This is a genomic window from Gluconacetobacter sacchari (genome assembly GCF_014174255.1).
Lineage (GTDB): Bacteria > Pseudomonadota > Alphaproteobacteria > Acetobacterales > Acetobacteraceae > Gluconacetobacter > Gluconacetobacter sacchari.
On the sequence record NZ_JABEQJ010000006.1, the window covers coordinates 57672 to 172255 of the forward strand.

The 114584-nt window shown below is 68.1% G+C and carries 94 protein-coding genes, 1 tRNA gene and 3 pseudogenes (1 of these 98 only partly in view); 44 read left to right on the forward strand and 54 right to left on the reverse strand.

All coding sequences use genetic code 11. From position 1 onward, the window contains the following. The 4 genes from HLH48_RS06350 to ygfZ form a co-directional block, all read right to left on the reverse strand. Positions 1 to 29 carry the start of a helix-turn-helix transcriptional regulator gene (locus HLH48_RS06350; RefSeq protein WP_182996660.1) on the reverse strand. 292 nt of this gene lie to the left of the window's left edge, so the window shows 29 of its 321 coding nt (coding positions 1–29); the start codon lies at positions 27 to 29; its stop codon lies beyond the left edge, outside the window. Positions 30 to 204: 175 nt separating this feature from the next. After that, positions 205 to 369 (reverse strand): hypothetical protein, encoded by a 165-nt coding sequence (locus HLH48_RS06355; RefSeq protein ID WP_182996661.1) that lies wholly within the window; start codon positions 367 to 369, stop codon positions 205 to 207. Between the two features lie 36 nt (positions 370 to 405). Then, positions 406 to 837, reverse strand: a complete 432-nt coding sequence (gene hisI / locus HLH48_RS06360; protein WP_182996662.1) for a phosphoribosyl-AMP cyclohydrolase — start codon at positions 835 to 837, stop codon at positions 406 to 408. A 55-nt stretch (positions 838 to 892) separates the two neighbouring features. Continuing rightward, positions 893 to 1735, reverse strand: coding sequence for a CAF17-like 4Fe-4S cluster assembly/insertion protein YgfZ (ygfZ, locus tag HLH48_RS06365; RefSeq protein WP_182996663.1), 843 nt, complete (start codon positions 1733 to 1735; stop codon positions 893 to 895). 131 nt (positions 1736 to 1866) lie between these two features. On the opposite strand from ygfZ, the gene HLH48_RS06370 reads away from it, so the two are divergent. Then, positions 1867 to 2769: a glycosyltransferase family 9 protein gene (locus HLH48_RS06370; RefSeq protein ID WP_182996664.1), complete on the forward strand. Its 903-nt coding sequence runs from the start codon at positions 1867 to 1869 to the stop codon at positions 2767 to 2769. After that, on the forward strand, positions 2766 to 3860 hold the full coding sequence (locus HLH48_RS06375) for a glycosyltransferase (protein ID WP_182996665.1): 1095 nt from the start codon (positions 2766 to 2768) through the stop codon (positions 3858 to 3860). The genes HLH48_RS06370 and HLH48_RS06375 overlap by 4 nt, the downstream gene beginning before the upstream one ends. Before the next feature lie 3 nt (positions 3861 to 3863). Here HLH48_RS06375 and HLH48_RS06380 read toward each other — a convergent pair. Together HLH48_RS06380 and HLH48_RS06385 are read right to left on the reverse strand one after the other, a co-directional pair. Beyond that, positions 3864 to 3971: pseudogene (locus HLH48_RS06380) on the reverse strand (IS481 family transposase); the annotation flags it as partial. 246 nt (positions 3972 to 4217) lie between these two features. Next, positions 4218 to 5348, reverse strand: coding sequence for a LacI family DNA-binding transcriptional regulator (locus HLH48_RS06385; RefSeq protein ID WP_182996666.1), 1131 nt, complete (start codon positions 5346 to 5348; stop codon positions 4218 to 4220). Between the two features lie 186 nt (positions 5349 to 5534). Here HLH48_RS06385 and HLH48_RS06390 point away from each other — a divergent pair, with 186 nt between their 5' ends. Next, complete coding sequence (locus HLH48_RS06390) at positions 5535 to 6923, forward strand: carbohydrate porin (protein ID WP_182996667.1); 1389 nt, start codon at positions 5535 to 5537, stop codon at positions 6921 to 6923. Between the two features lie 39 nt (positions 6924 to 6962). Then, positions 6963 to 9536 (forward strand): glycoside hydrolase family 31 protein, encoded by a 2574-nt coding sequence (locus HLH48_RS06395; RefSeq protein ID WP_182996668.1) that lies wholly within the window; start codon positions 6963 to 6965, stop codon positions 9534 to 9536. A 577-nt stretch (positions 9537 to 10113) separates the two neighbouring features. On the opposite strand, the gene HLH48_RS06400 is transcribed toward HLH48_RS06395, so the two are convergent. Beyond that, positions 10114 to 12456 carry a TonB-dependent receptor gene (locus HLH48_RS06400; protein ID WP_182996669.1) on the reverse strand — a complete coding sequence of 781 codons (2343 nt, stop codon included), beginning with the start codon at positions 12454 to 12456 and terminating at the stop codon, positions 10114 to 10116. A gap of 507 nt (positions 12457 to 12963) precedes the next feature. On the opposite strand from HLH48_RS06400, the gene HLH48_RS06405 reads away from it, so the two are divergent. Next, positions 12964 to 14331, forward strand: coding sequence for an FAD-binding oxidoreductase (locus HLH48_RS06405; RefSeq protein ID WP_182996670.1), 1368 nt, complete (start codon positions 12964 to 12966; stop codon positions 14329 to 14331). Positions 14332 to 14342: 11 nt separating this feature from the next. Here the strand turns inward: HLH48_RS06405 and HLH48_RS06410 are convergent, their stop codons facing one another. Continuing rightward, complete coding sequence (locus HLH48_RS06410) at positions 14343 to 15047, reverse strand: MgtC/SapB family protein (protein ID WP_182996671.1); 705 nt, start codon at positions 15045 to 15047, stop codon at positions 14343 to 14345. A gap of 140 nt (positions 15048 to 15187) precedes the next feature. Between HLH48_RS06410 and HLH48_RS06415 the strand changes: the two genes are divergently transcribed. The 5 genes from HLH48_RS06415 (at position 15188) to der (ending at position 20658) form a co-directional block, all read left to right on the forward strand. Further along, a complete protein-coding gene (locus tag HLH48_RS06415; RefSeq protein WP_182996672.1) occupies positions 15188 to 16507 on the forward strand; it encodes a dihydroorotase in 1320 nt (439 codons plus the stop codon). A 94-nt stretch (positions 16508 to 16601) separates the two neighbouring features. Further along, positions 16602 to 16982 (forward strand): hypothetical protein, encoded by a 381-nt coding sequence (locus tag HLH48_RS06420; protein WP_246387046.1) that lies wholly within the window; start codon positions 16602 to 16604, stop codon positions 16980 to 16982. Between the two features lie 116 nt (positions 16983 to 17098). Then, the gene (locus HLH48_RS06425) at positions 17099 to 17788 is read left to right on the forward strand and encodes a hypothetical protein (RefSeq protein WP_182996674.1); all 690 of its coding nucleotides are present in this window, start codon (positions 17099 to 17101) and stop codon (positions 17786 to 17788) included. 68 nt (positions 17789 to 17856) lie between these two features. Beyond that, entirely contained in the window at positions 17857 to 19227 is a 1371-nt protein-coding gene (locus HLH48_RS06430; protein WP_182996675.1) for a PQQ-like beta-propeller repeat protein, read from the forward strand. A gap of 15 nt (positions 19228 to 19242) precedes the next feature. After that, positions 19243 to 20658 carry a ribosome biogenesis GTPase Der gene (gene der / locus HLH48_RS06435; protein ID WP_182996676.1) on the forward strand — a complete coding sequence of 472 codons (1416 nt, stop codon included), beginning with the start codon at positions 19243 to 19245 and terminating at the stop codon, positions 20656 to 20658. Between the two features lie 29 nt (positions 20659 to 20687). On the opposite strand, the gene HLH48_RS06440 is transcribed toward der, so the two are convergent. Then, positions 20688 to 22031, reverse strand: coding sequence for a GntT/GntP/DsdX family permease (locus tag HLH48_RS06440; protein ID WP_182996677.1), 1344 nt, complete (start codon positions 22029 to 22031; stop codon positions 20688 to 20690). Positions 22032 to 22338: 307 nt separating this feature from the next. Between HLH48_RS06440 and HLH48_RS06445 the strand changes: the two genes are divergently transcribed. From HLH48_RS06445 to HLH48_RS06460, 4 genes are all read left to right on the forward strand, one after another. Then, on the forward strand, positions 22339 to 23727 hold the full coding sequence (locus HLH48_RS06445; RefSeq protein WP_182996678.1) for a sugar porter family MFS transporter: 1389 nt from the start codon (positions 22339 to 22341) through the stop codon (positions 23725 to 23727). A 12-nt stretch (positions 23728 to 23739) separates the two neighbouring features. Next, entirely contained in the window at positions 23740 to 24486 is a 747-nt protein-coding gene (locus HLH48_RS06450) for a dienelactone hydrolase family protein (RefSeq protein WP_182996679.1), read from the forward strand. Positions 24487 to 24492: 6 nt separating this feature from the next. Beyond that, positions 24493 to 25887 (forward strand): MFS transporter, encoded by a 1395-nt coding sequence (locus HLH48_RS06455; RefSeq protein ID WP_264812364.1) that lies wholly within the window; start codon positions 24493 to 24495, stop codon positions 25885 to 25887. A 100-nt stretch (positions 25888 to 25987) separates the two neighbouring features. Then, positions 25988 to 30037, forward strand: a complete 4050-nt coding sequence (locus HLH48_RS06460; RefSeq protein ID WP_182996680.1) for an EAL domain-containing protein — start codon at positions 25988 to 25990, stop codon at positions 30035 to 30037. 26 nt (positions 30038 to 30063) lie between these two features. On the opposite strand, the gene HLH48_RS06465 is transcribed toward HLH48_RS06460, so the two are convergent. Both HLH48_RS06465 and ubiA read right to left on the reverse strand, forming a co-directional pair. Next, complete coding sequence (locus HLH48_RS06465) at positions 30064 to 30717, reverse strand: class I SAM-dependent methyltransferase (RefSeq protein ID WP_182996681.1); 654 nt, start codon at positions 30715 to 30717, stop codon at positions 30064 to 30066. After that, positions 30714 to 31628: a 4-hydroxybenzoate octaprenyltransferase gene (ubiA, locus tag HLH48_RS06470; RefSeq protein WP_264812366.1), complete on the reverse strand. Its 915-nt coding sequence runs from the start codon at positions 31626 to 31628 to the stop codon at positions 30714 to 30716. Before ubiA ends, HLH48_RS06465 begins: the two co-directional genes overlap by 4 nt. 114 nt (positions 31629 to 31742) lie before the next feature. On the opposite strand from ubiA, the gene HLH48_RS06475 reads away from it, so the two are divergent. The 3 genes from HLH48_RS06475 to mbfA all read left to right on the forward strand — a co-directional run bounded on the left by HLH48_RS06475 (position 31743) and on the right by mbfA (position 34985). Then, positions 31743 to 32495 carry a 16S rRNA (uracil(1498)-N(3))-methyltransferase gene (locus HLH48_RS06475; protein WP_182996683.1) on the forward strand — a complete coding sequence of 251 codons (753 nt, stop codon included), beginning with the start codon at positions 31743 to 31745 and terminating at the stop codon, positions 32493 to 32495. A gap of 23 nt (positions 32496 to 32518) precedes the next feature. Continuing rightward, on the forward strand, positions 32519 to 33931 hold the full coding sequence (locus HLH48_RS06480; protein WP_182996684.1) for a glutamate--cysteine ligase: 1413 nt from the start codon (positions 32519 to 32521) through the stop codon (positions 33929 to 33931). 94 nt (positions 33932 to 34025) lie between these two features. After that, a complete protein-coding gene (gene mbfA / locus HLH48_RS06485) occupies positions 34026 to 34985 on the forward strand; it encodes an iron exporter MbfA (protein ID WP_182996685.1) in 960 nt (319 codons plus the stop codon). Here the strand turns inward: mbfA and pdxR are convergent. Then, entirely contained in the window at positions 34982 to 36409 is a 1428-nt protein-coding gene (gene pdxR / locus HLH48_RS06490; RefSeq protein WP_220795019.1) for a MocR-like pyridoxine biosynthesis transcription factor PdxR, read from the reverse strand. The two genes, mbfA and pdxR, sit on opposite strands and share 4 nt — an antisense overlap. A 96-nt stretch (positions 36410 to 36505) precedes the next feature. On the opposite strand from pdxR, the gene HLH48_RS06495 reads away from it, so the two are divergent. Then, positions 36506 to 37192: a pyridoxamine 5'-phosphate oxidase family protein gene (locus HLH48_RS06495; protein ID WP_182996686.1), complete on the forward strand. Its 687-nt coding sequence runs from the start codon at positions 36506 to 36508 to the stop codon at positions 37190 to 37192. A 91-nt stretch (positions 37193 to 37283) separates the two neighbouring features. Continuing rightward, positions 37284 to 37937 carry a LolA family protein gene (locus HLH48_RS06500; protein WP_182996687.1) on the forward strand — a complete coding sequence of 218 codons (654 nt, stop codon included), beginning with the start codon at positions 37284 to 37286 and terminating at the stop codon, positions 37935 to 37937. On the opposite strand, the gene rsmI is transcribed toward HLH48_RS06500, so the two are convergent. Next, positions 37934 to 38785, reverse strand: a complete 852-nt coding sequence (gene rsmI, locus HLH48_RS06505) for a 16S rRNA (cytidine(1402)-2'-O)-methyltransferase (protein WP_246387061.1) — start codon at positions 38783 to 38785, stop codon at positions 37934 to 37936. The two genes, HLH48_RS06500 and rsmI, sit on opposite strands and share 4 nt — an antisense overlap. A 161-nt stretch (positions 38786 to 38946) precedes the next feature. Between rsmI and HLH48_RS06510 the strand changes: the two genes are divergently transcribed. Continuing rightward, positions 38947 to 40359, forward strand: a complete 1413-nt coding sequence (locus tag HLH48_RS06510) for a penicillin-binding protein activator (RefSeq protein WP_182996689.1) — start codon at positions 38947 to 38949, stop codon at positions 40357 to 40359. A gap of 41 nt (positions 40360 to 40400) precedes the next feature. Here the strand turns inward: HLH48_RS06510 and HLH48_RS06515 are convergent, their stop codons facing one another. From HLH48_RS06515 to pdxH, 12 genes are all read right to left on the reverse strand, one after another. Then, positions 40401 to 40757, reverse strand: coding sequence for a hypothetical protein (locus tag HLH48_RS06515; protein WP_182996690.1), 357 nt, complete (start codon positions 40755 to 40757; stop codon positions 40401 to 40403). Between the two features lie 308 nt (positions 40758 to 41065). Further along, entirely contained in the window at positions 41066 to 42007 is a 942-nt protein-coding gene (locus tag HLH48_RS06520) for a lysophospholipid acyltransferase family protein (protein ID WP_182996691.1), read from the reverse strand. Then, positions 42004 to 42987, reverse strand: coding sequence for a tetraacyldisaccharide 4'-kinase (gene lpxK / locus HLH48_RS06525; RefSeq protein ID WP_182996692.1), 984 nt, complete (start codon positions 42985 to 42987; stop codon positions 42004 to 42006). Before lpxK ends, HLH48_RS06520 begins: the two co-directional genes overlap by 4 nt. Next, the gene (locus HLH48_RS06530; protein ID WP_182996693.1) at positions 42987 to 44939 is read right to left on the reverse strand and encodes a glycosyltransferase N-terminal domain-containing protein; all 1953 of its coding nucleotides are present in this window, start codon (positions 44937 to 44939) and stop codon (positions 42987 to 42989) included. Before HLH48_RS06530 ends, lpxK begins: the two co-directional genes overlap by 1 nt. A gap of 98 nt (positions 44940 to 45037) precedes the next feature. Beyond that, positions 45038 to 45526 carry a DUF934 domain-containing protein gene (locus HLH48_RS06535; RefSeq protein WP_182996694.1) on the reverse strand — a complete coding sequence of 163 codons (489 nt, stop codon included), beginning with the start codon at positions 45524 to 45526 and terminating at the stop codon, positions 45038 to 45040. Beyond that, entirely contained in the window at positions 45513 to 47207 is a 1695-nt protein-coding gene (locus HLH48_RS06540; RefSeq protein ID WP_182996695.1) for a nitrite/sulfite reductase, read from the reverse strand. Before HLH48_RS06540 ends, HLH48_RS06535 begins: the two co-directional genes overlap by 14 nt. Then, on the reverse strand, positions 47200 to 47538 hold the full coding sequence (locus HLH48_RS06545; protein WP_182996696.1) for a DUF2849 domain-containing protein: 339 nt from the start codon (positions 47536 to 47538) through the stop codon (positions 47200 to 47202). Before HLH48_RS06545 ends, HLH48_RS06540 begins: the two co-directional genes overlap by 8 nt. A gap of 119 nt (positions 47539 to 47657) precedes the next feature. Beyond that, positions 47658 to 49541, reverse strand: a complete 1884-nt coding sequence (gene cysC / locus HLH48_RS06550) for an adenylyl-sulfate kinase (protein ID WP_182996697.1) — start codon at positions 49539 to 49541, stop codon at positions 47658 to 47660. A 26-nt stretch (positions 49542 to 49567) separates the two neighbouring features. Further along, complete coding sequence (cysD, locus tag HLH48_RS06555) at positions 49568 to 50362, reverse strand: sulfate adenylyltransferase subunit CysD (RefSeq protein WP_182996698.1); 795 nt, start codon at positions 50360 to 50362, stop codon at positions 49568 to 49570. Positions 50363 to 50373: 11 nt separating this feature from the next. Beyond that, complete coding sequence (locus tag HLH48_RS06560) at positions 50374 to 51099, reverse strand: phosphoadenylyl-sulfate reductase (protein WP_182996699.1); 726 nt, start codon at positions 51097 to 51099, stop codon at positions 50374 to 50376. Positions 51100 to 51234: 135 nt separating this feature from the next. Then, a complete protein-coding gene (locus HLH48_RS06565) occupies positions 51235 to 52119 on the reverse strand; it encodes a universal stress protein (protein WP_182996700.1) in 885 nt (294 codons plus the stop codon). Positions 52120 to 52165: 46 nt separating this feature from the next. After that, entirely contained in the window at positions 52166 to 52768 is a 603-nt protein-coding gene (pdxH, locus tag HLH48_RS06570; protein ID WP_182996701.1) for a pyridoxamine 5'-phosphate oxidase, read from the reverse strand. A 173-nt stretch (positions 52769 to 52941) separates the two neighbouring features. Between pdxH and fabI the strand changes: the two genes are divergently transcribed. Both fabI and aroC read left to right on the forward strand, forming a co-directional pair. Further along, a complete protein-coding gene (fabI, locus tag HLH48_RS06575) occupies positions 52942 to 53781 on the forward strand; it encodes an enoyl-ACP reductase FabI (RefSeq protein ID WP_182996702.1) in 840 nt (279 codons plus the stop codon). 38 nt (positions 53782 to 53819) lie between these two features. Beyond that, complete coding sequence (gene aroC / locus HLH48_RS06580; RefSeq protein ID WP_182996703.1) at positions 53820 to 54908, forward strand: chorismate synthase; 1089 nt, start codon at positions 53820 to 53822, stop codon at positions 54906 to 54908. A gap of 10 nt (positions 54909 to 54918) precedes the next feature. On the opposite strand, the gene HLH48_RS06585 is transcribed toward aroC, so the two are convergent. Next, positions 54919 to 55350, reverse strand: coding sequence for an OsmC family protein (locus HLH48_RS06585; protein WP_182996704.1), 432 nt, complete (start codon positions 55348 to 55350; stop codon positions 54919 to 54921). A 260-nt stretch (positions 55351 to 55610) separates the two neighbouring features. Between HLH48_RS06585 and metX the strand changes: the two genes are divergently transcribed. From metX to HLH48_RS06605, 4 genes are all read left to right on the forward strand, one after another. Further along, positions 55611 to 56765 carry a homoserine O-acetyltransferase MetX gene (metX, locus tag HLH48_RS06590; protein WP_182996753.1) on the forward strand — a complete coding sequence of 385 codons (1155 nt, stop codon included), beginning with the start codon at positions 55611 to 55613 and terminating at the stop codon, positions 56763 to 56765. A 3-nt stretch (positions 56766 to 56768) separates the two neighbouring features. Continuing rightward, on the forward strand, positions 56769 to 57374 hold the full coding sequence (gene metW / locus HLH48_RS06595) for a methionine biosynthesis protein MetW (protein WP_182996705.1): 606 nt from the start codon (positions 56769 to 56771) through the stop codon (positions 57372 to 57374). 30 nt (positions 57375 to 57404) lie between these two features. Further along, on the forward strand, positions 57405 to 58295 hold the full coding sequence (locus HLH48_RS06600; protein WP_182996706.1) for a BadF/BadG/BcrA/BcrD ATPase family protein: 891 nt from the start codon (positions 57405 to 57407) through the stop codon (positions 58293 to 58295). A gap of 306 nt (positions 58296 to 58601) precedes the next feature. Continuing rightward, complete coding sequence (locus tag HLH48_RS06605) at positions 58602 to 59876, forward strand: DEAD/DEAH box helicase (RefSeq protein WP_182996707.1); 1275 nt, start codon at positions 58602 to 58604, stop codon at positions 59874 to 59876. 45 nt (positions 59877 to 59921) lie between these two features. Here the strand turns inward: HLH48_RS06605 and HLH48_RS06610 are convergent, their stop codons facing one another. Then, on the reverse strand, positions 59922 to 61385 hold the full coding sequence (locus tag HLH48_RS06610; RefSeq protein ID WP_182996708.1) for an MFS transporter: 1464 nt from the start codon (positions 61383 to 61385) through the stop codon (positions 59922 to 59924). A gap of 138 nt (positions 61386 to 61523) precedes the next feature. Between HLH48_RS06610 and soxR the strand changes: the two genes are divergently transcribed. Continuing rightward, complete coding sequence (gene soxR / locus HLH48_RS06615) at positions 61524 to 61958, forward strand: redox-sensitive transcriptional activator SoxR (RefSeq protein WP_182996709.1); 435 nt, start codon at positions 61524 to 61526, stop codon at positions 61956 to 61958. A 35-nt stretch (positions 61959 to 61993) separates the two neighbouring features. Here soxR and HLH48_RS06620 read toward each other — a convergent pair whose 3' ends face one another. The 3 genes from HLH48_RS06620 to HLH48_RS06630 form a co-directional block, all read right to left on the reverse strand. Next, entirely contained in the window at positions 61994 to 64447 is a 2454-nt protein-coding gene (locus HLH48_RS06620; RefSeq protein WP_182996710.1) for a putative bifunctional diguanylate cyclase/phosphodiesterase, read from the reverse strand. Between the two features lie 299 nt (positions 64448 to 64746). After that, entirely contained in the window at positions 64747 to 67263 is a 2517-nt protein-coding gene (gene glgP / locus HLH48_RS06625) for an alpha-glucan family phosphorylase (RefSeq protein WP_182996711.1), read from the reverse strand. An 11-nt stretch (positions 67264 to 67274) separates the two neighbouring features. Further along, positions 67275 to 69362: a glycogen debranching protein gene (locus HLH48_RS06630; RefSeq protein WP_182996712.1), complete on the reverse strand. Its 2088-nt coding sequence runs from the start codon at positions 69360 to 69362 to the stop codon at positions 67275 to 67277. Between the two features lie 275 nt (positions 69363 to 69637). Here HLH48_RS06630 and HLH48_RS06635 point away from each other — a divergent pair, with 275 nt between their 5' ends. After that, entirely contained in the window at positions 69638 to 71104 is a 1467-nt protein-coding gene (locus tag HLH48_RS06635) for a mannitol dehydrogenase family protein (protein ID WP_246387011.1), read from the forward strand. A 39-nt stretch (positions 71105 to 71143) separates the two neighbouring features. On the opposite strand, the gene HLH48_RS06640 is transcribed toward HLH48_RS06635, so the two are convergent. Then, positions 71144 to 71722: a hypothetical protein gene (locus HLH48_RS06640; protein WP_182996713.1), complete on the reverse strand. Its 579-nt coding sequence runs from the start codon at positions 71720 to 71722 to the stop codon at positions 71144 to 71146. A 3-nt stretch (positions 71723 to 71725) separates the two neighbouring features. Next, entirely contained in the window at positions 71726 to 72340 is a 615-nt protein-coding gene (locus tag HLH48_RS06645; RefSeq protein WP_182996714.1) for a DUF1826 domain-containing protein, read from the reverse strand. Positions 72341 to 72500: 160 nt separating this feature from the next. On the opposite strand from HLH48_RS06645, the gene HLH48_RS06650 reads away from it, so the two are divergent. Continuing rightward, a complete protein-coding gene (locus HLH48_RS06650; RefSeq protein WP_182996715.1) occupies positions 72501 to 72833 on the forward strand; it encodes a DUF6525 family protein in 333 nt (110 codons plus the stop codon). Between the two features lie 34 nt (positions 72834 to 72867). Here the strand turns inward: HLH48_RS06650 and HLH48_RS06655 are convergent, their stop codons facing one another. Further along, positions 72868 to 73572, reverse strand: a complete 705-nt coding sequence (locus HLH48_RS06655; protein WP_246387014.1) for an HAD family hydrolase — start codon at positions 73570 to 73572, stop codon at positions 72868 to 72870. A gap of 193 nt (positions 73573 to 73765) precedes the next feature. Between HLH48_RS06655 and HLH48_RS06660 the strand changes: the two genes are divergently transcribed. Beyond that, positions 73766 to 74398 carry a TetR family transcriptional regulator gene (locus tag HLH48_RS06660; RefSeq protein ID WP_306309947.1) on the forward strand — a complete coding sequence of 211 codons (633 nt, stop codon included), beginning with the start codon at positions 73766 to 73768 and terminating at the stop codon, positions 74396 to 74398. A 3-nt stretch (positions 74399 to 74401) separates the two neighbouring features. Here the strand turns inward: HLH48_RS06660 and HLH48_RS06665 are convergent, their stop codons facing one another. From HLH48_RS06665 to HLH48_RS06695, 7 genes are all read right to left on the reverse strand, one after another. Beyond that, positions 74402 to 75685 (reverse strand): NAD(P)/FAD-dependent oxidoreductase, encoded by a 1284-nt coding sequence (locus HLH48_RS06665; protein ID WP_182996717.1) that lies wholly within the window; start codon positions 75683 to 75685, stop codon positions 74402 to 74404. 74 nt (positions 75686 to 75759) lie between these two features. Beyond that, positions 75760 to 77262 carry an aldehyde dehydrogenase family protein gene (locus HLH48_RS06670; protein ID WP_182996718.1) on the reverse strand — a complete coding sequence of 501 codons (1503 nt, stop codon included), beginning with the start codon at positions 77260 to 77262 and terminating at the stop codon, positions 75760 to 75762. A gap of 215 nt (positions 77263 to 77477) precedes the next feature. Next, complete coding sequence (locus tag HLH48_RS06675; RefSeq protein WP_182996719.1) at positions 77478 to 79043, reverse strand: TolC family protein; 1566 nt, start codon at positions 79041 to 79043, stop codon at positions 77478 to 77480. Further along, positions 79040 to 80827 carry an FUSC family protein gene (locus HLH48_RS06680; protein WP_182996720.1) on the reverse strand — a complete coding sequence of 596 codons (1788 nt, stop codon included), beginning with the start codon at positions 80825 to 80827 and terminating at the stop codon, positions 79040 to 79042. The genes HLH48_RS06675 and HLH48_RS06680 overlap by 4 nt, the downstream gene beginning before the upstream one ends. Then, the gene (mdtN, locus tag HLH48_RS06685) at positions 80808 to 81857 is read right to left on the reverse strand and encodes a multidrug transporter subunit MdtN (RefSeq protein WP_182996721.1); all 1050 of its coding nucleotides are present in this window, start codon (positions 81855 to 81857) and stop codon (positions 80808 to 80810) included. Before mdtN ends, HLH48_RS06680 begins: the two co-directional genes overlap by 20 nt. Further along, complete coding sequence (locus tag HLH48_RS06690) at positions 81854 to 82144, reverse strand: YtcA family lipoprotein (RefSeq protein WP_182996722.1); 291 nt, start codon at positions 82142 to 82144, stop codon at positions 81854 to 81856. Before HLH48_RS06690 ends, mdtN begins: the two co-directional genes overlap by 4 nt. A gap of 87 nt (positions 82145 to 82231) precedes the next feature. Then, positions 82232 to 83134, reverse strand: coding sequence for a LysR family transcriptional regulator (locus HLH48_RS06695; protein WP_182996723.1), 903 nt, complete (start codon positions 83132 to 83134; stop codon positions 82232 to 82234). 156 nt (positions 83135 to 83290) lie between these two features. Between HLH48_RS06695 and HLH48_RS06700 the strand changes: the two genes are divergently transcribed. The 3 genes from HLH48_RS06700 to HLH48_RS06710 all read left to right on the forward strand — a co-directional run bounded on the left by HLH48_RS06700 (position 83291) and on the right by HLH48_RS06710 (position 86513). Then, a complete protein-coding gene (locus HLH48_RS06700; protein WP_182996724.1) occupies positions 83291 to 84064 on the forward strand; it encodes an SDR family oxidoreductase in 774 nt (257 codons plus the stop codon). Between the two features lie 125 nt (positions 84065 to 84189). Beyond that, positions 84190 to 85530: an amino acid permease gene (locus HLH48_RS06705; protein ID WP_182996725.1), complete on the forward strand. Its 1341-nt coding sequence runs from the start codon at positions 84190 to 84192 to the stop codon at positions 85528 to 85530. A gap of 89 nt (positions 85531 to 85619) precedes the next feature. Then, a complete protein-coding gene (locus HLH48_RS06710; protein WP_182996726.1) occupies positions 85620 to 86513 on the forward strand; it encodes a prohibitin family protein in 894 nt (297 codons plus the stop codon). A 408-nt stretch (positions 86514 to 86921) separates the two neighbouring features. Here the strand turns inward: HLH48_RS06710 and HLH48_RS06715 are convergent. From HLH48_RS06715 to HLH48_RS06725, 3 genes are all read right to left on the reverse strand, one after another. Further along, a tRNA-Thr gene (locus HLH48_RS06715) sits at positions 86922 to 86996 on the reverse strand. Positions 86997 to 87074: 78 nt separating this feature from the next. Then, positions 87075 to 87488, reverse strand: coding sequence for an RNA polymerase-binding protein DksA (gene dksA, locus HLH48_RS06720; protein ID WP_182996727.1), 414 nt, complete (start codon positions 87486 to 87488; stop codon positions 87075 to 87077). A gap of 141 nt (positions 87489 to 87629) precedes the next feature. Further along, positions 87630 to 89237, reverse strand: a complete 1608-nt coding sequence (locus HLH48_RS06725; protein WP_182996728.1) for an efflux transporter outer membrane subunit — start codon at positions 89235 to 89237, stop codon at positions 87630 to 87632. A gap of 179 nt (positions 89238 to 89416) precedes the next feature. Here HLH48_RS06725 and HLH48_RS06730 point away from each other — a divergent pair, with 179 nt between their 5' ends. Together HLH48_RS06730 and HLH48_RS06735 are read left to right on the forward strand one after the other, a co-directional pair. Beyond that, entirely contained in the window at positions 89417 to 90094 is a 678-nt protein-coding gene (locus tag HLH48_RS06730) for a TetR/AcrR family transcriptional regulator (RefSeq protein ID WP_182996729.1), read from the forward strand. 179 nt (positions 90095 to 90273) lie between these two features. Next, the gene (locus HLH48_RS06735) at positions 90274 to 92718 is read left to right on the forward strand and encodes a mechanosensitive ion channel domain-containing protein (RefSeq protein WP_246387020.1); all 2445 of its coding nucleotides are present in this window, start codon (positions 90274 to 90276) and stop codon (positions 92716 to 92718) included. A 59-nt stretch (positions 92719 to 92777) separates the two neighbouring features. Here HLH48_RS06735 and HLH48_RS06740 read toward each other — a convergent pair whose 3' ends face one another. The 3 genes from HLH48_RS06740 to HLH48_RS06750 all read right to left on the reverse strand — a co-directional run bounded on the left by HLH48_RS06740 (position 92778) and on the right by HLH48_RS06750 (position 95367). Then, positions 92778 to 94304, reverse strand: a complete 1527-nt coding sequence (locus HLH48_RS06740) for a glycosyltransferase family 39 protein (protein ID WP_182996731.1) — start codon at positions 94302 to 94304, stop codon at positions 92778 to 92780. Between the two features lie 62 nt (positions 94305 to 94366). Beyond that, positions 94367 to 94774 carry a tautomerase family protein gene (locus HLH48_RS06745; protein ID WP_182996732.1) on the reverse strand — a complete coding sequence of 136 codons (408 nt, stop codon included), beginning with the start codon at positions 94772 to 94774 and terminating at the stop codon, positions 94367 to 94369. 53 nt (positions 94775 to 94827) lie between these two features. Then, on the reverse strand, positions 94828 to 95367 hold the full coding sequence (locus tag HLH48_RS06750; RefSeq protein ID WP_182996733.1) for a DUF4142 domain-containing protein: 540 nt from the start codon (positions 95365 to 95367) through the stop codon (positions 94828 to 94830). Between the two features lie 402 nt (positions 95368 to 95769). On the opposite strand from HLH48_RS06750, the gene HLH48_RS06755 reads away from it, so the two are divergent. Then, a complete protein-coding gene (locus HLH48_RS06755) occupies positions 95770 to 96261 on the forward strand; it encodes a hypothetical protein (protein ID WP_182996756.1) in 492 nt (163 codons plus the stop codon). A 46-nt stretch (positions 96262 to 96307) separates the two neighbouring features. On the opposite strand, the pseudogene aac(6') reads toward HLH48_RS06755, so the two are convergent. Together aac(6') and HLH48_RS06765 are read right to left on the reverse strand one after the other, a co-directional pair. Further along, a pseudogene (gene aac(6'), locus HLH48_RS06760) lies at positions 96308 to 96751 on the reverse strand (aminoglycoside 6'-N-acetyltransferase); the annotation flags it as partial. A gap of 101 nt (positions 96752 to 96852) precedes the next feature. Then, entirely contained in the window at positions 96853 to 97185 is a 333-nt protein-coding gene (locus HLH48_RS06765) for a LysR substrate-binding domain-containing protein (protein WP_264812725.1), read from the reverse strand. A 14-nt stretch (positions 97186 to 97199) separates the two neighbouring features. Here HLH48_RS06765 and arfB point away from each other — a divergent pair, with 14 nt between their 5' ends. Together arfB and HLH48_RS06775 are read left to right on the forward strand one after the other, a co-directional pair. Next, positions 97200 to 97622 (forward strand): alternative ribosome rescue aminoacyl-tRNA hydrolase ArfB, encoded by a 423-nt coding sequence (gene arfB / locus HLH48_RS06770; protein WP_182996758.1) that lies wholly within the window; start codon positions 97200 to 97202, stop codon positions 97620 to 97622. Positions 97623 to 97670: 48 nt separating this feature from the next. Next, a complete protein-coding gene (locus tag HLH48_RS06775) occupies positions 97671 to 98975 on the forward strand; it encodes a replication-associated recombination protein A (RefSeq protein WP_182996735.1) in 1305 nt (434 codons plus the stop codon). A gap of 21 nt (positions 98976 to 98996) precedes the next feature. Here the strand turns inward: HLH48_RS06775 and HLH48_RS06780 are convergent, their stop codons facing one another. The 4 genes from HLH48_RS06780 to HLH48_RS06795 all read right to left on the reverse strand — a co-directional run bounded on the left by HLH48_RS06780 (position 98997) and on the right by HLH48_RS06795 (position 105670). Further along, positions 98997 to 101867, reverse strand: coding sequence for a UvrD-helicase domain-containing protein (locus tag HLH48_RS06780; protein WP_182996736.1), 2871 nt, complete (start codon positions 101865 to 101867; stop codon positions 98997 to 98999). Between the two features lie 134 nt (positions 101868 to 102001). Beyond that, the gene (gene prpB / locus HLH48_RS06785) at positions 102002 to 102922 is read right to left on the reverse strand and encodes a methylisocitrate lyase (RefSeq protein WP_182996737.1); all 921 of its coding nucleotides are present in this window, start codon (positions 102920 to 102922) and stop codon (positions 102002 to 102004) included. Beyond that, complete coding sequence (gene prpC / locus HLH48_RS06790; RefSeq protein WP_182996738.1) at positions 102919 to 104079, reverse strand: bifunctional 2-methylcitrate synthase/citrate synthase; 1161 nt, start codon at positions 104077 to 104079, stop codon at positions 102919 to 102921. The genes prpB and prpC overlap by 4 nt, the downstream gene beginning before the upstream one ends. A gap of 64 nt (positions 104080 to 104143) precedes the next feature. Beyond that, entirely contained in the window at positions 104144 to 105670 is a 1527-nt protein-coding gene (locus HLH48_RS06795) for an MmgE/PrpD family protein (RefSeq protein WP_182996739.1), read from the reverse strand. Between the two features lie 124 nt (positions 105671 to 105794). Between HLH48_RS06795 and HLH48_RS06800 the strand changes: the two genes are divergently transcribed. From HLH48_RS06800 to panB, 3 genes are read left to right on the forward strand one after another with little or no spacing between them, the layout of a single operon-like run. Continuing rightward, positions 105795 to 107210: a helix-turn-helix domain-containing protein gene (locus HLH48_RS06800; RefSeq protein ID WP_182996740.1), complete on the forward strand. Its 1416-nt coding sequence runs from the start codon at positions 105795 to 105797 to the stop codon at positions 107208 to 107210. Positions 107211 to 107245: 35 nt separating this feature from the next. Then, positions 107246 to 107806, forward strand: coding sequence for a GNAT family N-acetyltransferase (locus HLH48_RS06805; protein WP_182996741.1), 561 nt, complete (start codon positions 107246 to 107248; stop codon positions 107804 to 107806). Positions 107807 to 107845: 39 nt separating this feature from the next. Further along, positions 107846 to 108673: a 3-methyl-2-oxobutanoate hydroxymethyltransferase gene (gene panB, locus HLH48_RS06810; protein WP_182996742.1), complete on the forward strand. Its 828-nt coding sequence runs from the start codon at positions 107846 to 107848 to the stop codon at positions 108671 to 108673. Here panB and HLH48_RS23165 read toward each other — a convergent pair. Together HLH48_RS23165 and HLH48_RS23760 are read right to left on the reverse strand one after the other, a co-directional pair. Beyond that, a complete protein-coding gene (locus HLH48_RS23165; protein WP_246387025.1) occupies positions 108650 to 109165 on the reverse strand; it encodes a LysR family transcriptional regulator substrate-binding protein in 516 nt (171 codons plus the stop codon). The two genes, panB and HLH48_RS23165, sit on opposite strands and share 24 nt — an antisense overlap. Before the next feature lie 199 nt (positions 109166 to 109364). Beyond that, positions 109365 to 109658: pseudogene (locus tag HLH48_RS23760) on the reverse strand (helix-turn-helix domain-containing protein); the annotation flags it as partial. On the opposite strand from HLH48_RS23760, the gene phnX reads away from it, so the two are divergent. From phnX to HLH48_RS06830, 3 genes are all read left to right on the forward strand, one after another. After that, the gene (phnX, locus tag HLH48_RS06820) at positions 109647 to 110483 is read left to right on the forward strand and encodes a phosphonoacetaldehyde hydrolase (RefSeq protein ID WP_182996743.1); all 837 of its coding nucleotides are present in this window, start codon (positions 109647 to 109649) and stop codon (positions 110481 to 110483) included. The pseudogene HLH48_RS23760 and the gene phnX sit on opposite strands and share 12 nt — an antisense overlap. Further along, positions 110480 to 111595: a TIGR03364 family FAD-dependent oxidoreductase gene (locus HLH48_RS06825; RefSeq protein ID WP_182996744.1), complete on the forward strand. Its 1116-nt coding sequence runs from the start codon at positions 110480 to 110482 to the stop codon at positions 111593 to 111595. Before phnX ends, HLH48_RS06825 begins: the two co-directional genes overlap by 4 nt. A gap of 241 nt (positions 111596 to 111836) precedes the next feature. Then, the gene (locus HLH48_RS06830; protein WP_182996759.1) at positions 111837 to 114071 is read left to right on the forward strand and encodes a TonB-dependent receptor; all 2235 of its coding nucleotides are present in this window, start codon (positions 111837 to 111839) and stop codon (positions 114069 to 114071) included. The last annotated feature ends 513 nt before the right edge of the window (positions 114072 to 114584 follow it).

The window sequence follows — 114584 nt, forward strand, 5'->3', positions numbered from 1 at the left end:
GGGGCGGGCGACGAAATCGGTCGGTCCATGATCTGCTGTCCCTGTTCCGCTGTTCTGAGCGGACAAGTCTAGACCATGCGGGTCTTCTATTATCTTGCTGTATTATAACGGTTTTTATGGGGATATCGGTCGCGCCTGTCCGGTTGTGGACGAACTGTCCGGAACCGGACGGCCGGGCGGAAGCGTCAAGCCGGGGCGTGCGCGTTACCGTCCTGCCGAGTCGGCTGGTGCCGGGGGCGCGCCCTGGACCGTGCTGTGCAGGGCCGTGAAGGCCGAGTGGAGCGTGTAGACGCCCAGCCCGAGGGTCATCACGAGCAGGATGGCGAGAAAGACGCGCTTGCCGGCGGGCGAGGGGTCGGGCGTGGTCATGGGGTGAACCTGCGTGGATGGGGCGGGAAAAGACGGTCAGCCGCGCCCGTACAGCGTGTCGGCGGCGACCAGCGGCGCGCTGGTCTCGACCAGTCCTTCGGGGCGCATGGCGTTGAAGAAGCAGCTTCGGCGGCCGGTATGGCAGGCGACGCCGGTCTGGTCGACCAGCAGCAGCACCGCGTCGCGGTCGCAGTCCAGGCGGGCCTCGACCAGCGTCTGCACCTGGCCGGAGGTCTCGCCCTTGCGCCACAGGGCGTTGCGGCTGCGCGAGTAGTAGCAGACGCGGCCGGTGCGCAGCGTTTCGTCGAGCGCCGCGCGGTTCATCCAGGCCAGCATCAGGACCTCGCCCGTGTCGTGCTGCTGGGCGATGGCGGCGACCAGGCCGGTGGCGTCGAAACGCACGGTGTCGAGCATGCCGGCGCGGGTGGCGGCGTCCGGCGCGATGCAGGGGGCGGTGGTGTCGGTCATGGCGGCACAACACTCCATGGCGCCGCGCCTGTCCAGCGGGCGCGGTGTAATCCGGTCAGTCCCCTGGCGCGTCGGCTTCCGACAGGGGGAGCCAGGCTGGGATGTGGACCTGCACCGAATGGCCGTCTTCCGTGGTCAGTTCGCCGCTGCGGTGGGCGAGACGCACCATCGCCAGGCCCTGGCCGTCGCGGGACGAGGCCATGTGTCCGGCCTCCTTCCCGGCCTGGAGCAGGGGGGTGCCGGGCGGCGGCAGGGCGGTGCCGGAGACCGGCAGCAGCTTGCGCTTGACCAGGCCGCGATAGCGGGTGCGGGCGGTGAGTTCCTGGCCCATATAGCAGCCCTTGGTCCAGGAAATGCCGTTCAGCGCCTCGAAATTGGCTTCCAGCAGCAGGGTCTTGCCTTCCTCGCAGTCACGCGAGCCGTCGGGCAGGCCCAGCGCCAGGCGGTGGGCGTCGTAGGCGGCGTGGTCGGCCGCGCCTTCCGCCGGGCGCGGCAGCAGCAGCCGCCAGCCGGCTTCGGCCAGGCGCGGATCGGGGGCGCCGATGGTGGAATCGAGCATCGGGGGCACCGCGCCCCAGGCGGCGTGGACGGCGAATCCGGTCTCGTCGATCGAGACGTCGGAGCGCAGGCGGTAGCGCAGCAGGCGCTGGCGCAGCATGGCGGCCTGGGCGGCCTCGCACTCCAGCAGCAGGCGCGTGCCGTCCGGGTCGGCGAACAGGAAGAAATCGGCCACCCACCGGCCCTGCGCCGTCAGCAGCGCGGCCCAGACCGCGTGGCCGGGGGCGACGGCCGTGACATCGTTGGAGACCAGTCCCTGGAGGAAACTGTGCCGGTCGAGCCCGGAGAGGGCCAGCACGGCCCGGTCCGGAAGGTGGGCGAGATGTGTCGGGTCAACCATGGTGTCTGATCCTATAGCCCGGGAATGGCGTGGGGCCTATCGCGTTCGAACGGAATGGATGTGGGGGCAGGCACGGCGTTGGTGGAGAGGGCGATTTCGCCGGGCCGGGCGATGGGCTAGTCTGGCGCCGCATGCGGATCCTGTTCATTACCTCCACACGGCTGGGCGACGCGGTGCTGTCCACCGGATTGCTGGCTGTCCTGCTGGCCCGCTATCCGCGGGCACGCTTTACCATCGCCTGCGGGCCGGTGGCGGCCGGGTTGTTCGAGGCGATGCCCGGGCGCGAGCGCACCATCGTCGTGACCAAGCGCAGATATGACCTGCACTGGCTCTCGCTGTGGCGCGCCTGTGTGGGGGTGCGGTGGGACCTGTGCGTGGATTTGCGGGGCTCGGCGGTGACGCTGTTTCTGGCGGCGCGGCGGCGGGCGATCATGCGCGGCGGGCGGCGGCAGGGGGCGCGGGTGGCGCATCTGGGCGCGGTGCTGGGCCTGTCGCCGCCGCCGTTGCCGGTGATGTGGATGGCGGCGGCCGACCGGGCGCTGGCCCAGGCGATGCTGCCCGACGGGCCGGTCTGGCTGGCGCTGGCGCCGACGGCGAACTGGGCGGGCAAGGTGTGGCCCGCCGCGCATTTCGTCGCGCTGGCGCGGGCGTTGCGGGCGTTGCGGCCGGAGATGCGCGTCGTGATCCTGTACGGCCCCGGCGAGGCCGAGCGGCGGATGGCCGCGCCCGTGCTCGCGGCCATGCCCGATGCGGTCGATGCGGGCGGGGGGCTTGCCCTGCCGCAGGTGGCCGCGCTGCTGGCACGATGCGGGGGGTTCATCGGCAATGATTCGGGGCTGATGCATCTGTCGGCGGCGGTCGGCACGCCGACGCTGGGGGTGTTCGGGCCCAGCCGGATGTCGGAATACGGGCCGGTCGGGCGGTGCGCGCGGGGGATCGCGGCACCGGGGCCGGAAGGCAGCGCCCCGATCGCCGGGCTGGAGGTCGCGCCGGTGGTCGCGGCGGCCGTCGATCTGCTGGGGTGGAGGGCGTGAGGACCGTTCTGGTCTATCGCGACCGGTTGCTGCCGCCCTCGGAGCAGGCCTTCATGCGGCGGCAATATATCGGGTTCCGCAGCCTGCGGCCCTGCTGGGTCGGCTGCCGGCGGGACGCGGCGGCGCCCGATCTGCCCGGCGACGTGCGGTTTCTCGGTGGCAGCGGGCCGTTGCGGCCGCTGCGTCGGGCGGCGTTCAGGCAGTTCGGCTGGGGGGCGGCGGGCGCGGTCGCCGATCTGTCGCCGGTGCTGGTGCATGCCCAGTTCGGGCGGGGCGGCGCGCTGGCGCTGCCGATGGCCCGGGCGCTGGGCGTGCCGCTGGTCGTGACCTTTCATGGTGGTGATGCCTTCAAGGACCGGCATTATCGCCGGGGGGCGGTGCCGTCCATCTTCCGCCGCAGGTGGCGGGCATTGCAGGAATATGCATCGCTGTTCGTCTGTGTGTCCGAGGGGGTGCGCGACAAGCTGCTGGAGCGGGGGGTGCGGCCCGGCCTGCTGGAAGTGATCCCGATCGGGGTGGAGCCGGCCGCGCCCGCCGTCGGGCCGGCCGAGCAGTTCGTGTTCGCCGGGCGGTTCGTCGACAAGAAGGGGGTATCGACGCTGATCGATGCGCTGCGGGTGCTGGCGGGGCGCGGACTGGTGCCGCCGGTGGTGCTGGCGGGTGACGGGCCGCTGCTGGGCGCGATGCGGGATTATGCCGCCGGGCTGGAGAACGTGCGTTTTACCGGCTGGCTGGCGGCCGCGGACCTGGCGGCGCGGATGGACCGGGCGATCGCGTTGCTGGTGCCCAGCGTGGTCTCGGCCGGCGGTGATCGCGAGGGATTGCCCAGCGTGGCGGTGGAGGCGATGGCGCGCGGGGTGCCGGTGATCGGCTCCGACCAGTCGGGGCTTGAGGGCGTGCTGGAAGGCTCGGGGGCGGGGATCGTGGTGCCGGCCGCCGACCCGGTGGCGCTGGCCGATGCGATGGCGGCGATGCTGGCCCCCGGAGCCCGCGACGGGATGGCGGGGGCCGCGTTGAAGGTGGTACGGGAGGCGCTGAGCGCCCCCGTGCAGTCCGCGCGGCTGGAGGCGCGGTTGCTGTCGTTTCTGTAGAGATCATTTCACTGCCGCGAGAGCCTGATCGAGCCGATAATTGCTATGTCGGATTCGTTCGATTGCTGGATCAAAGGCGGCCTCGATTTCCTCGCGTATCTGTGTTCTGTCCATCAATTTCCCTCCCGGCAGATCCACAGCTCCACCAGCATGCCCGATTACCTGAAGATTGGGCCGGGAAGATTGAAACGATGTCGTCGGATCTCACAAAACGATCTATGTCGGGCAAGAACCTGCAAGTCATGTCGGGCGCGGATGGTATCACAAGCAGGCCCTTGGCGTGTTTTCGAAAGTCGTTGCAGTGCGTCGGCCCTGGAAGGGTGGCGAGATGGTCAGGCGTGCTGGAGAATTGCCCAATTATCGAGGTCGACACGGACCTATCGATGATCTCGCCATAAATTCGGTCGGCAGGATGACGGACCGCGTGCCGGGCCCGAGTAACAGTTCGACGGCCGTCCGCCCCTTTTCTTCCCCGGATTGTTTCAGCGAGGCGAGTCCGGCTTGGGCGGCCATCGGTATGTCGTCGAAGCCGAGGACCGACAGATCGTCGGGAACGGTCCGGCCCAGCGCGCCTGCTTCACCCACCATCCCGATGCCGATACGGTCGCTCATGGCCAGGACGGCCGTCATCTTCGGGTCGGCGCCGAGAAGGGCGCGGAGGGCTTCCGCGCCGGCCCGCTCGGAGTTCTGGGCGACTTCCCAGATGTGTATTTCCTCCGGCCGCACACCGGCCTCGTAGAGTTCCGCAAGGTAGCCCGCCAAGCGAGCGGCAACGATCGCATAGGTGGCACTCGCCCGGCGGTCGCTGTTCACCCAACCCGTATAGCTATCGCTGTGCGACTTGAGCGACGCTATGCCGAAACGCCGGTGCCCGAGGCGCAAAAGTTCCCGGGCGCCGACCCGACCGGCATTATGATCGTCGATGCCGACAAAAGAACGTCCTTCGAGCAAGGGCTGATCGATCACCACGGTCGGAATATCGGCATTACGAGCCGAATGGATATATCGACTGTCGGAGTCGAGCGAATACATGATGTATCCATCGACTGGCCGGCTTCCAAGCGACAGCCCGGTACTTCTCTCGAGATGAAATGCATCGTTCTGCTCCGGCATCAGCGTCAGATCGAGCTTATGCGCGCGACACCCTAAAGCGACACCATGCATCACAGCCAGTGCCATAGGGTCGCTGAAGCCGTAAGGCAGATCCTCGCTGAACACCAGACCGATGGCCCCATAACGGCCCGTACGAAGCTGATTGCTGGCGGCGTTCGGGCCAGCATACCCCATAAGACGCGCTGCATGGAGAATGCGCTCACGAAGAGCCGGAGACAGTTCATCGGGTCGACTGAACGCGTTCGAGACCGACGTGTGAGAAATGCCGAGCGCTGCGGCGATGTCCTTGATCGTCACACGTGCGGGTTTCGTTCTCTGTCGCGGCGTCTGGGTCACGAAATGAGGATCGCGCTTGCGTATATCATCATCGATCATAAACCCGATCACGATTTCGACACAATCACTCTTTGATACTTGCACGTGAAAGTTACGTGGAGTTTAATAACTGCTCCGACACCGCGCCGTGTCGACAGAACGCCCTGGGCTTTTCAATTAAGGTCGCCTGTGCGCCAGATCGCTTCTCCGTGCATCTCGAGAGTCAGGCGCATCACAGAAAATACTGTGACTTTTCTTGTATTTCTCTTCGTCTTCTCCATTCCCGTCTTTGGCGAACGCGCATGCGCCCAGGCGGTCCCGACATCGGCTTTCGATGACAATCCAAGGGAACTGGCAAATCTGGAATTCAACTATCAGCCCACCGCATTGTTCATGGATCCGTCGCGCTTCAGGACCTGGCTGAAAAACTGGGGTCTCGCCCCGTCAATCGACACCGAAAACGAGTTCGGCGGCAACGTGGGTGGCGGCATCACCCGCAGCGTCGACAACACGGGCCAGATGGGCTGGGGCCTCGACGTCGACTGGGCCAAACTGGCCGGTATCCGGGGGCTTTCGACCCATTTCGTGTCCGTCACGCGATACGGGACCTCGGCCGCCTGGGGATTCGGCGACACGCTCAATCCCAGCCAGCAGGTCTATGGCGGCGGCGGCAACGTCGCCTTCCACATGGCACTGTTCTACTTCGAGCAAAAGGCGTTTCATGATCGTCTCGACGTCTTCCTCGGGCGCATCGGGCTGCTCAACAATTTCGATGCCTCACCACTGAACTGCCAGTTCATCAACAACACGCTTTGCGGCATCCCGAAGACGCCGACCGACATCAGTATCAACAGTTCCTATCCGAAGGCCGTCTGGGGACTGCGCGCGAGCTACGCGCTGATGTCCTCTCTTCTGATCAACACGGGCGTGTATGCCGACGTGCGTGCTAACAACCTGAGCGGCTGGAACTGGACGCTGGCGGAAACGCCGGGTGTCGGCGTCCCGGCGGAACTCGAATATCACACCAGCTTCGGAGCCCAACATCTGAACGGCCGGGTAAAGCTCGGCATGTCCTACCAGACCGCCACGGTGCCGGACGTGCTGCGCGATGCGCAAAACGATGTGTTCGTCACATCGGGTCGGCCGCCCCGTCAGGATCACCCTTACCCGGATAGCTGGTTCGTCTATGACCAGATGCTGTTGCGTAACGCCCCGGGGGACGATCAGGGGCTGATGCTGATGCTCCGGTTCAATCATAACGATCCGAACATTGCCCGCCGCGCCGAACAATACGTCATTGGTTTCGTCGACAATCATTTCTGGAAGTCCCGCCCGAAGGACAGTTTTGGCGTCATTTTCAGTGCGACGTCGATCAGCGGCAAGTGGGGGCGCGCGCAAGGCGCGGCGCTCGCCGCCGGACTGAGGCCCCCGCTCGGCTACAAGGACCAGATCCACCCGGGCATTCCCTACCAAGTGCAGCGCTTCGCCCAGGTCGTAGAGGCGACGTACCACTTCGACGTCGGTCACGGCATCCTCGTCGCCCCCGACGTCCAGTACTTCGTCCATCCGAACGCCCAGCGGAACATCCCGAACGCGACGTTCTTGGGGCTGCGGGTCCATGTGCAGATTTTCTGATGACGGTCGCCAACCGAATAGCAACGAGAGGCTATAATCATGACATTCCGATCATTCCGCGCCATCGCCATGACGGGAACGATGCTCGCCATGCCGGCTTTCGGCGTTGCCCAGGGTGCGGCGCCGCGAGGTAACGACGTCACCATCGGCGCTCACGGAAGCCAGGACAATTATCGGATCTCCACCCGCTCTTCGGAACTGCTCCAGGTCGCGCGCGGGACGACCATCATCGACGTGTCAGCGCTCCCGAACGGCATATTCCGGATCCGGATCGGCCGGAACAGCGCATTGCCGGAAGACGCATCCTGGGCCGTGACACCGGAAACTCGTGCTCAGCACGCGGAATTGCGCCCGTCGGACGACGACACAAGCCTTGGCGTCTCGACCGACGCGGGCCGGGTCTCGATTGATCGTGCGACGGGCGCGATCACAGTCCGGGACCGCAACGGCGCCACGATCCTGACCGATGTCGATGCGCCCTATGTTGCCGGTAAGACCGGCTTTCGACTTGTAAAAAAAATGACGCCGGGCCTGCATGTCTTCGGACTGGGCGATAAGATGGCGCCCCTCGATCGCCGTGGATACGTCTGGCAAAACTGGAATACGGACTCCTACCCTTTCCAGGAACGTCAGGATCCACTCTACAAGGATATTCCGTTCTTCATCGGCTTCGACAAAGGGCGGGCCTACGGCGTGTTCATGGACAATACCTGGAGGTCGGTTTTCGACTTTGGCGTCGCCAATCCGGAGGAGATGTCCTTTGGCGCCGATGGGGGCGCCATTGATTATTACGTCATGACGGGGCCCACACCCAAGGATGTGGTCAAGCAGTATGCCCGACTGACGGGCGTGCCGCCGCTCGTGCCGCGCTGGACGTTCGGATTCCAGCAGTCTCGTTATTCCTATCCGGACGATGCGGCGATCCGGTCGATCGCGAAGCGGCTTCGGCACGATCGTATTCCGGCGGACGTCTTGTGGTTCGATATCGATTTTCAGGACCGGCATCGCCCGTTCACGGTCGATACAAAGGCTTTCCCGAACTTCTCCGGTCTAATGGCCGATTTGCACAAGCAGAACTTCAAGACCGTGGTGATCACGGACCTGCATATCGCTGCCGCCCCCAATCAAGGATACGCGCCCTACGACAAGGGAATCGCGAGCGATGTCTTCCTCCACAACCCTGATGGTTCGCGTTTCGTGGGGCCCGTCTGGCCAGGTCCGGCACTATTTCCGGACTTTACCGACCAGAAGGCACGCGAATACTGGGGAACTCTTTACAACGAGTTCTACGTCAAGGACGCGATTGACGGGTTCTGGAACGACATGAATGAGCCTTCCGTGTTCATTCCGATCAAGACGATGCCGAACGACGTGGTACACCGCATTGACGAGCCCGGTTTTCAGACCCGCACGGCGACGCATGCCGAGATGCACAACGTTTACGGCATGGAAAACGGCCGTGCGACCTACGAGGCGCAGATCCGGCTCAAACCCGATCAGCGACCTTTCGTCATGATGCGCGCGTCCTATGCCGGTGGACAACGCTATTCCACGACATGGACCGGCGACACCACGTCGAGCTGGAATCATATGCGTCTCGCGACGCCGATGCTCCTTAGCTTGGGCCTGAGCGGCTTCGCCTATGCAGGGGACAATCTTGGTGGCTTCGCCCTGTCGCCGCCGCCCGACCTGCTGACGAAATGGCTCGAGATCGGGATGTTCAACCCGATCGCCGAAGACCATTCGGACAAGGGGACCCGCATGCAGGAGCCTTGGGTGGATGGGAAGGCGCAGGAGGATATCCGCCGCCGATACATCGAGGATCGCTACAAGCTGCTGCCCTATATCTATACGATCGCCGAGGAAGCCAGCCGCACCGGCATCCCGATGATGCGTCCGCTGTTTCTCGAATTTCCCACCGCGGCCGGCGGTCAGGTTCTGGATCTTCAGAATCCGAGCGAGTTCATGTGGGGCCCTGACATCTTGGTCGCACCGCAGGTCATGCCGGACACGGTGGATAAGTATAAGGTCATTCTTCCGCCCGGGTCCTGGTACGACTACTGGACAGGCGGTTTGATCGAAAATATGGACACCGCCCAGGCGACCGGCAATAGCGGCATTCAAACCGCCATCGTCGACGATCCCGCCGTCGCGCCGCATATGCTGATGGTCGCCCCGCAGCTCGACACCGTGCCGGTCTATGTTCGCGGGGGCAGCATCATCCCCCGACAGCCCCTGACGCAAAGCACGAGCGAGACCCCGAAGGGCGCGCTTCAGCTTGCCGTCTATACCGCGCCCGAGATGGGCGGAGATCTTTATACCGACGATGGCACGACGTTCGACTATCGCAAGGGTGGTTTCTTCCGGCAGCACTTCTCCGGACGCTCGTCGGGAGACCGGGTCACGCTCACATTGGAAGCGCCTGAAGGCCGGTACAAGCCTTGGTGGCAGACGATCGACGTCACCATGTTCGGGGTGAGGACGTCCAGCACGCCGACGATCAACGGGGCCCAGGTCTCGAAACTGCGTTACGACAGGGCCCAGAGGCGTCTGCGCTTCACGATCCCCTATTCGTCTCGCGCGACGACGATGACCGTTTCGCTCGACCGATAGACCACGGTTCGTAAGTGCGTTGCCCCGGCGACTCGATTGCAGGAGCAGCTCCACCGAACATCGATTCAGCGCCGTGACAGGGTGGGCGCCCTGTGATTCACCCTTTCCATGGATCGAGTTCCATGGAAAGGCCGGGTGATGTCTCGAGCGTCTGCTGACGGACTTCGGAAACGGGTTCTGGTGGAGGAGGCATCCGGCATGGCGGCGCGGGCCGCGGTTCAGCGCAGGGCTCAGGACGCTCATCGCGAACGCGGAGGTCTCGGCGCGCCCGGGTTCCAACCGGTTCAAGGTGCTCTTGTCCGCCTGGGTCGCCAGAACCGGTCATGCCGAAGATGATCATGGTCGACCAGATCGTCATGGCCAGCACAATCCCCGCCACGCGCTGGAGCACAGGAGAATGGATGTCGGTTCTGGCGAACGCGCTATGTCAGCCCGGACGGACGGTGTCGTGCGGGCCCGTGGATGGATCTGAAGCATCATTCGGTCTTTCTGCAACCGGAATAAAACCATGGAGCGTAACGCGGTATCGCCCACGCTACGCCATCCCAAGGACGTCTCGCAACCTGACAGCTAGCCTCTAAAGATGCCAGTTGAGCGTCATGCCGATCAGGCGTGGCGGCATGAGATAGATCTGATCCAGTGTCGGCGCCCCGTTGAGATAGCCCATGGTCACGCCCCGCGACTGATTGAGGTTGTTGACGTAGAGGCTGATGGACGAGTTGCCGATGGCACTGTGGAAACGGCCGGTGACGCGGATATCGACCGTGTTGTAGTTGCCGATCCTGAAGCTGTTGCCCATCAGACCCGGCGCGCTGCCCTGGTAATGATGCACCACCGAAAATTGCGGATGCAGCGGCAGGCTTTCGCTCTGGTAGGTCAGGACCTCGCTGAACTGCCATTTCGGGCTGGAGGCCAGTTGCGTTCCCTTGGCGATGATATTGCCCAGGCCGCCATCGATGCTCTGCGTCGTATGGGCGTCGGTATAGGTCGCGTTGGCGTTCAGGCTGAGGCCGGGAAGCGGGGTCAGCCATGTTCCGGAAAATTCGAAGCCCCGGCTGACGGCGTTGCCGACATTCGCCCCGTAGGTAATGCCGTCGGGCCGCGCCAGGCGGGCCTGCATGTTGCTCCAGTCGATCCAGTATAAGGTCGGTTCCAGGACCAGGTGGCTGTGGAGCAGGGTCAGGCGGGTGCCGACCTCGTAATTGATCAGGCTGTCGGACTTCGTTCCCTGGGGGGTCGGGTATTTCGGATTGACCGGATTGGTATTGGGCGCGCCGAACCGGTAGCCTTCGGAGAGCTGGAAATAGGCCATGATCTGGCGGTTCGGTTCGTATTTGAAGGAGAATTTCGGCAGGGCGCTGGTCTGCGAGACGAAGCCTGCCCCGCGATGATACAGCGTGCCATAATCCAGATACGCGCCATAGCCGCCGAGCTGGCTGGAGGAGTTCTGTGCCATGTTGAACACGCGCGCGCCACCGGTGACGGTGAAGTCCTTCAGGAAACGCCAGGACATTTCACCGGAGATGGATTTTTCCGTTCCGTCGTACTTGGCCATGTCCGGATTTTCCCAGTCATCGCCGTTCCTGACCATCTGCTGGGCCAGCGCCGGGCCGTAGATGCCGGCCAGGGCGGGTTCGATGCCCGGTGTCAGGACGGGCGCGCTGATGCGTTTCCAACTGTCGTAATAGGCCGCGCCGATCAGCCAGGTGAAGGGCCGGTGCTGATGCGATGTGAGCCGGACCTCGTAATACATCGACTTGCTGTCGCCCTCCTGCGGGGCGTAGGTCGGGCTGTGCAGGCCGGGGACGAACGACCCGAAGAAGGGGGTGTCATCCCAGTAGCTGCTTTGCCCCTTGCGCAGGAAGGCCGCCATGGCCGACAGCGTTGCGAACGGCAGGTCCTGATCCAGCCGGAGTTCGTGCATCTGGGTCTGGGTATAGACGCGCTCGGTCGTCAGGCGCTGCTTGACGTAATTGCCCAGTGCCTGCGGCTCGGAATAGGGGTCGTCCGACACCTGGACGCTCTGGCCCAGATAGGTGTAGGCGAGCTTCGTGCCCTCGAACGGCGTGAAGACGATGCTGGCCCGCGCGTTGCGCGTATAGGTGGTGTTGGTGTTGCGGCCGATGCCCAGATTGGTGATGTAGCCCGGGTCCTGCCTGTAGTCGAGCACGCCGCGGATGGCGAGTTTTCCCTTGATGACGGGTATGTTGATCATCCCCTTCTCGCCATACCCGACTTCATGGCCCGGCATGCCGTCGATCGTGGATTGCGCGGCGGCATCCAGTTTGGAACCGTCCGCCTGGTTGGGGATGTAGTCGATGGCGCCGCCGAGCGTTGCCGAGCCGAACAGGGTGCTCTGTGGGCCGCGCAGTGCCTCGACGCGGGCGACGTCGAACGTGTCGATATTGGGAATGTCGATGGCGAATCCGGGCTCGGTCAGGGGAATGTCATTCAGGAAATAGCCTGTCGTGCCCTGGCCCTGATCGAGCCCCGCCGTGGTGGAGATGCCGCGGAAGGTGATGGTGGAGATACCCGGCACCGTGGGGGTGAAGGTCGCGCCGGGAACCAGCTTGATATAATCCTCGTAGGACTGGGCGCCGAGCTGTTCGAGTTTCCTGCCGCTCAGGACCGTTACCGAATCCGCGACGTCGTGCGTCGTGGTGCGCCGGCGCGTGGCGGAGACGGTGATGGCCTCGCCCGGTGCTTCCTTTTCGTCGACCGCCGGCTGCGGCGCCTGGCTTGGTGCTGCCCTGGCGGGCGCGGACGCGGGATGGTGCGCGGTCTTCGACGCCCCGGGGGGCGGCTGCCGGGGGCGGCTGCCGGGGGCCGATTGGGCGGCGGCGGCCTGGGTGAGAGCCAGCATGGCGGCGCCCGAGGTGAGGAGGCCGCGCCTCAGAGAGAGGATGGTGCGTGTTTTCATGGAGTTCTTTTCCGTCAGGGACGCGATTGCGGATGGGGGCTCATGGCGCGGCGCGGATGCCCGGAGAGGCATCTGGCGCTGCGCTTGAAAGGCCCGATCCGGGCCTCTTTCGTCATCGCGGTCCGCTCCCGTTACATTCCATGTAAGAAACGTAATGAAAACGGGCCGTCGCTGTCTTCTTCGTGAGGGCCAACAGCCGTCTTGAAAGGGCCAGGCGCGACGGGCGCGGGCGATGGCGGCGAGCAGGACGGTGGCGGGGGGTCAGTTCAGGGAGGCGCATTCCCTGTTCGGCGATGAAGAAAAGGATGGCCCCGGCCTCATCGGTGAGGCTTTCGACGGGCGACGCGTGCGGCCCGGTCGCGAGGCGCGGGCCATATGACGCGATGGGACGCCTGAACCTGAAGCGGGGCCGATATACGGCATTTTGAATTGCCTGTCCGAGGTCGACTGCATCAGGGATAGCGGCGGATACGGATCACATGCCGGTGCGAAAGGGAAGTGGAGCCCATGGATATCGACCTGATTGCGGCCCTGCGCGCGCGGCTGGGCGAGGAGCAGGTTTCGACCGCCGAGGCCGTGCGCGAGCAGCACAGCCATGGCGAGGGCCATCACGCGCCCAGCATGCCCGGTGCGGTGGTGTTCGCGCGGAGCACGGACGACGTGGCGCTGACCCTGGCGCTGTGCAACGACCATGGGGTGCCGCTGGCCGCCTTCGGCGCCGGGACGTCGCTGGAAGGGCATGTCAATCCGCCCGAGGGGGGGATCAGCCTCGACCTGTCGCGGATGACGGATGTGCTGTCGGTCAATCCGCAGGACATGGATTGCCGGGTGCAGGCGGGGATCACCCGCCAGTCGCTGAACCATATGCTGCGCGATACCGGGCTGTTCTTTCCCGTCGATCCGGGTGGTGAGGCGACCATCGGCGGCATGTGCGCCACCCGGGCCTCGGGCACCGCGGCGGTGCGCTATGGCACGATCCGCGAGAATGTGCTGGGGCTGACGGTCGTGCTGGCCGATGGACGGGTGATGCGCACCGGCGGGCGGGTGCGCAAATCCTCGACCGGATATGACCTGACCCATCTGCTGATCGGCTCGGAGGGCACGCTGGGGGTGATTACGGAGGTCCAGTTGCGGCTGCATCCGATTCCCGAAACCATCGCCGCCGCCGTCGTGCAGTTCGAGACCCTGTCGGATGCCGTGTCGACCGCCATCGACATCCTGCAATTCGGCGTGCCGATCGGGCGGGTCGAGTTGCTGGACGATGTGCAGATGGATGCCAGCATTCGCTATTCCGGCCTGACGGGGCTGCGTACGCTGCCGACGCTGTTCCTGGAGTTCGTCGGCGGTTCGGAGGCGGTGCGCGAGCAGATCGGCGTGGTGGAGGCCATCGCGGCCGATCGCGGGGGACTGGGCTTCGACTGGCATACCGACCCGGACCAGCGGGCGGCGTTGTGGCGGGCCCGCCACCATGCCTACTGGGCCTGCCTGGCCTATCGCCCCGGATATCGGGCCATGACCACCGATGCGATCGTGCCGATTTCGGCGCTGACGGAGCTGGTGACGGGAGTGAAGGCGGATATCGTGGCGTCCGGCCTGACCGCGCCCATCGTCGGGCATGTGGGCGACGGCAATTTCCATACGGTCATCCTGGTGCCGCCGACGCCCGATGCGCTGGAGCAGGCCTGGGCGCTGGACCGGAAGATCGTGCGCCGGGCGCTGGCGCTCGGCGGGTCGTGCAGCGGCGAGCACGGGATCGGGCTGGGCAAGCGCGCCTTCATGGCTGAGGAGCACGATCCGGTGGCGCTGGAGATGATGCGCGCGCTCAAGCGGACGATGGACCCGGGGAATATCCTCAATCCGGGGAAGATGCTGTAGGTTTCCGCATTTTACTCCAGGCCGTCATCCTCCGTGGTCTCGACCTCCCACACCCCGTCGATTTCGCTGAGTTTCTCGACCAGGCGGGAGATGGGGCGCTTGCCCTTGACCTGCATGAACAGGGTCACGGCCGACGGGCGCTGGTCGGAGGGGTGGGTGCTCAGCCTCACCTGTTCGATGGCGAAGCGGCACCGGGTGCAGCAGAGCAGGATCGCGCGCAGCAGGCCGCGCCCGTCCTCGTAGACCAGGCGCAGGACCGTGCCGTTCTTTCTGCTGGCGGGCAGGCGGCTGATGATCTTGGGGAAGCCGAACATGATCACGAAATGGCCGATGGTGGTGGCGATGGCGAGGGCCGGCAGGCCGGCTCCGCAGGCCATGCCGAGCGCGGCGGTCAGCCACACCGAGGCCGCCGTGGTCAGGCCGCGCACGATGTCGCGCCGCATGAAGATGACGCCGCCACCGATGAAGCCGATGCCCGAGACAACCTGGGCCGCGATGCGCGACGGGTCCACCACCACCTGCGGGCGCAGCACGTCGTTGAAGCCGTATTTCGAGACCAGCATGAACAGGGCGGCGGCCACGCCCACCAGCGTGTAGGTTCGCACGCCGGCGCTCTTCTGCCTGATCTCGCGTTCGACGCCGATCAGGGCCGACAGGACGAAGGCGAGGGCCAGTTCTCCAAGCTGGAGCCAGCCCTGGCCGTTGAATGCGCCCATGCGCGCCTCCCGATACGGACCATGAAGATCCTGGCATCGGCAGCCTAGTGCGCCGGAGGCACGGGGTCGAGCGTCGTCCGGTCTTGCCGCGCCTGCCCCGAAAGGAGTACGTCGCAGGGAACGAGAGGCTGCGAGGACCGATGCATTACGACCTGATCATCCGCAACGGCGTGTGCGTCCTGCCGTGGGGCGAGGCGAAGACCGATATCGGCGTGCGGGCGGGGCGGATCGCCAGCCTGTCGGCCGGGGTGGCGGATGAGGCGGACGAGGTGATCGAGGCCGCCGGCCTGCATGTGCTGCCGGGGCTGATCGACCCGCATGTGCATCTGCGCGACCCCGGCGACGCGGCGGTGGAGAGCATTCCGACCGGGACCCGGGCGGCTGCGCTGGGGGGCGTGACCACCGTATTCGACATGCCCAACACCGCGCCGTCGATCACCGATGGCGACATGCTGCGCTGGAAGCAGGGCTATGCGTCGCGGGAGAGCTGGGTCGATTTCGCGATGTATGTCGGCGGGACGCGCGCGAACACCCCGCGGCTGGGCGAGTACGAGCAGTATGACGGCGTCTGCGCGATCAAGGTCTTTGCCGGGTCTTCGACCGGCGACCTGATGATCGAGGATGACGAGGGCATTCGCCAGGTGCTGGAGCACGGGCACCGGCGCGTGGCCTTTCATTCCGAGGACGAATATCGGCTTCAGGCCCGGAAGGCGCTGCTGACCGAGGGCATGTCCTATGACATGCATCCGTTCTGGCGGGACGAGGAATGCGCCTTTCTGGGGACGCGGCGGATCGTGGGGCTTGCGCGGCGGGCGCGGCGGCCGGTCCATATCCTGCATACCTCGACCGCCGAGGAGCTGGACTGGCTGGCGGGGCATCGGGATGTCGCGACCGTGGAAGTACTGGTGAACCATCTGACCCAGGTGGCGCCGGACTGCTACGAGGCGCTGGGGGCGCTGGCGGTGATGAACCCGCCGATCCGCGACCGGCGGCATTACGAGGCGTCGTGGGCGGCGGTGCGTGACGGGATGGTGGATACGATCGGCTCGGACCACGCCCCGCACGCGCTGGCGGCGAAGGCGAAGCCGTGGCCGTCCACTCCCGCCGGGCTGACGGGCGTGCAGACGCTGGTGCCGGTGATGCTGGACCATGTGCATGCCGGGCGCCTGTCGCTGGGCCGGATGGTGGACCTGATGGCGGCCGGTCCGGCGCGGGTCTATGGCTTGCAGGCCAAGGGGCGGATCGCCATGGGGTATGACGCGGACTTCACCCTGGTCGACCTGGCGGCGAAGCGGCGCATCACCAATGACTGGATCGTCACCCCGGCCGGCTGGACGCCGTTCGACGGCATGGCGGTGACGGGCTGGCCGATAGCGACCGTGGTGCGCGGGCGGACGGTGATGCGCGAGGATACGATCCTGGGCGAGCCCGGCGGCCGGCTGGCCTGCTTCACGCCCTGATTTCGACATCTTGTTGGCATATTCTTGAATTTGCGCCGTGCGTGCGGGGTGCCCGCCGCAGGCGGCTTCCGAGGGAGGATATGTCTTGCGTGCTATGATTTCGGCCCTGGTCGTGGGCTGTGCCGCTGCCTTGTGCCTGACGGGCGGCCTGTCCGTTGCCCGGGCGGCGGACGCCGCGTGGTCGGCGCCCGCCTGCGGGAAGGAGCCGGCGGCGCCGGTCGTGGAGGCCGGCAGCGTCGCCAAATACAATGCCAGCGTCGATGCGGTAACGGCCTATGAAAAGGCCGCCCGGACCTATAATGCCTGCGTCGCCGCCGCCGCCGCGCGGGACGAGGCGGCGATCAGCGCGCAGGCCAGGGCTCGGATCGACCAGGTCCATCAGGCCAGCGTTGCCGTGCAGCAGCGGATTGCCGGCCATTTCACGAAGCTGACCACCGACCTGAAGGCCGGGGCGGCGCGCTTCGCGCATCCCTGATCGCGGCCGGGGGCCGCGCGCGGGTTTGTTGCCCGCGTGCGCCGGGACGGCTATGGTCCGCGCTTGGAATGACGGGTGCGGGCCCGTCGCGGCTGGATGCGGAGAGCGGTTGAGACGTGGCTGACGACATCTTCAGAGAAGTCGACGACGATATGCGCATGGAGCGCCTGCGGCTGATGGCCCGGCGCTATGTCGGCGCGGCGGTGGCGGTGGTGGTGGTGGCCGCTTCCGGCGTGGGGGCATGGCAATATCATGCCTGGCGCGGGCGGCAGGCCGAACAGGCATGGGGCGCGACCTATTTCGCGGCGCTGCGCGCGGCCGACACCAGCCATATCGCCCCCGGCGAGACCAGCGCGCTGACCCCGCAGCAGAAGGATGCGCTGGCGCGCCTGGCGACGCTGGACAGCGTGCCGTCGGGGTTGCGGACGCTGTCGCGGATGGAACGCGCGGTCCTGCTCGCCTCCAGCGGGGATCGCGCGGGTGCGCTGGCGCTGTGGAGCCAGGTGTCGGACGATTCGGGCGCCGATCCGCTGCTGCGGTCGCTGGCCGGCCTGTTGTGGGTCCAGCACCAGATCGACGATGGCGATCCGGCGGTGCTGCGCTCGCGCCTGGCCACGCTGGACGGCGCGGGCAAGCCGTGGCGCGGGCTGGCGGAGGAATGCGAGGCGCTGCTGGATATCCGCCAGGGGCGCCTGGCCGATGCGCGCCGGCGGCTGGGGCAACTGACGACCCAGATCGACGTGCCGGAGGGGCTGCGCAGCCGGGCCGGCGGCATGCTTCAGACCCTGGGGGCCTCGCCCTCGTAGGCTGTGGCGGCGGTGACCGGAATGGTTTCGTTTTGGCTTCGTTTTTCCTTTCGCAGCGCAGGATCTCCATGAACAGAATTCTGACCCGCCGGCATGCGCTCCTGGGTGGCGCGATGATGCCGGTCCTGGCCGGATGCAGCATATTCGATGACGACGAAAAGCCGTTGCTGGCGGGCAAGCGCGTCGATGTCCTGACGACGGGCGCGGGGCTGATGGTCGATCCTGACGATCATGACCCGATCGCCATCCCCGCCCAGACGCCGATCGGCGAATGGCCGCAGCCGGGGCGCGTGCCGTCTCACGCCGGGGTCAACATGGCGTGGAGCGGCCAGATGCGGCGCGAATGGACGCACGGCATCGGCGCCGGCGTGTCCGAGCCCTCGCTGCTGTCCTATGCCGCGCTGGGCGACAACGGGCGGGGAGTGTTGCAGGCGACGCCGATCGTCGCGGGCGGGCGGCTGTTCGTCAGCGATGCGCAGGGCGTCATCCGCGCCTTCGAATGGCCGCGCATGCGCGAGGCGTGGCGCTTTACGCCCAAGCCCAGGAAGATGCGCTCCAGCAACCTGGGCGGCGGGTTCAGCATTGCCGGCGACACGCTGTATATCGTCGACGGGATCGGGCAGGCGGTGGCGGTGGAGGCCGCGACCGGGAAGGTGAAATGGCGGCTGGATACCGAGGCGCCGGGCCGCTCCGCGCCGACCGTGGTGGATGGCAGGCTGTTCTTCGGCACCATCGACGAGCGGCTTCTGGCGGTGGATGCGGCGACGGGGCGCCTGTTGTGGACCTATACCGCCACCGAGGCCGTGACCGTGATCTTCGGCCAGCCGGCGCCCGCCGTGGTGGGGGACGTGGTCGTGGCCGGGTTCGGCTCGGGCGATCTGGTCGCGTTGCGGGCGGCGAGCGGCGAGGTGGTGTGGAGCGATACGCTGGGCAGCACCAACGGCCAGGAATCGACGGTCGATTTCTCCTGCGTGCGCGGCATGCCGGTGATCGTGGACAATACGGTCTATGCCATCAGCGCCGGGTCGGTGCTGGTGGCGATTGACCTGCGGTCGGGCCGCCGGTTGTGGGAGCGCACCGTCGCCGGGCAGGATACGCTGCTGCTGGTCGATAACTGGCTGTATGTGGTATCGCTGGACCAGCAACTGGCCTGCGTCGACCGCGTGAACGGCCATGTGCGCTGGATCACCCAGTTGCGGCGTTACGCCCGGGTCGACGCGCAGAAGAATGCGGTGACCTGGACGGGGCCGATCCTGGCCGGCGGCAAGCTGGTCTGTATCGGCACGATGCCCGAGACCGGCTTTGCCCTGGTCGACCCCGTGACGGGCGCGCTGCTGACGATCGGCAAGCTGCCCGGGGTTGCCACGGTGGCGCCGATCGTGGTGGATGGCCGGCTGCTGATCGTGACCGACGACGGCAACCTGATCGCCTATAGCTGAGGATCGTTTCATACATTGGCCAATCTTCCTTCCGTCCCGGCCGGGGATGACCTGCCGATCGTCGTGATCGCCGGGCGTCCGAATGTCGGTAAATCGACCCTGTTCAACCGCCTTGTGGGGCGGCGGCAGGCGCTGGTTGCCGACACGCCGGGCGTGACGCGCGACCGCAAGGAAGCCGAGGCCGTGGTGCGCGGTCGCCGGGTGCGCCTGATCGACACCGCCGGGCTGGAGGAGGCCGCGCCCGATACGCTGTACGGGCGGATGCGGGCCTCGTCGGAATCGGCGGTGGCGCAGGCGGACCTGGTGGTGTTCTGCATCGATGCGCGGGCCGGCATTACCCCGGCCGACACGCATTTCGCCGCCTGGATCCGCCGCCAGGGACGGCCGGTGCTGCTGGTGGCGAACAAGGCAGAGGGCCGCCAGGGCGCGGCCGCCGCGATGGAGGCGTTCGCGCTCGGGCTGGGCACGCCGCTGGCGATTTCGGCGGAGCATGGCGAGGGCCTGTCGGAACTGATGGGCGAGATCGCGGACCGCATGCCTCCCGAGGCGCCGCCGGAGCCGGTGGAGCCCGTCGAATATGGCGAGGACGGGGAAGAACTGGACGAACGGCCGCCCGGGCCGTTGCGGCTGGCGATCGTCGGGCGGCCCAATGCCGGCAAATCGACGCTGCTGAACCGCCTGCTGGGTGAGGAGCGGATGATTACCGGGCCGGAGCCGGGCCTGACCCGTGATTCCGTCACCGTGCTGCTGCATGACGAGCATGGGCCGATCCAACTGGTCGATACCGCCGGGCTGCGGCGCCGGGCGCGGGTGGAGGACGGGCTGGAGAAGATGTCGACCTCGGCCACCATCGAGGCGCTGAAGATGGCGGAAGTGGTGGTGCTGGTGCTGGATGCCACGCTGGGCGTGCATGAGCAGGACTTGCAGATCGCCCGCCTGATCGAGCGCGAGGGGCGGTGCTGTGTGCTGGCGCTGAACAAATGGGACGCCGTGGAGGACCGGATTGCCACGAGGCAGGCGATTTCGGACCGGATCGAGACGTCCCTGGCGCAGATGCGCGGGATCCCTGTGGTATCGTTCTCGGCGCTGACGGGGGCGAATGTCCAGAAGCTGCTGCCGGTGGTGCGGCGGGCGCATGAGGTGTGGAACAAGCGCGTTCCCACCGGTGCGCTGAACCGCTGGTTCGAGATGATGCTGGAGCGGCACAGCCCGCCGCTGGTGAGCGGGCGGCGGCTGAAGCTGCGCTACATGACCCAGGCCAAGGCCCGGCCGCCGACCTTTATCCTGTTCGGTACCCGCGCCGAATTGCTGCCCGAGGATTACCAGCGCTATCTGGTCAACGGCCTGCGGGAGGAATTCGACCTGCCGGGCACGCCGATCCGGCTGCTGCTGCGCGGTACCCGCAACCCCTATGCCGAAGGGGGCGCGTAGCCGCAGCCGGGACCGGCGCGCCCGCGCGGTCAATGGATGGCCAGCGAGGCCAGCAGGCAGAAGGCCAGGCCCAGCACCGCGATCAGGGTTTCGATGACCGACCAGGTCTTGATCGCCTGGCCGACGGTCAGGCCGAGATATTCCTTGATCTGCCAGAACCCCGCATCGTTCATCGGGCCCAGTGCCACCGAGCCGGCGCCGGTGGCCAGCACCATCAGTTCGGGCGAGGTGCCGTGGCTGTGCAGCAGGATCGGCCCGACGATGCCCGAGGCGGTGCTCATGGCCACGGTCGCCGAGCCGGCGGCGACGCGGACCACCACCGCCAGCAGCCACGCCAGAACCAGCAGCGGGACATGCGCGCCCAGCGCGACATCGGTGATGGATTTCGACACGCCGCTGTCGATCAGTTCGCGCCCGAAACCGCCGCCGGCGCCGACCAGCAGCATGATCAGCGCCGTCGGGCCGAGGCATTCGGTGGTGAAGCGCAGGATCGTCTCGCGCGAGAAGCCGCGCGCCAGGCCGAGGACGTAGAAGGACAGGACCGTCGCCAGCAGCAGGGCGATGTCGGTATTGCCGACGAAATGCAGGACGATGTTCGGCAGCCCGCCGGGGCGGGTGAGCAGGTCGGCGACCGAACCCACCAGCATCAGCAGGACCGGCGCCAGAATGGTCAGTACGGTGGTGAGGAAGGGCGGCAGGTCCTTCGGCGTTTCCTTGCTGGCGAACTGGTCGGCCAGCGCGGCCGAGCCCTCTATGTGGATGTGCGGGGTGATGAAGCGGGCATAGACCGGGCCCGCGAGGGCGGCGATCGGGGTGCCGATGATCACGCCCCAGAAGATCGTGCGGCCGGTATCGGCATGATAGGCCGACAGGGCCAGCAGGGTCGCCGGATGCGGGGGGATCATCGCGTGGGTGACCGACAGCGCCGCGCCCATCGGCAGCGCCAGCAGCAGCAGGGGCGTGTCGTTCCGCCGCGCCAGGGTGAAGGCCAGCGGAATCAGCAGCACGAACCCGACCTCGAAGAACACCGGCAGGCCGATCAGCAGGCCGATGACCATCATCGCCCAACTGATGCGTTTTTCGCCGGCGATTCGCGTGATCGTCAGCGCGATCTGGTCCGCGCCGCCGGATTCCGCCAGCATCTTGCCCAGCATGGTGCCCAGCGCGATCACGGTCGCGATATGGCCCAGTACGTGCCCGGCACCAGCCTCGAACGAGGCGACGGCCTTGTCGGGCGGCATGCCCGCGCAGATCGCCAGCAGGATGGAGACGCAGACCAGGACAATGAAGGGATTGAGCTTGTAGCGCCCGATCAGGATGACGACGGCGACAATGGCCGCCGTCGCGAGGGAAATCGCCAGGATTGAGGACATCGAACCACGTCTGTCGTGAATGGGAACGTGCATCAGCGCGGATCGGACGGCCGTGTGTCAATGGCGTCGGCCCGATATCCGGAAGATGTGCGCGGGTTCACTGTCGCGTGACGATCGTCCGCACGGGCCCGGGTCGTCCGAGTGTCTGGCCATGAGGGTGGATTTGGCTACATAACGGAATGGCTTATCCCGGTCGCGATGCCGGAGGCGGGCCGGTATGAAACGACACAGGACCTGACAGGGGCGGGAACCAACCCGCCCGGGTGCCCAGATGGGCACCTTATCCGGCAATCAAGGGAGTCATGGCATGACGGCGGACCAGATGAAGACGTCCCACGCGGCGGCGCGGGCGGTGGTGGTGGGAATCCTGGCGGCGATGGCCGGGCTGATGTTCGGGCTGGATACCGGGGTCATCGCCGGCGCGCTGGGCTTTATCGGCGACGAATTCCATGCCGCCGCCCGGACGCAGGAATGGATCGTCTCGTCGATGATGGCCGCCGCGGCCCTGGGGTCGCTGGTCGCGGGGCGCATCTCGTTCCGGCTGGGGCGGCGCCGCGCGCTGCTGGCGGCGTCGCTGCTGTTCGTCGCCGGGTCGGGGCTGTGCGCGCTGGCGCCGTCGGTGTTCGTGCTGATCGCGGGACGGGTGCTGCTGGGGCTCGCGGTCGGGATCGCGGCGTTTGCCGCGCCGCTCTATATTTCCGAAGTGACGCAGGAATCGGTGCGCGGGGCGATGGTCTCGTTCTATCAGCTCATGGTCACGCTGGGGATCTTCCTGGCCTATGTCACCGACAGCCTGCTGTCCTATGGCGGGCACTGGCGCTGGATGCTGGGGCTGATGGCGGTGCCGGCGGCCCTGTTCTGCGCCGCCTGCCTGTTCCTGCCCGACAGTCCGCGCTGGCTGATGATGCGCGGCGAGCGGAGCCGCGCCGCGCAGGTCATGCGGCTGCTGCGCGCGAGCCCGGCGGAGGCTGATGCCGAGATCCGCGACATCGCGCAGGAACTCCAGCGCGGCAGCGGCAGCGGGTTGGCGTTCTTTCGCGGCAATGCGAATTTCCGTCGGTCGGTGCTGCTGGGGGTGGCGTTGCAGGTGATGCAGCAGGTCACCGGCATCAACGTGCTGATGTATTACGCGCCGAAGATCTTCCAGGCCGCCCATTTCGGCGTGTCGGCCGCGACGTGGGCCACCGCGCTGATCGGGCTGGTCAACATGGCCGCCACCGGCTTCGCCATCGCCTTCATCGATCGCTGGGGGCGGCGGCCGCTGCTGATCCTGAGCTGCGCGATCATGACCGCGGCGATGCTGGTCGCCGGCGGGCTGGCGGCGATCGGCGGCGAGTCGGTGCTGATCCTGGGCGGGATGGTGGCGGCGCTGCTGCTGTTCGTCGCCGGCTTCGCCATCGGGGCCGGACCGATGGTGTGGACGCTGTGTTCGGAAATTCAGCCCCTGCGGGGACGTGATTTCGGCATTGCATGTTCGACCTTCACCAACTGGGCGGCGAACTGGCTGGTCAGCAACGTCTTCCTGACCGTCATGGCCGCGCTCGGGCAGAGCTGGACCTTCTGGCTGTTTGCCATCATGAACGGCCTGTTCATCCTGATCACGGTCGCCTACGTGCCCGAGACCAGGGGCGTGTCGCTGGAGGAGATCGAGGCGCGGCTGATGTCGGGCCGGCGGCTGCGGGAACTGGGACGGTAAGGGGCGACGGCGATGATACTGCGCGGGGACGAAACCGAGGATATCGCGACGGCGACCGGACCGATGCGGCTGCATGTGCTGCGCCCGGCCGCCGAGGGCCGGTTTGCCGGCGTGGTCCTGTTTTCCGAGATCTATCAGGTGACGGCGCCGATCCGCCGGCTGGCCGCGATGATCGCGGGAATGGGCCATGTGGTGGCGATGCCGGAAGTCTATCACGAATACGAGCCCGCCGGCCGCGTCCTGGCCTATGACGCGGCGGGGACCGATCGGGGCAACGCGCTGAAATATGCCAAGCCCCTGGCCGCCTATGACGACGACGCGCGGGCGGCCGTGGCCTGGCTGGCGGCGCACCCCGCCTGCACCGGGCGGATCGGCACGATGGGCGTGTGCCTGGGCGGGCACCTGGCGTTCCGCGCCGCGATGAATCCGGCCGTGTCGGCGGCGGCGTGTTTCTATGCCACCGATATTCATTCCGCCTCGCTGGGCGCGGGGCGGGCGGACGATACCCTGCTGCGGCTGGACGAGATCGCGGGCGAGGTGATGATGGTCTGGGGGCGGCAGGACCCGCACGTGCCCTTCGCGGGGCGGCAGAGGATCCGCGAGGCGCTGGAGGGGGCCGGGGTGTGCCATGAATGGCATGAGGTCAACGGCCAGCATGCCTTCCTGCGCGACGAGGGGCATCGGTTCGACCCGGCGCTGTTCCTCCAGGCCATGGGGTGGGTCCAGGCGCTGTTCGCGCGCGCCCTGCGCGCGGGCTGAACGGCGGTGAGCGGCCGCACGATCCTGCGCGAGGGCGAGGGGCTGTACGGCGTGCCCCGGGCGCTGGCGATGTTCGCCGTGGCGCTGTCGGTGCTGCTGTCGGTGCTGGATTACGCCATCGCCAATGTCGCGCTGCCGACGATCGCGCAGGATATCCGTGCCAGCCCGTCCTCCTCCATCTGGGTGATCAACGCCTATCAGATGGCCTCGCTGGCGACGCTGCTGCCGCTGGCCTCGCTGGGGTCGCGGCTGGGGTTCGCGCTGCTGTGCCGGATCGGGCTGGCGACCTTCGTCGTGGCCTCGGTGTTCTGCGCGATGTCGCACACGCTGCTGGAACTGGCGCTGGCCCGCGCGCTCCAGGGGATTGGCGGCGCGTGTATCATGAGCGTGAATATCGCGCTGGTCCGCTTCATCTACCCCCATGCCGAGATCGGCAAGGGGATCGCGCTGAACGGCGTGGTGGTCGCGACCGGCGTGGCGCTGGGGCCGACCATCGCCGCGGCGGTGCTGTCGCTGGCGGACTGGCCGTGGATCTTCCTGATCAACCTGCCGCTGGGCGGGGCGGCGATGGTGGCGGCGGTGATCTACCTGCCGGCGACGCCGCGCAGCAGCTCCTCGTTCGACCTGGCCAGCGCCGTTCTGAACGTGGTGGCCATCGGTTGCCTGGTCGTCGGGCTGGATAGTCTGGTCCATCGCTCCGGCCCGGTGGTGGCGGTGTGGCTGCTGCTGATCGGGGGCGGTGCGTTCTTCCAGCTCGCGCGGCGCCAGACCGGGCGTTCCGACCCGATTCTGCCGCTGGACCTGCTGGCGGTGCCGGATTTCCTGATCGCCTTCTGCGTGGGGTTCCTGGCGTTCGTGGCGTCGAATTTCTTTATCATCTCCATGCCCTTCACGCTGGAGACGGTGCTGCATCGCTCGGCGGTGGCGACCGGGCTGCTGATCACGCCGTGGCCCGTGGGCATCGTCGCGATCTCGCCGCTGGTGGGTCGGATGGCGGACCGGGTGCCGGCGGGCATCCTGTCTTCGATCGGGTTGTGCGTGACCGGGACGGGCTTCGTGCTGCTGTGCCTGCTGCCGGCCGGGGCGGGGGACCTGGATATCGCCTGGCGGATCGCCGTCGCGGGCATGGGGTTCGGCATCTTCCAGCCGCCGAACAACCGGGCGATGATGGTGGCGGCGCCGCTCGGGCGGTCGGGCAGCGCCAGCGGCATGATTTCGGTCGCGCGGCTGTGGGGCCAGACGATGGGGGCGATGTTCGTGGCCCTGACCTTCGGGTTCGTGCGGCATGACGCGACCTTGCGCTGCCTGGAACTGGCGGCGGCCTGCGCCTATGGCGCGGCGCTGATCAGTTCCAGCCGCCTGGTGCGTGGCGGGCGCCCTGCGGGCGGCGGCAACGGCTGAGTAATTCCTTGAAATCATAAATATAACGCTGGCGCGTGGCGCGTTTTCCGGCCAATCCTGCAACGGATGTCATTCGCTCGTTCGAGACCGGGATTGTCTGATGCGTCTGCCGCGCCCCCTGTTGCCTGCCTCGCGCCGCCTTACCACGCTGGCGGAGGCCGCGCTGGACCAGCGCGCGCGTCGGCGGTCGCGGCGGTTGCTGCGGCTGAACGGTTTCAACATGTTTCTGGCGCGGATCGGCCTGATGCTCGATCCCGCCATGGACGAGACCACCGTGCTGGCGGCGGCGTGCGAGACCGCGACGCGGAACGCGCGCGTGCGGGGCGCCTTCGTCGCCCGGCCGGATGCGTCGGGGGATTTCCGTCTGCTGGCGTGCAGCGGGCCGGTCGCGCAATGGCATGATCCCGCCTTTTCGGCCCGGCCCGACATGGCGGCGCGCCATGGCCTGATCGGGCGTGTCTGGCAGGATGGCCAGCCGGTCTTTTGCGCCGATATCGCGGAGGAGGCGGCCCTGCGGCCCTGGCAGGCGCTGATGCGGGAGCAGGAGGTGCGGGCCTGCGCGGTGCTGCCGCTATGGCGCGCGGACAGGGTCTGGGCCGTCTTCGGCGTCTATGAAGGGCAGGAGGATGCGTTCGATCCCGCGATCAGGACGATTTTGCTGGACGCGGCGAGCAGCCTGTCGCGAGCGCTGAAGATCCGCGACGAGCGGCGGCTGAAGGCCGCGCAACTGGACCGGGCGCAGGTGGGAATCGTGCTGATGCGCGATGCGCGCATTCAGTCAGCGAACGCCTTTGCCGCCGCCCTTGCGGGCTGTGCGCCGAGCGACCTGTACCACGCCCCGGCGGAAACGATCCTGACCGGCCAGGGGGCGGAGCTGGGGCGGGCGCAGGCGATGCTGCGCGCCGCCGGCCGGACCAAGCTGTCGGGCGTGACCCTGCCGCGGCCTGACGGGCAGGATGTGATCGCCGACCTGTCCGCCGTGGCGCTGGACGATCCGCCGGGCCCGGATTCGGTGTGGACCATCGAGGACGTGACCGAGCGCGACCAGATGCAGCGCCTGTATCGCGCGCTGATCAATGCCGTGTCCGTCATGCTCACCGCCGAGGACGAGGCGGAAAAATGCCGGGCCGTATGCGATACGCTGGTCGACGACACGCTGTTCAACGCTGTCTGGCTGGTGCAGCCCAATCTGGCCGGTCGGATGGAGGTGCTGGCCCATGGCGGCATGGGCGGCGATATCATCAGCCGGCTGAACTGGCGGATCGATCATGACGCCCCTGTCTTGCCGGTGACGGTGCGGGCCTGGCGGGACGAGTGTCTGGTCTATACCAATGATCTGGTGACCGACCTGGTCGGGATTCCGGGCTATGTGCGATTGCTGGAATATCGGTGGCGCGCCGTGCTGGCGGTGCCGGTGCTGCGGGGCGGGCGCATATGGGGCGTGCTGACCTTCACGACGCAGCGCATCAACGGGTTCGACGAGAAGAGCATCACGCTGTGCCGGCGGGTGGCGGAACTGCTGGGCCAGAGCCTGGACCGGCTGGATACCAGCCGCAACCTGGAAAAATTGCGCCACGAGGAAGCCAGGCGCGCCCGGCGCGATACGCTGACCGCGTTGCCCAACCGGCTGGCGCTGGAGGAATACCTGCCCAAGGCGCAGGAGCGGGCGCGCACGCGCGGCACCTCCGTGGCGGTCGGGCTGATGGATCTGGACGGTTTCAAATATGTCAACGACACCCATGGCCATGCCGCCGGGGACAAGGTGCTGGCCGAACTGAGCCGGCGGTTGTGGGAGACGCTGCGCGAGAGCGGCTATGTCGCCCGGCTGGGGGGCGACGAGTTTGTGGTCATCCTGGAAAATCTCGACACGGACGCGGCGAAGGAGCAGGCCACGGCGGCGTTGGACAGCCTGTCCTCGGTCGTGGCGGAGCCGTTCATCCTGGATGACGGGAAGACCGCCCGGGTGGGGCTTGCGATGGGCGTGGCGCTCTATCCGCAGGACGGCGACAAGCCGGAGACGTTGCTGCGCCAGGCCGACAACGCGATGTACCTGGCCAAGCAGAGCCAGGACAAGCGCGACGCCAACTGGCATTTTGCCGCGGCGATCGACGAAGCGCGGGTTCTCGACGACGAGTCCCCGGACCTGTTCCCGGTGGCCCCGTACGGGGCGAAGGCCGTGGACCTGCTGGGCCGTGCGGCGGCGGCGGCGGCGCGTGTCGGGGAAAGCCTGCGCAAGGGCGCGATCGGGGCGATCTGGCAGAAAAACGGCGGCGCGCCGGTGCTGGCCAACCTGACGCGCGAGCAGCATGAGCGGCTGAACGAGCGCGAGGCGAAGCATCTGGAATTCCTGCTCTGTCCGACGACCGCCAGGACGGACGTGCTGGCGGCCGCGCGCACGCTGGGCACGATGTACGCGCTGTTCGGTGTCGATCCGGCCGTGTTCATCGCCGAGCAGGGCGTCTATCTGCGCCTGCTGATGGCGGAACTGGAGAGCGAAGGTGTCGGCGGCGACGACCGCTATCGCGTGCAGCAGGTGATCGAAGCCCGTTATCGGGACGATCGCAGGATGCGGCGCATGATCGGGCAGGGCGTCCACAAGGCCTATGACATGGCGCTGTCGCTGGACAAGGCCGCCGGCCCGTGGGGCCCGGCCAGCAGCGACCTGCTGACCTGCCTGGCGAAACTGCCCGGAATCCAGGCGGCCTTTCTGATGCGCCCCAACGCGGCGGGGGAACTGGTCGCGCAGACCATCGCGGGGACCTGCGCCACGGCGCTGGACGAGGCGCTGCTGCGCGGCGACGTGCGGCCGGTGATCGCCGCCGGCGCGCGCCATGGCCGCTTTATCGGCGCCCAGGCCTGGCGCACGGGCCAGGGACAGACCTGCCCGTCGATCGAACTGGATGCGGCCATGGCGCCGTGGCACGCGCTGATGGCCAATCTGCGCATCCATTCGGCCATGAGCGTGCCCATCCGGCGCCCGGACGGGACCACGGCGCTGGTGTTGACCCTGTTCGGCGCCTGCCCCAACCAGTTCGAATCCGTAACCATGCGGCGGTTCGTCCGCGAGTTGCAGGAAAAATGGGAGCGATTGTGGCAGGACGGGCAGGGCCTGTCCGACGAGCGATCGGCCCGTTTGCGCGAGCGCCTGTTCTCCGGGGGGTTGCGCATGTTCGTTCAGCCGGTCGTCGACCTGTGTACCGGCCGGTTGCTGAAGGTCGAGGCGCTGGCCCGGCTACAGGATACCGACGGTTCGATCCTGCCGCCCGCGACCTTTCTGGCGCTGCTGGGGCATGACGAGTTGGACCGGCTGTTCCAGTGCGGGCTGGAACAGAGCCTGGAATGGCTGCAATCGTGGGACGGGAGGGGGCTGTCCACCGAGATGTCGGTCAATCTGCCGCCATCGTGCCTGTCGAACGCCGATGTGCTGCGCATGGTCGACGACATGCTGAACCGCCACGCCATCGCCCCCAGCCGGCTGACGCTGGAAGTGCTGGAAACCCAAGGCCTCGATTCCGTCAAGCAGGGGGAGACCTTGCAGGATTTCCGCTCCAGGGGCGTGCAGATGGCGATCGACGATCTGGGGGCCGGCCACAGCAACCTGCTGCGGCTGTCCGCCACGCCCTTCGACTGCATCAAGGTGGACAGGGGCCTGCTGAGCCATATCCGTGACGTGCCGTTGCAGATCTTCAGCGTGATCCGCTCGCTGCGGGAAATGGGCAGGGACATGCACAGCCAGGTGGTGGTGGAGGGGCTGGAAGACGCCGACATGATCGAGGCCATGCGGCACCTGGGCTGCCGCTATGGACAGGGGTTCGGCATTGCCCGGCCGATGCCGCCGGACGATTTCCTGGACTGGTATCGCACCTATTCGGGCCAGGATGAGGAAGAGGTGGACGAAGAGGAAAGCGACATCCACAGCGACCTTGGCGCGCTGGCCTATCTGTGGATGGCCACGCGCGCCCGCCCGCCGCTGGGGCGGTTCCATTTCAGGGACGGGCCGCTGATGCGATGGCTGGAAAGGTGCGGCCGGGACGACGCCGAGGCCGTGCGGTGGTACTCCGTCCTGTCCGCGGGGCTGGTGCCGGAGGAGGCGGCGCGGGATATGCGGGACTGGCTGGTGGAGCGTGTGGTCAGTGCGCCGCGTGCCTGACGGGGGCGCCCGCCGCCCGTTTGCCGTCAGGCGGGGAGGACGCGGTAGAGGGTGGTGCGTCGCGTGTCGCGGTCTTCCAGCTCCCGGGTCGTCGGGATGTCGGTGGTGACGATGGGGTGCAGGCCGGCGCGGGGCAGGTAGGCGCGGCCGGGATCGGCGATCCAGACCTCGGCGGTGCGCGCGGCGTCGCGCAGCCAGGGCAGGATATGCTCGGTCATCGGGTTTTCGTAGCAGACGTCGCCGCACAGGATCACGTCCCAGCGCGGCGTGGTGCCGACCAGGTCGGCGCCCGTCGCGGTGACCGCGACCCCGTTGGCGCGGGCGTTGAGCGTGATGGCGGCGACGGCCAGCGGGTCGATGTCGGCGGCTTCGACCGACCGGGCGCCGGCCTGGGCGCAGGCGATGGCGGCGATGCCGCAGCCGGCCGCGAAATCCAGCACCCGGCGCCCGGCGACCAGGGACGGATGGTCCAGGATATGGCGTGCCAGCAACTGGCCGCCCGGCCAGGCGAAGGCCCAGAAGGGCGGTTCGATCCCGTGGCGGGTCAGCCAGTCCTCGGTGGCCTGCCAGATCGGGGTGATTTCATCGGCCAGGTGCAGCGTGATCTCGGGTACCAACGGTGCGTGGGACGGCCTGCTGTGGGCGAGGATGAAGGATTCGGCATCGGCGCGCGCGTTCATCGGCCGGTCAGCCCGGCCAGGATGGCCAGGGCCACCGCCAGCCCGGTTTCGCGGTTGGAACGGAACAGCATCAGGCAGCGGCGCGGATCGGTGCTGTCCAGATGCGCGACCTGCCAGCCGAGCGCGATGGCGGGCAGCGCCATCGCCACCCAGAAGCCGATGGTGCAGCCGGCCAGCCAGCCGGCCAGCAGCAGCGCCACGACCGCCAGCGCGTAGCACGCGCCGACGAACCGCCGGGCCTGGCCGGCCCAGAGGCGCGAGGTGGATTTGACGCCGATCCGCGCGTCGTCCTCCATGTCCTGGAAGCCGTAGATCGTGTCGAAGCCGAGCTGCCACAGGATGGTAGCGGCATAGAGCGCGGCCCATGCGGCATCGATCCGGCCGGCCGCCGCCGCATAGCCCATCGGGGCGCCGAAGCCGAAGGTGAAGCCCATGACGAGCTGGGGCCACCAGGTGAAGCGCTTGGCCAGCGGATAGAGTCCCACCAGAAGCAGCGACCCGACGCCCAGCAGGCGGCACAGCGGATTGAGCTGCAACAGGATCACCAACCCGATCGCCAGCAGCAGGGCGAGGAACAGCGCCGCTTGGCGCATCCGCAGAGCGCCCGAGGCCAGCGGCCGCCCCGCCGTGCGCGCCACCATGCGGTCGATGTCGCGATCCCACATGTCGTTGACCACGCAGCCGGCGGACCGCATCACGATACTGCCGATGCCGAACAGGATCGCCAGCCGCAGGCGTTCGCCGGCCGCGACCCCGCCGGGCAGCAGGATGCCCCACAGGCCGGGCAGGAACAGCAGCCAGGTGCCGATGGGGCGGTCCAGCCGCGCCAGAAGCGCGTAGGGGCGCAGGGGCGCCGGCAGACGGCTGATCCAGCCTGTGGCCCGGATGTCGGTATGGGGGGGCGGGGTCACGCGTGGGTCTCCGTCTGGACATGCGGGCATAATGGAGGCATCGGGTGCTGGCTATGCCCGCGTGTGATGGGACGCGGGATGAAACGGGTCAAGGGCGGTCGGAGTGGTGTCGTCATGAAGGATTGTCCCCGACTGTTCGCCGACCCGGCCGGAGGGCCGCCGATGGAGGCGGACGCCGTGCGCGACCTGGAGCCGGGGCAGGCCCATTATCTGGGCACCGTGCTGCGGATGGCGCCGGGGGCGGAGGTCGCGCTGTTCAACGCCCGGGACGGGGAGTGGCTGGCCGGCCTGGTGGCGGTGCGCCGCGACCGCGCGCAGGTGCGGCTGCTGCATCGCCGCCGCCCGCCGGAGCCCGCGTGCGGGCCCGTGCTGCTGTTCGCGCCGCTGAAGCGCGATGCCACCGACATGGTGGTGCGCATGGGGACCGAACTGGGGGTGACGCGTTTCCTGCCCGTGCTGACCGAGCGCACCAATACCCATCGGGTCAATATCGCGCGGCTGGCGGCGATCGCGATCGAGGCGGCGGAACAGTGCGAGCGCCTGGACGTGCCCGCGATCGGCGAGCCGGCGCGCCTGCCCGACCTGCTGGCGGCGTGGCCGGACGGGCGCACGCTGTTCGTGGCGGCCGAACGCGACGGGCCGGACGAGGGAGCGGGGGAGATCGACCGCGTTGCCGACGGGGATGGTCTGCTGGTCGGTCCCGAGGGGGGGCTTTCGGACGCGGAACGGCGGATGTTGCGCGGGCGGCCGTTTATCAGGATGATCACGCTGGGAAAACTGATCCTGCGGGCGGACACGGCGGCGGCATGCGGCCTGTCCCTGATGGGGGCTGGTTTCCGGCGTGCGTCTGGTGCAGTTTCGCGCTAATTTTGAGGGCTTTTTCAGAAACGATGTCGAACCCCGGCGAGCAAGATACCACCCCTGTCGAATCGATCGGTCAACTGGCCGCGTTGCTGGCGGACGGGGGCAAGCCGCGCGCGCAGTGGCGCATCGGCACCGAGCATGAAAAATTCGGCTTCGTCCTGCCGGCCGCCGCCGGGGAGGGGCGTGCGCCCTGGATGCCGCCGCCCTATGCCCCCGACGGGATCGGCGAGATCCTGGCCGATCTGTATCGCCAGGACGGCGGCGGAAACTGGGAGGCGATCGAGGACAAGGGCACGCTGATCGGGCTGAAGGGGATCGGGCCGGAGCGCGGGGGATCGGTGTCGCTGGAGCCGGCGGGCCAGTTCGAACTGTCCGGCGCGCCGCTGGCCAGCCTGCACCAGACCGGCCATGAGATGGCCCGGCATTTCGAGGCGATCCGCCCCATCAGCCGGTCGCTGGGGATCGGCTTCGCGCCGCTGGGCTTCCACCCGCTGGCGCGGCGGGCGGACATGCCGTGGATGCCCAAGAGCCGCTATGCGATCATGCGCGATTACATGCCCAAGGTCGGCACGCTGGGGCTGGACATGATGACCCGGACCTGCACCGTGCAGGTCAATCTGGACTTCGCCTCGGAAACCGACATGCTGCGCAAGCTGCGCGTGTCGCTGGCGTTGCAGCCGGTGGCGACCGCGTTGTTCGCCAATTCGCCCTTTTATGAAGGCCGGCCGAACGGCCTGCTGTCCAACCGGGCGCATGTCTGGACCGACACCGACAATGCGCGCTCGGGCATGCCGCCGGCCTTCTTCGCGCCGTCCTTCGGCTTCGAGGCCTATGTGGAGTGGCTGCTGGACGTGCCGATGTATTTCATCGTGCGCGACGGGCGGATCCTGGATGTGGCCGGGAGGTCGTTCCGGGCCTGGATGAAGGGCGAGCGCCAGGACGGGCTGGAGGGGCTGGTCCCGACCATCGGCGACTTCGAAGACCATATGACCACCGCCTTCACCGATGTGCGGTTGAAGCGTTTCCTGGAAATGCGCGGGGCCGATGCCGGGTCGCCGGAGATGATGCTGGCGCAGTCCGCGCTGTGGGTCGGGCTGCTGTATGACGACGCGGCGCTGGCCGCCGCCGACGCGCTGGTGCGCGAGCGGGACTGGGCGGAGTATGCCGCGCTGCGGGCCGCCGTGCCGCGCCAGGGGCTGGAGGCGCCGTGGGCCGGCGGAGTGGCGCGGGAACTGGCTGCCCGCATGGTCGCGATCGCGACCGACGGGTTGCGCGGGCGCGCGGTGACGGATGGCAACGGGCGCGACGAGAGCCATCTGCTGGCGCCGTTGCAGGCGATCGCGGCCGGCGCGCCGACCCAGGCCGAGCATTGGCTGGAACGGTATCATGGTGCCTGGCAGGGCGATGTGACGAGGATCTTCGCCGAAGCGGCGGTGTGAGCGGGCTTGGGTTTGTTGTAGCCGATAACGCGAGTTATTCGCACGGCATCGAAACGTCTTGTGTATGCCGGGGGGATTCCGGCATAGAGTTTTCATGCGCAAATTCACGACGCTGAACGACCAGGAAATCCTTGCCCTCGCCATTTCGAACGAGGAGGAAGATGCGCGGATCTATGCCGATTTCGCCTATGCCCTGCGTGACAATTATCCCGATACCGCCAAGATCTTTACCGACATGGCGCATGAGGAGAACGAGCACAGGCGCGACCTGATCGACCTGTATGTCGGGCGGTTCGGCCAGCATATTCCGCTGATTCGCCGCCAGGATATCGCGGGATTCATGGTGCGGCGGCCGGCCTGGCAGGTGCAGGGCATGGGGATAGAGGCCGTGCGCGGGCATGCGTGCCAGATGGAGACGGATGCGGCGCGCTTCTATCGCCAGGCCGCGCTGCGGACCAATGATGCCGCCACGCGAAAATTGCTGGGCGACCTCGCGGTGGCCGAGGACCGGCATGAGCAGGCGGCGGGTGTCATCGAGCAGAAGCGCCTGCCGGCCAGCAAGCGCGAGGGCGAGGACGAAGACGCGCGGCGGCGTTTCGTGTTGCAGGTGATCCAGCCGGGCCTGGTCGGGTTGATGGATGGCTCGGTGTCCACCCTGGCGCCGGTTTTCGCGGCGGCCTTTGCCTCGCATCGGCCGTGGGAGGCCTTTCTGGTCGGGATTGCGGCGTCGGTGGGGGCCGGGATTTCCATGGGGTTCGCCGAAGCCCTGTCGGATGACGGCAAGCTGTCGGGACGCGGCGCGCCGATGTTGCGCGGGGTGATCTGCGGCCTGATGACCACGGCCGGGGGGATCGGCCATACGGTGCCGTTCCTGATCGATCGGTTTTCGCTGGCCATGAGTGTGGCCATGGTGGTGGTGGTGGTTGAGCTGCTGCTGATTTCCTGGGTGCGCTGGCGCTATCAGGACACGCCGTTCGGCTCGGCGGTGGTGCAGATCGTCTTCGGTGGGGCGCTGGTATTCGCGGCGGGGATCCTGATCGGGTCGGCCGGCTAGCGCGTTTCCGGCAGGCAACACCGAATCAGCCGCGCCGCGTGGTCCATGGCCTCGGGCGTGGCGGAGGCGATGCCCAGCAGCAGGCCGGGCTGGGCCGGACCCAGATGATAATCCGAGAGCGGGCTGACCCCGAGGCCCCGCGACCACAGGTGGCGCGCCACCGCGCGGTCGTCGCGGGTGGGGTCGGTGAAGCGGGCGGCCAGTTGCAGGCCGCCGGTGCCGGGGCCAGGGAGCAGCACCCCGCTGCAATGGCGGCGCAGGGCGGCGAGGGCGCCGGCCATGCGCTGGGCGTAAAGCGTGTTCATGCGCCGGATATGGGCGCGCAGGTGGCCCTCGGTAATGAAGTCGGCGAGGGCGAGTTGCAGGTGAATCGGCACCGCGATGCCGCGCCGGGACAGGAAATCGGTGACCGGGGCGACCAGGCGGGGCGGCAGGATGGCGTAGGCGACGCGCAGGCCCGGGGCAAGGATCTTGGAAAACGTGCCGAGATAGGCGACCGATCCGGTGCGGTCGATGCCTTGCAGGGCGGCGACCGGACGGGTGTCGTACTGGAATTCGCTGTCGTAATCGTCTTCGAGCACCACGGCGCCGCTGGCGTGGGCGTGGGCCAGCACGGCGAGGCGGCGGCGCAGGGTCATGTCGGCGCCGGTCGGATACTGGTGCGATGGGGTGACGCAGATCAGGCGCGGGGGTGGCCCGGAGGCGCGGGCGACGTCCATGCCCTCGCTGTCGCAGGGCAGCGGGACGAGCCGGGCGCCGGCGGCGTTTAGGATCGTGTGGATGGGGATATAGCCGGGTTCCTCGACCCAGGCGACGGGGCTGGCTGTGGCGGAGAGCGCGACCCGGGCGATGGCGTCGACGGCGACGCGGATCGACGGGACGATGACGATCTGATCGGCGGTGGCGACGACGCCCCGCGTGGTGCGGACATGGGCGAGGATGGCGGCCCGCAATTCGGGAGCGCCGGCCGCGCGGCCGCCCTGGCCGAGATCGATCAGCCGCCCGGCGCGGGCGCGGGCACCGAGGCAGCGGGCCCAGAGGGCGTGCGGGAAGGAAGCGAGATCGGGCAGGCCGGGACGCAGGGCCGCCGGCGCCTGTTCCGGCGGGGCCGGGGGCGGGGCGGGCGGGGCCGTTGGGGGGCCGTGGCGCGGCGGGGCGGGCAGGGCTGCGACATGGGTGGCCGATCCGGGGCGGGCGGCGAGAAAGCCTTCGGCGCGCAGCCGGTCATAGGCGAGCACGATGGTGGAGCGCGCGACGCCCAGCGCGCGGGCCAGGGTGCGGGTGGAGGGCAGGCGGTCGCCGGCGGCGAGTTGCCCCGCCAGGATGCGCTCGCGGATCGCACGATGGATCTGGCTTTCCAGTGGGCCGGCATCGGGGGAGAGGACCAGCCAGGCGGGGGGTGGCGGACGGGCGGTGTCGGTCACGGGGCGGATCAACCGGTCTGACAAAAATGGAAGAACCGGATGTTACCGGCAGACCGTTGCCCGTTCAAACTGGGCGGGTAACGACAGGAGCCGGTGATGAGTGAGTCCTTTCCCGTGACCGAGCGCAGCCGGATACGGCGTGCCCACGAGCGCGGCAGCCATGAACGGGCGGCCGTGTATGAGGTGCTGGATGCCTCGCCCCTGTGCCATGTGGGCTATGTGATCGATGGCGCGCCCTATGTGACGCCGACGCTGCAATGGCGGGTGGGCGACCGGGTCTATTGGCATGGCTCGGCGGCCAGCCGGTTTCTGCGGGCGGCGCGAGGGACGCGGGTGTGCCTGACATGCAGCCGGATGGACGGGTATGTGATGGCGCGCTCGGCCTTCAGCCACTCGGTCAATTATCGCTCGGCCATGCTGTTCGGCACCGCCGTACTGCTGGAGGGGGAGGAGGAGATCGCCGCCGCGCTGCGCGACATGGTCGAGGATTTCTTTCCCGGCCGGTGGGAGGGTTTGCGGCCGATGACCGCGCAGGAGCGCCGGGCGACCGCCGTGCTGCGGATGGACATCGAGGAAGCCAGCGTGAAGGTGCGCGATGCGCCGCCGGGAGACGGGGCGGAGGGGGATTATCCGGTCTGGGCCGGCGTGATCCCGATCCGCACCGTGCTGGGCACGCCGTGCCCGGCCCCGGAACTGCCGGCGGATGTGCCGCTGCCGCCCGGGTTGGCGGCGCTGGTGGCGTCGGGGCGGCTGCGCGGCGGTTCGGGCGGGGGAACGCCTTGATCTTGCCGGAATGATCGGGCAACGAGGGTGGGCTGGACCGGCGCCCCGGCGGGGTGGCCGGCCGGCGCCCCCTTGCGACCGACCGGGTGCCATGACGCGACCGAACCGCCTGACCTTCCTGCACACTCATGTCGTGGCCTGCCTGTTGGGCGGGCTGGTGGCGATGGCCTGCCTGCCGGTGCCCGCGCATGCCCAGGCGGCGACGAGCCTGACCGCCGCCGATCGGGGGTGGGTGCAGCGTATCCAGGCCTATCTGGACGCGATCACGACGCTGGAAGCGCAGTTCCAGCAACTGGCGCCGGACGGCAGGCGCGCCACCGGCACGGCGTGGCTGAGCCGGCCGGGGCGGATGCGCTTCGAATATGACAAGCCCAGCCCGCTGCTGCTGGTGGCCAATCACGGGCAGGTGGTGTTCAACGACAGCCAGCTTGGCCAGACCACGACCCTGCCGCTGGACAAGACGCCGCTTGGGTTGCTGCTGCGCCCGGGCCTGCAACTGTCGGGGGATGTGACCGTTACCGCCTTCACGCATGCCAATGGGCTGGTGCAGGTCACGCTGGTGCGGACCGCCTCGCCGGGGGACGGGAGCCTGACGCTGGTGTTCCATGACAATCCGTTGTCGCTGCGCTCGTGGAGCGTGGTGGACGCGCAGGGGCAGACGACGCAGGTCGATCTGTTCAATGTGCGCCTGGGAGGTGGGCCGATGCCGGACGGACTGTTCGATACGGATATCGGTGATCGCTAGCCGTGCGGGTCGTCGGTCTGGCGGGCCAGTTCCAGCGCGCGGGCATAGACGGTGCGGCGGGGCAGGTTGATCGCGCCGGCCACCAGGGACGCCGCGTCCTTGACCGACAGGGTGGCCAGGGCCGCGCGCAGGCGGTCGTCCAGGTCGTCGGCGCCGCTGTCATCCTCGGCGGGCGGTCCCAGAAGGACGGTGATTTCGCCTCGCGCCCGATTGTCGGCATACCAGGCGGCGAGGGTGCCCACGGGGCCGCGCCGTACTTCCTCGAACCGTTTGGTCAGTTCGCGCGCCACGGCGGCGGGGCGGTCGGCGCCGAAAATCTCGGCGAGATCGGCCAGCATCTCGTCGAGCCGGTGCGGGGCCTCGTGCCAGATCAGGGTGGCGGACAGGCCGGCCTGCTCGGCGGCGCGCAGTCTGGCCAGCGCCTCGCGCCGTGCCGCCGGGCGCGGCGGCAGGAAGCCCGAGAACATGAACGGATGCGGCGGCAGGCCGGACAGGGTGAGCGCGGTGATCGCGGCGTTGGGGCCTGGCACGGCCGTCATCGCGATGCCGGCCGCGATCGCCGCCCGCGCCAGGCGGAAACCGGGATCGGACAGCAGGGGCGTGCCGGCATCGGAAATGACGGCGATCCGCCGGCCGTGCTCCAGCAAGGCGATCAGTGCGGGAATCCGCTGCTGCTCGTTATGGTCGTGCAGGGGTTCGGTGCGGGTGGTGATGCCGCGCGCCGTCAGCAGGCGCGCGCTGGTGCGGGTATCCTCGCACAGGATCAGGTCGGCTTCCGCCAGGGTGGCGGCGGCGCGGTCGCTGAAATCGCCGAGATTGCCGATGGGTGTGGATACCAGGGTCAGCATGCCCCCATCCGGATGGCCGGCGGGCGTGTGGGGGGTCTCGTCCTCGGTCGGGTCGTCGGGGTCGGGGGCATGACGGGCGGGGGCGGCTTCACTAAGGGAAGAAGGCGCCGGGCTGGAAGACGCCTCTTGCAGGGGCGCGTGGAAAGGCAGGGACGAGGAAGATGAATCGGTCATTCGCAACCCGGATGCAGAAACGGCCTGTAGATTCAGCCCGTCATGGCCCGTCTGGCAAGGCCGGACTGGTACTGGCGGCCTCGCTGGCCGGATTGGCCGCCTGCGCGGGGCCGGGTCCGCAGCCTGTCTCGGGCGTTCCGCCAGTGCCGGCCGCCGTGCCGCCCGGCCGGACGGTCGGTGTGCTGCTGCCGCTGAGTGGCGGCAATGCACGACTGGGCCAGGCGATGCTGGCGGCGACGCGCATGGCGCTGGGCAGCCCGACCGCCCCGCCGCTGGATGTCCGCGACACCGCCACGGGCGCGGCGCAGGCCGCGCAGGGGGCCCTGGCGGCGGGTGACGGCGTGATCCTGGGGCCGCTGACTGCCGCCGAGACCGCGCAGGCGGCGGCGGTGACCAGCGCGGCGTCGGTCCCGATGCTGGCTTATACCAGCGACGTGTCGGTGGGCCGCCCCGGCGTGTGGACGCTGGGAATCTCGCCGGAGCAGCAGGTCGGGCGGCTGGTGGCGGCGGCGCAGGCCGAGGGACGGCAGCATTTCGCCGCCTTCCTGCCCGATAGCGCGCTGGGCCACGCGATGGGGCGGGCGCTGATGCAGGACTGCGCGGCGCGGGGACTGGCCGCGCCCCAGATCGTCTATCATGCCGGCAGTTCCGCCAGCATCACGCAGGGCCTGAAGACATTATCCAATTACGACATGCGGGTCGCGGCGGCGCAGCCGGCCGCCCAGGCCGCGCTGCCGCCCGACGCGGCGGCAGCGGTCGATCCTGTTGGGGGGGCCGTGCCGCAGGCGCAGCCCGCGCCCGCCGCCTCGCCGCCGGGGCCGCCGCCGTTCGACGCGTTGCTGCTGGCCGATACCGGGCTGCAACTGGCGGCGGTGATCGACGCGCTGCGGTCCTTTCAGGTGATCGGTGTGCCGGCGGCGGTGCCGCCTGCCACGGCGGCAAATGGCGTTGCTGCTCCGCCCATGCCCTTGCCGGTGACGGCGAATGCGGGGACGCCGCAGGTGCGGATTCTGGGGACGGCGCTGTGGGCGTCGTTCGCCGGCAAGCTGGGACAGTTGCAGGGCGCATGGTATGCGGCGCCCGATCCGGCGGCGCGCCAGCGCTTCGTGCAGCTTTACATGGCGCGCTATCACACCATGCCGACGCCGCTGAGCGACCTGGCCTATGATGCCTCGGCACTGGTGGGGGCCCTGGATCGTGCGCGGCCGGCGGATCGGCCGAACGGCTATACGGTCGAGGCCCTGACGCGTCCGGATGGGTTTTCAGGTGTCGATGGCGTGTTCGGGCTGACGCCGGATGGCCAGACACGCCGCGATCTGGCGATTTTCCAGATCCAGCCCAGTGGCGGTGGGCGGATTGTCATCCCGGCGGCGGGGCGCCTGGCGCGGGAGCAGAGCTGAACGGGTGGAGCGTTGGAGGGCGACGCTGCTGGCGGGACGGGTCAGGCCGCCGCCGTCGCGCCGCAGGCCAGGACCGGGCGAATGGCATACAGTGCCGCCTCGAACGTCTTGAAGGTACCCAGCCGGTGGTCGCGCAGATTGTCGACCAGGACCCAGTTCATGCCTTCGGGGCGCAACAGATAGGCCGGGTCGGCGTTTTCACGGACCCAGACCAGCACATGTTCGATCGGCCCGTTGCCGGCGCGGGGCGAGACATCGACATCGCACAGCCCCATGCAGGTTCCGGCGTCCAGCCAGCGCATCAGATATTCCCGATGGCGGGGCAGGAAGTTCGCGCGCAGCGGAACGACGTTGTTGGTGGAGATGGTATGCGCCTTCAGGGTCATCGTCGCGGGCATCTGTCATGTCCTCGGAGTATGGGGCGGGCGAAGGGCACGCTAAATCGAGGGTTCGGCATTGCCAAATTGAATCTGGACTATCGCGCCACTCAAAGAGGCAGAAATTTAACGATGTGGCAAAAAAGCAATGATCCGTTACGGAATTGGCCTAATTTTAGGCGTCAAATAGTGCATTTGGTCAAAATGTAATCAACCCCTATTGGAGTGCGTCATCGCTTTGTCGCATTCGTAATATTTCTGTGCCCAGAATTAATGCGATTGTGAGACGAATCTGCCACGGACTGACCATGATCGGGGCGCGGGCAGGATCAGGGACGGGCTGATTTGGGCCAGCGGCGATGCAGCCACAGCCAACTGCCGGGACGGGCGCGGACCCAGCGTTCCAGCCGATCGTTGACGGCCTGGGTCAGGGCCAGGATGTCGGCCTGCCGGTCGCCGCTGTCGGGCAGGTGCAGCGGTGGCTCGACATGGATGCGCAGGCGGGCCGGGCCCAGCCGCTCGACATAGCCGGGGATGACGGCGCAGCGATAGCGCAGGGCCATGGCGGCCAGCGCGGGGGCGGTCATGGCCGGGTGGCCGAACAATCTGGCCTCGATCCCGTCATTCATCTTCTGGTCGATCAGCATGCCCAGCCGCCCGCCACGGGCGAGATGGGCAAGCGCGCCGCGCGCGCCGCGTGCGCCCTTGGCGAACATGGGGAGCGCCCGGCCCCCTGTCGCTCCGTCTCCTGTTGCAGCCTTCATTGCTGCCTCGCGCAGCGCGCGGATCATGTCGTCGACCAGCGGATTGCCGGCGGCGCGGTAGAACGAGGCGAAGGGCAGTCCGTGGCGGCCCACGGCGGGAGGCAGCATTTCCCAGTTGCCGATATGGCCGGACATGAAGATCACGGGGCCGCCGCGCGCCAACTGCGCGGCCAGATGTTCGGCCCCCACCACGTCCCAGCCGGGGCCGGACGGCGGATTTTCCTTCAGGGTGGGCAGGTGCGGAAATTCGCCCACCGTGCGGCCCAGATTGTCCCACACCGCGCGGATGATTGCCCGGCGTGCCGGGGCATCCAGTTCCGGCATCGCCAGGCGCAGGTTGGCGTCCGCGACGCGCGACACCGGCAGGCGGGGGCCGATGACGCGGCAGATCGCGCCGCCGACGTTCGAGGCGCCGACCGGGCCCAGGCGGCGCAGGAACGCCAGGGCGGCGCGGGCGGCCAGGGCCTCGGACCGCATCAGCAGCGTGACGGGACGGGACTCGGTCATGGGGTTTCGCCGTTCAGCCATCGGTCCAGCAGGTGTTCCGGCGCGTCGGGGTCGGTCCATTCCAGTCCGACGCCGATGGTGTGGATCTGCGCCCGCAACGACGGGGGCAGGCGTGCCGCGTCCTTGGGGGTGGTCAGCAGCATGGCGCCATGGGTCGCGGCCAGCGCGCGCAGGCGACGGAAGTCGCCTGGCGTGTAGGGGTGATGGTCGGCGAAGGGTACGCAGGCCGCCAGGCGGATGCCCTGGGCGCGCAGCCCGTCGAAGAATTTCCCCGGCCGGCCGATGCCGGCGAAGGCGACGGCCGGCCGGCCGGCCAGCAGCGGCACCGCGTCCTGCATCGCCAGAACCGCGCGCAGGACCGGCAGGCGGCCCGGCAGGCGGGGCAGCGCGCCGGTGAGATCGTCGCCGATCAGGATTGTGGCGTGCGCCCGGGCGACGCCGGCCGCGACCGGTTCGCGCAGGGGGCCGGCGGGGATGATATGGCCGTTGCCGAAGCCGTCGGCGCCGTCGATGACCAGCAGCTTCATGTCCTGATACAGGCCGGGATTCTGGAAGCCGTCATCCATCACCAGGCAGTCCGCGCCCTCGGCGAGCGCGGCGCGGGCGCCGGCCGCGCGATCGGCCGAGACGTGGGTGGGGGCGAGAGATGCCAGCAGCAGGGCCTCGTCCCCGACATCGGCGGCGGTGTGGCGGGTGGGATCGACCCGCAGCAGGCCGGAGCGGCGGCGGCCATAGCCGCGTGTCAGGACATGCACGCGCCTGCCGCGCGCTACCAGCCGCGTCAGCAGGTCCAGCGCCAGCGTCGTCTTGCCCGCGCCGCCGACGGTGAGGTTGCCGCAGCACAGGACCGGAATCGGGGCGTGCCAGCCCGGCCGGCGCAGCCGCCGCGCGGTGGCGTGGGCGTAGAGGGCGGCGGCGGGCGCCAGCAGCCGGGCCGGCCAGCCGCCATCCTCCCGGGACCAGAAGCGCGGGGCGCGCATCAGGGGACGTCCATCAGCGCCAGCAGGCGCGCGGCCAGGCGGTCGGGGAGGGTGGCGTCGGCCTGGCTGGCCGCCTGTGCCCGCTGTCCGGCCGCGACGGCGCGAGTGGGGTCGGCCAGCATCGTTTCCACCCATTCGGCCAGGGCGTCGGCATCGGGCACCGTTCGCACCGCCTCTCCCAGCCGGGCGAAGGCATCGAGAAAATTCCCGGTCAGGGGGCCGGTTGCCAGGGCGGCGCCGACGCGCGCCGGCTCCAGGGGATTGTGCCCGCCGCGCCGGCCGGGGCCCGGCAGGCTGTTGCCGATGAAGACGATCGGCACCGCCCGATAGAACAGGCCCAGTTCGCCCAGCGTGTCGCAAATCCAGAACGCGTCGTCCGGCCCGGGTTCCCGCCCCGCCGCGCGGCGGGGGGCGTGGTCCAGGCTGGCGGCGATGGCCGGACCGCGTTCGGGGTGGCGGGGCACGATCAGGGTGAGCAGGCCGGGGTGGCGCGCGCGGATCTGGCGGGCGGCCCGGACGATCTGCTCCTCCTCGCCCTCGTGGGTCGCGGCGGCCAGCCAGACCGGGCGGTCGGCGAGCAGGCCGCGCAGGCGGGCTAGCGCGACCGGATCGGCCGGTAGCGGCGGGGCCGCGCCCTTGAGGTCGCCCTCGACGCCGATCCGCGCGGCGCCCAGGGCGCGCAGGCGGGTGGCGTCGAGGGTCGATCGGGCGGCGATCCAGGCGAAGCGGCCCAGCATCCGGTCGGCCAGGCCGGGCACGCGGCTCCAGCCCGCCCGGGCGCGGTCGGACAGGCGCGCGTTCAGCAATGCCAGCGGGATGCCGGCCCGGTGGCAGGCCTCGACCAGGTTGGGCCAGAGTTCGCTTTCGGTCAGCGCCGCCGCGTCGGGGCGCCAATGGCGCAGGAAGCGGCCGACCCAGCGGGGCACGTCCAGCGGCACGAACTGGTGGAGGACCCGCGCGCCCTCCCGGGTGGCGGCCAGCCGCTGGTCCAGCAGCGTGGCGGCGGTGACGGTCGCGGTGGTGACCAGAACGCGCAGTGTGTCGTCACGGGCGAGCAATCGGGCGATCACCGGCAGGATCGACTGGGTTTCGCCCACGCTGGCCGCGTGCAGCCAGATCAGTTTTCCGGGCGGGCGGGGGCGGGGTGTCAGGCCCATGCGCTCGCGCAGGCGGCCGCGGATCTCCTTGCCTCGGGCCAGCCGCCGGTGCAGCAGCAGCGTCAGGGCCGGGGCCAGCAGGGTGGCCAGCGCGGCCCAGAGCCGTTGCGCCGCGCCGGCCCGGTTGCGGGCGGCCGCGTGCATGGCCGCGTCGAGGCCGGCGGCGAGCCTGGCGGGGGCGGTGTCCTGATTTGCGCGGGTGACCGTGATCGGTGCGCCGCAGACGATGCGGCCGCGCCCGAACGGCAGGGGGAGCATCATACGGTCCCAGCCGCCCAGCCGCCGGTTGGCGCACCAGCCGCCGACCGGCACGATCGGGGCGCCGGAGAGGCGTGACAGGCCGATCACGCCCTGTTCGACCTGTCGGCGCGGGCCGCGCGGGCCGTCGGGGGTGATGACGATCGGGGTGCCGGTCCGGAGCAGGGCCAGGAGCTGGCGCAGGGCGGCTGCTCCGCCCTTGTCCTTGCCTTTGCGGTCGGTGGAGCCGGCGACGGTGCCGGCGCCCCAGGGGGCGATGACGTCGGCGATCAGCCGGCCGTCGCGGTTGCGGCTGATCAGGACGTGGGGCCGCAGAGCGGGATTGCGGGAGGTGGACCACCAGAGCAGCGCCGGGGTCAGGGCCAATGCCTCATGCCAGAAGGCTACCAGCGCGCCCTGTCCTGTCAGGAGGGGATGTGCGTCGGGGTGGATGTCGAACGTCCAGCGCGTGGTGCCGATCGCCAGCCGCAGATAGGAGCGCAGCAGGCCGATGGCCGCCTTGCGGGCCACGCCCGCCGCCGTCAGGCGTTTCAGCATGCCGCGTCGTGTCATGTGCCCGGCGGTAGCATGGGTGTTCGCCGGGCGGAAGGGGCGATGGCGGCATCTCTGGCGGCGACCGGCAGCCGGTCGGGCCGTCAGAGAACCCGGCGCAGCGTGGCGCCTTCGGCGCGTTCGCCGCGCACCGAGGGCTGGTAGGCGGTGCGGAAGCGGGTGTGGGCGCGGGCCCAGACCTGCGGATCGCTGCCGGCGGGCAGGGCGACCGTCGAGACGCCGCAGCGGAGCAGGAATTCATATTGGTCGGGCAGGGGCTTGCCGGTGGCGCGGATTTCGCCGGCGAAGTGCAGGTGCTCGCGCAGCGCGCGGGCCTGGCTGAAGGCGCGGCCGTCGCGGAAGATGGGGAAGGTGACCGCCACCAGCGACAGGCGGGGCAGGACGGTGCGCAGGGTGGCGATTTCGGCGTCGGGCGGGAGCGCCACGCCCAACTGTTCGCCGGGGGGACGGGCCAGGCCCTCTTCGAGCCGGGAGAGCGGCACGATGACCGGGCCGGCGGCGGGGAGGAAGGCGTCCTGGTCGAGCGTGGTCCAGGGGTCGGGGACAAGCCGTCCGTTTTCAAGCAGTGGCATAGACGGCATCCTTGAACAGGGCGGCGCCCAGGCGCCGGTAGGTATCGAGGAAGCGCTCGCCCCCCGCGCGGTGGACCAGATAGGCATCGACCAGGCGGGCGATGGCGTCCACGGTGGCGTCCTCGGGCAGGGCCGGGCCGAGGATCTGGCCGACCGAGGCGTCGCTGCCCGGCGAGCCGCCCAGCGTGAGCTGGAAATATTCCTCGCCCTTCTTGTCCACGCCCAGGATGCCGATATGGCCGGCATGATGATGGCCGCAGGCATTGATGCAGCCCGAGATCTTGATCTCGATCGGGCCGATCGTCTCCTGCAACTCGGGGCTGGCGAAGCGGGCGCCGAGCTTCTGGGCGATCGGGATCGACCGCGCGTTGGCCAGCGCGCAGTAATCGAGCCCGGGGCAGGCGATGATGTCGCCGATCAGGCCGATATTGGCCGAGGCGAGGCCGGCCCCGCGCAACGCCTGCCAGACGACATGCAGTTCGTCCTGCCGGACATGGCCCAGGACCAGGTTCTGCATGTGGGTGACGCGGATCTCGCCGAAGGCGTGGCGGTCGGCGAGGTCGGCGACGAGGTCCATCTGCGCCGAGGTGGCGTCGCCGGGGATGCCGCCGGCGGGCTTGAGCGAGATGACGGCGGAGATATAGCCGGGCGCGCGGTGCGGGTGGGTGTTGGTGCGTACCCAGCGGTCGAATACCGGGTCGGCGCGGCGGGCGCGGTCGAGCTGCGCCGCCGCGTCGTCGGGCGCGTGCAGGTCCGGCGTGCCGAAGCGCGCGCGGATAGCGGCGACGGTTTCGGGCGGCAGGCGGTAGCGGGCGCGGTTCATGGCCGCGAATTCGGCATCGACTTTCTGGCGGTAGCCTTCGGTGCCCAGGGCCTGGACCAGGATCTTGATCCGCGCCTTGTAGATGTTGTCGCGGCGGCCGTACTCGTTATAGACGCGGACCATGGCCTCCAGATAGGCCAGCAGATCCTCTTCCGGCAGGTCGTCGCGCAGATGCACGCCGACGATCGGCGTGCGGCCCATGCCGCCGCCCACGAAGACGTCGAATTGCGTGCCGCCGTCGGGGGCGGGCTTGGCCACCAGGCCGATATCGTGGAAGCGGGCGGCGACGCGGTCGTTCGGGCTGCCGCTGATCGCGATCTTGAACTTGCGCGGCAGGAAGGTGAATTCCGGGTGCAGCGTGGACCATTGCCGCAGGATTTCGGCATGGACGCGCGGATCGACCAGCTCGTCCTGTGCCGCGCCCGCGAACTGGTCGCAGGTGACGTTGCGGATGCAGTTGCCGCTGGTCTGGATGGCGTGCATGTCGACATCGGCCAGGCGGGCCAGGATGTCGGGCGTGTCTTCCAGCCGGATCCAGTTGAACTGGAGATTCTGGCGGGTGGTGAAATGGCCGTAATCGCGGTCGTAGGTGCGGGCGATATGGGCCAGTTCGCGCAACTGGCGGGAGTCCAGCACGCCGTAGGGGACGGCGATCCGCAGCATGTAGGCGTGGAGTTGCAGATACAGGCCGTTCATCAGGCGCAGCGGCTTGAACTCGTCCTCGGACAGCGTGCCGGCGATGCGCCGGGCCACCTGGTCGCGGAACTGCTCCACCCGGTCGGCCAGGAAGGCGCGGTCCACCTGATCGTAGCCGTAATGTCCGATGGGCAGCGCGGGGGCGGGCAGGGTGTCAGGCATGGGCTTCGAGCTCGGCTGCGGGCGTGAAGTCGGGATGGACGGTGGGGCCGAAGGCGCGGATGCGCTCGCGCACCGTGACGGGAGTCGGCGTCGCGTCGTCGGATTCGATCTGCACGCCATAGACGCCCACCAGGCCGTCCTCCTGCTGGCGGGCGGTGGCCTGGGCGATCGCGGCTTCGATCTGCGTGTTCGGGATGATCCGGGCGTCGTCGATCAGCGTGGACCACGCGGCTTCGCCGACCTGCCAGACGATGCGCCCGTCGAGCAGCCGGTTGGCGGTGATCACGCTTGAACCGCCCGCCTCGCGGCGGTTGTTCCTGACATCGCTCACTGGTCCGTACCTCTTTTTCCCGTTCCGGCCGCCGCGGACAGGGTGTCGCCCTGTTCTACGAGGTCATTAAGGGTTTCATGGGCGCATTACAAGAGGAATGCACGATTATTGATCGTGCATTATATCCTGTGCTGGCGGCGGACGCCGTCGCTCAGCGCGACGCTGTCGGCCACGTAGGTGGCCAGGCGTTCCGCGACCGTGCCCACGCTGTCCTGGCCGGTGGGCAGATGCAGGTCGGGGGCGGCGGGGATGTCGTACGGGGCGTCGATCCCGGTGAAGCCGGTGATGCGGCCGGCGCGGGCGGCCTGGTAGAGGCCCTTGGGGTCGCGGGCTTCGCAGGTGGCCTGGTCGGCATCGACGAAGATTTCGTGGAAGCCTTCGCCCACCACCTGGCGCGCCAGGTCGCGGTCGGCGGCGCGGGGCGAGATCAGGGCGACCAGCACCACCTGGCCGGTTTCGGCCAGGATGCGGGCGACGGCGGCGGCGCGGCGCACGTTTTCGGTGCGGTCGGCTTCCGAGAAGCCGAGATCGGCGCACAGGCCGGCGCGCAGCGTGTCGCCGTCCAGCACCGAGACGTCGATCTTCCGTGCGAACAGGCGGGATTCCGCCGCGCGGGCGATCGTGCTCTTGCCGGCGCCGGGCAGGCCGGTCATCCAGAACACGCCGCCGCGATGGCCGCGCGCCTGGGCGCGGTCCCACAGCGAGACGGTGCTGTCGGTGGGGTGGATGGCCCTGGTGCCGCTGGCGATGTCGGCCGGGCCGATCAGCGGCGCGCCGCCGACGATGCGCTGGTGGCGATCGACCAGCACGCCGCGCCCGTCGGTGGTGCCGGGGGTGAAGGCGTCGAACAGGATGTTCTCCGACGTTGCCAGCGTGATCTCGGCGAAGCCCTCGGGGGGAACATGGTCGGAGGGGTGTTCCGTCAGATCGTCCAGGCGCACCACGGAATCGATCGAGGCCACGGTGACCTGATGCTCGGCGGTGGCGAGGCGCAGGCGGAAGCTCTCGCCGACGCGCAGGGGCTCCTGCCGCAGCCAGAACAGGCGCGAGCGGATGCGCGCGGTGCGGATCGGCGCCTCTTCCGGCCGGTGCAGCAGGTCGCCGCGATCGGGGATCACGTCCGGCTCCAGCGTGAGGGCGACCGACTGGCCGGCCACGGCGGAGATCTGCGGCGCGGTGTGCCAGCTTTCGATCGAGGCGACGCGGGCGGTGGTGCCGTGGGTGCCGATGACCAGCGTGTCGCCCACCGTGACGCGGCCGCGCTCGATGCGGCCGGCGACCACGCGCTTGCTGTCGAAGCGATAGACATCCTGCACCGGCAGGCGCAGAGGCAGGTCGGCGCGGCCGGCGGGGGACGGGACCAGGGCCAGGGCCTCGGTCAGGGTCGGGCCCTTGTACCATTCCATGTGCGGCGAGCGGGAGGCGATATTGTCGCCCTCGCGCGCCGAGGCGGGGATGAACAGGCTGGGTGCGATGTCGAGCTGCTTGAGCAGGTCCGCGACGGATTGTTCGGAAGCGGCGATCTTCTGCTCGTCATAATCCAGCAGGTCGACCTTGTTCATCAGCACGATCACGTGGCGGATGCCGATCAGGCGCAGCAGCATCGCGTGGCGGCGCGTCTGTTCCTGCGCGCCCTCGGCGGCGTCGACCACCAGCACGGCGGCCTCGGCGTCGGCGGCGCCGGTGATCATGTTGCGCAGGAACTGGCGGTGGCCGGGTGCGTCGACGATCACGAACTGGCGGTCGCCCAGCAGGAACGGGATGCGGGTGGAATCGACCGTGACGCCCTGGTCGCGCTCGATCTGCAGGCTGTCGAGCAGGAAGCTCCACTCCACCTTCAGCCCGCGCTTGCGGCTGGATTCGATGATCTGCGCCACCCGGCCCTCGGGCAGGTTGTCGGTGTCATGCAGCAGGCGGCCGATCAGGGTCGACTTGCCGTGATCGACATGGCCAACGATGACGATGGGGGTGGCCGCGTCCTGGCGGAGGATATCGTTGCTCATGATGTGTCTCGATCCGTCCGCTGGGGTCACAGATAGCCGGCGACGCGCAGCCGCTCGAATGCATCTTCCGATTCATGGTCCATGGCGCGGCCGGCGCGCTCGGAGGTGCGGGTGGTCTGGAGTTCGGCGATCACCTCGGCGACCGTCGCGGCCTCGCTCTCGATCGGGCTGGTGATGTCCTGGTCGCCCAGCGAGCGGTAGCGCTTGCCGTCCTTGGCGAAATACAGGTCGACCAGCGGGATGCCCTCGCGCTCGATATAGCGCCAGATGTCGATCTCGCGCCAGGACAGCAGCGGGTGGACGCGGATATGCACGCCCTCCTCATGCGGGGTGGCGTACTGGTCCCAGAATTCGGGGGGCTGGTTGCGGACGTCCCATTTATGGCTCGATCCGCGCGGGCTGAACACGCGCTCCTTGGCGCGGGTGGCCTGTTCGTCGCGGCGGATGCCGGCGATGACGCCTTCCAGCTTGTATTTCTCGATCATCGCGGCCAGGCCGGCGGTCTTGCGCGCGGCGGAGCGGGCGGCCGGGGGCAGGGTCGGGTCGATCTCCTCGACCGGGGGGCAGTCGCCCAGCAGCAGTTCCAGCTCCCATTTCTTTACATATTCGTCGCGGAAGCGGTACATTTCGGGGAATTTCTTGCCGGTATCGACATGCATCACCGGAAAGGGCACCCGGCCGAGGAACGCCTTGCGCGCCAGCCACAGCATGACGTTGGAATCCTTGCCCAGCGACCACAGCATGGCCAGCGGCTTCAGCTTCCGGTACGCCTCGCGCAGGATGTAGATGCTCTGGGCTTCGAGTTGGTCGAGATCGTCCATGGGGCGCTACCTTACAGGTTCGGCGAGGAAAGGATGGCGGTCGCGACGGCGGCCGGCGCGTGGATGCCGCATTCGGTCTTGGCCAGGCCGGCCCAGCGGCCGGCGCGGGGGTCCTCGCCCTCGGCGACCGGCCGCGTGCAGGGCGCGCAGCCGATCGAGCGATAGCCGAGCGCGCCGAGCGGGTGGCGCGGCAGGTCGCGGCGGGTGATTTCCGCGTCGAGTTCCGCCGCGGTCCAGCCGGCCAGGGGGTTGATCTTGAAGCGGCCGTCCGCCTGGCGCTCGATCACCGGCAGGTGGGAGCGGGTGGCGGCCTGGGCGCGCTTGCGGCCGGTGATCCAGGCGTCGAAGGGGATGATCGCCTCGTCCAGCGGCTCGACCTTGCGCAGGGCGCAGCAGGCGTCGGGGTCGAACGCCCAGAGCTGGCCCTGGGGGTCGCGGGCCGCGATCTGTGCCGGGTCCGGGTGGAGGCTGCGGACATCGGTCAGGCCGAGCCGCGCGGCAAGCTGGTCGCGATAGGCGAGCGTTTCGGGGAAATGCTGGCCGGTTTCCAGGAACAGCACCGGCACCGCCGGGTCGATCTCGGCCGCCATGGCCAGAAGCACGGCCGATTCGGTGCCGAAGGACGATACGAGGCCGATGCGCCCCCGTTCCGTGCCGCCGAGTGCCGCGCGCAGGATCGCCGGGGCGTCCTCGCCGGCGGCTTCGATGGCATCAAGGGTCGATGGCGCGATAGGCATGGGGCGGATCCATATCCTCAATGCACGAACTTCAATCGTGCTTTGAGGGGGATCTAGTCGGTCTTCGATCGATATTCAAGTGAAATATACGGCCTATTGTCGTGGTATTTGCGACATGCCTGCCATGCCGGCCCTTCATCGGCTCATGAGAACGGGGATTTCGGCATTCTCCAGAACGTGGCGGGTGACGCCGCCCAGGATCAACTGGCGCAGGCGGGAGTGGGAATAGGCGCCCATGGCCAGCATGTCGGCGCCGAAATCGGTGCAGGCCGACAGCAGGCTGGCGCCCACGGTTTCGTCCGGGTCGCCGAATTCCACCAGGTCGGCGTGGATGCCGTGGATGGTCAGGTAGTCGGCGGCGTCGCGCGCCTCGGGGCCCCGGCGCTGGTAGTCGCCGGAATAGAGGACGCGGACCGCCTCGGCCTCGGCCGCCCAGGGCAGGATATGGTGCAGGGCCGCCGTGGCTTCCGAGGTGCCGTTCCAGGCGATGCAGATCCGCCGGCCGGCGGCGGTGGGCGCGCGGCGGGGGGCGATGACCACCGGGCGGCCGCTGTCGAACAGGATGGCGTGCAGGGTCTCGGACGACGAGATCTCCTCGCCCGAATCCGGGTGGGGGACCACGGTGACGTCCGACAGGCGGGCGCGGTAGGTGACGACCTCGTGCTCGCGGCCCGTCATGGTGACCAGGCTGGCCGACGCGCTGCCGACGGGATTGCCGTGGAAGGGCGGGATCGCGTCGGTGACCGTGATGCCGTGCGTGGCGGTGAAGCGGGAAAAGACCTCGCGCACCGCCAGCGCGCGGCGGGAGCCTTCGCGCTCGGCGGCGGACATCATTTCCTCGACCATCGCGCCGGACAGGCCTTCACCGGCCAGCGGGGCGACGTCGCGGCTGTCGGCGCGGACATGCAGCGCCGCGATATGGCCGCCGAACTGGCGCGCGAAGGCCAGGCCGGTGGCCAGCGCGGCCTCGGCATTGGACGTTCCGTTCAGGGGTAGAAGGATTTTCTGTATCGTCTTCAATGCTATTCTCCAGCAATCCTGAGGGAACGTCGGGGGAGGGAAGAGGCTAGGGGTAGAGGCGCGTCGTCTCCCAGCCGGTATCCGTGCGGAGCCAGATCGCGCGATCGTGCAGCCGGTGGGCGCGATTCTGCCAGAATTCAATGCGCTCCGGCGCCAGCCGGAAACCGGACCAGTCGGCCGGGCGCGGAATCGGCGCGCCTTCGGGGTAGCGGGCCTCTTCCAGGGCCAGGCGGCGCTCGAACAGCGCGCGGTCGGGCAGCGGACGGGACTGGTCGGAAGCGATGGCGCCCAGCCGCGACAGGCGCGAGCGGCTGGCGAAATAGGCATCGGCCTCGGCGTCGGTGACGGGTTCGACCGGGCCCTCGATCCGGATCTGCCGCATCAGGCTCTTCCAGTGGAACAGCAGGGCGGCATGGGGGTTTTCGGCCAGTTCGCCGGCCTTGCGGCTTTCAAGGTTGGTATAGAAGACGAAGCCGCGCGGATCGGCGCCCTTCAGCAGGATCATCCGCACCGACGGCCGCCCGTCGCGGGTGGCGGTGGCCAGGGCCATGGCGTTGGGATCGTTGGGTTCGGCCGCTTCGGCGGCGCGCATCCACTCGGCGAAGAGGGTATAGGGATCGGCATCCAGGTCGATCAGCTTCACGGTCATAGACGATCAATCCCATTTCTGCCGGGTGGACCGGAGCGCGGACATGGCCATCATGCCACGCATCGGGTGAAACCGTGCCCTCCCGTGGCTCGGACCTTGTCCGACGCGCGCGCTTGTGCAACCACGGCGCCATTCAGATCATGCCATATTCCATTCAGTCCGAGGATTCTATCATGTCAGATGGCGCGTCCAAAGCCCCGGCCACGGGTACCCTGATGAAAGGCAAGCGCGGACTCGTGATGGGCGTGGCCAACGACCGCTCCATCGCCTGGGGCATCGCGAATGCCGTCGCGGCGCAGGGCGCGGAACTGGCCTTTACCTACCAGGGCGAGGCGCTGGGCAAGCGGGTCCGTCCGCTGGCGGAGCGCGTGGGATCGTCGCTGGTGCTGTCCTGCGACGTGTCCGACGACGCCGCGATCGACGAGACCTTCGCCAGGATCGAGGAAGAGTGGGGGACGCTGGATTTCCTGGTCCATGCCATCGGCTGGGCGGACAAGCAGTATCTGCGCGGGCGCTATGTGGATACGCCGCGCGAGGCGTTCCTGACCGCGCTGGATATCTCCTGCTACTCGTTCACCGCCGTCGCGCGGCGGGCGGCGCGGCTGATGCCCAATGGCGGGTCGATGCTGACCCTGACCTATCTGGGCGCCGAGAAGGTGATGCCGCATTACAATGTCATGGGCGTGGCCAAGGCGGCGCTGGAGGCCTCGGTGCGCTACATGGCCGCCGACCTGGGCCGGGACGGCATTCGCGTCAACGGGATCTCGGCCGGGCCGATCATGACGCTGGCCGCCAACGGGATCGGCGATTTCCGCTATATCCTGAAATGGAACCAGTACAACGCGCCGATGGAGCGCAACGTGGCGCTGGAGGAAGTCGGCGGCGCGGGGCTGTATATGCTCTCCGACCTGTCGGGCGGCGTGACCGGCGAGATCCACCATGTCGATTGCGGTTACAATATCGTGGGCATGAAGAACCCCACGGCGCCGGATATCAGCGTATCCGGCGATTGAGAGCGTGCCTTCGGGCATGAGCGGGGGGATGTCGGGGCATGTCGGATAACAGTTTCGGGCATCTGTTCCGGGTGACGACCTGGGGGGAGAGCCATGGGCCGGCCATCGGCTGCGTGATCGATGGCTGCCCGCCGCGCATCGCGTTATCCGAGGCCGATATCCAGCCGTGGCTGGACCAGCGGCGGCCCGGCCAGTCGAAATTCACCACCCAGCGGCAGGAGCCCGATAGCGTCGAGATCCTGTCCGGCGTGTTCGAGGGGCGGACGACCGGGACCCCGATTTCGCTGCTGATCCGCAATGTGGACCAGCGGTCGCGCGATTACGGCGATATCGCCGAACGCTACCGGCCGGGCCATGCCGATGTGGCCTATGACCTGAAATACGGCATTCGCGATTATCGCGGCGGCGGGCGGTCCTCGGCCCGCGAGACCGCGATGCGGGTGGCGGCGGGGGCCGTCGCGCGGCAGGTGCTGGGGGCGGGCATACGGATTCGTGCCGCGCTGGTGCAGGTCGGCACGCATCGCATCGACCGGGGGCGCTGGAACTGGGATTCGGTCGGCGACAACCCGTTCTTCTGTCCGGACCCGGAGACGGTGCCGGTGTGGGAGGCGTATCTGGGCGCGGTGCGCAAGGCCGGGTCGTCGGTCGGCGCGGTGGTCGAAATCGTGGCCGAGGGGGTGCCGCCGGGATTGGGGGCGCCGATCTATGGCAAGCTGGATTCCGACCTGGCGATGGCGCTGATGAGCATCAATGCCGTGAAGGGGGTCGAGATCGGCGACGGGTTCGCCGCCGCCGCCCTGACCGGTGAGGAAAATGCCGACCCGATGCGGATGGAGGACGGGCGGCTGGTCTTCGCCGCCAACCATGCCGGGGGGGTGCTGGGAGGGATTTCCACCGGCCAGGCGCTGGTGGCGCGGTTTGCGGTGAAGCCGACCAGTTCGATCCTGACGCCGGTTGCCTCGGTGACGCGGGGTGGGGAGAATGTGGAGGTTTCGACGCGCGGGCGCCATGACCCGTGCGTGGGGATCCGCGCCGTGCCGGTGGGCGCGGCGATGATGGCCTGCGTGCTGGCCGATCATCTGCTGCGCCATCGAGGTCAGACCGGGCACGATCCGCGCCTGGCCTGACGGGGAAGGATCAGGCCTTCAGCGTTGCGTCCAGCGTGATCGTGGCGTTCAGCAGCTTGGAGATCGGGCAGCCGGCCTTGGCCTTGGCTGCGAGTTCCTGGAACTGCGCCTCGGTGACGCCGGGGATGGTGGCCGTGAGCGTCAGGTGGGCGGCGGTGACCGCGAAGCCCTCGGACTGCTTTTCCAGCGAGATGACCGATTTCGCGTCCAGGGCGGTGGCGGTGAGGCCGGCGCCGCCGAGGATACCCGACAGGGCCATGGCGAAGCAGGCGGCGTGCGAGGCGCCGATCAGTTCCTCGGGGTTGGTGCCGGCCACGCCTTCGAAGCGGGTGTTGAAGCCGTAGGGCTGGTTGGACAATGCCCCGCTTTCGGTCGAGACGGTGCCCTTGCCGTCCTTGATGCTGCCTTCCCAGTGGGCGGTGCCGAATTTCTTGATGGTCATGGTGTCGGTTCCTTCGATGGTTGGGGAGCGCGCGACCATAACGCGGCGTGCGGCCGGATGGACCCGCCCGGGCGCGCACGATCGGGTGAAAGCCCGGGCCCGTGAAAGCGTGGGCCCGTGAAAGCGTGGGCCCGTGAAAGCGCGGGGCGCACCCGCCGCCTGTTGCGTGTGGCGTGCGCCGGTGTCATAGGACGACCGACCGTGACAGGGATATTGCCCGCGTCCTGCAATCGTTCATGAACGGAATGTCCGCCCGCGCAATGGACCAGACACCGCCCACCCAGATCGAGCACGCGCACATGCTGTTCCCCGACGGGATGCAGTTGGAATGCGGTTTCCGGCTGGCGCCGGTGCGGGTCGCCTATCGGACCTATGGCACCCTGTCGGCGGCGCGGGACAATGCGATCGTGGTCTGCCATGCCCTGACCGGCGACCAGTATCTGGCGGAGACCCATCCGCTGACCGGCAAGCCGGGCTGGTGGGGCCGCATGGTCGGGCCGGGATTGCCGATCGATACCGACCGCTTCTTCGTCATCTGCATGAACGTGCTGGGCGGCTGCATGGGCTCGACCGGGCCGCGCGACGCGCGGCCCGATGGGCCCGGCGAACCGTGGGGCACCGATTTTCCGCCGGTCACCATCCGCGACATGGTGCGGGCGCAGAGGCTGGTGATCGACGCGCTGGGCATTTCCCGGCTGTTCGCCGTGATCGGCGGATCGATGGGCGGGATGCAGGTGCTGGAATGGGCTGCGACCTTTCCCGACATGGTGTTCGCCGCGATGCCGATCGCGACCTCGCCCTTTCATTCGGCGCAGAACATCGCCTTCAACGAGGTCAGCCGGCAGGCGATCTTCGCCGATCCGGAGTGGCATGGCGGGCGGTACTGGGAACAGGGGGCGGTGCCGGCGCGCGGGCTGGCGGTGGCGCGGATGATGGCGCACATCACCTATCTGTCCGAGGAGGCGCTGACGCGGAAATTCGGCCGCCGGGTGCGGCGCGACCCGTACAACCAGGCGGGGGCGCTGTCGCTGTTCGGCGAGATCTTCGAGGTGGAGAGCTATCTGCGGCACCAGGGGTCGTCGTTCGTGCGGCGCTTCGATGCCAATTCCTACCTGACCATCACGCGGGCCATGGATTATTTCGACCTGGGGGCCGACCATGACGGGGACCCGTCGCGGCCCTTCCATGGCACGCGCACCCGCTTCTGCCTCGTCTCGTTCACCTCCGACTGGCTGTTCCCGACCTCGCAGGCGCGGCTGCTGGCCCGCGCGCTGAACCGCGCGGCGGCCAACGTGTCGTTCGTCGAGATCGAGAGCGACAAGGGGCATGACGCCTTTCTGCTGGATGAGCCGGATTTCGACCGGACGGTGCGCGGCTTTCTGTCCGGTGCCGCCGAACATGCGCGGATCGGCTGAGCCATGCGCCTCGACCAGCGGCTGATCGCCGACATGATCCGTCCCGGCACGCGGGTTCTCGACATCGGCAGCGGTGACGGGGCGTTGCTGGATTATCTGTTCCGCACCCGTGGCTGCGACGCGCGGGGGATCGAGATCGACATGGGCGAGGTCACGCGCTCGGTGGCGCACGGGCTGCCGGTGATGCATGGCGATGCCGACCACGATCTGGCGCATTACCCCGACGAGGCGTTCGACTACGTGGTGTTGCAGCGCACGCTCCAGGCGGTCGAACGGCCGCGCGAGGTGCTGCGGCAGATGCTGCGGATCGGGCGGCATGCCATCGTCTCGTTTCCCAATTTCGGCCATTGGCAATTGCGGCTGAAGCTGCTGACGACCGGGCGCATGCCGATGACGACGGTATGGCATACGCCGTGGTACCAGACGCCGAACATCCATCCCTGCACCATCCTCGATTTCCTGATGCTGTGCCGGGAGGAAGGCTATGTGGTCGAGCAGTGGATGGCGGTGGACGAGGTTGGCGAGCGCGCGCCCTGGCGCCGGTCGATCCGTCTGGCCAACCTGTTCGGCGAGCAGGCCCTGTTCCTGCTGCGGCGCAGGGGGCACTGAGCCGGTGCCGCAGAGCACGGTGACTCGGCCGTGACCGGCCAGCGTACCGTGCTGGTCGGGATCGACGGCGGCGGAACGGGGACGCGCCTGCGGCTGGCGACGCTCGAGGGCACGCTGCTGGCCGGAGGGGAGGGCGGGTCCGCCAATGTCGCCACCGATGCCGGACAGGCGTGGGAGTCGCTGCGCCAGGCGCTGGATCTGGCACTGTCCCGGGCGGGCCTGCTGGGGGCGGAGCCCCGCCTGGTCGCCGTCGCGGGGTTGGCGGGGGCCGAGGTGAGCGGCGCTGTGGCGCGCTTCATGGCGCGGCCGCCGCTGTTCGCGCGGCTGCGCATCGTCTCGGATGCCTATACTTCCTGCGTCGGGGCGCATGCCGGGCGCGACGGCGCCATGATCGCCGCCGGCACCGGGATGGTCGGGCTGGCCGTTGCGGGCGGGACGATCCGGCGGGTCGGGGGCTGGGGCTTTCCGCAGGGGGACGAGGGCGGGGGCGCCTGGATCGGGCTGGAAGCCGTTCGGCTGATGCTGCGGGCCGGCGACGGCCGCGCGCCCCGGTCGCTGTTGAGCGAGGCTGTGCGGGCGCGGCTGGCGGATGAGGGCGCGGAGCCGATGGTATGGGCGGTCGGCGCCCGGGCCGCCGATTTCGCGCGGCTGACGCCGCTGGTCGGCAGGCTGGCCGGTGAGGGCGACGCGGAGGCACGTGGCCTGCTGGGCCGGGCGGGGGCGGAAATCGATGCGCTGCTGGTCGCGCTGCGTGCGGCGGAGGGGTTCGGGACGTTGCCCTGCTGCCTGCTGGGCGGGCTGGGGCCGGTACTCCTGCCCTATCTGTCCGACGTGACGCGGGCGGCCCTGTCGGCGCCCCGGGGCAACGCCCTCGACGGCGCGATGCTGCTGGCGCGGCGGTTGTGCGACACGCCCCCGTGAGGCGGTGGGCAGCCTTGCGGCAATAAGGACTTGCGGCCGGGGCGGCATGCGGGTAGAAGCCCGGCCGTGGACGGCCCCCGCCTGTCCCGACTCTGGACTTGTACGCGCGTGCCTTGATGATGCGGGGGGCACGGACTGGACGGACAAGATATCCTTTGTGACCCACGGATTACGGTGAATGACAGCGCGCCCTGTTGAATGCAGGTGCGCGGACCGTGCGTCCTGCCTTCCTTTCAAGTTTTTCCGGATGCTCATCCTGTCGTGAGGAGTCCGGCCATTGCCGAGTGCCCGGAGGCGCTTCATTTCATGACGACTTTTGCCGAACTTCAGCTCGCCGAACCGTTGCTGCGCGCGCTGAACGAGGAGGGATACACCACCCCGACCCCGATCCAGGCTGGCGCGATCCCGCACCTGCTGGCCGGGCGGGACCTGCTGGGCCTGGCGCAGACGGGCACCGGCAAGACGGCGGCCTTCGCGCTGCCGATCCTGCATCGTCTGCTGACCCACCATCGCCGGGCCGCCCCCAAGGGCGCGCGGGTGCTGGTCCTGGCGCCGACGCGCGAACTGGCGTCGCAGATCGATGAGAGCTTCAAGGCCTATGCCCGGCATATGCGCCTGAGCCATGCCGTGATCTTCGGCGGCGTCGGCCAGGGCCGGCAGGTCGAGGCGATGCGTCGCGGCGTCGATGTGCTGGTCGCGGCCCCGGGCCGCCTGCTGGACCTGATGGGCCAGGGCCATGTCGACCTGTCCGGGCTGGAAGTCCTGGTGCTGGACGAGGCCGACCGGATGCTGGACATGGGCTTCGTCCGCGATATCCGCCGCATCGTGGCCGAGCTGCCGCGCGACCGGCAGACGCTGCTGTTCTCGGCCACCATGCCGCGCAGCATCGCCGAACTGGCGCACGGGCTGCTGCGCGACCCGGCGACCGTGCAGGTCACGCCGCCGTCGAGCACCGTCGACCGTATTCGCCAGGCGGTGATGTTCGTCGATGCCGACAAGAAGCGCGACGCGTTGCAGATGCTGGTGGACTCGCCCAAGGTCGAGCGCGCCGTGGTGTTCACGCTGATGAAGCATGAGGCCAACAAGGTTGCCGCCTTCCTGAACGACCATGGCGTCGTGGCCGAGGCGATCCACGGCAACAAGTCGCAGGGCGCGCGGGAGCGGGCGATGTCGGGCTTCCGGTCCGGCGCCGTCAAGGTGCTGGTGGCGACCGATATCGCGGCGCGCGGCATCGATGTCGACGACGTGACGCATGTCTTCAACTACGACCTGCCCAACGTGCCGGAAAGCTATGTCCACCGGATCGGCCGGACGGCCCGCGCCGGGCGTGAGGGCTGGGCGGTGTCGCTGTGCGATGCCGAGCAGCGGGCGTGGCTGCGCGATATCGAGAAGGCGATCGGCAAGCCGATCCCGGTGGTGATGGAGCATCCGTACCATTCCGAGGCGGCCGAGAAATCGACCATGCGCCCGCCGGTGCTGGGCGGCGGTGGCGGCCGGGGCCGTGGCGGCGGTGGCGGCGGACGCAACCAGTCGCGCGCGGGCGGTGGGCAGCATCGCGGCGCCTCGCGCCGGGTGGCCTGACTGTTTGGGGCGCTCCGCCGGAAGGCGGGGCGCCCCAGCGTTTTTTCAAAGAAGAACGTTTCTGATCTTGCGTGCCACCAGGATGCCGGCTGCCGGAACGAGGGCGAACAGCAGGAACACCCAGAATGCCGCCCGTTCGGCCCCGGCCATGCCGCCTGGGTCGGCCAGGCCGGCGATGTTCGCGATCATGCCTGCCCAGGCGCCGGCCAGCGCCGTGGTATAGAGCTGCACCGTGGTCAGCGATGCCGAGGCTAGGTCGCGGTCGGCGGGCTGGGCGGCGAGCAGCACGCCGGTCAGCAGGTGCGGCCAGGCCATGCCGGCCCCCACGCCCACGATGAGGAATGCCAGGCAGACGGGCCCCATCGCCCGCCATGTGCCGTCGGTGGGCAGCGAGAGATAGCAGGCCAGGAACAGGATGCCGGCCAGGGCCAGCGCGGGGGCGGCGAGCATGGCGCGGACGATGCGGGGCCGTGGGGCGCCGGCATTGAGGACCGAGCCGGTGGACCAGCCGACCGCCATCAGTACCGACAGGTAGCCCGCGGTGAGCGGGGATTGGTGGTGCAGGGTCTGGAGGAAGAACGGGGCGAAGATCTCGATCACTTCCACGGTCAGGGCGAGGCAGCCCATCAGGGCGTAGAGGCAGGCCAGGCGGGAGCCCCAGGCGAGGGCGCCGGCCGGCAGCAGGCGGGTCCGGTCCTGCCGTTCGAGATGGGCGAGGCAGGCGAACAGGCCCAGCACGACCAGGCACCCGGCCAGGTTTTCCCATCCGTGGGGGCTGGCGCCCGCCACCGACAGGCACAGGACCGAGCCCACCATCAGCGCGATCTGTGCCCAGGCGATGCCGCGAGGGGGGCCGGGCTCGGGCGCGGTCGTGCGCGGCAGCACGGTGGTGGCCAGGACGACGAAGGGGATGGACAGCGCCGCCAGGGTCCAGAACGCGGCGCGCCACGCGCCGAATTCGGCGAACAGGCCGCCGATGGCGGGGCCGATCAGCGTGGCGACGCCCCACATCGAGGACAGCATGCTCATCGCCCGGGGCCACAGGCCGGGCGAGAAGACCAGGCGGATGACGGCGTAGGCCATCGAGACCAGCAGGCCCGAGCCGATCCCCTGCATGACACGCCCGGCCAGCATGACGGACATTTCGGGGGCGGTGGCGCACAGCATGGCGCCGATGGCGAAGATGGCGGTCGCGATGGCGTAGGCGTGGCGGGGACCGAAACGGCCCAGCAGCCGTGCCGACAGCGACGAGCCGGCGATCGATGCCGCGACGAACAGCGAGGTATTCCAGGCGTAATAGCGCATGCCGCCGATATCGCGCACCGCCGAGGGCAGCACGGTCATGGCCATGTAGAGATTGACGGCATGCAGCATGACGCCGGCGGCCAGGGTGACGGATCGTGCCGCGTTGCCGCCGGAAAAGAGCGCCCCCCAGCCGGCCGGGGCCGGGGCTGGCCGTTGCGGGACGGAGGAGGTGGGGGATGGTCGCGACGAGGTGTCTGAACGCATGAACGCTGCCTTCCGGGTGCCGCGGGGAGTGTCCTGGCGCGGGGCTTGCCTGGGCGTGCCGGTGCCGGTCATAAAACCTCAAGCCCGGTCGAGGTCAATGCGTGGCGTGAGTCGGGGTGCGATCGGGTGGGAGGCGCGATGCGGGCGGATGATCTCTCGGTGGGCGACGTGGCGCGCCGGTGCGGCGTTCGGGTTTCCACCCTGCATTTCTACGAGGCCAGCGGGCTGATCCGCAGCGCGCGCAATGCGGGCAACCAGCGGCGTTACGGCAGGGCCGTGCTGCGGCGGATCGCGATCATTCGCGTGGCGCAGCGGGCCGGCCTGTCGCTGGCGGAGATCAGGGCGGCGCTGGCGGGCGTGCCGGACGACCGCGCGGCGACCGTGCGGGACTGGCGCCGGATGTCCAAATCGTGGCGGGCGGGGTTGCAGGAACGGATCGACGATCTGACGCGGCTGCGCGACCAGCTCGACCGCTGTATCGGCTGCGGTTGCCTGTCGCTGTCCGATTGTCCGTTGCGCAACCCGCAGGATGTGCTGGGCGCGGCGCGTTCGGGGCCGGTGCTGCTGGGGTGAAGGACGGCGAGGCGGATAGGCCGCGAACGGGCGCGCTATGAACTGGGCGCTTCCTGCGCGACTTCCCGGCTGGCGTCGTGGACGGGCCAGTAGATCGGCGGCTGGAGCAGGGGGCCCGGCCGGGCGAACAGATAGCCCTGCCCGTAATCGCAGCCCAGGTCGCGCAGGATGGTGGCCTGGGCCTCGGTCTCGATGCCTTCGGCGACGACCTGCTTGTCCAGGGCCTTGCCGAGCGAGATGATCGAGCGGATGACTTCGTGCGCGTTGCGGGTCGGCGTCGTCAACTGATGGACGAAGGACCGGTCGATCTTGATGACGTCGACGGGGAAGCGGAGCAGGTGGACCAGCGACGCGTAGCCCGTGCCGAAATCGTCGAACGCGATGCGGATGCCGGCCATGTGCAGGATGTGCAGGGCCTCGGCGATCTCGTCGGATGCGTGGTCGAGGGCGATGCCTTCCGTGACCTCGACGCAGAGCCGGTGCGGGGGAACGCCGGCTTCCTGAAGGCGATTGAGGATGTGCCGGCCCGCCGCCGCCCCGCGCAGATGCACGCCGGTGAAATTGACCGCGATATAGGCCAGTCCCTCGCCCGCGTCGGACAGCGCGGCGAGCGCGATCGAGATGACTTCGTCCTGCAGGCGGGGGCCGATCGTCTCGTCCGTCAGCAGGATCTGGAAATCGCCGGGAGTCAGCAGGCCGAGATCGGGATGGTTCCAGCGCAGCAGGGCCTCGTTGCCGTGCTGGCGGCCCGTCTTGAGGTCGATGAGGGGCTGGTAATACAGGACGAATTCGCCCGCCGCGAGGGCATGCGGCGCATCGGTCAGCAGGCGCGCGGCGAGGCTGTCCGCGCGGTCGAATTCCAGCGTGTAGGGTTGCCGCCGGCCGCCGCCGCGCTGCTTGGCCCAATGGAGCGCGCGGTCCGCGCGATGCAGGGCCGAGGCCGGGGTGCCGATGCACTCGGTCTGTCCGGCGCTGAACCACAGCGACAGGGTGCGGCCGGCATGCGACCAGGGTTCTCCCTGAAGGGAGTCGAGCCGTTCGACCAGGAGCGCTTCCTGCGCCGGAGGGATCAGGATGCCGAATTCGTCGCCGCCCAGGCGCGCCAGCACGGTGTCGTCGGGCAGGATCTGGCGGAGGCGGCGGGCTATGTGGCGCAACAGGTTGTCGCCCAGTTCCTGGCCGTAGGAATCGTTGACCGATTTCAGGTGATCGACATCGATCAGCAGCAGGACGGTCAGCGGATCGGCCTGTTCGAGCGCGGCCTGGAAGGCGGCGCGATTGCCCAACTGGGTCAGGTGGTCGGTCATCGCCGCGCGGCGTAGCGTGTCGGCTTCGGCCCGCATGATGGCCATCGTGCGGGCCGCCGCGTCGCGGGTGCGCCCGATATCGCGCAGCCGGTAGGCGACCGTTACGGACAGGGCGACGGATTCGAAGGCGATGCAGGCGAAGGTCGCCATGTCGATGGTGTCGCTCTGCGGCAGGAGCCCCAGATTGCGGGCGAGCCGCAGCGTGAAGACCGCGATGACCGGCAGCCAGCCCAGCAGGAAGAACCAGATGATCCGGCTCTGCCGACGGATGGCGACGGTAATCGTCGCGGCGATCCATACGACATCGAGGATCAGCACGATGTTGAACACGCGATCGGTCAGCAGTGGCGGCAGCAGCCTGTCGGCCGCCGCGGCGAAGCCGGCGACGGTCGACAGGCCGGTCAGGGCATAGCCGGACCAGAGCAGGCGCTTGTGGCGTGCCTCGGCCTCGATGAGCGTCAGGAGGAGCATGGTTCCGGCGGCGATCATCGTGCCCAGGAAACATTCGCTGAGCCTGACCGCCATCGGGCCCGTCAGGCGGTCGTCGAGGATGCCGAGGAAATTCGTCCAGGAGAGACAGTAGCCGAGGGCCAGTATGGTCCAGGCGGCATACCAGAACTGGAAGCGATCGCGACGCCCGTTATAGATGGCCAGGTTATAGACCATCGCGGATACCAGGGCGCCGATCAGGATGCCGATCAGGATCAGCCAGTCGGTGCTTCGCGCGGCTTCGTCGTCGGGGGTGCGGGCCTCGACCTTGCGGATGAAGATGGCGCCGTCGAGATGGTGAAAGCCGATCGACAGGCTGGTGATGCCGACGCCGGGCGAATCGAACGGGAAGCGCAACAGGCCGCCGGGCGCCCAGGCATGGCCGACCTGGCCGTCGGAATATTCGTAGCTCTGGACACCGCCGTCGCTGTTCGTCGCGGCGACGGTGATTCTGTCGAAGCGGTTTTCGTCGAGGAGCAGCGTCCAGCCCGATGGCAGGTCCTTCAGCACGGATGGGTCGGACAGGCGCAGCCACACCCATCCGTCGATTCGGGGCGGCAGCGCGCAGGGCCGGATGCGGTAGACCGAATGGGTTATTTGCTGCGCCATGCCGGGTGCGCCGTCGAGGCAGATGGATGAATGCAGATCGATCGGGCCGGCATGGGCCGCCACGTCCGAAGACGAGATCAGCATTGACAGCAGAATCGCCAATGCACCTCTGAACATCAGAAGACGTTGCCCCGTATCACGGCGTCTGCCGGGATCTGGGGGAGGACGGGCTGATTGATTCCCACGAGTAACCTTATATTCATTGTTGATACGTGGCGTCGCGCGCCGCCCGAAGACGGTCAAGCAGGGTCCGTCGGGTGATTTTTGTCTTACTTATCCTTTATAGGGGGTAAATGTAACCGGAGCGGCAGCAGCATATGCTGTCGGCGTGCGACGGTCGAGAGCGCGTGGGCGGGATCGGACGGGAAATGCACGCCTTTTTTCTAGCGCTGCCAGGTGATGTGCGTGCTCTCCAGCGGGATCGCGATGCCGCTTCGGGCCGGGATGACGCGCACCGTGTAATCGCCTGCCGGCCGGTCCAGGCCGGTCGTCAGCGTGTAGTGGGTCAGGCCGTCCGAATCGCGGCAGTCGCCGGGCGGGATGACGGTGACGGAGGGCGGCCCCGCATCGATGGGATCGGCATAGAGCTGAACCTGGACGGCATCGGCCGGAATGTGTCCGAGGGAGAGCGCCACCGCCACATGCCGTTGTCCCTCCGGTCCGGATATCGTGACGGAGGCGATGCGCAGCTCGGGCCAGGCGGTGTCGAGCCTGTCCTGCCATTGCACGATGTCATGGGCCGCCTGCCCGCCATCGGCCAGCCGCGCGTGATAGCGCGTGGCGGCCGGCAGGTAGAAATGATCGGTATAGTCGCGCACCACGCGGTTGGCGGAAAAAAGCGGGGTCAGCCGCGCCATGCTTTCGCGCATGCGGCCGACCCAGGCGGCGGGAATGCCCTGGCCGTCGCGCGCGTAGAAGGCGGGGGCGATTTCGGATTCGAGCAGGGTGTACATCGCCTCGGCCTCGGCCGTGTCCACCGCCGGGTCCTCGCCATGCTCGCGGCCGTCGCCCAGCGCCCAGCCGACCTCGGGCGCGTAGGCCTCGGCCCACCAGCCGTCCAGCTCCGACAGGTTCAGCCCGCCATTGACCAGCACCTTCATGCCGCTGGTGCCGCTGGCCTCCCACGGGCGGCGGGGGGTGTTGATCCACAGGTCGACGCCCTGGACCAGGATCTGGGCCACCGCCATGTCGTAATCGGTCATGAAGACGATGCGGCCCCGGACATCGGGCCGCCGGGCGAAGGCGAGCCAGCGGGTGATCAGGGCCTGTCCCGCCAGGTCGGCGGGGTGGGCCTTGCCCGCCAGCACCAGTTGCATGGGCTGTTCCGGGTGCGAAAGCAGGCGCGCCAGGCGGTCGGGATCGTGCAGCAGCAGGTCCGGCCGCTTGTAGGTGGCGAAGCGGCGGGCGAAGCCGAGGGTCAGCACGTCCGGGCTGAGGGCCGGGACGGGCAGGCTTGCGAGCCCCACGTCGCCGGAGAACCCCTGACGTTCGGCGTAGGTGGCGGCGACCTTGTGAATGAACGCGGCGCGGGCCTGGCAGCGGGTGGTCCACAGCGTGCGGTCGTCCAGCGCGCGGATGCGATCGGCGAGGCCTTCCTGCGTGCCGCGCCAGCGTTCGGAACCGGCGGCCTCGGTCCACAGCGTGTCGGCCTCGATCGAATCCCAGGTGGGTGTGTGGACGCCGTTGGTGACGTGGCCGACCGGGACCTCCCGTTCCGGCCAGCGGGGAAAGAGCGGCGCGAACAGGCGGCGGCTGACCGCGCCGTGCAGGCGCGACACGCCGTTGACCGCGCCGCTGACATGGATGGCCAACCAGGCCATGTTGAAGGGCTCGCCATGATCGTTCGGGTCGGCCCGGCCCAGGGCGAGCAGCGTGTCCAGCGGGATATCGAGCCGCTTTTCGACATAATGCGCGAGATAGGTCCCGATCAGCCCGGGGGGAAAGCGGTCGAAACCGGCCGGCACCGCGGTGTGGGTGGTGAACAATGTGCCGGCCCGCGCGATCACCAGCGCCTGGCGGAAGGGAATGCGCAGCCGGTCCATCAGGCAGCGCGCGCGTTCCACCGCCGCGAAGGCGGCGTGGCCTTCGTTGAGGTGGCACACGTCGGGCTGGTAGCCGAGCTGGTCGAGCAGGCGCCAGCCGGCGATGCCGAGCGTGATTTCCTGGCGCAGCCGCAGGTCGGCGTCGCCGCCGTAGAGCTGGGTGGTGACGCAGCGCACGCCCGGCGGGTTGGCCGGGTCGTTGGTATCGAGCAGATAGAGCGTGGCGCGGCCGACGACGGCTTTCCACGCCCGGACCCATATCGGGCCCTGGCCGAAATGAATCGGGATGCGCAGCACGTCGCCTTCTTCGGTCAGGACCGGGCTGAGCGGCAGCAGGGAGGGGTCGTTGAACGGGTAGAGCGCCTGCTGCCGGCCGTCCGACGTCAGTTCCTGCCGGAAATAGCCCTGGGCGAACAGCAGCCCGACCGCCACCACGGGTACGCCCAGGTCGCTGGCGGCCTTGAGCTGGTCGCCCGCCACGTTGCCCAGGCCGCCGGAATAGATCGGCAGGGCTTCGCTGAGCATATATTCCATGCTGAAATAGGCGATGCAGGACAGGGGCGATGCATCGTGCTTCCGGCCGAACCAGGTCGGCTGGTGCAGCCGCTCGGCCTGGGCGGCCAGTGCGTCGGTGACCGCGCGGCGGAAGGCGGGTTTGCCGAGCAGCATCTTGAGATGGGCGCGCGAGGCGGTGTTCAGCGTCGTCCAGGGGTTGCGGGTGCGGTCCCAGCATTCCGGGTCGATCTGGCGCCATAGCGGGTCGGTCGCGTGGTTCCAGCTCCAGCGCAGATCCAGCGCGAGGGTGGTCAGCGCGTGTTCCGCCGCCCGTGCGGTGAGCGTGCGCGTGTCAGATGCCATGTGCCGTTTCCCTATCGCGTGTTGTCTTGTCTCGTTTTGTCTCGTCTCGTTCGCAGCAGGACGCGGATCGCGCGTGCCTGTACCGTCAGGCGTTCCATGTCGCCGACCGGGAGCGCCGCCTCGGGCGGGAGGATGTCGGCGGGTGGCGCGGCGGCAGTGTCGATGACGCCGCGCCATGCGGTGCCGGCGCCCTGCGCCGCCTCGGGCAGGGCGAAATGCAGCGTGTCGTCCCAGCCGTTGATCAGGACATACAGGTCGTCATCCTCCATCGTCGCGCCCCGCAGAAAGAAGGCCAGGCTGCGCGAGACCGGGCGCAGATCCGGGTCGCCGCCGTCGACGCCGTGCCACGAGACGTCGTCGCGCCAGCCGACGCTGCGCGCGATCGACGGGTGGGCGGCGCGAAAGGCGACCAGCATCCGCACGAAACGCAGCAGCGGCGCTTCGTTTTCCGTCAGGCGCCAGTCGAGCCAGTTGGTCGTGTCGTCGCGGTCGTACGGATTGGGATCGCCGCCCCGGCTGTGGCCGAATTCGTCGCCCGCCTGGAACATCGGCGTGCCGTTGGCCAGCATCAGCAGGCAGAAGCCGTTGCGCGTCTGCCGGCGGCGCAGCGCCTGTACCGGTTCGGGCGCGTCCGCCGCGCCCTGGTGGCCGCAATTGGCCGCGAACTGGCCGGGATCGTCGTACGAGAACAGGTCGCGCAGGGTCAGCCCGTCGTGGCTGGCGAGGTAATTGATGCTCTGATAGGGGCGCGCGGCGTGGGCGCGGTCGTCGGGGAACAGGTCGGTGCTGCCGTAGAGCCGGGTCATCAGCAGCGGAACGCAGCCCTGGTCGCCGCGCAGGAACCGGCGGACATCGTCGCGGAAGCGGGCGTTCCATTGCCGCCACGTCCGCCCGGGGAAGGCGCGGCCCAGTTGCATCAGCGAGCCGTCGCCGGCCCAGGGCTCGGCGATCAGCCGGGTGTGCCAGTGGTGGGCGGTGTCGGACAGTTCGGTGACGATCGGCGGTTCGGTGGGATCGACATGGCCGGTCTCGTCGACCGAGAAGGTCGAGGCCAGGTCGAAGCGCAGGCCGTCGATGCCCATTTCCGCGATCCAGAACCAGACGCTGGACAGGATCAACTGCCGCACCACCGGCGCGGCCACGTCGAGGTCGTTGCCGCAGCCCGAGCGGTTGGTGGCGCGGAACGGCGTGCCGGGGGTGCTGGAATAATAGGAGGCGTTGTCGATGCCGCGATAGGACCAGACGGGGCCGCCGGAATGGTCCTCGGCCGTATGATTGTAGACGACATCGAGGAACAGTTCGATTTCCGCCTCGTGCAGGGCGGCGACCATCTCGCGGAATTCGCGCAGGGCCGTATCGACCGTGCCGTCCGAGGCGTAGCCCGCGTGGGGCGAGAAGAAATTGAGCGGCATGTAGCCCCAGAACGTGCCGTGCAGCGGATCGCGCTGGAAGACCGGCATCAGTTCCACCGCCGTGATTCCCAGCGCCTTGAGATAGGGGATGCGTGCCGTCAGCGCGGCGTAGCTGCCGCGCCATGCCGCCGGCACGCCCGAGGACGGGTCGCGGGTGAAGGCGCGGACATGGAGTTCGTAGATCACCAGATCGTGGTCGTGGCGCCGGGGGCGGCGGATGGGCGGCGGGGGCGTGTCCGCGCGGCCGGGCAGGACGCCCAGCGGCGCGCGGCCGGCGGTCGGCCCCGGGCGGCAGGCCGCCGCGCGGTCGAAGCCGGGCGGGAAGAACACGCCGCGCGCGTACGGGTCCAGCAGCAGCTTTTCGGCGTCGAACAGCAGCCCGTCCTCCGGCCGGCAGGGGCCGGCGACGGAATAGCCGTAATAACAGGCGTCGCCGGCATGCGAGGCGGGCACGCGCGCGTGCCACATATCGCCCGTCTTGTTGTGCGGCAGGCGGAAGGGGACGCGCAGGCACGGGGTCGCGAGGTCGTCCGCGCGATAGAGCAGGAGCGTGATGGCGGTGGCGTTGCGCGAGAAGATGCTGAAATTGAACGCCTGTTCGTCGGGCAGCCAGAGGGCGCCGGGTGGGAACGGGGCACCGTCGGACGCGGTGAAACTGGGGCTGGTCGGCAACGGCGCGTTCGGCATGGCCATGCTCGCCACGGAGGAGGACGGGCGCAGCCTAAAGAAACCGGGACGATAAGGCGAGAAAATCCGTGCCGATGTCGTGGCATTCGGTGATGGAGGACGGGAGGTTTTCGACCGGCGTTATTGTCTTGTAAAAGATCATTAAAATACAAGGAAAATATGCGATTTCATTTTGAATGTGCGAAAAATATTGAATTTTCCTGATAATTCCTGTTGAATCTATGACGATAATCGAAACCATGGAGGTTGATGTTTTGCAATTGAGCCGTTTGGCGTTGTCCAGTCTGCCCCGTACCGTCTACAGGCCGCGTTTCGATCCGGGCCTGTTGAAAACGGGACTTTTGCATCTGGGATGTGGCAGCTTCCATCGCGCGCATCAGGTGGCGGCGACCCAGGCGGCCATCCAGCATGCCGGAGAAGACGGCCTGCGCTGGGGCATCGCCTCGGCCACGATGCGCCGGCCGACGCTGACCAGGCAATTGCGGCGGCAGGAGAATTGCTACACGCTGCTGACCCGCGAGCCCGAGGGCACGGTGGCCTCCGTGATGGCGGCGATTTCCGAAGCGGTGTTCGCCGGCGACGATCCGGGCGCGTTGATCGGCCGCATCGCCGATCCGCTGGTCAAGGTGGTGACGCTGACGGTGACGGCCAGCGGCTATCATATCACCGCCGAGGGACGGCTGGACCCGGACGCCGACGCCATTCGCGAGGATCTGACGCGCCCGTTTCCCCTGACCGCGCCCGGCATCCTGGTGGCGGGGCTGGATCTGGTGCGGCGGCGTGGAGGCGTGCCGCCCGTGGTGCTGAGCTGCGACAATGTGGCGGAGAACGGCGACACGCTGCGGCAGGTGGTGATGGATTATGCCGCGCTGCGCGGCGACGATGCGCTGTCGGCGTGGATCGGCGCGCATGTGGTCTTTCCCAATACGATGGTCGATCGCATCACGCCGCCGTTTCAGGAGGCGGATGTGGAGGATGCGCGGCGGCTTCTCGGCGGCGTGGAGGACGCGATCCCGGTTTCGGCCGAGCCGTGGTTCCAGTGGATCATCCAGCGTTTCGACGGCGAGCGGCCGGCCTGGGAGGCGCATCCGGGCACGCGGTTCGTGCGCGATGTCGGCGTGTTCGAGCGTGCGAAGTTGCAGATGCTCAACGGCACGCACATGATCCTGGCCTATGCCGGGGGGCTGGCGGACCTGCCGACGGTGGCCGATGCCGCGACCGATCCCGCGCTGGGGGCGATCGCCACGCAGTTCATGCGGCATGAGCAGTCGGCCGGGGTCGACCTGTCCGACGAGGACCTGGATTCCTATGCCGCGGGATTGATGACGCGGTTTCGCAATCCGGGCATCGCGCATGATGTGGAGCGGATCGGGCGCAACGGCTCGGCGAAGATGGCCGCGCGGGTGATCGCGCCGATGCGGGAGAACCTCGAAGCCGGCCGGCCGGTGCCCGGGGCGGTGCTGCTGATTGCCTGCTGGATCCGCTGGTTCGCGCTGCATGAGCAGGAAGCGCTGGAAATCGGCCTGACGGACCCGCGCGCGGACGCGCTGCGCCAGATCTGCGCCGAGGCGCGTGACGATCATCCCGCCCAGGCGGAAGCGTTTCTGGCGATGGAGGAGGTGTTCGGGCCGCCCCTGCCGGATCACGCGGGGCAGGTGGCGGCGATTGCCGATATGCTGCGGCGTCTGACGGATGGGGATGTGCGGGCCGTGCTGCGCGAGGTGGCGAAGGCCCGCGCGTGACGGCGGCTGGCCCGTCCGGGTTTTCGGGGGGATGGGGCCTTATTCGCCTTCGATCATCAATACGAAACATGCCCCTTTGTGCGCGGCGTGGAATTCCGGCTTCAGGCTGACAGGCAGGCCGGCGCGGCAGAAGACGAGCGCGTAGGGATCGGGGCTCACGGTGCTGCCGGGCCGGGTTCCATCCTCGTGGAAAAAGGTCTGCGTTCCCTCGCCGTAGAGGCAGAGCGTGCGCAGCGGCGCGCCGGCGGCGAGTATGGGCGCGAAGGACCCGGTGACGGGGTGCCAGGTGACGCGCAGAAACCGCGCGGGGCCGAGGGCGGTCGTCAGGGCCAGGGTCTGTTCGATATCGTCTTTGAGGAATGAAAGGGTTTTCGGAAGCAGGTCCTGGTTCCGCCATCTGGACAGGAGATGGTCGGGGGAGCCGGCGAGGGCGAGGGGCGCGCATATTTCCTGATTCCGGCTGAGGAAATCCGACCAGGTTTCGGGAACCGTGCGAGCCCAGACGACGAGGTCGGGGAAAGGTGTCAGCACGTTGGCGACGATGCGGGTATCGGTCGATGCGACGACGCGCAGGCCGGCCTTGTCGGCGGCATCCGGCCAGCTTTCGATGACGAACATGGCTCAGCGACCGGACGAGACGGGTTGGCGCGGGCCCATGCCGCAGGCGTCCGGGTGATCGAGGGTCAGGACCAGACGTGTGACCGGCGGCGCGAGGCCGGCGATGGGCGGCGAGCGGTGGAGGACCGCGCCGTCCATGGACCAGCCGGGGTAAAGTCGGCCCTTGAGGAGCGTGAGCCAGCCCGCGGGTGTTTCATGGACGGTCTCGCCGTCATGGTATTTCCATTGAACGCCGGGGCCTGCGTAGGTGCAGAGAAGGCGGAGGGCGACGGTGTCGACATGGAAGCAGCGGCAACTGTCGTCGCTGATTCTCTCCAGGCGGAAGCGGATTTCGGCGGTGCCTGACAGGCGCTGGTAACGACGGGCAAGGGCGAGCGTGTCGTCGATGAGTGCCCGCGTGCCGAGGGGTGCGAGCGGCCGGAGTTCGGTTTCGAGGATTTCAGCGGTGCCTCGGCTGAGGAAGAGGTCCGGCCCGTGATCGATCCAGAGTGCCGCGGCCCGTTCGAGGTCCCGGCTCGGCCGGCGTGGTTCCTGGGCGATGGGCCCGTCGAGACGGTCGATGGTCCGGAACGCCGGTGGGACGGCGAAACGCTGGCGGGTCGGGCAGGCCTGTCCCATTTTCGGCTCCTTGGTATTGTTATATTATAATGTAACACATACCATGCCCGGATCGCAAATGAGTGGATGGCATCTGTCATGGGTGAGAGGTTTCCGGTGGCCATGGCGCGGCGGCGTTGGACGGCGGCGCGTCCGGTCCTTTTCCTGTCCGGGCGGCGGGATGTCTGAGGCGATGGCGGACAATGAGCGGACGATGCGCCACGAGATGTGGCGTCGCTATGCGGGGGACGACTGGGCGGCGTTCGATGCGTTGCCAGCCGCGATCCGCAAGCGGGTGGCGGAACATGCCTATGACGCCTGGTCGGTCAATGTGATGATGCTCTGGCACCATTACAAACGGATGTACGGCCGTACGACGCGGGCCGAGCGGGCGCTGATCCGGTATCTCGATTATTGCGAGCGGCTGGAGCGGAAGGCTTTTGCGTCACGGTACAGCGCGGCATATGGCACGGTGCTGCCGCATGACGCGGCCTGCGTGCCGGTCCTGCGATGAAGCCGATCGCCGGCCGGCCCGGCAGGCTCGGCCTTCAGGCGTGGGCCTGTTCCAGCCAGTGGCGGACATGGTCCAGGTCGTCGACGATGGCGAGGGCCTTTTCGCGGACGTCTTCGGTGGGGTCCAGAAGATCCGGCACCACGATCACCGGGATGCCGGCGGCGTGGGCGGCGCGGGCGCCGTTGTGGGAATCCTCCAGCGCCAGGCAGGATTCGGGGGCGACGCCGATCTTTTCCGCCGCCGTCAGGTAGGGTTCGGGATTCGGTTTGCCGCGGGTGACGTCGTCGCGGGTGACGATGGCGTCGAAACGCGGCAGGAGGCCGACCAGTTCCAGATGGTGGTCGGTGCGGTAGCGGCTGGACGATGTGGCGATGGCGCGCGGCAGGCCCAGCCGGTCGAGCAGGTCGAGCAGCGGGATGACGCCCTTTTTCAGGACCAGGCGGTCGCTGTCGACATAGCGGCGGAGATGCTCTTCCTGCAACGCGAAGAACCGTTCGAGCGGGAAATCGGTGCCGTACGTGTCGTGGACCATCTGGCGGCAGGTATCGGCCGGCATGCCGATCATGCCGCGGCAAAAGGCGAGCGGCATGTCGTATCCGAGGTCGGTCCCCGCTTCGGCCAGCGCATCCATCGCCAGGCTTTCGCTGTCCAGCAGCAGGCCGTCCATGTCGAAAATCACACCCTTGACGGCGTGGAAGGCGGATGCGGTCAGGTGGAGGGGGATCGGATATCCCGGCATGCGGCGGTCTCTCTCTGCGGTTTCTGTCGGGAGCAGTATCGTCCGTCGACGGCGCGGGGTGCAAGCCGGGAAAGGGAATTTCGGAAAATGTTATTGATTTGACATGGAAATTTCGTGCTTTCGCGCCTATGGTCGGCCTGTCGGAGTTCGGTCCGCCGGTTTCTTCCTGTTCGAGAGCGATCCTGCCTTGCCTGTGCCGCCTTTGGTTTCGTCCCCACGCGCCTCGGTCTCCGCGCCCTCCCGGCGGGAGGCGCGGCGGAGGCAGACGCATGCCGCGCTGATCGACAGCGCGATGCGCCTGCTGTCCACCCGGGGGTTCGATGCCACCACGGTCGACGAGATCGCGGCCAGTGCCGGGATTTCGCGCCGGACGCTGTTTCGGTATTTTCCCACCAAGGCCGATATCGTCACCGCCTGGGCGCAGAACATGACCGACGTGCTGACGGCCAGCGTCGAATCCTGCCCGGAGACGTTCGGCCCGCGCGAGATCATTCGCACCGCGCTGGAAGCGGTGGTGCCGGAAATGGCGGAGAACCGGGCCGAGGCGTTCGCCTTCGTCTATCTGATCGAGCGCACGCCGGCGCTGCTTTCCGTCAGCCTGCGGAAATATGCGCGGTGGGAGGAGGCGCTGGCGGCGGCCCTGGCCAGCCGGCTGCCGCGTTCGCCCGACCAGGCGCTGGCGGCGCGCGTGGCCGCGCGGTCGGCGATCGCGGCCTTTCGCACCGCGCTGGACGAATGGATCAGGCTGAAGGGACGCCCGGCGCTGGTGCCGATCCTGCGCAAGGTGCTGGTGTTGCAGGCGGACCTGCTGGCGCTGCCCGCGTAGCGGTCAGTCCAGCCGTACGGACGGCCGCACGATCGCGTCGATCCGGTCGGCCAGGATGGACATCAGGCCGCGGAACAGGCCGTACAGCTCCACCTGGTGCTGGCGATAGAGCATCAGGTGGCCCAGGCGCGCGCTGAGGCCGTTGAGGAAGCCGCCGCCGAACACGGTGCCGCCGGGCAGGGTGCCCCAGCCATTGTAATTGCCCAGCGCCACGATGGCGCCCTTGTTGCGGAAGACGCAGGCCGGGACCGCGACGCCGCCATGCAGCCAGGCCGGCAGGTGGCGGGCCAGGTGATGGGCCTGCTGGCGGGCGACCTGCGCCGTGGGCGGCAGGGGGTCGGTGGCGATGAAGGAGCAGTCGCCCAGGGCGAAGATCCGCTCATCATCCTGCGATTGCAGGTTGGGGTGGACCAGGATCTGGCCCGACCGGCTGAGGGACAGCCCGTCGAACGCGGCGGTGACGTCCGGCGCCTTGACCCCGGCGGCCCAGACCCGCAGCGTGGCGGGGACGCGCGTGCCGTCCTTCAGGCTCAGCCCCTCGGCGTCGGCGCCCGAGACCATGGCCGAGGTGCGGACCGTGACGCCGATGCTTTCGAGTTGGCGCTGCGCGGCCGTGGAGACGGCTTCGGGGAAGGCGGGAAGGATGCGGGGACCGGCCTCCAGCAGCGTGATCCTGAGTTGCGGCGGCGACGCGCCGAAGGAATGCAGGGCGACCAGATCCAGCGCCTTGTGCAGTTCGGCCGCCAGTTGGGTGCCGGTCGCGCCGCCGCCGACGATCGCGATATCGAGCGGCTTGCCGGCCGCGTAGGCGCGCAGAAGCTCCATGCGGAATTTTTCGTTGAAGCCGTTGGCCTCGACCAGATTGTCGATGAACAGGCAATGTTCGGCCACGCCGGGCGTGCCGAAATCGTTGGCGCGGCTGCCGATCGCCAGGACCAGGGCCGCGTATTCGACGGTGCGGCTTTCCAGCACCACCTCGCCGTCGGTTGCGCGGAACGGACCGAGGATGGCGCGCCTGTTCGCGCGGTCGAGCGCCACGATCTCGCCGGGCCAGAATTCGAAATGGCGGCTGCTGGCCTGCGCCATGAAGCTGATGCGGTCGTTCTCGTTCTGCGCCGTGCCCGCCGCGAAGCAATGCAGCATCGGTTTCCAGACGTGCGAGAAGCTCTTGTCGATCAGCGTGATGCGGGCCTGTCCCTGCCGGCCCAGCGTGTCGCCCAGCCGGGTGGCCAGGGCCAGCCCCGCGACGCCGCCTCCGACGATGAGAATTTCCGGTTTTGTCGCCATCGTGTCTTCACGGTCCATCTGCAAGGGTTGCCACGGGTGGGAAGGGGCGCCGGCCGGGCGCCCCCGTGGCCATCTCAGAAGAAGCCGAGCTTCTTCTCGCTGTAGCTGACCAGCAGGTTCTTGGTCTGCTGGTAATGCTCTAGCACCATCTTGTGCGTTTCACGACCGATCCCGGACTTCTTGTAGCCGCCGAAGGCGGCGTGCGCCGGGTAGACGTGATAGCAGTTGATCCACACCCGTCCGGCCTCGATGCCGCGGCCCATGCGGTAGCAGGTGTTCGCGTTGCGGGACCATACGCCGGAGCCGAGGCCGAACTCGGTGTCGTTGGCGATGGCCAGGGCCTCTTCCTCGGTGCGGAAGGTCGTGACCGCCAGTACCGGGCCGAAGATTTCCTCCTGGAAGATCCGCATCCTGTTGTTGCCCTTGAAGACCGTCGGCTGGACGTAGAATCCTTCCTTGAGCACCGCGCCGAGATCGGGCGTGCCGCCGCCGGTCAGCAACTGCGCGCCCTCGTTCTTGCCGATATCGATATAGTCCAGGATCTTCCGCTGCTGCATCAGAGAGTTCTGGGCGCCCATCATGGTGGTGGGGTCCAGCGGGTCGCCCTGCCTGATCGCCTTCACGCGGGGCAGCGCGCGCTCGATGAAGCGCTCGTAGATCGATTCCTGCACCAGCGCGCGGCTGGGGCAGGAGCAGATCTGGCCCTGGTTCAGCGCGAACAGGGCGAAGCCCTCGATCGCCTTGTCCAGATAATCGTCGTCATGGTCCATGACGTCGGCGAAGAAGATGTTCGGCGATTTTCCGCCCAGTTCCAGCGTCGCCGGGATCAGGTGCTCGGCCGCCGCGTGGGCGATCATCTTGCCGGTGGGGGTGGAGCCGGTGAAGGCGATCTTGGCGATGCGGTTGCTGTTGGACAGCGCGGCGCCGACATCGCGGCCCAGGCCGTTGACGATGTTCAGCGTGCCCGGCGGGAACAGGTCGCCGATCAGTTCCATCAGCACCAGGATGCTGGCGGGGGTGGTTTCGGCGGGCTTCATGACCACGCAATTGCCGGCGGCCAGCGCGGGGGCCAGCTTCCACGACCCCATCAGCAGCGGGAAGTTCCAGGGGATGATCTGGCCGACCACGCCCAGCGGCTCGTGGAAATGATAGGCGATCGTGGTGTCGGTGATCTCGCTCAGCGCGCCTTCCTGGGCGCGGATGCAGCCGGCGAAATAGCGGAAATGGTCGATCGCCAGGGGAATGTCGGCGTTCAGGGTCTCGCGGATCGGCTTGCCGTTGTCCCAGGTTTCGGCGCGGGCGAGCAGGTCGAGATTCTGCTCCATCCGATCGGCGGCCCTGAGCAGGATCAGCGCGCGGTCGGCGGGCGCGGTGTGGGCCCAGCCCTTGAACGCCTTGTGGGCGGCGTCCAGCGCGAGGTCGATATCCTCGGCGGTGGATTGCGGGACCTCGCACAGCACGCGGCCGTCGACCGGCGTGATGTTGGACATGTAGGTGCCCTTGACGGGGGCCACCCACGCGCCACCGATGTAATTCTCGTACCGTGCCTTGAAGGGCGGCTGTTCGTCGACAGACATGCGGACACTCCTTGGACTGCGATGGCCTGTCCGGCAGGAGGCCGGACAGGGAACCGGACATCAAACAGGACCGGGCCGGTCCGTGTTTCTGTATACCGCGTTATATAGACAGGAGGGCCGCCGGCAATCGGGCGGGCGGTCACATCGTTGTGAAAAATGGCACTGAGTGCCACAATAATATCATGTAAAAATTATATAAATGAGTATGTTGCTTGTTAATTCCCGAGTGCGCCCGTGCTGAAGGCGAGGCCGGCGGCGGCGATGAGGGTGGCGTAATAGGCGTCGGATCGGCTGATCTCGGCCTCCAGCAGGCCGTTCTGCGCCAGTTCCGCCTGGGTGATCGCGCCGGTGCCGCCGCGATAGGCGGCCAGGGCCGCGTCGAAGCTGGTCCGGGAGGCGTCGCGCAGCGTCGTCGCGGCGGCGTAGGCGTGCAGGCCGGTGCGCAGGGCGTTTTCCGACGCCACGATCTGCTGGATGGAGTCGTTGACCGTCTGGCGCAGGGTGGCCTCGGCACTGTCCGACTGGTCCTGCGCCTGTCTGGCCACCGCCGCGCGCAGGCCGCCATCGAAGATCGGCACGCTGATCCCGCCCAGGACCAGGCTGCTGAAGCGGTTGGCCGAAAGGTTCAGCGTGGGCGCGGAATCGCTGCCGGCGCCGGGCACCGAGGTCAGGTTCATGCGGCCGGTGGCGTAGGAGACGTTGCCGGTGAGGAAAATGCTGGGCAGGAAGGCGTCGCGTGCCGCGCCGACGCGGCTGTGCGCCGCCCGCGCCGCCGCATAGGCCGCCAGGACGTCTGGCCGGCGCGCCACCGCGCGCTTGACCATCTCTTCGCTGAGCCGGGCGTCGTCCTGGGTCAGGGGGCGGCCCGACATGTCCGCCAGGGCGATGCGGGTTTCGGCGGAGACGCCCGTGGCGGCCAGCAGGGCCAGGTAGGTGTTTTCGTCCTCGCCCTCGGCCTGGACCAGGCGCAGGGCGACCTGGGCGGTGGCCTGCCGGGCCTGCGTGACGTCGAGGATCGTGCCCTGGCCCTGCCGCAGCCGGGCCTCGGCGGCTGCCTGGACGTGGCGCGCATTGTCCAGGGCGGTGTGGAGCAGCCGCGCCCGGGCGGCGGCGGCGGCGTGGGTGTGGAAGGCGGTGGTGACGGCGTAGATCACCCGCTGGTGCGCCGCGGTGAACAGGACGTTGGTGGCGATCTGCGCCTGGCGCGCGGCCGCGATGGTCGCCTCGCGGCGGCCGAAATCGAACAGCAGCCATTCCAGGCCCAGCGTCTGCACCTCGCCGGCGCCGGAATTGCGGTTGCCGGTGCCGTTGCCCAGGGGGAGCGTGCCGTAGCCGCCGGTGTCCAGCGACGCATCGGAGGTCCGGGCCTGGCTGTGGGACCAGCCGCCGACCACGGTGGCCGTCAGGTGCGGCAGGTAGGTGCTCTTGGCGATGCCGACCGCCAGCGCGGCGTCGCGCGCGGTGTTCCAGGCGCGGCGGGTCTGGGGATTGGCGGATTGCGCGATGTCGATCAGGTCGGCCAGCGTGTAGGGCTGGCCGGTGCGCGCCGGCAGGGCGGGCGAGGCGCCGCGCGTGACCACCGTCGGGTCGGAGGGCAGGCTGTAGCCGGGCGGCAGGGTGAGGCCGCGCCGGCCCTGTCCGGGCGGCACGATGGCGCCTTCGGCCGTGATATCGGGGGTCCAGGGCTGATCGGGACGGGGCGGGGCGGTGGCCAGCTCGGAGGTCGCGCAGCCGGCGAGGAGCAGCGTCATCGCGGCGGTTGTCTTGAAGCGGGTTTTCATGAGGCGAGGGTTTCCAGCGCCGTGATGCGGGCGGCGGCGTCGGGGGCGGTGCCGTCCAGCAGGTCCGCGCCCAGCCGGCCGGCTTCGGCGAAGCCTGTCTGGAACGATGCGATCAGATCCATCTCCGCGCGCATGTGGTCGGGCTCCGCCAGCGCGTATTCCACCTGCCGCTCGCCTTGCGAGACGGCGGATTGCAGTTCTGCCATGCAGGCGGCCTGGTCCTGTCTCGTGGTTGCCGCGCGCTGGCGGCGGAGGAGCGTGGCGACCGCGCGCAGGCGCTGGGCGATTCCGTCATAGGCGCTGGTGGGCCAGAAACTGGTGAACACGGCGTAGGTGATGACATTGCCCAGCATGATGCCCACGATCCGGTCGCGGGCCGTCGCCATGTCGCTGGTCGGCCCATAGCCCTTGAGGTCGGTCAGGTAGAAGGCCAGCCCGATCTGCAAGCCCGCATAGGCGATCCGTTCGTCGCCGGTCTTGACCCAGGCTGCCAGCAGCGAGACCGCGAAGACCAGGATCAGGAAGCCGGTGATGTCCTGGAGATGGGGCTGGACGAAGATGATGGCGGCGATGCCGATCGCGCCGCCGACCAGGGCGCCGCCGATCCGCAATGTCAGCTTGGCGATCATCTCGCCCATCGTCGGCAGGGCGACGATGAAGCAGGTGATGATGCAGGTATGGATGCCCGGCCAGTCGACCATCCGGAACAGCAGGTAGCTGGTCATGACGGCGGCGGTGCCCTTGACCGCGAAGCGGACATGCGCGGGATTGGTGAAGGCGTCGGGCGCGAAGAAGCCGCTTTTTTTCCCCGCTGGCGCGTCGGGCCGGGCTGGCGTGGCGTCGGGGGTGGTGAAGACCGCCAGCAGCGCGGCGATGGCCGCGCAGGCCGGCCGGCCGGCCGGAGCCGGGGGAGCCGCGATGGCGGTGGGGTAGTCGCCGTCGGCGAAGATCGCGGCCATGGCTTCCAGCGTGTCGATCAGTGGCTGGGGGGCGTCGCGGCCGTGGGTGGCTTCGGACTCCGCGAGGGCCAGTACCGCGACGGCGCTGTTGGCGGCCTGGCGCAGGCAGGCCAGGTCGGCCGGGCGCCAGAGCCGCTCCAGAGCCGCCATGCGCAGCGCCTGTGCCATGCCGGCCGCGCCCTCGCGCAGCAGGCCGGTCGCCTGGGCGCGGGCGGTGTCGTCGGTGCCGCGCAGCAGGGCCGCGCTGAGGCGCAGGCGGGCGGCGATGGCGTCGGTCAGCACCCGGCGGGGCGAGGGGCAGATCAGCAGGCCCAGCACCACCATCACCGCGCCCGGCACCGCCAGGAACAGGTCGGTATAGAGCAGGGCGCGGGTGACGATTTCGCCGACCGGCGCCTGGTCGATGGCGACCAGCCCGTAGACCACGATCAGACCCAGCATGTAGGCCACCGGCTTCAGCTTGCTGGCCGAACCGAGGAAGAAGAAGCCGAAGGACAGCAGGGTGATGGTGACCACCAGCGCCATCGGGTGATCGAGCGTGAGGGCGATCAGCCCGTAGATCAGGGCCAGCAGGACCAGGATCAGCACATTGACCGCGATGCCGGCCACGGCGTTGGTCACGCGGTCCTTCTGCCACAGGGCCAGGGTGACCAGGGCGGGGACCGCCAGGTCGGGGACCTGCCAGATTTCTCCCACCAGTACCGTCGTCGTGCAGCCGGCCGCCATGCGCAGCGCATGGCCCAGCCGGCCGGGCGCCGGGTCGCGCACCTGCCGCCACAGCCGCGCCGGGGTGAGGGGGGCGGGATCAGGGACAGGCGGGGCCATGCCGGATCTCGACCGTGGCCGTCGCGCCCATCCGCAGCAGGGTGGGGTCGGCTGCCCGTACGCGCACCCGGACCGGGAAGCGCTGGGCGACATGCACCCAGTCCATCTGCCGGGGTACCAACGGCAGCGACCGCGCCAGGCCGGCGGAGTCCGCCGACAGGACGCCCCAGCCGATGCTCTCCACCCGGCCCTGGAGCGGCGTGCGGCGGTCGATCATCGAATAGACCGTCGCGCAGTCGCCGGGATGGACCGCCGGCAGGGTGATTTCGCGCAGGTTGGCGACCGCGTACCAGGCATCGTCGGCGATCAGGGTGAACAGGACCTGCGAGGGGGCCAGGACCTCGCCGGCCTTGACCCGCAGGCTGGTGACGAAACCGTCGGCCGGGGCGGTGACGATCGTCTGCCGCAATTCGTAGCGCGCGCGGTCCAGGGCGGCCTGGCTGGCGGCCTGCGCGGCCGTCGCGCTGGCCAGGTCGCCGATCGCGATGTCGGCGGCCGCCGACTGCTGATGGGCCTGGGCCAGCGAGATCTCGGCATTGTTCCGCGTGACCCGTGCCTGGTCATATTGCTGCCAGGGAATGAAGGACTGGCCGGCCAGCGGTTCCAGCCGCGTCACGGTCCGGTCCGCCAGGTCGCGGTTGGCCTGGGCCCGGGTCACCTGGTCGCGCGCGGTGGCAGCCTGGGCGGTGCGGACCGCCAGCAGGCGGCGCTGGTTGTTCAGTTCCGCCGTCGCCAGGGCCAGGTTGGCTTCGGCCTGGCGGACCGTCAGCGCGTAGGGTTCCGGGTCGATCCGGTACAGCAGGTCGCCCTGATGGACATGCTGGTTTTCATGCACCGGCAACGTCACCAGCCGGCCGCCGACGATCGAGGCGACATGCACCAGTTCGGCGTCGATGGTGGCGCTGTCGGTCGAGGGATAGGCGCTGTCCTGATGCGCGACATGCAGGCCGGCCAGGACGGCCGCGCCGATGCAGGCCACGGCGATCACGATGCCGATGCGGCGATTGCCGCCCATAGGGACCCGCTTCATGGCCCGAATGCCAGTGCCCACAGGGCGAGCGCGGCCAGTGTGCCCAGCGCGACATAAGTGAACAGCCGGAAGCTGAGCAGGGCGTCGAGGCCGGCCATCAGGAACGCCGCGCGCAGGCCGACCGCCACCGCGACGCCCAGGAGCGCGCACAGCATCCAGGCCGGGAAATAGGCGCCGGCGATGGGAAAGGACGGGGCGCCATGCAGCGCGCAGCCGTCGAGGGCGACGAGGGGGAGCAGGGATCTTCTTTTTCTGAAGAAAAAGAAGCAAAAAGACTTTTGTCTCATTGGTCTCCGAGCGCGCTGGCGGGGTTTCGTTTTAAGCGTTCAAAAGGTTTTTGGTTCTTTTTTTCAAAAAAGAACAGGAAAATGCCATCAGGCCCGCAACAGGGGGGCCAGCAATGCGCCCAGCCAGTCGGCGAAGACCCTTACCCGGCGCGCGGCATGGCGGCGGTGGGGATGCAGCAGGGTCAGCGGCATCGGCGCGGCACGCCAGTCCGGCAGCAGGTCGACCAGCGCGCCGGAGCGCAGGTGGTCCTGCACGTCGTAGGCGGGGACCTGGATCATGCCCAGGCCGGCCAGGCAGCAGGCGATCAGGGCTTCGGCGCTGTTGACGGTGACGCGGCCGGCCAGGGTGAGGGTATGCAGGGTGCCGTCCTGGAGCCATTCCCAGGGCTCGACCCGCCCGCTGGCGGGCGAGGCGTAGCGCACCGCCTGATGGCCGGGCAGGTCGTCGGGGTGGCGGGGGGTGCCCTGTCGGGCCAGGTAGGCCGGGCTGGCGACGTTGAGCAGGCGGAATTCGCCCATCCGGCGGGCGATCAGGGCGGAGTCATGTATCGGGCCGACCCGCAGCGCGCAGTCCGTGCCGTCCTCGATCAGGTTCACGGCGCGGTCGGTCACGCCCAGTTCGATGGTGATGCCGGGGTGGCGGGCCAGGAAATCGGGCAGCGCCGGAGCGACGATCAGTCGGCCGATGCGGCCGGGCATGTCCACCCGCAGCACGCCGTGCGGGCCGGTCGTATCCCGGCGGAACTGGCCTTCGGCTTCTTCGATGTCCGCGACCAGGCGGACGCATTGTTCGTAGAATGCCGCGCCGTCGGGTGTCGGGGCGACGCGGCGGGTGGTGCGGGCCAGCAGGCGGGTGCCCAGCCGGGTCTCCAGATCCTGGATCGCGGTCGAAACCGTTGAGCGCGGCAGGTCCAGCGTGGCGGCGGCCCGCGTGAAGCTGGCGCTTTCCACCACGCGCGCGAAGATGCGGAACAGGTCGATGCGGTCCATCGTTTCCCTCGAAACCGTGTCGGTAGGGGGCGTTTTGTTCGGGTTCTACGACATGTGTTGTTCGAAAACGCAAATTTATCCGTATTTTTGGAATGATATCGTGGCGGCCATGATCTCCCGCATCCCGTGGGGGAGGGACGGGAGGAAGCCATCGAGATGGCCGATCACAGCATCAATGGAAAGACGGTTCTGATTGCCGGCGGGGCGAAGAATCTGGGCGGGTTGATCGCGCGCGACCTGGCGGCGGCGGGGGCACGGGCGATCGCGATCCATTACAACAGCGATTCCTCGCGGCCCGAGGCCGAAAAGACGCTGGCCGATCTGCGCGCGGCGGGTGCCGAGGCGGTGGCTTTCCAGGCCGACCTGACCCGTGCCGGGGCCTGTGCCGAGCTGTTCGCGGATATGGTGGGCGCGATCGGGCGGCCGGATATCGCGATCAATACCGTGGGGAAGGTGCTGAAAAAGCCGATCGCCGAGACCAGCGAGGCCGAATTCGACGCGATGACAGCGATCAATTCCAAGGCCGCTTATTTCTTCATCAAGGAAGCGGGGCTTCACCTGAAGGACGGCGGCAAGCTGGTGACGCTGGTGACGTCTCTGCTGGGGGCCTATACGCCGTTCTATTCGACCTATGCCGGGGCCAAGGCGCCGGTCGAGCATTATACCCGCGCGGCGTCGAAGGAGTTCGGCGAGCGGGGGATTTCGGTCAACGCGGTGGGGCCGGGACCGATGGATACCCCGTTCTTCTACGGGCAGGAAGCGCCGGAGGCCGTGGCCTATCACAAGCAGGCGGCGGCGCTGTCGGCCTTCAGCCGCACCGGCCTGACCGAGATCGAGGACGTGGCGCCCTTTATCCGCTTCCTGGTGTCGGACGGCTGGTGGATCACCGGCCAGACCATCCTGATCAATGGCGGATACACCACGAAATAGCCTGGCAAATCCCTTCGGTCGTTCCCGTCGCGATCCGGCTTTGCGCCGGCTGGGGCCGTGTCTATGGTGACGGTTCGGGGGCGGTGCGGCATGCGCCGCCCCGGTTGGTTTCGGGGGGACGGTTCTTGGGTCTGAAGCAGCGCCATATTCTGTTCATGGCATTGGGCGGCTCGGTCGGAGCCGGGTTGTTCCTGGGTTCCGGCGGGGCGATCCGGCAGGCGGGGACCTCCGTTCTGCTGGCCTATCTGCTGTGTGGCGTCGTGGTGTTTCTGATCGGCCGGGCGGCGGCGGAACTGGCGCTGTCCGACCCGGAGGGGCGGACGTTGAATGCCTTCGTCGGGCGGTATGTGGGTGCGCGGATGGAATTCATGGTCGGCTGGAGCTACTGGCTGATCTGGACGCTGGTGTGCATTTCCGAAATCACCGCCGCCGGCATATTCGTGCGCTACTGGGTGCCAGGGGTGCCGCAATGGGCGGTGGCCGCGATGCTGGGGGCCGTGCTGCTGGCGGTGGGGTCACGCGCCGTCGCGACCTTCGGCGAAATGGAGTTCTGGCTGGCTCTCGTCAAGATCTGGGCGATCGTCGCGCTGCTGGGCTGCGGGCTGGTCACGATCCTGGGTCATGTCGGGCCGGCGGGGCCGCGGGCGTCCTTCGGCCATCTGTGGGATGCGGGGGTGATGCTGCCGCACGGGATGGCGGGCTTTGCCGCCATTCTGCCGGTGGCGCTGTTCGCCTTCGGCGGCACCGAGATCATTGCCCTGACGGCGGCGGAGACCGACAACGCCGTGCGTGTGTTGCCGCGGGTGATCAACGGCATCGTCGGGCGCATCCTCGTCTTCTATATCGGCAGTCTGGCCGTGATCATGGCGATCGTGCCGTGGGGAGAGGTGGATTCGGCGCATAGTCCGTTCGTGCTGGCCTTTCGGCATATGGGCCTGCCGATGGCGGCCGGGGCGATCAATGCCGTCATGGCGCTGGCGGCGCTGTCGGCGTGCAATGCCGGGCTGTATGCCACCAGCCGCACGCTGGCCTCGCTGGCCGAGAGCGGCATGGCGTCCGCCCGGCTGCGCGAGCGCTCGGCGGCGGGCGTGCCGGCGATGGCCTTCGCGGCTTCGTTCCTCACCATGCTGGCCGGCGTGGCGCTGAATTATTTCCTGCCCGATCGGCTGTTCGGCTACGCGATCCAGGGGGTGGCGTTTCTGCTGATCTTCGTGTGGGTGTCGATCATGGCGGCGCATCTGGCCTATCGGCGCGGGGTGGACGGCACGCGCGGGCTGGTGGCGGCGCTGCCGGGGGCGCCGGTCAGCAACTGGCTGGCCATCGTCTTTCTGCTCGCGATCGGGCTGGATATTGTCTGGGGGGGGCGGCTGTATGTGCCGTTCGTGCTGGATGCGGTGTGGCTGGCCGGGCTGGCGCTGCTGCATGGGCGACTGTCGGCGCTGCGGGCGGGGGCTTCCGTGGTGTGACGGGCCCGTGGTCTGCCGGAGAGGTGCCCCCCGCCGGCTTGCGGCGGTCGTGACGGGCGCGGATACGGAACAATGCACATGGGGAGAGCATGATGAGATTTGGTGCGTCGCACGAACTGTTTTCGTCCGGGGTTTTCAAGGTTGGTATTGCGGCGGTCCTGGCGCTGGTGGTTCTTCTGATCCTGAATCCGTTCTATCAGGTTACTTCGGGTTATTGTGGTGTTCTGCTGAATTTCGGATCGGTGCAGCCCACGCCGCTTAATCCCGGTCTGCGCTTTGCGATTCCTTTCTACCAGCAGATCGTACTGGTCTCGACCCAGCCGCAGACCGTCACGTCTGATGAAAGAGCGGCCACCCACGATCTGCAGAATGTTCACACGTCGGTCTCGGTGACCTTTCACATCAACCCGGCCGATGCCCCGGGGTTCTATCGGGATTTCAGGGCGTTCGGTGTTCTTGGAAGCCGCATAATCGGGCCGACGGTCTCCAATGACGTGAAGGCGGTAACCGCGAATTACAATGCGGAGGAATTGATCACGAAGCGGGATATCGTCGACGGGCAGATCAAGGATCTGGTTATCAGGTCGCTGCTTCCTTACCATTTGAGTATCGAAGCCGTGAATATATCGAATTTTGCCTTCTCCCAGGTCTATGAGCAGGCCATCGAGGCGAAGCAGGTTGCCCAGCAGCAGGCCCTTCAGGCCCAATATACCTTGCAGCAGACACAGATCTCGGCCCAGCAGCAGGTCGTGCAGGCCAAAGCGCAGGCAGATGCGGCGATCGCAACGGCGCAGGGGCAAGCCCAGGCCCTGCTCGTGACGTCGCAGGCTCAGGCCAAGGCCAATACTCTCGTTTCACAGTCTCTGACGGCGCCTCTGTTGCAGCAGAAGGCTCTGGATCGCTGGAATGGCACCATGCCGACCTATCTGAGCGCCGGTGCGCCGTTGCCGTTTATCGGTAGCACGATCTCGCAGGAGAAGTGACGGACGGCTATGTACCGCCTCGTTGCGCACCACGCTTTCATCGCGGATCTACAGGAATCAAAAAGGCCGCCCCGAGGGGGGGCTTGCGAAATTGCCATTTCCACCAGGCATCAATGAGGCGCTGCGGAAGAACGCCCACACCCGGCGGAGAAAGTCACTCACGACCACACCTCGCAGAACAGAGCGGCGGCCAGGGCCCACGCGATAATCGCGGGCCAGTGGGGGGAGGGGGGGCCTCCTGCCGGAGCCTCCACTTCGGCGAAGTCGGCATCCCCCAGGGGTACAAGGGGAAAAGGCTGTACGGATTTTGCACGATTTTGGGCGATTCGGGCCGCCTCTACCCGACACGGAACGTCTCGTTTATGAGGCCGTCCCGATCCAATAATCGGCTAATTTCTCGGAAAATCATGGTGCTGCTGGACAGGATTGAACTGTCGACCTCTCCCTTACCAAGGGAGTGCTCTACCACTGAGCTACAGCAGCAACGGGGTGGGCGGTTCCTACCGCCTCCGTTGGCGGGTTGCAACCCCCCCTGGGCGAGAAAACGTGGCCGGGGCGCGGTCAGTCGTCGCGGTGGATCTTTTCCATGCGTTCATGCCGTTCCTGCGCCTCGATCGACAGGGTTGCGATCGGGCGGGCTTCCAGGCGTTTCAGGCCGATCGGCTCGCCGCTTTCCTCGCAATAGCCGTACGATCCGTTCTCGATTCGCAGCAGGGCCTGGTTGATCTTGGAAATCAGCTTGCGTGCCCGGTCGCGCGTGCGCAGTTCCAGCGCTCGGTCGGTCTCGACGCTGGCGCGGTCGGTGATGTCGGCTTCGTGAATCCCGCCCTCCGAGAGGCTGGCCAGGGTCTCGTCGGCTTCCTTCAGCAGGTCGGCACGCCATTTCAGGAGCTTCTGGCGGAAATATTCCACCTGGAGCGGGTTCATGAACTCCTCGTCTTCCGAGGGGCGGTAATCGGGGGGCAGTGTGATCATGGTGCGCGTCCTTGAATATTGCCCCGGGACGAGCGCATCGCCCGACAGGGACCCGCCGCGAAACGGGCGGCTTATACGCTGCCGCCCGCCGTCCGCCAAGCCTGAAGCTGCCGGAAATGGTCCGGAACGCCGCTTCCGCCCCTAGGCGGGCGCATGGGCGGGTGTCCGCTCCGCCGTGCGCGGGGGGACGGCGGCGGTGGGTGCCGGGTCGGGGAATGTGGTTTCCCACCCGCCGCCCAGGGCGGAATAGAGCTGCACCAGGTCGGTCGACAGGGTGGCCGTGCTGCTGGTCAGGTCGGTCTGCGCCGCCAGGATGCGGCGTTCGGCGTCCAGCACCGTCAGGAACGTGACCATGCCGTGGCGATACTGGTCGCGGGCCAGATCCAGCCCGCGCTGGTCGGCCGCGACCTCGCGTTCCAGGCTGTCGCGGCGCATCTGTTCGTCGCGATAGGCGGTCAGGGCGTTATCGACCTCGTGCCACGCGCCCAGGACCGTGCGGCGGTAGGAAATCGCGGCTTCCTGCTGCGCCGATTTGCGCAGTTCGAGCTGTCCGCGCAGCCGGCCGCCCTGGAAGATCGGCAGGGTGATCGAGGGACCGACATTCCATGCCCGCGCGTTCCAGAACCCCAGGTCGCGGAAGGACAGCGACTGGAAGCCGAATCCGGCGTCGATGGTCACGCGGGGGTAGAATTCGGCCACGGCCTCGCCGACCTGCGCGGTGGCGCCGTGCAGTTGCGCCTCCGCCTGGCGGATGTCGGGGCGGCGGCGGGCCAACTCGGACGGCACGCCGGCGGGGACGCGCGGGGGAACCGGCGGAATGGCCTCGGCCTTGAGCAGTTCGCCGGCCAGGGCGGCCGGCGGTTCGCCCAGCAGCAGGCTGAGCGCGTTGACCTGCAAGGCGATCTGCTGTTCGGCCTGCGGAATGCGGGCGGTAGTGGCGTCGAGCTGGGACTGGGCGGTCTGCACGTCCAGTTCGCTGACCAGACCGGTCCGGTTGCGCTGGCGGCTGAGTTCCAGCGTCTGGGCGGCGGTATCGCGATTGTCCAGCAGGATGCGCAACTGGGTCTGTGCCTCGCGCAGGGCCATGTAGTCGCGGGCCAGTTCGGCCATCTGCGCGGTCAGGATGCCGCGCTGCTCCTCCCTGGAGGCTTGCAGATCGGCGCCGGCGGCCTCGTACTGGCGGCGGACACGGCCCCACAGGTCGACTTCCCACGTCGCGTCGATGCTGTCTTTCCACTGGTCGAGGAGGGGAATCGTCAGGTGGCCCGATTCGTCGGCCAGACTGGCGTTGCCCAACTGGCTGCCGAGGGCCTGCTGGACCTGCGGCGTGTTGCCGACGTCGCTGACGATGCGTTGCAGCATCTTGGTGCTGTATTGCGCGCGCGAATACGACCCGGCGGCGCTGAGGCCCGGATAGCGTTCGGCGCCGGCAATGCGCAGTTGGGCGCGGCTTTGCGCCAGGCGGGCGGCGGCGATCGCGACCGACAGGTTCTGCGACGCCACGCGGCGTTCCAGCGCCGACAGTTCGGCATCGTGGAAGACGTCCCACCATGCGGGGTCGGGCGCCGCGTCGGAAATGTCGCTGGTGATGGGCCCCGTTGCCGGGCCGGTCGGCGGCGACGATCCCGGCCCGGCCCAGTGCGGCGGCGTCCAGGTCGCGGGCTTGTGGAAGTCGGGCCCGACCGCGCATCCGCCAGCCAGGGCGGATAGCCCGATGATGGCAGCCCGCCAAGAATATCCCTTATGCACCAGACGGTCCCCTGCTTGTCCCCAGGCCCGCCAGTGGTCCTATCGACATGACGGGAGGCAATATGACATCATGAACAATGACCGATCGGTTCGGTCATTGCCGATACCCTATCGGCTTTCCCCGCGTGGTCAATCCGTCAGCGCGGGAAAGCAGCCGTCGCCAGGAGGTACCACGCGCCATGTCAGCCGCCCAGTCGCCCAACGTGCCGGACCTGCCGGGAATCTCCAGCGCGAAGCGGCGGCAGATCATGGATGGCGCGGCCCGGGTCTTCGCCGAGCATGGCTATGAGGGCGCCAGCATGTCGCAGATCGCGCGCGATGCCGGGGTCTCGAAGGGCACGCTGTATAATTACTATGACAGCAAGGCGAGCCTGTTCGCGGCCTTTATCGAGGAAGCCGCGTGCGAGAAGCTGCCCAGGCTGTTCGAGACGGTCGGCGAGGCGCGGAGCCCCGAGGCCACGCTGGAGGGGATCGCCTCCGCGATGATCCGCCTGACCACCTCGCCGCTGTCGCTGATGCTGAACCGTATCGTGATATCGGAAGCCGCGACCTTTCCGCACCTGGCCGAGACGTTCTGGCAGGTCGGGCCGTGCAAGGCGATCGGCATCCTGGCCGAATGGTTGCGCGCGCATACCGACGACGGCGTCCTGGACGTGCCGGACCCCGAACTGGCGGCCGAACTGTTCTATGCCCTGTGCCAGACGCGCATCACCTGGCGCAAGCGCCTGCAACTGCCGGTCGATTCCGACCCCGCCCATATCGCGATGATCGCGCGCACGGTGACGCGGATGTTCCTGAACACGTACCAGGTGGGCAAGGGGCCGCCCGTGCCGGAACCCGAGGAAGGAGCAGGCTGAGCCTGCATGCCGGACATAGGGGGACACCGGGTCCGCGGGCCCGGTTCTTTTGATCGGGGGCGGTGCCGGGGGCGAGAACTTTCCTGTCGGCTCATGCGTTTGAAATAACGCGCACGGCGCGCATGACCGGGCCGTCGCCGGTTTATTTCCGACCCCAGCCCCCTTCAGCCGGAGAATCCATGCCCGTCGACGCCCCTGGCAGGCCCCGCCATCGTCTGTTCTTCTGCGCGCGCGCGACCGTTGCGCTGATGAGTGTCCTTCTTCTTCTCGCCCCCCTGATGCCGCGTCATGCCCTGTTCGCCGTGGCGCGGGCGGAGGATCGCGCCGTGCCGGACCCCGCGCGGTTGCAGCATCTGCTGAATACGCTGGACGATCCGCAGCGGCGGGCGGCCTTTCTACAGGACCTCCGCACGCTGGAGGCGCTGCCGCCGGGGGTGGCCGGCAAGGCGGCCAACGCGGTTCCGGCCCCCGCTCCGGATTCGGGCGCGGCCAAGCCGGCGGCCGCGCCGATCGCCCTGGCGCCCGGCAGTCTGGGGGCCGTGGCCCTGCATGGGCTGGGCGGGGTCGCGGGCACCGTCATCCAGCATATGCATCATTTCGGCGCCCTGTTTTCCGACCTGCGCGGCGTGGGCGTCTGGGGGCGCCAGATGGTGGCGCCCGGTGCCCGGCGCGACGGGCTGGTCGCGCTGGGCTGGCGGCTGGCGCTGGCGATCGTGATCGGGCTGGCGGTCGAGCGGGGGCTGGCCCTGCTGTTGCGCCGGCATCTGGTCCGGATCGATACGATGCTGGCGACGCGCCTGCCGCCGCCGGCCGCGGAGCCCGATCACGGCCCGGGCGCACCCGTGACGGCGGCCGACGCCGCCGCCGACCGGGTGCGGTTGCAGGAGGCGGCGACCCGCTGGCGCGCCGCGCGCCTGCTGCGGCAGTTGCGTCTGTTGCCCTGGATCATGCTGCGCCTGCTGCTGGACCTGGTGCCGGTTGCCGCCTTTCTCGGGATCGCCACACTGGTGGCCAATCTGCTGGCCGGTAGCCAGGACGAGGCGGCGCAGATCATGGTCATGGTCGTCAATGCCTATGCGCTCGGTCGCACGGCGATGGTCGTGCTGGCGGCCCTGCTGTCGCCCGGGTTGCCGCATCTGCGGCCCCTGCCGCTGAGCGACGGCATGGCGCGGGTGCTGGCGGGGTGGACCACCGGGCTGGTCGTCCTGCCGGTCGCCGGGATGTGCCTTGCCGATGTGGGTGGGGTGCTGGGGCTGTCCGGGCCGGGACAGGATGCGATCGGGCTGGTGACTCTTCTGGCGGAGCACGTGCTGATCGCCGGGCTGATCCTGCGGGTGAGGGAGCCGGTTGCGGGCTTGTTGCAGCCGCCGCGCCTGATCCGCTCGCGTCTGGGCCATGGGGTATTCGACGGGCTGGCCGAGCGTTGGTGGATTTTCGCGCTGGTGATCGACCTCGCGCTGTGGCTGGTCTCGGCGGCCGATATTCCGGGGGGCTATACCGAGGTCTGGCGGCTATGCGCCATCGCCATCCTGGTCCTGATCGTGTTCCGGGTGCTGGCGATCCTGCTGTTCGGGCTGCTGGACCGCGCGTTGCGCCCCGACCTGGAGCCGGGCAGCGTGTCGTCCGACCTGGCCCGGCGGGGGGCGCGCTATTATCCCTATGTCCGCCAGGGGCTGGCGTGGATCCTGGGGATCGCGGGGGCGGTGACGCTGTTGCAGGCCTGGGGCGTGCCGGCCTTCGGCTGGTTCGATAGCGGCAAGGTGGGGCGCCGGCTGGTCTCGGCCGCCGCCACGGTGCTGGTCGCGCTGGCGATCGGTATCGTCGTCTGGGAATATGTGAACGCGTCGCTGGACCGGCAGATCGATCGCTATACCAGCAGCGCGCAGCCGGGGCGGGCGATGCGCCTGCGCACGCTGTCGCCGATCCTGCGCACCGTGCTGCTGGTCTGCCTGAGCATCGTGGTGGTGATGACGGTGCTGAGCCAGATCGGGCTGGACATCGCGCCGCTGCTGGCCGGGGCGGGGATTATCGGGGTTGCGGTCGGGTTCGGGTCGCAGAAGCTGGTGCAGGATTTCATCACCGGCATCTTCCTGTTGCTGGAAAACGCCATGGAGGTCGGCGACTCGGTCACCGCCGGCGGGTTGTCGGGGACGGTGGAAACGCTGTCGATCCGTACCCTGCGCCTGCGGGCAAGCGACGGGTCGGTGCATATCATTCCCTTCAGCGCGGTTTCCACCGTCACCAACACCAATCGCGGCCAGGGCAATGCCGCCGTCAGCGTCGATATCGCGCCGGGCGAGGATATCGATCGTGCCGCGGCCCTGCTGGCGGATATCGTGCTGGGCATGCGCCAGGACCCCGACCTGGGGCCGGGCATGTTGAGCGACCTGCAATATTGGGGGGTGAACGCGGTCTCGTCGCAGGCCGTCACGCTGCTGGGGCAGATCGCGTGCACCGACAAGGCGCGCTGGCCCGTTCAGCGGGCGTTCAATCGCCTGCTGGTCCAGCGTTTTGGCAGCGCGGGTATCCGGCTGGCGCGGCCGGCGCAGACTGTGGAACTGCTCTTGCCCCCGGCGGGACAGGAGGGTGAGGGGGCGGAAGGCGCGGCTCCCGTGCCGTCTTGAGTCGGAGGGGCCTGGCCTGCCGACGCCGACACGTCATGACGGTCGGGATCGCGGGATTTTCAAGAATAGTGCTTGAGGGAAGGCCATAGCGTGACAAGCGGCGGCTTTACGTCCCGGCACAGCGCGATCACCCTGCCGTTCTCGAACGTCATCGCATAGCGTGACCAGGTCGTGCCGAGTTGGATGACCTGCCGGCAATAGGGCCGCAGCGCGGCGAGATTGTTCTGGATCGACAGCACGTCGATCGGCTTCTGCCCGCGAAGTCCCCACAGGAAATATTGGTTGTGGCCGCTCAGCGCGGGGGGCAGCCCCTTGCCGTAGAGGTCGAGTGCCGCGGCCTCGCCGTAATTGTCCACCTTGATGGCGGTCGCCGCGCGCGCGGATACGGGGATGCGGTTCCACGCCGCTTCGACCTGTCCGACAAAATCGTGCCATCCCAGTTGGTCGGCCATGACCTGCGGCAATAGCGTGCCCTTGAAGCTGCGCTCCTGTTGCTGGGGGGAGGCGCCGATCCGGTGCATATAGGCTTCGAGGACCGGCGGGGAGAGGATCGGCAACGCCATCGGTGCTGCGAGCGCCGAGCATGCGACCGCCGCCGCCGCGCCGACGCCTGTTGCCGTCCGGCCGGCTCTCGTGCGTGCCAGCGGTGCGAGCGCGACGGCGCCGATTACGAAGAGCATCGGATAGAGCGGGGCGAGATAATAATCCTTGCCGTGTCCCACGCGGACGATAACGACGACGACCGCCGCGCCGATCACCAGAAAGCGCAGGTCCTTGAGCGGTTTGGCGACGAATGGCGCGAGGAGCCCCGTGATCCATAGCGGTGCCAGGGCCGGGTTCATCACGAAGAACTGGTTGGCGATGAACGGCAGGAGCGGGATGTCGGCGTTCTTGGCCTGTGCGGCCGCGCCGAGTTCGAGGAATGGAAAGCCGTGGACGGCCTGCCACACGAATGACGGCAGGGCGATCGCGGCGGCCAGCACCGCGCCGGTCCAGAATGCGGGCCGCAGCAGCAACCGGCGCTCGGACGTCAGGACCAGGCCGATGATCAACCCCGCCACCCAGAATACCATCGAATACTTGACCTGGAGCGCCAGTCCCGCGACCAGCCCGGCGAACAGCAGCGGACGATCGGTTTCCGTGCGGCTGGCCTTGACCACCAGATACGCGACGGCGGTCCAGGCCAGCGGGTCGAAGGCCGAAGTGTTCAGCGTTGCGGCCAGTCCCATCAGCATTGGCGCGATCGCGCAGGCGAGCGCGGCGAGACCGAGGGCAAGGCCGGTTCCGCCAAGCAGGCGCACGAAGCGTACCGCCAGCCACACCAGCGCGCCTGCCGCGACCGCGGAAGGCAGCCGCAATCCCCATGCGCCGAGCCCCAATCCGTAAAGTGTCGCCGCCATCAGCGGGACTCCGGGCGGCTGATCGACATATCCGAAGGCGGGGTGCTGCCCGCAGACGATGAAATAGAGTTCGTCACGGAACAGGTCGTAGCGCCCACCGAGGGCGAGGTGGAGGGCAAGGACGAGCAGGGCCGGGACCAGCGCGGCAGGATCGAGCCGGCGCCAGACATGAAATGTCCTGGGCATCACGCGCAATTCTTCCGTTTCGTCACTGACGATCGGTGATCCGCGCCCGGCCGGCATTCAGGTCATGAGACCTTGGGCGTGCCGAGTTTGCCGGTGAGGAACTGGGCTTCGCCGTTGCCGAACGACCAGTCGGCGTCGGTATTCTCGACATAGTTGATCATCACGTCGCTGGAGGCGATGCCGCATTTCTCGCTCAGGGCTTCGGTCAGCAGCCGGTAGAATGCGGTCTTCTGCTCGACCGGGCGCGGACGGGTGGTGACCGAGACGATCATCACATCGTCGGTGCGGGGAATGCCCAGCCCGGTATCCTCGATCCGGACACGGCTTTTCTTGTGTTCGTACACGAGCTGATACCGGTCGCGCGGCGGAACGCCGAAGGCGTCGAGCATCGCCTGGTGGGCGGCATCCAGGATGCCGGCCAGTTCGGCCTCCGAACGGCCTTCCAGAAGGTCGAAGCGGATAAGGGGCATGGAGGGACTCCTTCGTTCGGACAGTGTTCGCCGGTCGTGGCGAACGGAGCGTATCAGAGCTGGGCCTGATATGCGGCGAGCATTGTCTTCGTGTCGATCGCGAGCTTGGTCAGGTCAGGATTCCGCGACCGGGCCAGGGCGTCTTGAATGACGGGCGTCATCCCGGCGCGGTCGCGCGAAAGCACGCGCATGTAGCCGCGATCGAAGGCTGGGCCGTGCAGTTTCCGCATCCGATCGATGGTCTTGCGGTCCGCGCTGGAGGGTTCGGTCGGCAGCGTGATGGCATGGGCCGTCATGAGCGCCGCCAGCCTGGCCTGGTTGCCGGTCAGGTCCTTGACGATGGTTGCGGCCTGGGTTGCGATGTCGCTGCGGGCGGCATGGGTCTGGGCGAGCCTGGCCAGCGTGATCTGCCTGATGTTCATGTCATTGAGCTTCTGCGCGAATCCGGCGTCGGCGGCGGTAAAGACGGGGGCGGGAGCCCTGTCGGGCAGGGGCGGCGCGGGCGGCTGTCCGGCGCTGCACGCGCCGAAAGCGAGCAGCGTGGCCATAAGCGGCGGCAGGGCGAGCGATTTGTAACGAGACAGGAGCGACATGATCGGTGGGTTCTCCCTGACTGTCCGACGCGGTTTCGCGGAACGCTGTGTTCCATGATGAGAGTGCAGGGCAAGGAACGCAATGGTGAAGTAAAGGCGTAGTCTTTTCGGCAAGATATGTTGGAGATCGGCCGGTCATGAATGGGACACGAGCCCGGTAATGACAGGTTTCATTGAGAAGGAGGCATTTTGTTCCCGGCCAGGCTCTTGCATCGACCGGAAAGTGCGCATTAGGTTTGTCTGGCGGAGGCGCCCGACCGCGCGTGTCGCGGTCGAAACGAGGGGATTATCCAGGAAATGAACTGTCGCATTCTGAGTCTGCTCGCTGCGTCGTCGCTCGCTCTCGGTCTGGGCGGGTGCGGATATTTCGATTCGCGGGCGGCTCATAAGGCGCAGATCACCATGATCGGGATGACGTCGTACGATCTCCAGGCTTGCGCCGGGCTTCCGGCGGCCACCAAGCAACTCAACGACACGACGCAGATCTTCATCTACAACGGCACGCATGCCCAGCCGAACTATGGCGGCTCGACCCTGATCCCGGTGGGGGACATCGTGACGACGATCCTGCAGTTCGGCGGTGGTGGCGGGACCAGTTGCACGGCCGTGATCCGCCTGGATCACGACCGGGTGTCGGACGTGCATTATACGGGGGATAACGACGAAATGGTCGGGACGGACGGGGTCTGCTCCATCATCACCCGCGGATGCGCCCGCCAGCCCGAAGGCACCATGAAGGGGTCGGCCGGCGGCCTGTTCGGTCCGGTTTCGGCGTTCCATCCGCCCAGGACGCCGAATCAGTCGACATCCGGCACCTATTCGACGCAGGCGGGGGGGGTCGTTCTCAATCCGGATAGGAAATCCTCGGACTCGGTCATTATTCCTCGGCCCTGATGGCTGGTATCGCCGGGGCGGCGAGCGGTGGCCGGGCCGGTGGGACCAGCCTGTGGCGGAAGAATACGACGCGTTCGGTTTCCTGGAAACCCAGTGCGGTGTGCATTGCGTGGCTGCCGGTGTTGTCGAGCGCGGCATCGGACGCAATTTCGGTGCATCCCTGCTGCCTTGCCCATGCGAAAACGCGATCGATCAGGTGACGGGCGATCCCTTGTTTCCTGTGCGCCGGATCGACGTAAATGCCTTCCAGAAACGCGACTGGTGATGTCGTGCATCCGTTGACATAGTCTTGACGGAGCGCCGCCTCGGCAAAGCCGACGCATTTTCTCGCCTCTGAAAAAGCCAGCAGCGTTACGATCCCGTCTTGGGCGGCGCGGAGCGATTGCTGGATGTGGACCATGTGCCGGTCGCGCGTTTCGTCGGGCCACAGGGCCTGTCTCAGCGCCAAATAAGCCAGGCTATCGGCATCCGTGGCAGGTCGGATTTGCATGTGTTCGAGAACCGGATACGACACCAATGATCCTGGATCATCATCCGCTTTCCGGCCGTCGGCAACCGTCGATCCGGAGATGTCAGAGATGCAGGGGGCGATTATCCTTTTTCGCCCGGCCTGTCCGAGGCGGGCGGGTTCCATGAGCGGGATAGGACCCGGAGACGCTGTTCCAGCCCGTCCGCCGCGAAATCGAGAAAGGCGGTCGTCTTCGCGGGCCGATGGGAGGCGCGGGTGCTGATGAGATGGATCGCGGTGGGGGAAGGATCCGCCTCCGGCAGGAGGCGGACGAGGTGGCCCGCCGACAGTTCCTCCGTCACCTGATAGGACAGAACCTGCACGATGCCCAATCCCGCGCGGGCCCGTGGCGAAGCGCCACTCCCGCGCGACAGGCCGGCTTTCGATGAGGATGGGGGTGCGACGACGCGAAACATGCTATGCCGCGCGCATGGCAATCCCGATCCTCCCCGGGCTGTCCCTGGCCGAGTCCGAGCTGGAGGTCAGCTATATCCTTGCGTCGGGTCCCGGCGGGCAGAACGTCAACAAGGTGGCCACGGCGGCGCAATTGCGCTTCGACGCCGCGCGTTCGCCCTCGTTGCCCGAACGGGTACGGGCGCGGCTGCTGGAGGTGGCGGGCAGCCGCGCCACGCGGGATGGGGTGATCGTCATCACCGCCCGGCGCTTTCGCACGCAGATGCGCAACCGCGAGGATGCCATCGAGCGGCTGGCCGAGATGATCCGCGAGGCGGCGCATCGCCCCGCCTTCCGCGTGGCGACCCGTCCCGGCCGTGCGGCCCGCCAGCGGCGGCTGGACGGCAAGGCGCACCGGGCGGGCATCAAGCGCGGGCGCTCCGGGCGGTTCGATGATTAAGGCGGCGTACCCGGGAAGTTCGGGGGCGTTCCGTGTCCGAGGTGAGGGATGAGCGACCTTTTTGACAGTGGGCCGGCATCGGGGCGCAGGCCGCTTGCCGCGCAGTTGCGTCCGGCGACGCTCGATGACGTGATCGGCCAGTCGGCGGCGGTCGCGCCCGGCTCGATCCTGCGGCGGCGGATTGCCGGCGGGGCGTTGGGCAGCGTGATTCTCTACGGGCCGCCCGGGGTGGGCAAGACCTCGATCGCGCGGGCGGTGGGCACCATGCTTGGCAAGAGCTTTCGCCCGCTGCACGCGACGCGCAGCGGGGTTGCCGACATCCGCAGGCTGGCGGACGAGGCGCGGATGGTGCCGTTGCTGATCTTCGTCGATGAGGTGCAGCGCTTTTCGGCGACGCAGGCCGACGATCTGCTGGCCATCTGCGAGGAGGGGACCGCCGATTTCATCGGAGCGACGACCGGCAATCCCTATCATGTGCTGACCCCGGCGCTGGTTTCGCGCTCGACCATTCTGAAGCTGGAGCCGCTGACGCTTGAGGAGATGGAGCAGGTGGTGCGGCGTGGCGTCGCGCATCTGCGGGGGGAGGGGATCGAGGTGCTGCTGACGGCGGTGCAGGTCCGCCGGATTGCCGGCCGGTCGGGGGGCGATGCGCGCCGGGCGCTGACGACGCTTGAAAGCCTTGCGGTCGGGCATGATGCCGGGCCGGTCACGATCACCGATGCGATGGTGGACGAAGCCTATGCGGCGGCGCCCGTCAATCACGACCGGTCGGGCGATGCGCATTATGACGTGGTGTCGGCGTTCGTGAAATCCATGCGCGGGTCGGACCCCGACGCCACGCTGTACTGGCTGGCGCGCCTGATTCATGGCGGCGAGGACCCGCGCTATATCGCGCGGCGGATCATGGTCCATGCGTCGGAGGATGTGGGGCTGGCCGATAATGCCGCGCTCCAGACCGCCGTGGCGGCGGCGCAGGCGGTGGAGAAGATCGGGTATCCGGAGGCGCGGATCGTGCTGGCGCATGCGGCGCTGCATGTGGCGCGGGCACCGAAATCGGGCTCGGCCTGCCGGGGGATTGCGGCGGCGATGCAGGTCGTGGCGAACAATCCGCCCGCCGCCGTGCCGCTGCATCTGCGCGACGCGCATTACAAGGGTGCGGCGTCGCTGGGCCATGTCGGGTATCGTTTCCCGCATGACGATCCACGCGGCTGGGTGGAGCAGGTCTATTCCCCGGTCGAGAGGGGAGCCCTGTATCAAAGTGACGCCCGCGATGCGGCGACGTTCGAGAAGCGGGCGGATGAATACTGGCAGCGGGTGACGGGCGAGGTGCCGCCGCGCAGGGGACGGGCGTGATGGTGCATGGCCGCCGGCCGGTCAATAAATCTCCGGCGGGGGTGGGGCGGGCGCGATTCCGGCCTGTTCCAGCAGGAACCGATAGGCCGGGCCGAGGCGGCCCGGACCGCGCCCGTTGCCCTGCTCGACCATCGCGAGATTGAGCACGTGGTAGATCGGCTGCCATTGTTCCTCGCCCGCGCGGGTGCGCACGCGCAGGCGCAGGGCGGGATTGGGCAGATAATTGCCGTTTCGCATCCGCAGCCACAATTTCCGTGCCGGAGCGTAGCTGCTTCCGATTTCCGCACGGGCCAGCACGCCGTTGAAATAGACCCGCTTGCGCCGGTCCTCGTGCCAGATCGCGCGCGGGAAATGCGCGATGTTGCGCATGAGATATGCGGCGTCGAAGCCGGCGCGCCGGCTGACGTCGGAGATGTCGTCGTTATATGACAGGGATGCAAGCGTCTTCAGTCCGGCCAGCATCAACTGGAACAGGAGATATTCGCCCTGATGCGCGCCGAGCCGAACGAGGCGCCCGTCCACCTCCACGTCAAGGTCGGGCAACGCGACCAGGGGATAGACCCGCGCGAACGGTCCCTGCGCGTAGTCGGCGTCGCGTGCCGCGCGCGCCAGCGCGTAGGATTGCGCGGTCTGGCCGAACAGGTCGCGCTGGGCAATGTCCGCGCCACGGTCGAGCAGTGCCTCGACCAGGGGAACATTGCCCGCCTCCACGGCGAACATGAGCGGCGTCGCGTCGGCGACGTTGCGATGGTCCACGCCATATTGATCGCACTGGAACAGGACGTCTTTCACGTTCCTGTCGTAGAGGCCGAAATATCGTGTCTTGAGCGACTGCCGCGCGCGATCGGCGCTGCCGTCACGCCATCGGCGTAAAAGCTGGATGGCATTCGGCCAGCCCTGTTCAACCATGGCCTCGATATGGTTCTCGGCATGATGCCAGATCGCGAAATCCATCAGCAACTGGCGCGGCTTGGTGGAGACCTGCTTCGGATCGTAAGCCTGCCGCATGGTGGCGCGCAGCAGTTCCTCGTTCCAGACCGGCCAGGGGACGGGTCGGTCCTTGAGGATGGACTGCCGGATGGCGGTCGCCTGCTCCTGCTTGCCTTGCAGGGCAAGCCGTTGTGCCTCGCGCTCCCATTCCTCGCGGCTGGATTTCGCGGCCTGCATGTCGAGTTCGTCGCCATGGGCGCGGATGTCGAGCAGGCGCAGGAGCGGGTGCGCCTGGTCGCTCTCGATCACATACAGGCGCTCCACGGCGCGGGTGATCGCGACATAGAGCGCGTTGACGTAGAATTTCCATAATTCGAGCGAACGGTCGTGCTTGTCCTTCGCCCTTCGGTAGTCGAGCGTGTCCCGTTCGAGGGAGGCCGCGTCCACGCCATCGCAGATTTCGGCGAACGCGCCGCGCTGTCCCGAAATGAAGCGATAGAGAATGATGTTGGGGTATTCCAGGCCTTTGGCCTCATGCACCGAGAACACGAGGGGCGTGTGGAAGACGGCGCGCGCCGCTTCCTTGTCTTCGTCGCGCAGCACGAGCACGGCGAACCGGGTCGATGCCCGGGTGCGGGCGTCGAGATCGCGCAGGACGGCATCCTTGTCCGGCAACAGGCGGGCTTCTCCCGCCGCGTCGGCCACGGAGCGCACGAGGTGGTTGCTTTCCCGGTCGACCGAGCCGAAGCGCGCCTGCTTGATCTTGAGCAGGGTGTTGGCGACCCGCGTGATCTCGCTCGTGTTGCGGTAGTTCGCGTCCAGAACGGCCAGCGTCTGGCGTTCGGCCAATGCGGGATCGGCCCAGAACAGGCTCTTGACCGCGCTCCACGAAAAGAAATTCGGATGGACGATCTGGTTGGAATCGCCGCACAGCAGGAAATGCCCCGGTGTCCTGAGCGTGCGCAGGATCAGGGCCAGTTGGGCGCTGGTGAGATCCTGCACCTCGTCGATGACGACGAAATCGTAGCGCGGCTCGGCCAGTTGGCGCCATTCATGGGCGATCAGGTTGCTGTCGAAAAGATCGTTTTCCTTCAGCCAGGAGCGGTATTTTCCGAACAGGTCGTGGATCGCGCCACGCTGGTCCGGCTCGTAGATGGACTGGCGCGGCCCCAGTGCCAGATACGCCTCGCGACCCAGGACCCCGTCCGGGCGGCTGCCGATCACGCCACGGAATTCCTCGAAGCAGGGATGGGCCTCGGTGAAGCGGTATTGCTGGCGGTGCCGCGCGAACCAGCCCTGGAACGTCGCGAAATCGACTTCGCGCCCCGAGGGGACGCGCAGGGTTTCCAGGAATTCCCGGAAGGACAGGAACTGGGCCTCCTGCGCCGGGTTTTCGTACCCATGCGCGTGGTACAGGTCGCGGGCGTTGCGGGCGAGCCAGGGGGAGAGCGTGACGTAGAGAACCTCTCCCTCGGCCTGGCGCAGTTTTTCCAGGGTCAGGGCGGTTTTGCCCGACCCGGCCGCGCCCACGATGATGAGCGGGGGATGCTGGCGATAGATCGCCTCCTGCGCGTCATCGAAGGAAAGGGGCTTGTCGAGCATATGGAACGCGGCCCGGCCCGGATGCAGGTAGCGCACCGGCTCCGCCTCGTCGCGCGCCTGCGCGGGGGTTGCCTCCTCGATCCGGGATTCGTCGATTTTCGCGCCGCGCAGGAAGCGCGACTTGTCATAGGCGTGATGCTCGATGATTTCGAGCACCAGGCAGACCGTCCGGTCCCGGTGCCGTACGAAACGCACCAATACCCTGCTCGCATCATCCAGTTTCAGACGGTAGTAGGTCGTCGGCGCGAGCTTTTTCAGATCGGCGCTGCGGAAATCGTCGCGGCCGATCGCCTCGACCAGCTTGTCGAGCTTCTTGCGCCATTTGCCCGGGTCGAAGCCGGCGTAAGTCAGGACGTCCATGATCAATCAAGGATGAACGACGCTCGTCTTCATGGTCAAGTCCGGTGATGCTCCGAAGTGAATGTGCCGGATGGTCACTTGGAGTCCGGCGGGGACGGCATGCCTTTCCTGTCCCCGCCCGGATGGGGGGCCGGTCAGGCCGGCTGGCCGAGCGTGGGCAGGATGGTTTCGACGATCGACTGGTCCAGCGCCTCGTACTCGTGATAGCGCAGTGTCCGGTAGAGGGACTCGCGCGTCTGCATGCGCGGCAGCATGGCCTCGGTACTGCCGGTGCGGCGGAGGGTGGTGTAGAGGTCTTCCTGTGCCTTGTTGGCGACGCGGAGCGAGCTGACGGGCCAGATGACCATGTGGTAGCCCATCTCCTCGAACTCTCCGGCGGTGAAGAAGGGGGTTCGGCCGAATTCGGTCATGTTGGCGAGCAGCCTGACGCCGGGCATGCGGCGGGCGAATTCGCGGAACATCTCGGCCGTGGTCAGGGCTTCGGGGAAGATCGCGTCGGCGCCGGCTTCGATATAGAGCCTGGCGCGGGCGACGGCGCCGTCGATGCCCTCGCTCGCCGCCGCGTCGGTCCGGGCGATGACGACCAGGTCGCGCGCGGCCTTGCGGGCGGCGCCGACCTTCAGCGCCATGTCGTGCGGGGTGGCGAGCTTCTTGTTGTTCAGATGGCCGCATTTCTTGGGCAGGATCTGGTCTTCCAGATGCACGGCGGCGGCGCCGGCATCCTCGAAGGCGCGGACCATGTTCATCACGTTCAGCACCTCGCCATAGCCGGTGTCGCCATCGACCAGCAGCGGCAGGCCGGTGGCGTTGACGATCTGGCGAATGAAGAAGGTCACCTGGTCGATGGTGATGATGCCCAGGTCGGGCAGGCCCATGCTGGCCGTCATGGCCGCGCCCGAGAGGTAGAGCGCGTCGAAGCCCGCGTCCCTCGCCTGGAGCGCGGCCTGGCCGTTATGGGCGCCGGGGAGTTGCAGGATGCCGTGGGACTGGAGCAGGGCGCGGAAGCGCCGGCCCGCCGGTTCGCCGCTGGTGGCGCTGCCTGTGAGGTACGTCATGCCGCTTTCTCCAGTCCGCCCCGCTGGGGCAGGGGCGTGAAGGGCCGCCTGTCGGGCCCGATATAGTCCGCCGAGGGGCGGATGATCTTGCCGTTCTCGCGCTGTTCGATGACGTGGGCGCTCCAGCCGGTCAGGCGTGCGATCACGAAGATCGGCGTGAACATGGCGGTGGGGATGCGCATCATGTTGTAGGAAACGGCGCTGAACCAATCGAGGTTGGCGAACATCTTGCGGTTGTCGGCCATGACGCGTTCGATCCGCTCGGCGACGTGATACAGCCGCATGGCGCCGCTGCGGGCCGAGAGATGTTCCGCCCATTGCTTGATGACCGCATTGCGCGGGTCGGCGATGGTGTAGACCGGGTGGCCGAAGCCGATCACGACCTCGCGGTTCTCCAGCCGGCGCAGGATGTCCGCCTGGGCGTCGTCGGGTGTCTGGTAGCGTTGCTGGATTTCCAGCGCGACCTCGTTGGCGCCGCCGTGGCGGGAGCCGCGCAGCGCGCCGATGCCGGCGGTGACCGCCGAATACATGTCCGACCCCGTGCCCGCGACCACGCGGCAGGCGAAGGTCGAGGCGTTGAATTCATGCTCCGCATACAGGATCAGCGAGGCGTGCATGGCGCGCACCCAGTCGGCCGGGGGGGCGTGACCGTGCAGCATGTGCAGGAAATGGCCGCCGATGGTCGCGTCGTCGGTCTCGACATCGATGCGTTTGCCGTTGGTGGAGAAATGATACCAGTACAGCAGGATGGATCCCATCGAGGCCAGCAGGCGGTCCGCGATCTCGCGCGCGCCGACCGGGTTCATGTCGCGCCGTTCGGGCAGGATGCAGCCCAGGGCGGAGACGCCGGTGCGCATCACGTCCATCGGATGGGCGGCGGCGGGGATGTCCTCCAGCAGGCGGCGCAGGCGCACGGGCAGGCCGCGCAGCGAGCGCAGCCGTTCCTTGTATTCCGCCAGTTCGGCGGCATCGGGAAGGTGGCCGTGGATCAGCAGGTGGGCGACTTCCTCGAATTCGCAGAACTCCGCCAGGTCCTTGATGTCATAGCCGCGATACTGCAATTCGTTGCCGGCATGACCGACGGAACTGAGCGCGGTTTCGCCGGCGGTGATGCCGGAGAGGGCGACCGATTTCTTGGGCTTGGACGTTTGGGTCATGTCACGTCTCCTTGTTGGTGCCGCTTCGCGGGGCTTTGCCCCGCATCCGGAAGGGGACAGTCTCTTATTGGGGAAAATTGAAGATTCCGGTCTTCGTGCCCGCTTTCAGCGCCTCCGGCGGAAGGGCGATTTCGAGCTGGCTCAGTTCGTCCGCGCGCAGGGAGGGCAGGCGTTGCGCCACGTCGAGGAAGCGTTCGATTTCAGCCGGGGGGAGGATACCTTCGGTCAGGACGCGGAATTTCCGGATATAGTCGGGACGGGTCCAGGGCGTGGCGCCCAGCGGGTGGGCGTTGGCCACCGCCAGTTCGCCGTCCAGCTTCGTGCCGTCCGCGAAGGTGATGGTGATGCGGCCGCCGAAGGCCTTGATCGCCGGATCGTCGGCGTGATAGCGGGCCGTCCATTTCGGGTCTTCCACCGTGTGGATCTTGTGCCACAATTGCACCGTATCGGCCCGTTGCGCGCGTTCGGGCAGGTAGGAGCGCACGTGGTGCCAGGTGCCGTCCTGCAACGCGACCGCGACGATATACATGATCGAATGGTCCAGCGTTTCGCGCGACGCCCGGGGATCGAATTTCTGCGGGTCGTTGGAGCCGGTGCCGATCACGTAATGGGTGTGGTGGCTGGTCTCGATCAGGATATCCTTCACGTCGTCCCATGTACGACCGGATGCCCGGACATCGGCGCCGAGGCGGAAGGCGAGGTCGATCAGGGCCTGGCTTTGATATTCCGCCGAATGTTCCTTGGTGTAGCTGTCCAGGATCGCGCGCTTGGCTTCGCCGGGCTCGGGGAGGGCGACGCGGTAGCGGGCATCCCTGCCGTCCAGCATCCAGGCGATCACGCCGTCTTCGCCTTCATAGATCGGGCTGGGAGAGGTCTCGCCCAGCATGGCGCGGTCTACCGCCTCGACCGCCATCTTGCCGGCGTGGGCGGGCGCGTAGGCCTTCCATGACGAGATTTCGCCCTTGCGGCTCTGCCGGGTGGCGGTGGTGACGTGGAGGGCGTGCTGGATCGACTGGTAGATGGTCTCGGTCGGCAGGTCCAGGAGGGTGCCGAGCCCGGCCGCGACCGACGGGCCCAGATGCGCCACATGGTCGATCTTGTGCTTGTGCAGGCAGATCGCCCGGACCAGGTCGATCTGGATTTCGTAGCCGGTGGCGATGCCGCGTACCAGCGCGGCGCCGGAGCGGCCGCATTGCTGGGCGACGGCGAGGATGGCGGGGATATTGTCGCCCGGGTGCGAATATTCGGCGGCCAGGAACGTGTCGTGGAAATCCAGCTCGCGGACCGCCGTGCCGTTGGCCCAGGCGGCCCATTCGGCATGGACCCTGATGTCGGAGCCGCAGCCGAACAGGGTGGCGCCGCCCGGACGGGCGTGGGCCAGGGCCTCGGCGCGGGCGCTGACCACCGTGTGCCGGTTGACCGAGGCGATGGCCACCGAGGCGTTGTCGATCACGCGATTGATGATCATCTCGGTGGTTTCGGGGAGGACGGCGACCGGGTCGGACGCGACCTCGGCGATCCGCCAGGCGAGCTGTGCGTCGCGTGGCAGGCGATCGCTCTCGGGGTGGACGGTGATGTCGTCATGACGCATGGCGAGGTTCCTCTTCTGGGGGCTTGCCGCGGAGTATTGCCATTCTCGCGTGTTCGGGAATGGCGATCCGGGCAAAATGGTGCCACGGTCCCGAACGGATTTTGCGAAGGATGCGAAGGTGCCGATGGCGGGCGAGAAGATTTTCGCTGGATCGAGAATTCGTGATCTGAGAAGAAGAAATGAGCAATCGCAGCAGGGGCTGGCGATGGCGCTGGGACTGTCCGCGAGCTATCTCAACCAGATCGAGAACGACCAGCGGCCGTTGACATCCGGGATCATGTTGAAGCTTTGCACGCTGTTCGGCGTCGAGCCGACATGGTTCAGCGATAGCGACGATGTCCAGCGCATGCAGGTGCTGCGCGAAATCCTGGGCGACCCGCTGTTCGGGACCATGCCTTCTGCCCGTCAGGTGCAGGAAGCGGTGCGGGGCGCGCCCTGGCTGTGCGACCAGTTCGTCACGCTCTACCGTGCCCTTCGGGCCTTGCGGGAGGACGGGGGAGCGGCCGGGGCCGCGACGCCCGTGCCGCAACCGGGGATCGGGTCGTATGATGCGGTGGGCGACTGGGTGCAGGCCGAGCGGAATTATTTCGATGAGATCGATCGGGCGGCGGAGGCGATGTACGAGTCCGCGCGGCTGGAGGAGGGCGGGGCCGCGGAGATGCTGGGCCGCTATCTGCGCGACCGGCATGATATCCGGATCGTGACCGATCCCGCCCTGGATGGGGAAGGCGTGATGTGGCGGTTCGACCGGCGGGGCCGCCGGCTGTCGGTCACCGGGGGCGTGCCGCCGGAAAGCAGCGCCTTCTGGCTGGCGCAGGTGATCGGGCGGCTGGAGCACGGGCAGGTGCTGGCGCGGCCGGTGCGTCGGTCGGGGCTGGCGGGTGCCGATGCGCGCGCGCTGGCGACGGTGGGAATGAGCAATTATTTTGCCGGGGCGTTGCTGTTGCCTTACGAGCGGTTCCGGCGGGCGGCGCGGCAGACGCGGCATGATCTGGACCAGTTGCAGCGCCAGTTCGGCGTCAGCTTCGAGCAGGTGTGCCACCGGCTGTCCACCATGCAGCGGCCGGGAGCGGAGGGCATTCCGTTCTATTTCATCAAGGCCGATATCGCCGGCAATGTTCTGAAAAGCTACAGCGCCACCCGTTTCAATCACGCACGGTTCGGCGGCCTGTGCGCGCAGTGGAATCTGTTCGAATGTTTTCTGGCGCCAGGCAAGCTGCATGTCCAGATGTCGCGCACTACCGATGATGCGGTCTATATCAGCGTCGCGCGGACGGTGGGGCATTCGCCGGTCTCCTATTTCGACCGGCCGCGCCAGGCGGCGATCGTGCTGGGTTGCGCGGTGTCGCATGCGTCGGAACTGGTTTATTCGGCGGGGCTGGACCTGACGGACGACCGGCGGGTAATTCCCATCGGGCCGGGATGTCGGGCGTGTATCCGTACCGATTGCCGGCATCGGGCGATTCCGGCGACCGGCTTCGGGATCGATGCGGGCAGCGAGGAACGCGGGGTCGTGCCCTATCACATGGTCGCGCCCTGAGATCTGTCTGGATATGGAGAGCGGGAGAATGGCAGATGCGGGATGACTGGCCGGTGCGACCGGCCCGGCGGGACGAGGCCGCCCTGTTGCCGGCGGTGGAAACGGCGTCGGGCGCGGTGTTTCGCACCATTCCGGACCTGGCCTGGCTTGCGGACGGCGACGTGATGCCGGTGGCGGCGCATCTGGCGGCTATTGAAGCGGGAACCTGCTGGGTGGTGGCCGTTGGGGATGGCATCGCCGGGTTTTTATCCGCCCGCGTGGCGATCGAGGACGGGGCCGGCATCGATGCCGGGCTGGCGGTGCTGCATGTGTGGGAGATGTCGGTGACGCCCGCGCACCAGGGCAGGGGAATGGGCCGGGCGTTGCTGGAGCATGCGGCCGCCTGTGCCGAAGCGCAGGCCATGGCGGCCGTGACCCTGACGACGTTTCGCGACGTGGCGTGGAACGCGCCCTTCTATGCGCGCGCCGGCTTTGCGACCCTGCCCGATGCGGCGCTGACGCCGCGCCTGCGCGGCGTTCTGGCGGCGGAGGCGGCCCATGGCCTGCCGGCGGCGCGGCGGTGCGCCATGCGGCGCGCGGTTGCCGCCGTCTTCTGATTGTCCGTTCATCAACCTACAGAGCATACGGGTCGTACCATGCGCATCACTGTTTTCGACATCCAGGCCATGAAGGCGGCAGGGCAGCGGATTCCCATGCTGACGGCCTATGACCACCCGTCCGCCGCGCTGGCCGAGCGGGCGGACGTGCCGATGCTGCTGGTCGGGGATTCGCTGGGGATGGTGGTCCACGGGGCCGATACCACCCTGCCGGTGACCCTGGACGACATGATCCGCCATGCGCGCGCGGTGGTGCGCGGCAGCAGCCGGGCGCTGGTGGTGGCGGACCTGCCGTTCCTGACCTATGCGACCGAGGGCGACGCCATCGCCTCTGCCCGGCGGGTGATGCAGGAGGCCGGGGTGCAGGCGCTGAAGCTGGAGGGCGGGGTGTCGATTGCCGCGACGGTTCGGCGGTTGACCGAACTGGGCGTGCCGGTGATGGGCCATCTGGGCCTGACGCCGCAGGCGCAGCATACGTTGGGCCTGCGGGTGCAGGCGCGGCAGGCGGAGGCGGCGCGGCGGCTGCTGGAGGACGCGCTGGCCTTGCAGGATGCCGGGGCCTTCGCCCTGGTGCTGGAACTGGTGCCCGCGCCGCTGGCCGCGGCTGTGACGCAGCGACTGCGGATTCCGGTCATCGGCATCGGCGCGGGCGACGCGTGCGACGGGCAGGTGCAGGTCTGGCACGATCTGCTGGGGCTGCTGCCGGGCAAGTCTCCGCGCCATGCCGGACGATATGCCGAGATCGGTGCCGCGATCGAGGGCGCCCTGCGTGCCTATGCGGACGATGTGCGATCGGGCGCCTTTCCCACGGCCGCGCAGAGCAGCGCGATGGATCCCGACGAACTATCGCGCGCGCTGGGAGGCTGACGGCGGCAGCGTTCGCGCGACGGTGAACAATTCGCCGATCAGCCGGGAGGCGGCCTGGTCGCGCGGGGCCAGCAGCGAGATGGTCATGCGGACGCGGCAATCGCTGATCGGCATCGTGGAGATGCCGTGCCGCCCGCCATATTCGCTGGCCGCGATCACGCCCACGCCCAGCCCGGCCGCGACGGCTTCCACCATCGCTTCGCGGCCGTCCACCGTCAGGGTGGGTGTGCAACTGATGGCGTGGCGTTGAAGCTCGCCGGCAAGCAGGCGCTGGGTGGCGGAGTGGGATTCACGAAAGATCAGACCCTGTTCGGCCAGCATGGCAAACGAGACGGACTTGCGCCCGACGAGGGCGGAGCACCCATGCACCAGTGCGATCAGCGGGTCCTCGCGTAGCGTCTGCGCGTGCAGGCGCGCATCGATCGCCGCGGCAGCCGTGACCGCGACATCGGCCGAGGCGGCGTGCAAGCCGTTCGAGGCAGGTCTCGGCATTGCCGATGGCCAGATGGATGCCGATAGCGGGATGGCGCGTCCGAAAGGCTGCGATCAGCGAAACCGCCAGATCCGGTGCGTCGGATATCATGGACAGGGTGCCGGATTCCAGGGCCGCCGCCTGGGACAGCAAGGCGGCGGCCTGACGCTCGGCCTCGAAGATCGGCCGGATGGCCGCCAGCAGCCGGCGCCCGAATTCGGTCGGTTCGACCGTTCGGCCGCGCCGGTGGAACAGCATGCAGCCATAATCCCGTTCCAGTCGCCGGATCTGGTCGGAGATCGCGGGTTGGGTCAGTCCCAGCGCCGAGGCGGCGGCGGAAAAGCCGCCATGGGTCGCCACCGCCTGCACCGCCCGCAACTGCACGTATTGCATGCCGCCATCCATCAATTGAATCGATAGTTGGATCGTTATTATCGATTTTATCGAGGAGCTGCCAGCACGGTATGGATCGCCGCATCGTCCTGAGCGGAGCGAGGATCCATGGCGGCGCATCACGGGATCGAGGCGGTTATCTTCGACTGGGCGGGGACATTGGTCGATTTCGGATCGTTCGCGCCGATGGCGGCATTTGTCGAAACCTTTGCCGGGTTCGGCATTGCGATCGGGATCGATGAGGCCCGGCGTCCGACGGGGCTGGCCAAACGCCCGCATGTCGCCGCGCTGCTGAAGCAGCCGCGCATTGCCGCCGCCTGGAGCGATATTCACGGCGGGCCGCCGGACGATGGTGCGATCGACCGGGTGTACGGCGTCTTCGTCCCGCGCACGGTTGCCGTGGCGGCACGGCATGCGGACGTGATCCCGGGTGCCGCGGCATGCGTCGCGGCGTTGCGGCGGCGCGGGCTGCGCATCGGGTCGACCACCGGTTATACGCGTGAGATCATGGAGGCAATCATGCCGGCCGCCCGTGCCCAGGGGGTGGAGGTGGATTGTCTGGTCTGTGCCGGTGAAACGCCTTCGGGCCGTCCCGGGCCGCTGATGCTGTGGCGGAACATGATCGCGCTGGATGTCTGGCCCGCCTGGAAAGCCGTCAAGGTCGACGACACGATTGTCGGGGTCGCGGAAGGGCGCAATGCCGGGGCCTGGAGTATCGGCGTCGCGGTCTCGGGCAATGTGTTCGGCTGCACGCGGGAGGAAACTGCCGCCATGCCGCCCGGGGAATTCACCGCCCGGCGCGATCGCGCCCGTCGCGTGCTGCTGGAGGCCGGGGCGCACGAGGTGATCGACAGTGTGGCCGACCTGCCTGACGCGGTGGCGCGCCTGGACGCGCGGCTGGCGGCCGGCGAGCGCCCCGAGGATGTGGGCCGGGTGTTTTCGTGACCGCTGGATATGATCTGGCAATCGTCGGCGCCGGGATCTGCGGCCTGGCGCATGCGTTGATCGCGTCTCGCCGGGGGCGGCGCGTGATCGTCATCGATCGGGACCTGGCGGCCAACGGGGCCTCGATCCGCAATTTCGGGTTTATTACCGTCACCGGGCAGGAACGCGGTCGCTCCTGGCGGCACGCGCGGCGCAGCCGCGACATCTGGGCCGAGATCGCGCCCGATGCCGGCATTCCGGTGGTGCAGCGCGGATTGCTGGTGCTGGGGCGGCGGCCGGAAACCATGGCGGTGCTGGAGGCCTTTCGCCAGGACGAGATGGGCGCGGCCTGCACCCTGCTGGGCCGCGACGCCTTGTCCGCGTGGCCGGGCCTGCGTGGCGATGCCATGCTGGGCGCGCTCTATTCGCCCCACGAAATGCGGGTGGAGTCGCGCGAGGCCATTCCGCGCCTGGCGCGCTGGCTGGAGGAACGGCATGGCGTGACGTTCCTGCGTGGGGTGAGCGTCTTTTCCGTGGCGCCCCCGCGTCTGGAAACCAGTCGCGGCGTGGTCCATGCCGATGCGGCCATCGTCTGTCCCGGCGACGATTTCCATACGCTGTTTCCCGATCGCATTCGCCGGCATGGCCTGACGCGCTGCACGTTGCAGATGATGCGCCTGGCGCCCGGCGGCATCGATGCCGCGCAACCGGCGGTGATGTCCGACCTCGGCGTCGGGCGGTATCGCGGCTATCGCCATCTGCCGGGGCATGGTGCGCTGACGGCGCGGCTGGCGGCGGAGCAGCCGGACCATCTGGCGGCCGGGATTCACCTGATCGCGGTGCGGGCTGCCGATGGCAGCCAGATCGTCGGCGATTCCCATGTCTATGCGGACCAGCCGGACCCGTTTTCGGACGAGCGCGTGGACGATCTGGTCCTGTCCGAGCACGCGGCCGTTCATCGGGCCACCCCGCCGGTGGTGTCGCGTTGGACAGGCACCTATGCCAGCGGTCCCGAGACCATGCTGATGGAACGCCTGTCGGACAGCGCGCGGCTGGTGATCGTCAGCAGCGGTACGGGGGCCAGTACCGCATTTGGCATCGCCGAGGAGACGCTGGCCGATCTGTGGGGGTGAGCGTCCATCTCGGGCCGCAGGGGCTTGCATCGATGCAGGCGGCCGACATTGCAGCCGTGAAGCGATCCGACGCCGGAAAATGCGTCGTCCTGTTGCTCCGGCGCGTGTGATGGGCCATAGCGCAGCGCATGATGCATGATCGTGAATGACGCCCGCGAGGTCCAGCATGGCTGTTTTCTGCAAGACATCCCGGATCTGGAGAGCGCGGCTGGCGGCCACCGGGGCCGGCGTGACGGTTGTGATGCTGGCCTGTGCGCCTGCCTGGGCCGCCGGTGGCGCGGCAGTGCCGGCAGGCCGCGCGGCGGCTGCGACGCCCGTGCCGGCCGTGGCCCCGCCGGTGCCGGAAACGGTTGAAGTCAACGGTATCCGCCGTGCCTTTACCCATGTCGCCGCCCAGCATCTGCCGGATGCCGATACGCGGGTGACGGCCGAACGGCTGATCGAGCGTGGGGTCGTGGATCTGCGTGGGCTGGAATATGTGGCGCCGAACCTGACGATACAGAGCATCAACGGCACGGCATCGACCAATTTCTATCTGCGTGGCCTGGGCTTCAACGACTTTACCCAGAACAATATGGGGCCGGTCGTGACCTATGTGGACGACGTGGCCTTTCCCTATTCGACCATGGCGTCGGGGCTGATGTTCGACATGGCGGACGTGACCGTCACCCCCGGGCCGGTCGGAACCGAGCATGGTCAGTCGACCACCGGCGGCGAGGTGAAGCTAAGGACGAACGACCCCACCGATACGTTCCATTACGGTGCCAGCCAGGACATTGCCGCCTACGCGCGCAGCCGCAGCACTGCCTATATCTCGGGGCCGATCGCCGATGGGCTCAGCTTCCGGCTCGCCGGCCAGGTGAATCAGGGGGGCGGCTGGCAGACCGACCCGCTGAACGGCGCCCATCTGGGCGATGCGAACAGTTGGGCGTTGCGGGCGAAGCTGAAATGGACGCCGGATTCCCGCACCACCGTCATGCTGTCGGGCCATGTGGTACGGGACGAGAGCCAGGTGGTGGGGGGGATTCCGATCTCGCGTCTGATCGGGAGCGCGCCGATCCCGTCCGTGGGCTGGACGCAGACGGAATGGTCGGCGAAGGAGGCGTTCACGAAGCTGATCGGCCGTCAGAACGGGCTGAAGCCGAGCGAGGATAACTGGTTCTGGGGCGCGGACCTGCATATTGCCCATGATTTCGGCCCTGTGACCCTGACCGCGGTCAGTGCCTTCGAAACCGAGCGCGAAGGCGAATATACGGATCAGGACGCCACCGCCGCGGCCCAGGCCGATGCCTATCGCACCATCGCGGCCAATAACTTCACCCAGGAACTGCGCCTGGCGAACAGCCGCGCCGGGGACCGGCTGCAATGGGTGGTGGGCGCGTATTACCAGCGGTCGCGCATGAGCCAGAATTTCTATTTCGATTACACGGATTACCGCCCGGCACGGGGCTATATGCAGGTGTCCAGTTTCGGGCTGAACCAGGAGGCAACGTCGCAGTTCGGCCATGTCAGCTATCGCCTGCCGCGGCATGTGACGCTGTTCGTCGGCCTGCTGCATGAAGTCGACGATCGGGGACTGACCGGGCTGACGTCGCGGATTTATGGTGGACGTACGCTGGATTTCCATGGCGAGAGCACGGCGGCGGCGCAGTTCGCGGGGCAGGCGGGGGTGTCGTGGCAGGCGACGCGGAATGTCCTGCTCTATTACAAGATGAGCAAGGGTTTCAAACCCGGCGGGTTTACCGCCAACAATACGCAGGTGCAGGGGCAGCTCGCGCCGTTCATGCCCGAAACCGTGCTGACCTATGAGCTGGGGCTGAAGAGCGATCCGATCGCCAATGTGCTGCGAATCAATGCCGCCGCATTCTACAATGATTTTCATAACCAGCAGATTCTCGGCACCATCCTGCTGCCGGATTACGGGCCGTTGAGCCAGTTGACCAACGTGCCGAAATCCGAAAGCTGGGGGTTTGAGGGCACGATCGACCTGCACCCGGTCCGCCATCTGTTCATTACCCAGAATATCGGCTGGCAGCGGGGCATCTTTCAGAATTTTCCGACCGTCAATCGCGCGAAGACGAATGCCTATTACGCGCGGACTGGCGTGTGGAAGGCGATCAATGACAATTTCGCGGGCGTGGATAACGGGCAGCCGAAACTGACGCTGAACGGGCAACTGGACTGGCGGCAGGCCGTCAGCCATGACTACGCGGTCGAATTCGGGCCCAACTGGGTTTATCGCGGCGCGCAGGCGATGACCCCTGGGGGGACCGGGTTCTATCGCCTGCCGCCCTATTTCCTGCTGGGCGCGCATGTCACGCTGCGGCCGGCGTCGGATCGCTGGCAGGTGACGGTCTATGCGTCGAACATCATGAATCGACACTATTATACGTCCGGAGGACAGGCGACGACGACTTATCTCTATATCCCCGGGGCGCCGCGGTTTATCGGCGGGCGGATATCGTGCGGCTTCTGATCCGCCGGATGTCCCGCCTTCAGGTGATTGCGGTCTCTATCGATGTGGTCGATCCCGGGCCCTGGTGCGTCAGGCGGACGGCCGGTTGACGTTCATGGAAGGCGCGCTCCCGATGGGGCCGGCGCCTATGCGGGAGACGGTGTTCGTCGAGGCGGCCTCGCATCATGAATGCTCCTGAACGGGCCATGACGCACTGCACGCACTCGCTCGAATCCGCGAAGGAGCGGGTTCCGTCGGAGTGATTTGCTCGTGCGCGTCTCGTTTGGCGAATGTCAGGGACAAATCGCCTTATCCAAAAAAAGGCAGATTATTATGCACTCTGCATATCTGTAGCAGTAAATTCCGCGCCGTTAGAGTGCCGGTTGCTGGACGATCTGTCGGCGCTGTCGTCCCCTTGATGCCGACCGAAGAGCCGGATTGCATCGTCTTGTGCTCGGTTCCGCATTTCGACCCAACGCATGAAATATTGGCGCGTGTCGGCGCTGTGGTCTCGTCAGAGGTCGAATGGAAAAG

What these genes read in the sequence shown, in the direction of transcription:
- HLH48_RS06355 (WP_182996661.1), bottom strand. Translation starts at nt 369, where the DNA reads ATGACCACGCCCGACCCCTCGCCCGCCGGCAAGCGCGTCTTTCTCGCC.
- hisI (WP_182996662.1), bottom strand. Translation starts at nt 837, where the DNA reads ATGACCGACACCACCGCCCCCTGCATCGCGCCGGACGCCGCCACCCGC.
- ygfZ (WP_182996663.1), bottom strand. Translation starts at nt 1,735, where the DNA reads ATGGTTGACCCGACACATCTCGCCCACCTTCCGGACCGGGCCGTGCTG.
- HLH48_RS06370 (WP_182996664.1), top strand. Translation starts at nt 1,867, where the DNA reads ATGCGGATCCTGTTCATTACCTCCACACGGCTGGGCGACGCGGTGCTG.
- HLH48_RS06385 (WP_182996666.1), bottom strand. Translation starts at nt 5,348, where the DNA reads ATGATCGATGATGATATACGCAAGCGCGATCCTCATTTCGTGACCCAG.
- HLH48_RS06395 (WP_182996668.1), top strand. Translation starts at nt 6,963, where the DNA reads ATGACATTCCGATCATTCCGCGCCATCGCCATGACGGGAACGATGCTC.
- HLH48_RS06400 (WP_182996669.1), bottom strand. Translation starts at nt 12,456, where the DNA reads ATGAAAACACGCACCATCCTCTCTCTGAGGCGCGGCCTCCTCACCTCG.
- HLH48_RS06405 (WP_182996670.1), top strand. Translation starts at nt 12,964, where the DNA reads ATGGATATCGACCTGATTGCGGCCCTGCGCGCGCGGCTGGGCGAGGAG.
- HLH48_RS06410 (WP_182996671.1), bottom strand. Translation starts at nt 15,047, where the DNA reads ATGGGCGCATTCAACGGCCAGGGCTGGCTCCAGCTTGGAGAACTGGCC.
- HLH48_RS06415 (WP_182996672.1), top strand. Translation starts at nt 15,188, where the DNA reads ATGCATTACGACCTGATCATCCGCAACGGCGTGTGCGTCCTGCCGTGG.
- HLH48_RS06420 (WP_246387046.1), top strand. Translation starts at nt 16,602, where the DNA reads ATGATTTCGGCCCTGGTCGTGGGCTGTGCCGCTGCCTTGTGCCTGACG.
- HLH48_RS06430 (WP_182996675.1), top strand. Translation starts at nt 17,857, where the DNA reads ATGAACAGAATTCTGACCCGCCGGCATGCGCTCCTGGGTGGCGCGATG.
- HLH48_RS06440 (WP_182996677.1), bottom strand. Translation starts at nt 22,031, where the DNA reads ATGTCCTCAATCCTGGCGATTTCCCTCGCGACGGCGGCCATTGTCGCC.
- HLH48_RS06445 (WP_182996678.1), top strand. Translation starts at nt 22,339, where the DNA reads ATGACGGCGGACCAGATGAAGACGTCCCACGCGGCGGCGCGGGCGGTG.
- HLH48_RS06450 (WP_182996679.1), top strand. Translation starts at nt 23,740, where the DNA reads ATGATACTGCGCGGGGACGAAACCGAGGATATCGCGACGGCGACCGGA.
- HLH48_RS06460 (WP_182996680.1), top strand. Translation starts at nt 25,988, where the DNA reads ATGCGTCTGCCGCGCCCCCTGTTGCCTGCCTCGCGCCGCCTTACCACG.
- HLH48_RS06465 (WP_182996681.1), bottom strand. Translation starts at nt 30,717, where the DNA reads ATGAACGCGCGCGCCGATGCCGAATCCTTCATCCTCGCCCACAGCAGG.
- HLH48_RS06475 (WP_182996683.1), top strand. Translation starts at nt 31,743, where the DNA reads ATGAAGGATTGTCCCCGACTGTTCGCCGACCCGGCCGGAGGGCCGCCG.
- HLH48_RS06480 (WP_182996684.1), top strand. Translation starts at nt 32,519, where the DNA reads ATGTCGAACCCCGGCGAGCAAGATACCACCCCTGTCGAATCGATCGGT.
- mbfA (WP_182996685.1), top strand. Translation starts at nt 34,026, where the DNA reads ATGCGCAAATTCACGACGCTGAACGACCAGGAAATCCTTGCCCTCGCC.
- HLH48_RS06495 (WP_182996686.1), top strand. Translation starts at nt 36,506, where the DNA reads ATGAGTGAGTCCTTTCCCGTGACCGAGCGCAGCCGGATACGGCGTGCC.
- HLH48_RS06500 (WP_182996687.1), top strand. Translation starts at nt 37,284, where the DNA reads ATGACGCGACCGAACCGCCTGACCTTCCTGCACACTCATGTCGTGGCC.
- rsmI (WP_246387061.1), bottom strand. Translation starts at nt 38,785, where the DNA reads ATGCTGACCCTGGTATCCACACCCATCGGCAATCTCGGCGATTTCAGC.
- HLH48_RS06510 (WP_182996689.1), top strand. Translation starts at nt 38,947, where the DNA reads ATGAATCGGTCATTCGCAACCCGGATGCAGAAACGGCCTGTAGATTCA.
- HLH48_RS06515 (WP_182996690.1), bottom strand. Translation starts at nt 40,757, where the DNA reads ATGCCCGCGACGATGACCCTGAAGGCGCATACCATCTCCACCAACAAC.
- HLH48_RS06520 (WP_182996691.1), bottom strand. Translation starts at nt 42,007, where the DNA reads ATGACCGAGTCCCGTCCCGTCACGCTGCTGATGCGGTCCGAGGCCCTG.
- lpxK (WP_182996692.1), bottom strand. Translation starts at nt 42,987, where the DNA reads ATGCGCGCCCCGCGCTTCTGGTCCCGGGAGGATGGCGGCTGGCCGGCC.
- HLH48_RS06530 (WP_182996693.1), bottom strand. Translation starts at nt 44,939, where the DNA reads ATGCTGAAACGCCTGACGGCGGCGGGCGTGGCCCGCAAGGCGGCCATC.
- HLH48_RS06535 (WP_182996694.1), bottom strand. Translation starts at nt 45,526, where the DNA reads ATGCCACTGCTTGAAAACGGACGGCTTGTCCCCGACCCCTGGACCACG.
- HLH48_RS06540 (WP_182996695.1), bottom strand. Translation starts at nt 47,207, where the DNA reads ATGCCTGACACCCTGCCCGCCCCCGCGCTGCCCATCGGACATTACGGC.
- cysC (WP_182996697.1), bottom strand. Translation starts at nt 49,541, where the DNA reads ATGAGCAACGATATCCTCCGCCAGGACGCGGCCACCCCCATCGTCATC.
- cysD (WP_182996698.1), bottom strand. Translation starts at nt 50,362, where the DNA reads ATGGACGATCTCGACCAACTCGAAGCCCAGAGCATCTACATCCTGCGC.
- HLH48_RS06560 (WP_182996699.1), bottom strand. Translation starts at nt 51,099, where the DNA reads ATGCCTATCGCGCCATCGACCCTTGATGCCATCGAAGCCGCCGGCGAG.
- pdxH (WP_182996701.1), bottom strand. Translation starts at nt 52,768, where the DNA reads ATGACCGTGAAGCTGATCGACCTGGATGCCGATCCCTATACCCTCTTC.
- fabI (WP_182996702.1), top strand. Translation starts at nt 52,942, where the DNA reads ATGTCAGATGGCGCGTCCAAAGCCCCGGCCACGGGTACCCTGATGAAA.
- aroC (WP_182996703.1), top strand. Translation starts at nt 53,820, where the DNA reads ATGTCGGATAACAGTTTCGGGCATCTGTTCCGGGTGACGACCTGGGGG.
- HLH48_RS06585 (WP_182996704.1), bottom strand. Translation starts at nt 55,350, where the DNA reads ATGACCATCAAGAAATTCGGCACCGCCCACTGGGAAGGCAGCATCAAG.
- metX (WP_182996753.1), top strand. Translation starts at nt 55,611, where the DNA reads ATGGACCAGACACCGCCCACCCAGATCGAGCACGCGCACATGCTGTTC.
- metW (WP_182996705.1), top strand. Translation starts at nt 56,769, where the DNA reads ATGCGCCTCGACCAGCGGCTGATCGCCGACATGATCCGTCCCGGCACG.
- HLH48_RS06605 (WP_182996707.1), top strand. Translation starts at nt 58,602, where the DNA reads ATGACGACTTTTGCCGAACTTCAGCTCGCCGAACCGTTGCTGCGCGCG.
- HLH48_RS06610 (WP_182996708.1), bottom strand. Translation starts at nt 61,385, where the DNA reads ATGCGTTCAGACACCTCGTCGCGACCATCCCCCACCTCCTCCGTCCCG.
- soxR (WP_182996709.1), top strand. Translation starts at nt 61,524, where the DNA reads ATGCGGGCGGATGATCTCTCGGTGGGCGACGTGGCGCGCCGGTGCGGC.
- HLH48_RS06620 (WP_182996710.1), bottom strand. Translation starts at nt 64,447, where the DNA reads ATGCTGATCTCGTCTTCGGACGTGGCGGCCCATGCCGGCCCGATCGAT.
- glgP (WP_182996711.1), bottom strand. Translation starts at nt 67,263, where the DNA reads ATGGCATCTGACACGCGCACGCTCACCGCACGGGCGGCGGAACACGCG.
- HLH48_RS06630 (WP_182996712.1), bottom strand. Translation starts at nt 69,362, where the DNA reads ATGCCGAACGCGCCGTTGCCGACCAGCCCCAGTTTCACCGCGTCCGAC.
- HLH48_RS06640 (WP_182996713.1), bottom strand. Translation starts at nt 71,722, where the DNA reads ATGTTCGTCATCGAAAGCTGGCCGGATGCCGCCGACAAGGCCGGCCTG.
- HLH48_RS06645 (WP_182996714.1), bottom strand. Translation starts at nt 72,340, where the DNA reads ATGGGACAGGCCTGCCCGACCCGCCAGCGTTTCGCCGTCCCACCGGCG.
- HLH48_RS06650 (WP_182996715.1), top strand. Translation starts at nt 72,501, where the DNA reads ATGTCTGAGGCGATGGCGGACAATGAGCGGACGATGCGCCACGAGATG.
- HLH48_RS06655 (WP_246387014.1), bottom strand. Translation starts at nt 73,572, where the DNA reads ATGCCGGGATATCCGATCCCCCTCCACCTGACCGCATCCGCCTTCCAC.
- HLH48_RS06665 (WP_182996717.1), bottom strand. Translation starts at nt 75,685, where the DNA reads ATGGCGACAAAACCGGAAATTCTCATCGTCGGAGGCGGCGTCGCGGGG.
- HLH48_RS06670 (WP_182996718.1), bottom strand. Translation starts at nt 77,262, where the DNA reads ATGTCTGTCGACGAACAGCCGCCCTTCAAGGCACGGTACGAGAATTAC.
- HLH48_RS06675 (WP_182996719.1), bottom strand. Translation starts at nt 79,043, where the DNA reads ATGAAAACCCGCTTCAAGACAACCGCCGCGATGACGCTGCTCCTCGCC.
- HLH48_RS06680 (WP_182996720.1), bottom strand. Translation starts at nt 80,827, where the DNA reads ATGGCCCCGCCTGTCCCTGATCCCGCCCCCCTCACCCCGGCGCGGCTG.
- mdtN (WP_182996721.1), bottom strand. Translation starts at nt 81,857, where the DNA reads ATGAAGCGGGTCCCTATGGGCGGCAATCGCCGCATCGGCATCGTGATC.
- HLH48_RS06690 (WP_182996722.1), bottom strand. Translation starts at nt 82,144, where the DNA reads ATGAGACAAAAGTCTTTTTGCTTCTTTTTCTTCAGAAAAAGAAGATCC.
- HLH48_RS06695 (WP_182996723.1), bottom strand. Translation starts at nt 83,134, where the DNA reads ATGGACCGCATCGACCTGTTCCGCATCTTCGCGCGCGTGGTGGAAAGC.
- HLH48_RS06700 (WP_182996724.1), top strand. Translation starts at nt 83,291, where the DNA reads ATGGCCGATCACAGCATCAATGGAAAGACGGTTCTGATTGCCGGCGGG.
- HLH48_RS06710 (WP_182996726.1), top strand. Translation starts at nt 85,620, where the DNA reads ATGATGAGATTTGGTGCGTCGCACGAACTGTTTTCGTCCGGGGTTTTC.
- dksA (WP_182996727.1), bottom strand. Translation starts at nt 87,488, where the DNA reads ATGATCACACTGCCCCCCGATTACCGCCCCTCGGAAGACGAGGAGTTC.
- HLH48_RS06730 (WP_182996729.1), top strand. Translation starts at nt 89,417, where the DNA reads ATGTCAGCCGCCCAGTCGCCCAACGTGCCGGACCTGCCGGGAATCTCC.
- HLH48_RS06735 (WP_246387020.1), top strand. Translation starts at nt 90,274, where the DNA reads ATGCCCGTCGACGCCCCTGGCAGGCCCCGCCATCGTCTGTTCTTCTGC.
- HLH48_RS06740 (WP_182996731.1), bottom strand. Translation starts at nt 94,304, where the DNA reads ATGCCCAGGACATTTCATGTCTGGCGCCGGCTCGATCCTGCCGCGCTG.
- HLH48_RS06745 (WP_182996732.1), bottom strand. Translation starts at nt 94,774, where the DNA reads ATGCCCCTTATCCGCTTCGACCTTCTGGAAGGCCGTTCGGAGGCCGAA.
- HLH48_RS06750 (WP_182996733.1), bottom strand. Translation starts at nt 95,367, where the DNA reads ATGTCGCTCCTGTCTCGTTACAAATCGCTCGCCCTGCCGCCGCTTATG.
- HLH48_RS06755 (WP_182996756.1), top strand. Translation starts at nt 95,770, where the DNA reads ATGATCGGGATGACGTCGTACGATCTCCAGGCTTGCGCCGGGCTTCCG.
- HLH48_RS06765 (WP_264812725.1), bottom strand. Translation starts at nt 97,185, where the DNA reads ATGTTTCGCGTCGTCGCACCCCCATCCTCATCGAAAGCCGGCCTGTCG.
- arfB (WP_182996758.1), top strand. Translation starts at nt 97,200, where the DNA reads ATGGCAATCCCGATCCTCCCCGGGCTGTCCCTGGCCGAGTCCGAGCTG.
- HLH48_RS06775 (WP_182996735.1), top strand. Translation starts at nt 97,671, where the DNA reads ATGAGCGACCTTTTTGACAGTGGGCCGGCATCGGGGCGCAGGCCGCTT.
- HLH48_RS06780 (WP_182996736.1), bottom strand. Translation starts at nt 101,867, where the DNA reads ATGGACGTCCTGACTTACGCCGGCTTCGACCCGGGCAAATGGCGCAAG.
- prpB (WP_182996737.1), bottom strand. Translation starts at nt 102,922, where the DNA reads ATGACGTACCTCACAGGCAGCGCCACCAGCGGCGAACCGGCGGGCCGG.
- prpC (WP_182996738.1), bottom strand. Translation starts at nt 104,079, where the DNA reads ATGACCCAAACGTCCAAGCCCAAGAAATCGGTCGCCCTCTCCGGCATC.
- HLH48_RS06795 (WP_182996739.1), bottom strand. Translation starts at nt 105,670, where the DNA reads ATGCGTCATGACGACATCACCGTCCACCCCGAGAGCGATCGCCTGCCA.
- HLH48_RS06800 (WP_182996740.1), top strand. Translation starts at nt 105,795, where the DNA reads ATGGCGGGCGAGAAGATTTTCGCTGGATCGAGAATTCGTGATCTGAGA.
- HLH48_RS06805 (WP_182996741.1), top strand. Translation starts at nt 107,246, where the DNA reads ATGCGGGATGACTGGCCGGTGCGACCGGCCCGGCGGGACGAGGCCGCC.
- panB (WP_182996742.1), top strand. Translation starts at nt 107,846, where the DNA reads ATGCGCATCACTGTTTTCGACATCCAGGCCATGAAGGCGGCAGGGCAG.
- HLH48_RS23165 (WP_246387025.1), bottom strand. Translation starts at nt 109,165, where the DNA reads ATGCCGAGACCTGCCTCGAACGGCTTGCACGCCGCCTCGGCCGATGTC.
- phnX (WP_182996743.1), top strand. Translation starts at nt 109,647, where the DNA reads ATGGCGGCGCATCACGGGATCGAGGCGGTTATCTTCGACTGGGCGGGG.
- HLH48_RS06830 (WP_182996759.1), top strand. Translation starts at nt 111,837, where the DNA reads ATGCTGGCCTGTGCGCCTGCCTGGGCCGCCGGTGGCGCGGCAGTGCCG.